The sequence below is a fragment of the Fredinandcohnia onubensis genome (assembly GCF_002734285.1).
Classification (GTDB): domain Bacteria; phylum Bacillota; class Bacilli; order Bacillales; family Bacillaceae_L; genus Ferdinandcohnia; species Ferdinandcohnia onubensis_A.
The window spans coordinates 230,686-346,028 of record NZ_NSEA01000002.1 but is presented as its reverse complement, the minus strand read 5'-3'; the positions used below and the strand labels follow the sequence as shown (position 1 = coordinate 346,028).

The following is a 115,343-nucleotide window of genomic DNA, read 5'->3' as shown; positions in this document are numbered from 1 at the left end:
GTCGTTATTCTCCTGTTAATTGCAGCATTCCCGGCGATTAAGGTGCTGTCCCTAGCCATTATTTATAAGCTTGCAGCTGCACTTCTGCAGCCACTTGGCGGGGGGCCGGTCATTGCTTGTTTAAATATCATTAGTAAAAGTGTCGTATATATCTTTGCAGCATTAGCGATCGTGTCACTTATGTTTTTCCTAAGTATCACGGTTATTATTGCAGCTGGAAACCTGACATTGATGGTTAGATAAAGGCCAAGGAGGTGAGGACGCTGAGTTTTATTGCCGAATGGATTACCAATATTATTTTATTCATTTTACTCGCGACAATTGTGGACATGCTTCTGCCGAGTTCTAGTATGCAAAAATACGTAAAAATGGTAACAGGGCTTTTATTAATCCTGATTATATTAACTCCTCTGTTCTCACTTTTTAAATCAGATTTGGACCAGGCCTTGTTAAATATGAATTTAAAACCAGTTCAAAGTGAAAAAAATCTAGAAAATTTAATAGATTTGAAGAAAAAAGAAATACAAGCCTCACAACGTGCATATATTTTAGAAACAATGGCTGTCCAATTGGAATCTGAAGTGAAAGAGGAGTTGGTGCAAAACGAATACGATTTAACTGTTCAAAAAGTAAACGTATCCCTTTCAAGTGCAGTAGACAGTAAAGAGATTGTTACTTTGGATGAAGTGTTGGATGACATTCAGTCAATTGAGGTGGTGCTATCAAAAGAGACAGCCGAACCTGATGATGTGGCAGTAGTAAAAACAGTTGAGATTGATACCTCCAAACAGAATGAGCCAGTGTATAAAAAAGTAGATCAAAACAATGTTAATGCAATCACAAAAACATTAGCTTCCAGATGGGAAATTGACTCCGAAAAAATTGTAGTCACTGTGGAAGGGGGGAAAGAGTCGTAGATGGATAAGGACAAAGGAATCTTGAACAAAATCAAAGGAATGTTCTCCGGGTCCAAGGATGATCCACCAGATAAAAAGGGAAACAAGAAAAACCAATATTTCTTACTTTTATTAGCAGTTGGGATAGCCTTTATGTTAATTAGTAATCTATTTTCAGGTGACAAACCAACATCTTCTGTTATGCCAGCTACTTCCTCAGAAGTAAGTGCAAAGGATGAGCCAACATTTGGAGGACAGAAAGATGAACTAACAACAGCAATTGGTAAATATGAGGATCGTTATGAAAACGAGCTTAAAGAAGCACTTGAAGCAATTGCTGGAGTAGAGGATGTCATTGTTTCAGTAAGTGTAGATGCTACTGAATCAAAAATACTTGAAAAAAACACCGTAACCCAAAGTCAAATTACAAATGAGGAAGACAGGGACGGTGGGAAAAGACAAGTTGAGGATATAACAAAAGATGAACAAGTTGTCATCATCCGCAGCGGGGATTCTGAAACACCAATCGTCTTGAAGATTGAAAAGCCAGAAATACGAAGTGTTCTAATCGTTGCTAAAGGTGTTGAGAATGCAAAAATAAAACAAATGGTAGTAGAGGCTGTGACAAAAGGTTTTGATGTACCAAATCACAAGGTAGCAGTTGTACCAAGGAAAACGAAGGGGGATTCATAAAATGTTATTGAAAAAACAAACTGTATGGTTATTAACAATGTTAAGTTTAGTAGTAGTGTTATCAGTCTATTATATTACGACACCTGAAAACAATCCGAACGATGTTGCGATGGAGCAGGAAGAAGAAAAGGATAATGCAAAAGAAAATGAAAATGTGGAAACTTCTACTGAAAATAAAGACGGTGCAGGTGTGACTGTCGAGGAAGATGAAGATGGAAATGTGATCTCTTCAGTTTCTAGTGATGATATGTTTGCTGCATTACGCTTAGAAATTGATGAGCACCGCAGTAAATTAAGAAGCAATTTAGAAGCTCAAGCAGCTTCAACAGAGCTAACAGCAGATCAAAAGCTTAAAGCATATGATGAGTTAAAGAAGCTAGAGGATATTGAATCAAAAGAAAAGATTATCGAGATGCTTATCAAAGGAAATAACTACGAAGATGCTTTAGTACGCGTAGAGGGTGACAAAATTAAGATTACAGTTAAATCTAAGGAAAGCTCAAAGCAACAAGCGAATGAGATTCTACGCCTTGTTCGCAGCGAGTTAGGCGAACTTCAAAATGTTGCGGTAGAGTTTGAGTTAACTGGTGAAAAAGAAAAATAATAGATAAAAGAAAGTACGGCTAATATGCTGTGCTTTCTATTTTTTTGGTAAAATAAATGAGAAGATGGGAAAATAATGATAACGTTTTCGTGAAAAAATCTCCGCAATATATTGAAAAGAGGGTTTTAAGTATCGTATCATGTTAGTATGTGGTACTAATACTAGCAATAAAATGTTGCCAACAATTTATAGTTTTATATTTCGAGTTAATCACAAGGAGTGTAATGGATGTTTAAAATTCAAGAATTACGTGAACTTATTAAGTTAGTTGATCATTCAAATATTGACGAGTTTACTTTTGAGAGTGAAGGCTCAAAAATTAAAATGAAGAAAAGTAAAGAAACAACTGTTCAAACAATTGTAGAAAGCAAGGTGCAAGCACAGCCAGTTGCTCCTGTTGTTACTGAGGTAGCACAGCCTGCAGCACAAGCACAACCTGTACAACCGCAGACACAGCCAGCTGAACCTGTTACAGCAGCACCTGCAGTAGATGAAAACCTACATAAAGTTGTTTCACCGATGGTTGGTACTTTCTATGCATCTCCATCCCCAGATGCAGATGCATATGTACAAAAAGGTGATAAAGTCAAAGAAGATTCAGTAGTTTGTATCGTCGAAGCAATGAAGCTATTTAACGAAATCGAAGCAGAAGTAAATGGAGAAATCGTTGAAATATTGGTTGAGAATGGTCAGCTTGTGGAGTATGGTCAACCATTATTCCTAGTAAAAGCATAGTATGATTGTTCATATAAGTAAGGAGCGACACTCATGTTAAAAAAAATACTAATAGCAAACCGTGGTGAAATTGCGGTTCGTATTATTCGTGCCTGTAAAGAGCTCGGAATTGAAACGGTAGCTGTTTTCTCTGAGGCGGACCGGGAATCTCTTCACGTTCAACTAGCAGATGAGGCCTATTGTATTGGTCCGAAATCTTCAAAGGATAGCTATTTAAACTTTACAAATATTATTAGCGTTGCAAAGCTTACTGAAAGTGAAGGGATTCACCCAGGTTATGGCTTCTTAGCCGAAAACGCAGACTTTGCAGAGCTTTGTCGTGAAGTAAATCTAACTTTCATTGGTCCAAGCCCTGAAGCCATTAATAAAATGGGTACAAAGGATGTTGCCCGTGAAACGATGAGAGAAGCAGGTGTACCGATTGTGCCTGGTTCACAAGGAATCATAAAAGATACAGGTGAAGCAATCGCGCTAGCAAATGATATGGGTTACCCAGTCATTATTAAAGCAACTGCTGGTGGAGGCGGAAAAGGAATCCGTGTTGCGAAGGATGAAGAGGAACTCATAAAGGGAATCAACATCACTCAACAGGAAGCTGCTACTGCCTTTGGAAATCCTGGTGTATATATTGAAAAATATATTCAAGATTTCCGCCACGTTGAGATTCAAGTAATGGCCGACAACCATGGAAATGTGATACATTTAGGAGAGAGAGATTGTTCCATCCAACGACGTTTACAAAAGCTAGTTGAGGAAACTCCATCTCCTGCTCTAAATGAAGCTACAAGACAAAAAATGGGTGATGCTGCAGTTAAAGCAGCAAAAGCTGTTGACTACTCAGGTGCTGGAACAATTGAATTTATTTATGACCATGTCAATGATCAATTCTATTTCATGGAAATGAATACAAGAATTCAAGTTGAGCATCCCGTTACTGAGATGGTGACAGGTGTAGACTTAATTAAAGAACAAATTCGTGTTGCATCAGGAGAGGAGCTCTCACTCACTCAAAGCGATGTAACATTTAATGGTTGGGCCATTGAATGCCGAATTAATGCAGAGAACCCGGAGAAGAATTTCATGCCTTCGCCAGGCAAAATTGAAATGTATTTGCCACCTGGTGGTCTAGGAGTAAGGGTAGACTCTGCAGCATATCCTGGTTATTCAATACCTCCATATTATGATTCGATGATTGCGAAGCTCATTACATATGGGGCAACTCGGGAAGAAGCAATCGCAAGAATGAAGCGTGCTCTAAGTGAATTTGTAATTGAAGGTGTACACACTACAATTCCTTTCCACCTTAAGCTCATGAATCATGAAAAATTCGTAGGTGGAGACTTCAACACAAAATTTCTTGAATTATATGAGGTTATGAAGTAGTACACTAATATAGGGAGGTGCTTGCTAATGGCAGCGGAAACGAATATTTTAGAAATGGATCAAGGCAATAACAGTCTTGGTAAGGTTGAAATTGCACCAGAAGTAATTGAAGTTATTGCTGGTATTGCTTCTTCAGAAGTTGAAGGAGTCGCGCAAATGAGAGGGAACTTTGCTTCTGGAGTGGTCGAGAAACTTGGAAAGAAGAACCACGGAAAAGGTGTCAAAGTTGAGTTAACAGAAACCGGAATTATTGTGGATGTGTACTGTGTAATGAACTTCGGCGTTTCTATTCCAAATGTTGCTCGTCAAATTCAAGACAATGTCCGCCAGGCTTTATTGAATATGACAGCTTTAGATGCGAATGAAGTAAACATCCATGTTGTTGGTGTATTATTTGAAACGCAAAAACCTGAAGTTAGTGTAGAGGAAGAGATGTAAGGAATAGTTAGTCTGATGGCAAACGCTATCAGACTTTTTTATTTTTACCTCACAATAAAGAGTTGGTTTTTATTTTAAAATTATTTTATGATATTATCATGTTATTAGTATGCAACTGATAGTGGGACAAAAGTTTTACTATATATAAAGGAGAAATAATAAGTATGAAAAGACGTACAGCACGACAAAAGGCTTTGCAATCGTTATTTCAAGTTGATGTAAGCCAGATTGATCCAAATGAAGCGATTGAAAGTGTACTTGAAGAAGAGTCTTCGGATCCTTTCCTAGAACAGATTGTACATGGCGTTATCAAACATAAAGAAGAAATTGATTCTTTATTGCGAGAGCATCTAGAAAAATGGAATCTTGAAAGACTTGCAAATGTAGACCGTTCGATTTTACGCATCGCTGTCTATGAAATGAAATATATAGAGGAAATTCCTGTTAAGGTAAGTATTGATGAAGCAATTGAACTTGCTAAAGAATTTGGTGATGATAGCTCGAGCCGTTTTATTAATGCTATTCTATCGAAAATAAAAGATACATTAGTAAAGTAGAATATCGCTGTAGTCCATAAAAAGAATGTTATTCAATTGTACATAAGGGAGAGTTGGAAAAATGTCGGCAGAAATTATTAGTGGGAAAGAATTAGCACAAACAAAACGTAATGAAATTGCAGAAGAGGTTAAGAATTTAGCACAAGACGGTATTGTTCCTGGATTAGCTGTATTATTAGTTGGTAATGACCCAGCTTCAAGATCCTATGTAAAAGGAAAAGATAAAGCATGTAAGGAAACAGGCATTTACTCCTTGATGTTAGAATATCCAGATACCATTACGGAAGAATTTTTACTTAGTGAAATTGACCGCTTAAACCAGGATTCTTCTATCCATGGTATTCTTGTTCAATTACCATTACCAAATACGATTAATGAAACGGCAGTTATCGAAAGAATTTCACCCGAAAAAGATGTGGACGGTTTTCATCCAATTAACATTGGTCGCATGATGACTGGACAAGATGCTTTCTTACCATGTACACCATTTGGAATTGTTGAAATGGTAAAATCTAAACAAATCTCAATCGAAGGTAAGCATGTTGTGGTTGTTGGTAGAAGTAATATTGTCGGAAAACCAGTTGGACAACTCTTCCTTAAAGAGAATGCTACAGTAACGTATTGCCATTCTAGGACTAAAAATTTGAAAGAAATGACCCTTCAGGCAGATATTTTAGTTGCGGCTGTTGGAAAGGCGAATTTTATTCCTGGAGATTATATTAAAGAAGGTGCAGTTGTGATTGATGTTGGTGTAAACCGCCTTGAATCAACTGGTAAGCTTGTTGGGGACGTTGTTTTTGACGAGGCAAAAGAGAAAGCAAGCTATCTGACACCGGTACCAGGTGGAGTTGGTCCTATGACGATTACAATGCTTCTTCATAATACGGTTCAGTCTGCAAAAAATTTCGCCCTGCTTTCTAGGAAGTAGGGATTGGTAGGAATGGAACAGAATCGATATCTAACCGTAACAGCTTTAACAAAATATATTAAACGTAAATTTGATGCGGACCCTCACCTTCAGGATATATGGGTGAAGGGAGAAATCTCGAATTTTAAGGCGCACAGTCGCGGACATATGTATTTTACAATAAAGGATCAACAAGCACGAATTCAAGCTGTGATGTTTGCTGGCTACAACAGAGATTTAAAATTCACACCTGAAAATGGGATGAAAGTTTTGCTTCGCGGCGAGGTTACAGTATTTGAATCAAATGGAAACTATCAGATCTATGTAAAAGAAATGCAGCCAGACGGGATAGGAAATTTATACTTAGCATACGAGGAAATGAAGAGACGTCTTGAATCAGAGGGACTTTTTTCGCAAAACGTTAAAAAGCCAATTCCTAAGATACCACATTATATTGGGATTGTTACATCGCCAACAGGAGCTGCGATTCGCGATATAATTACGACGATTAGACGTAGGTATCCAATCGCAAAAGTTATTGTCTTTCCTGCCCTTGTCCAAGGGGTGAATGCCGGGCCATCAGTAGTTAAAGCCATCGAAAAAGCGAATGAATTTGGAAAAATAGATGTGTTAATTGTTGGCCGTGGTGGCGGCTCTATTGAGGAACTTTGGGCATTTAATGAAGAAATCGTGGCAAGAGCGATTTTTCAGTCGAAGGTGCCCATTATTTCTGCAGTGGGACATGAAACAGATATTACGATTGCTGATTTTGTGGCAGATTTACGTGCACCTACACCAACAGGAGCTGCTGAATTAGCTGTACCACATATGGCCGAGCTGTCAGAACGCTTACTCGTTAGACATACACGTCTACTGCGTGCTATGAAAGAAAAACTCGTGCGTGATTCAAAACGCTTAGATACATTGAAGAAATCCTATGCTTTTCGATTTCCGAAAAATCTTTATGACCAAAAGCAACAACAACTTGACCGCTTGGTAGACCGTTTAGAAAGAGAAGGGGCTATGGCAATATCTCGTAAGCAAGAAGCATTTCAAAAGCTTAGCTTACGATTGCAGCATAACCATCCAAGTGAAAAGCTAATTCGTGCCAAACAAAAGCAGGATCTTAATACAAAGATGCTTTTAAAAGAATTTACACAAATTTTGAAACAAAAGCAATTCGCTTTTTCGTCCCAAGTATCAAAGCTAGAGGCACTTAGTCCGTTAAAAATCATGGATCGTGGATATAGCCTCGTATATGATCAGGAAGAACATTTAGTGAAAAGTGTACAGCAAGTTGAACAGGGGAATAAAATCAAGGTTAAGCTGTCGGATGGTCATCTTGACTGTGAAGTAATTGAAATAGAGGAGAGACAATAGATGAGTGAAGAAAAGGTATTATCCTTTGAGGAAGCAATGGAGAAACTCGAGCAAATTGTCGGGCATCTTGAAGAAGGAGATGTCCCTTTAGAAAAAGCAATCACTTATTTCCAAGAAGGTATGAAGCTTTCAAAGCTTTGTCATGACAAGCTCCAACATGTTGAAAAGCAAATGGAGCAAATTTTACGCGAAGACGGTGAACTTGAACCGTTTTCGATTCAGGAGGAAGAATGAACGTGAATCCAACTGAGATAACACAATTTTTAGATGTACAAAAAAATAAGATTGAAGAACAGCTTCCGAAGTATATTTCTAGCTTATCAGCCCCAAAAATAATCAAGGAAGCGATGCACTATTCTCTTGAAGCGGGTGGGAAACGGATCCGCCCTTTATTACTCCTTGGTACACTTCGTTCTTTTGGAAAAGATGAAGCAATTGGATTACCGACTGCGTGTGCTATTGAAATGATTCACACGTATTCCCTTATTCATGACGACCTTCCAAGTATGGATGATGATGACCTTCGCAGGGGGAAACCTACCAACCATAAGGTGTTCGGAGAGGCAGTGGCAATCTTAGCGGGCGATGCACTATTGACTTATAGCTTTCAGGCAATTACTGAATCCATTGGCCCAGAAATATCCCCTGAGAAAAAGCTGTTGCTTGTAACTGAATTAGCAAAAGCTTCTGGCCCGGAAGGTATGGTTGGTGGTCAGGTTGCGGATATGGAAGGTGAAGGGAAAGTATTGAACCTGGATGAATTAGAATATATTCACCGCCATAAAACAGGAAAATTATTAGCATATAGTGTGATTGCAGGAGCAATTCTTGCAGATGCTACTAGTGAACAGCTTGATAAGCTTACGCAATTTGCGCATCATTTAGGTTTAGCCTTTCAAATTCGAGATGATATTTTAGATATTGAAGGTACAGAAGTAAAACTAGGGAAACCGGTCGGCAGTGATACTGGTAATCATAAGAATACTTATCCTGCATTATTAACTCTTGAGGGTGCAAAGGAGAAACTAACCTTTCATGTAGATGAAGCAAGGCGGTTTTTATATAGTGTTGATATGAAACATGATATACTAGACTATATGTGTAATCTAATCGCATCCAGAGATCATTAAAATACATTCTTGAAAATGTATACATAGTAAATGAAAGTGAGTGAATCCTTTGGATCTTCTAAGTATTAAAGACCCTAAGTTCCTAAAAAATATGTCTATAGATGAATTAAATAAACTTAGTCAGGAAATCCGTCAATTTTTAATAGAAAAGCTTTCCAAGACCGGTGGACATATTGGTCCTAATCTTGGGGTTGTTGAATTAACAATCGCTTTACATAAGGAATTTGATAGCCCAAAGGATAAATTCATTTGGGATGTTGGGCATCAGTCCTATGTACATAAAATTTTGACAGGTCGGGCTTGTGAATTTGATACATTGCGACAATATAAAGGGCTATGTGGGTTTCCGAAACGGATTGAAAGCGAGCATGACGTTTGGGAAACCGGACATAGCTCAACCAGTCTTTCCGCTGCTATGGGAATGGCTGCTGCACGTGATATTAAAGGAGCTAAGGAATTTGTCGTTCCGATCATTGGTGATGGTGCCTTAACAGGTGGAATGGCATTAGAAGCATTAAATCATATCGGACATGAAAAGAAAGATATGATTGTCATTTTAAACGATAATGAGATGTCGATAGCACCAAATGTTGGTGCACTTCATAATGTTCTCGCAAGGCTGCGTACAGCGGGTAAATACAACTGGGTAAAAGATGAGCTTGAGTATTTACTCAAAAAGATTCCAGCTGTTGGTGGCAAGCTTGCTTCAACTGCTGAGCGTATTAAGGACAGCCTTAAATATTTGCTTGTGTCTGGAGTTTTCTTTGAGGAACTAGGATTCACATACCTAGGGCCAATTGATGGACATAATTTTGAGGATTTATTTGAAACACTCGAATATGCAAAGAAAACAAAGGGGCCAGTGCTAGTTCATGTGATTACCAAAAAAGGGAAGGGTTACACCCCTGCGGAAACAGATAAAATTGGTACATGGCATGGAACAGGTCCCTATAAAATCGAAACAGGAGATTTCGTTAAGCCTGTAAATCCACCTCCTGCTTGGAGTGCTGTTATTAGTGAAACGGTCCGCAAGTTAGCAAAAAATGATAATCGAATTGTTGCAATAACACCTGCAATGCCAGTAGGTTCAAAACTTGAAAAGTTTGCAAAGGAATTTCCAGATAGAATGTTCGACGTGGGAATTGCAGAACAGCATGCAACTACGATGGCTGCAGGCCTGGCTACGCAAGATATGAAACCTTTCTTAGCGATTTATTCGACATTCTTGCAAAGAGCTTATGACCAGGTTGTGCATGACATATGTCGCCAAAATCTTAATGTGTTCATTGGAATTGACCGCTCAGGTTTAGTAGGGGCAGATGGAGAAACACATCAAGGTGTGTTTGATATTCCTTTCTTAAGACATATCCCGAATATGGTCCTTATGATGCCGAAGGATGAAAATGAAGGTCAGCACATGGTAAATACTGCAATTCAATATGATGATGGTCCGATCGCTCTAAGATATGCAAGAGGGAATGGACTTGGAGTCGAAATGGATGAAGAGCTTAAGGTTATTCCAATCGGTACATGGGAAATTATAAAACCGGGTACAGATGCTGTAATTCTAACCTTTGGTACTACGATTCCAATGGCCTTAGAAGCAGCAGAGAAACTTGAGAAAGAAGATATATCTGTAAGAGTGGTCAATGCCCGTTTTATCAAACCACTCGATAATGATATGATGCACCAAATCCTAGGGTCAAGCCTTCCGGTTTTAACAATTGAGGAGTCAGTATTAATGGGTGGATTTGGAAGTGCTGTTCTCGAATTTGCTCAAGAACATGGATATCAACATGCAGCAATCGACCGAATGGGCATTCCAGACCAATTTATTGAGCATGGTAATGTAAATGACCTGTTGCATGAAATTGGCATGACAACTGAGAATGTGGTTGAGCGCATACACAATCTCGTACCTAAGAAACAGAAAAGAGTGTAGACATGGGTACAAAAAAAGAAAGACTCGATGTTTTGTTAGTTGAACGCGGCCTAATCGAAACAAGAGAAAAAGCAAAACGATCCATTATGGCTGGTCTCGTTTATTCAAATGAAGAACGACTTGATAAGCCGGGAGAAAAAGTGGAAATTGATATACCACTTGTTGTGAAGGGGAATGTCATTCCTTATGTCAGTAGAGGTGGTTTAAAGCTTGAAAAAGCCATAAAAGATTTTGATTTAAACATCAAGGATAAAATTATGATTGATGTAGGCTCCTCGACAGGTGGTTTTACGGATTGTGCACTCCAAAATGGAGTTAAAAAATCATATGCCCTTGATGTTGGATATAATCAGCTTGCGTGGAAACTCAGACAGGATGAACGTGTTGTCGTTATGGAACGAACTAATTTTCGTTATGTAACACCAGCAGACCTGCAAAGCGGCCTACCAGAGTTTGCGACAATCGATGTTTCGTTTATCTCTTTACGTTTAATTCTGCCTGTATTAAAAACGCTTCTTGTGCCGAACAGCGACGTTGTGGCCCTTGTAAAACCACAATTTGAGGCAGGAAAAGAGCAGGTTGGTAAAAAAGGAATCGTACGTGAGCCGAAAACCCATGAGGCGGTCCTTACGCATATCATTGAGTTTTCCTTAAAGGAAGGGTATGATTGCATTAATTTGTCCTATTCGCCAATCACAGGTGGAGAAGGAAATATCGAATTTTTACTCCATTTACGCTGGAATGGTGCTGCCGAAAAGGGTGAAAACAAATTGCCTGTTTCCGAGCAGGAGATCGTACAAAATGCACATGCAATTTTAAAGAATGATAAATAATAGAGGGGATGGCCTTAGTGCTGTCCTCTTTCTTCGTGGAGAATGGATATTACCCTAGTTATATTGAAAACCCAATACAACATTAAAAAAAATGTACAATTCTGTCAGAATCGGCTAACATAGGAGGTAATAATACAAGTTTTGAGAGAGAGGATGTCACGATGAATAAAGGGCAAAGGCATATAAAAATTCGTGAAATCATCACGAGCAACGATATAGAAACACAAGATGAAATTGTCGATATTCTAAAAAGTGAGGGATATAACATTACTCAAGCGACCGTATCCCGCGATATTAAAGAACTTCATTTAGTAAAGGTACCAATGATTGATGGTCGTTATAAATATAGTCTACCGGCTGACCAACGTTTTAATCCACTACAAAAATTAAAACGTTCGTTAATGGATGCTTTTGTGAAAATCGATTCAGCGGGGCATATGCTTGTGATGAAGACCCTTCCGGGGAATGCAAATGCAATCGGTGCGTTAATCGACCATTTAGATTGGGAAGAAATTTTAGGCACAATCTGTGGCGATGACACCATCTTAATTATCTGTAAAACTCCAGAACAAACAGAAACAGTTTCAAATCGATTCCTAGACATGCTCTAAGGGAGAGAGTGGAATTAGGAGGTGTAGGAATTGTTAGCAGAATTATCAATAAAGAACTTTGCCATTATTGAGTCCCTTTCGGTTTCATTAGAAAAAGGCTTGACAGTTCTAACAGGTGAAACAGGAGCGGGTAAGTCCATCATTATTGATGCTGTCCATTTATTGGTGGGAGGAAGAGGTTCTGTAGAATTTGTACGATATGGCGAAGACCGAGCAGAAATAGAGGGTCTATTTTTGATCGATAATAACAATCATCCTTGTTATGCGAAAGCTGAAGAGTTTGGAATTGAAATAAGCGAGGGAATGATTGTTTTACGAAGAGATATTTCTAAATCGGGAAAAAGTGTCTGTAGAATAAACGGCAAACTCGTCACAATATCGATTCTTCGTGAATTTGGGAGAACGTTAATCGACATCCATGGTCAACATGAACACCAAGATTTAATGAATCAGGAACAACATATACATATGCTTGATCAATACGGTGGAAAATTGCTTGAAAAAGCATTAAAGGCCTATCAAGAGGTTTATAAGAGCTATTTACAGGTAAAGCAACGGTTAAAAAGCTTTAATGAAAATGAACAAGAAATGGCCCATCGACTTGATTTAATTCAATTTCAATTAAATGAAATTGGCAATGCAAATTTGCAGCCGAATGAAGATGTGGAATTAACCGAGGAAAGAAGAAAGATTTCAAATTACGAAAAAATCTTCAAAGCCTTACAAAATAGTTATAATGCTCTACATGGTGACCAAAAAGGACTTGACTGGGTTGGCTTAGCCATGAATCATGCAGAAGATATTATGGATATTGATAAAGACTTAAAAAATATCCATGAGACCATCTCCAATAGCTTCTATTTATTAGAGGAAATCTCCTATAAAATCAGAACTCAATTAGACGAATTAGAATATGATCCTGCAAGACTTGACTATATTGAAGGTCGTTTAAATGAAATTGCTCAATTAAAGCGAAAATATGGACAAACTGTTGAGGAAATCCTCGAATATGCAGCAAAAATAGAGGATGAAGTCGATACTATTCAAAATCGCGAGCAACATATCGGTAAGATCAAGGAAGAGCTAGAGTCAGTACTAGAGGATGTGAAGCTTGAAGCCGATAATCTCTCAAACCTTCGAAAAAAATTAGCAAAAGAGCTAATTCATAAAATTACACAGGAATTAAAAGAGCTATATATGGAAAAAGCAAAATTTGATATTAACTTTTTTGAGGAATCGACTATTAAATTCACTCCAAATGGGAAAGATGATATTGAATTTTATATTTCGACAAATCCAGGTGAACCACTTAAACCTTTAGCAAAAATTGCATCGGGTGGAGAGTTATCAAGGATTATGCTTGCCATTAAAGGCATTTTTTCGAAGCATCAAGGTGTTACATCCATTATTTTTGATGAAGTTGATACGGGGGTTAGTGGTCGTGTTGCCCAAGCAATCGCTGAAAAAATCCATGGTATCTCAATAGGCTCACAAGTACTTTGTATTTCCCATCTCCCTCAGGTAGCAGCCATGGCAGATACCCATTTGTTTATATCCAAGGAGACCGTACAAGGTAGAACCATCACATCCGTAACACCATTGGATGAGGATGCTAAAGTTAAAGAAATAAGCAGAATGATCTCCGGGGTCGAAATAACGGATTTGACAAAGGAACATGCACAAGAATTATTGAATCTTGCGAAGGAAAGCAAACATGCAAGACAGATGGTTAAACACTAATGTCTTTATGATATACAAAATGAGAAGCAAATTTTATTTGTAATGCTATCCAAAATGGGTAGCTTTTTTAATCTCATAGTGGTTATAAATGTGGCCTTGAAAGGCCAAATTATAGAATGTAGCCATAAAAACTTTTTTTAGTAAGTCACCACTTCTAATAGTGGTTTGATTTATGGCGTGGGATAGGAGCGAGGAGAGTGAAAAATGAATGAAAATAGATAAAATTAGATATATAATCGGTACATTTCTCCTTGTTTCAATAATGGCTTTAGGGTTTTTTAAGCCGGTAAAAGATTATTTAGAAATTCCAAAACAACTTACTCTATTTGAAGGCCAAGATTTTACTGTCCAATCCTCACTACCAGTCACAACAACTACTCATAATGCCAGTTTTGCCTTTTCGTCAGCGGTGGAGAACAAACAAATCTCAGTTGCTGCAAATGAAAGCGGTGAAGGTGAGATGATGGTTGAATTAGCTGGTATTCCAGTAAAAAAGGTTAACGTAAATGTTTTATCTGATTTTAAGGTTATTCCTGGAGGACAATCAATTGGTGTGAAACTAAATACACTAGGTGTTTTGGTCGTCGGACATCACCAAATCGAAACAGAAGATGGGAAAAAATCCCCAGGTGAGATTGCTGGAGTAGAGGTTGGCGACATTATTAAAGAAATTAACGGTAAGAAAATCGAAAAGATGAGCGATGTTGGACCATTTGTTCAAGAATCGGGTAAGACAGGGGAGCCGTTAAACCTGGTAATTGTTCGAGACAACGAAGATATAAAGGCAAAGCTCATGCCACTTAAGGATAAGAACGATCAAGCTTATCGAATTGGTCTTTATATACGCGATTCAGCTGCTGGTATAGGGACTATGACCTTCTACCATCCGGAAACGAAGAAGTACGGGGCATTAGGTCATGTTATCTCAGATATGGATACTAAAGAGCCAATTGTCGTATCAGATGGCCAAATTGTTAGATCTACCGTTACCTCGATTGAAAAAGGAAGCAATGGTGATCCAGGTGAAAAACTTGCGCGTTTTTCAGCAGATAAAGAAATTATCGGGAACATCAAACGTAACAGTCCATTTGGCATTTTTGGTGAGTTAAACAAACAAGTGAATAACGGCATTATGGATAAGCCGTTGCCAATTGCACTTTCACACCAAGTAAAACCAGGACCCGCGAAAATCTTAACGGTTGTTGAAGATGATAAAGTAGAGGAATTTGATATTGAAATTGTGAGTGCAGTTCCTCAAAAAATTCCTGCAACAAAAGGAATGGTTGTTAAAATAACGGATAAACGCCTTTTAGAAAAAACAGGTGGTATCGTTCAAGGTATGAGCGGTAGTCCAATCATTCAAGACGGTAAACTAATTGGAGCCGTTACACATGTATTTGTAAATGACCCAACAAGCGGATATGGTGTCCATATCGAGTGGATGCTAAGTGAGGCGGGTATTGATATTTATAAAAAAGAACAAAAAAAGGCGAGCTAATGCTTGCCTTTTTTTTCGATTCTATAAAAGATATCGCCAAATTTTGATTTAGCTTATATAATAAAAAGGGTATAAAGATTTTTCGACAAAACCCAAATTTCATCAATAAATATTGGCGTTTTTAGTCGAATACTTCATTATAATGGAGAATAATTTATTTTTCAATAAAATTTTCCTATTTTTTTAAAAAATTAAAGGAATTCTTATTGCATTGTCGAATTCTTTCTTTAGAATAAGAATATATACAAATTTTCTGGATTTAAGCTTGAGGAGGAAATAGAGTGAAAAAAATTAAAGTTTGTGTGGTTGATGATAATAGAGAACTGGTTAATTTACTTGACGAATATTTATCGAGCCAAGACGACATCGAAGTATTAGGTGTTGCGTTTAACGGTCAAGATTGCCTGAACATGCTTCAAGATAAACAACCAGACGTTCTCGTTTTAGATATTATTATGCCTCATCTAGATGGCTTAGCAGTATTAGAGAGACTTCGTGAATTAAATCTTGAAAAACAGCCAAATGTCATTATGTTAACGGCATTTGGACAAGAGGATGTGACGAAAAAAGCTGTCGATTTAGGTGCTGCGTATTTTATTCTCAAGCCATTTGATATGGAAAATCTTGCAAGTCGAATTCGTCAAGTAAGCGGAAAGACTGCTCCGATTATTAAACGAAATACTGGAAGCAATGTTGTTCGTACAGAAAATAGTCCGAAAAATTTAGACGCGAGCATTACAAGTATTATTCATGAGATTGGGGTCCCTGCCCATATTAAAGGATATCTTTATCTAAGAGAAGCAATCTCAATGGTATACAATGATATTGAATTATTAGGGTCAATTACAAAGGTACTTTATCCTGATATTGCAAAGAAGTTCAATACAACTGCAAGCCGTGTTGAGCGTGCGATTCGTCATGCAATCGAAGTTGCATGGAGTCGAGGCAATATCGATTCTATCTCTAATCTTTTTGGTTATACAGTAAGTATGTCTAAAGCAAAGCCTACAAACTCAGAATTTATCGCAATGGTGGCAGATAAGCTCCGTCTTGAGCATAAAGCGTCTTGAGAGGGTAAGGAGTAACTACAACTGAACTTATTATTTGTTATATGATAGAAAAACACCGTTTCCAAGTGGGAACGGTGTTTTTCTTATTTCTCTTCTTTTTCGGCCTTCTCCAGCTCCATCATTTTTTTTACAAGAATATGTTGAGGCATATGGATGATTTGCTCAATCGGGACATTTAGGGCTTTTGATAATCGGATTGCTGTTTCAGCAGAAATTTGCAATGGTCTCATATAATGGTTTCTCCCTTTACTAAAATTACTCTATAATGGAAGTATACCAAAAAAAGGAGAATATCAATGATGAAAACGAAAATTTTTGGTCATAGAGGTTCTGCCGGAACACACCCGGAAAATACAATGATATCGTTTAAAGAAGCGGCCAGGGTTGGCGCAGATGGTATTGAGTTAGATATTCAAATGACAAAGGATGGAGTCATTGTGGTTATCCATGATGAAACCGTTAAACGTACTACGAATGGAAAGCATAAGGGTTGGGTTAAAGATTATACATTAAAACAAATCAAAAAAATGGATGTGAGTTACAAGTTTAAGGATAAGTACGGTATTTGTGAAATTCCGACACTAGAAGAGGTATTTGATTGGGCAAAATCAAACCAATTGCTAATAAATGTTGAATTTAAGACAGGGTTAGTTTCGTATAAGGACATAGAAGAGAAGACATTGAAGATGATTGGTGACTATGGTATTGAAAATCGGATTGTTTTATCAAGCTTTAATCATTATAGTTTAGTTAAGTGTAGGCGCATTTCAAGTACAATTGATCTTGCCATTTTGTATATGGAAGGACTTTATGAGCCGTGGGATTATGCAAAGCGTCTTAAGACGAACGGAATTCATCCATATCACCAGACGATAAATAAGGAAATAGTTGAAGAATCAAAGCTGAATGGGATTGCTGTACGTCCTTTTACAATAAATGATGAGAAAAAGATGAAGCAATTTATTGATTTTGGTTGTTCTGCTATCATCACAGATTACCCGAAGAAAGCGTTAGCTTTAACATAATAACCTCAAAAAATCCTGCTTAAATAAGCAGGATTATTTATTTTGCTCGCCAGCAGGTGAGCTTTCGTTTTGAAATTTTTCCTGAACTTTATTTCTTTTCCGGTCACGGTGTAAAATGAAGCCGCCAATAAAAGAGAGACCTGCTAAAAAGAAAATAAGGCCAATAATAAATTGTAGCATTAAGGATGGAATCGGGCTGTGCAAAACACCAAAAAACATATCCCTCATAAATTTAATTCCAACCCCTGCAATAACTCCTGGTATTAGTAGCACAATTAGAGCCAGTATACGTTGCATATCAAAAATCCTTTCAATAAAAACGAGTTATATATTAAATGTAAGCCATTAATAAAATTTGTCAAGATGGAGGATTCAGGTTATTATATAAGTGTGCATGTTTTTGCAAAATGGTTTTTGAAGGTGTGTAAAATATTGCATGGTATAAATCTTTGTTAGGAGGTGGCTGTGGTTATGCAGAAAGTTATGGTCGATTTGATCTTAGATTCAACCCATGATGGAATGATTGTCATTGATATTGATAGCCAAGTCATCTTACTAAACAACAGTGCGTCTAGGATGATTGGTGTCGCGAAGGAAGAAGCAATTGGAAAACATATATATGAGTGTATTCCTGATAGCCGATTACCCGACATTCTTACGACAAGAGCCATTGAGGTCAACCAGGAATTCGTTTTGAAAAATGGACGTAAAATCATTACAACCCGAATCCCGATGGTCAATGAATCGGGTATGTTATTAGGTGCATTTGCTGTTTTTAAAGATATTACTGAAGTTGTAGATCTTGCTGAAGAAATTACAAATTTAAAAGAAATACAAACATTGCTCGAAGCAATTATTCAATCCTCTGAAGAGGCAATTTCGGTTGTTGATGAAGATGGACGAGGCATATTAATTAATCGCGCGTACACTCGAATTACTGGACTTGAAAAAGAGCAAGTAATTGGGAAACCTGCAAATGCTGATATATCTGAAGGCGAAAGTATGCATATGCAAGTTTTAAAAACAAGAAGAGCTGTAAGAGGTGCCCGCATGAAAGTAGGGCCACACGAAAAAGATGTGATTGTTAACGTTGCACCCATCATTGTGGATGGAAAGCTAAAGGGTAGTGTTGGTGTCATTCATGATGTATCTGAAATAACTCAGTTAACATCTGAATTAAATCGAGCCAGACATATCATTCGATCACTTGAAGCGAAATATACGTTTGACGATATCATCGGTTCTTCTGAAGAGATGGAATTTGCTATAGAACAAGCAAAACTTGGTGCGAAAACTCCTGCTACGGTCTTACTTAGAGGTGAATCTGGAACAGGTAAAGAATTATTTGCACATGCGATACATAATGAAAGTAAACGAAAATTTAATAAGTTTGTTCGTGTGAATTGTGCTGCGATTTCAGAATCGCTGTTAGAAAGTGAGCTTTTTGGATATGAAGAAGGAGCTTTTTCGGGAGCAAAACGTGGTGGCAAACGAGGTATTTTTGAGGAAGCGAATAATGGCAGTATTTTCCTAGATGAAATTGGGGAGATGTCATTAAATACCCAGGCTAAATTACTACGGGTATTGCAGGAACGAGAGATCGTTCGAGTTGGTGGAACGAAACCAATTCCAATTGACGTAAGAATCATTGCAGCTACGAATGTGAATTTAGAAAAAGGAATTGGCAACGGAACATTTAGAGAAGACCTCTACTATCGTCTAAATAAAATTCCGATTTACATCCCTTCATTACGATTGCGAAAACAAGATATTAAACCACTAGCAGAACATCTGCTGCATAAAATAAATCAGGATTATGGTCGGACAGTTGAGGGGCTAACTGATGGCGCGATCAATTATTTGTATGAATATGACTGGCCAGGGAATGTTAGGGAGCTAGAGAATGTCCTAGGCAGAGCCGTAATCTTTATGAACTATCAGGAAAGACTAATAGATATAAAACATGTACAACCATTACATAGTTTGAATGAGAAAGTCCCTGCTAAACAATTGTTAGCTGCAACTGAAATTAAAGACGTTCCACTAACGGAATTAGTAGAAAAATACGAAGCAGAAGTAATTGCTGAAGTATTAAAGTTAAATGGTGGAAATAAAACAGCAGCTGCTAAATCATTAGGGATATCCCTAAGAAGCCTGTATTATAAGTTAGAGAAATATAATCTTGCAAATTAAAGCACGCAATAATTTGCAAAGTATGCAGGAATTTGCACAAAAAAATTCAGAGAAAGTTAACGATATAAAGCGCTTACACAAAAATATGTTGGCACGATAATTGCATAATAAAAAGGTGTAACAAGGGGAATTTTGATTGAAAAGAAGGTAAAGTCTAAATGAAACTTACTGATCTTATTAGTATTGCAGCCGAACAATCACAAGTGACCGTTGCAGTTGCAGCTGCCGAGGATGAAGAAGTACTTGAAGCTGTAGTAGAAGCTGTAAAAAACAAGCTTTCCCGTTTTTTGTTGTTTGGTAATCAAGAAAAAATTGAACAAATCCTTTCTGAAAAAGGGGGATATGGGACAGGACAAGAGGCACTTGTTGTATTAAATGTCTCATCAAAAGAAGAGGCGGCAGTGGCTGCAGTTAGAGCGGTTCATTCTGGTGAAGCAGATGTGTTAATGAAAGGAAATATTCCAACCTCCACTATTCTTAAGGCAGTTTTGAATAAAGAATATGGACTGCGTGCAGGAGGTATCCTATCACACGTTGCTGTATTTGAAGTACCAGATTATGACCGCCTCATCATCGTTACGGATGCGGCGATGAATATATCTCCGGAACTTCAGGAAAAGATACAGATTTTAAATAATGCCGTAAAAGTGGCAAATTCAATCGGTATCTCAGTACCAAAAGTTGCACCAATTGCTGCCGTTGAAGTGGTTAATCCTTCGATGCAGTCAACTTTGGATGCAGCCGTTTTAACCCAAATGAATCATCGCGGACAAATTCCTAATTGTATTGTCGATGGTCCGTTAGCGCTCGATAATGCCATCTCAATTTCAGCAGCAGTGCATAAAGGTATCGCGAGTGAAGTGGCTGGACAGGCTGATATTTTGCTAGTTCCAACGATAGAAGTTGGGAATGCATTATATAAATCTTTAGTCTATTTTGCAAAAGCAGAAGTTGGGGCTGTTATTGCGGGTGCTCGTGCACCAATTGTATTAACTTCTAGAGCCGATTCTGCAAAAAGTAAATTATATTCATTGGCATTGGCGGTTTGCTCTGCCAGCAAGTAATCAACTTTTAGTCAATCTTGGGAGGAACATACAAATGGAAATCTTTTCTTACATGGAAAAATATGATTATGAGCAATTAGTATTTTGTCAGGACAAACAATCTGGACTAAAGGCGATTATCGCTATTCACGATACAACGTTGGGACCAGCTCTTGGTGGTACACGTATGTGGACATATGCTTCAGAGGAAGCTGCAATTGAGGATGCACTCAGATTAGCGAAGGGGATGACATATAAGAATGCCGCTGCTGGATTAAATCTAGGTGGAGGTAAAACAGTTATAATTGGTGACCCACGCAAGGATAAAAATGAAGAAATGTTCCGTGCATTTGGACGTTATATCCAAGGGCTGAATGGCCGATATATTACCGCTGAAGATGTTGGTACTACTGTTGCAGATATGGACATTATCCACGAAGAAACAGATTTTGTAACAGGTATCTCACCAGCGTTTGGATCATCAGGAAACCCATCTCCGGTAACCGCATTTGGTGTATACCGCGGCATGAAGGCTGCTGCAAAAGAAGCATTTGGTTCGGATTCACTTGAAGGAAAGATAATAGCTGTTCAAGGTGTAGGAAATGTGGCGTACACACTTTGTAAATACCTTCATGAAGAAGGAGCAAATTTAATCGTAACAGATATTAATAAAGATGCAGTAGATCGCGCTGTAAGAGATTTTGGTGCCAGAGCAGTGGACCCTAACGACATTTATGGGGTGGATTGCGATATTTATGCACCTTGTGCACTCGGTGCTACAGTAAACGATGAGACAATTCCGCTATTAAAAGCAAAGGTCATTGCAGGATCTGCAAACAATCAGTTAAAAGAACCTCGTCATGGTGACACGATTCATGAATTAGGAATCGTTTACGCTCCAGACTATGTTATTAATGCTGGTGGAGTCATCAATGTTGCAGATGAATTATATGGGTACAACCAAGACCGTGCTCTTAAAAAGGTTGAATCCATTTATGACACAATTGCAAAGGTAATTGAAATTGCAAAAAGAGATGGTATTCCAACCTACCAAGCGGCAGATCGATTGGCGGAGGAACGAATCGAAAGAATGAGAAATTCTAGAAGTCAGTTTTTACAAAACGGGCACCACATTTTAAGTCGCAGAAAGTAAAGGCTTGTAGTGGGGGAAGGCTTTAAGCAAAGCTTTTCCTCCTTTTTACCTTCATAAGTTGCAAACATGAATGCAAAACAAACGAAGCACAGCCTTAAGCAGATGGAGGTTTCAATATTGCATGACAAAGAATATCGTATTCTCGTTATCAATCCGGGGTCAACATCAACAAAAATTGGTGTATATGATAATGAACTCTCGGTTTTTGAGAAAACGATTAGACATGATGTGTCAGAATTAGACGCTTATGAAAATATCATCGATCAATATGAATTTCGAAAAACAACGATTCTCGAAACGTTAGATAATGAGGGCATAAATATTTCAAAATTAAATGCCGTCTGTGGAAGAGGTGGGTTGTTAAAACCAATTCAAGGTGGTACTTACAAGGTTAATGATGAAATGCTACATGATTTGCGTATTGGTTATGCAGGTCAGCATGCTTCAAACCTCGGGGGTATATTAGCATATGAAATTGCATCTGGCTTAAACATTCCTCCCTATATTGTAGATCCAGTTGTCGTTGATGAGCTTGAGCCAATTGCTAGAATATCGGGCTTTGATTTGATTGAGAGAAGAAGCATTTTTCATGCTTTAAATCAAAAGGCAGTCGCACGAAGAATTGCGAAGGATCTCGGAAAAAAATATGAGGATTTAAATTTAATCGTCACTCATATGGGCGGAGGAATTACTGTCGGTGTCCATAAACAAGGTAAAGTCGTGGACGTTAATAATGGGTTGCATGGTGATGGACCATTTAGCCCAGAACGTGCTGGGACAGTTCCTGCGGGGGATTTAATCGACCTCTGTTTTTCTGGTCAATATTTTCGAGAAGAAATCATGAAAAAGCTAGTAGGTCATGGTGGATTGGTAGGATATCTCGGTACAAATAATGCAATTGAAGTCGAAAAAATGATTAAACACGGGGATGAAAAGGCGAAATTAGTTTACCAGGCAATGGCCTACCAAATCTCCAAAGAAATAGGAGCAGCAAGTGCAGCCTTATCTGGACGTGTTGATGCCATAATTTTAACCGGTGGATTAGCTTATGGAAACGAGTTTATATCCGAAATTTCTAACCGAGTGAATTGGATTGCAGATGTTATCGTCCAGCCAGGAGAGAATGAACTAAGGGCACTGGCGGAGGGAGCATTACGTGTACTGCAAGGGGAAGAGAAGGAAAAAGAATATCCAGGAAAACCACTTCAAACCCCGGTCTTAAAATAGGTGTTTAAAATGGAGGTTGAAAGGACCGCGTCGACAAAAACGCCACGTCCTGTGGCATTGTCGACACTAGCACGTCCTGTGCGTCGAAAGTTCAAGGCGGCGCAGCTTTGAGTACCGGAACGTATGCAGTTAATACGTGAGGAACGGAGAAGCAAGACAACGCAGAAATTAGATGTGTCATTTTCGGCCGGCTTTTTAAACATCATCTTAAAATAAGTGGAGCGAGTAGGTGAATTAGATGTCAAAAGAATATGATTTAGTGATTTTAGGAGGCGGGACCGGTGGCTATGTAGCAGCCATTCGTGCCTCACAACTGGGACTGAAAGTGGCAGTTGTAGAAAAAGGTAAGCTTGGAGGAACCTGTTTACATGCGGGCTGTATCCCAAGTAAAGCTCTACTTAGAAGTGCTGAAGTGTATGCAACAACGAAAAGAAGTGAAGAATTTGGGGTTATCACAAAAGATGTTTCACTTGATTTTTCAAAAGTACAGGAACGAAAAGATAAAATCACAGAGCAACTATATAAAGGTGTTCAACATTTAATGAAACAAGGGAAAATCGATGTCGTTGACGGATTTGGTCGCATCTTAGGCCCATCTATATTTTCACCAATGCCTGGGACAATTTCAGTCGAAATGAATAATGGCGAAGAAAATGAAATGTTGATTCCTAAAAATGTAATTATTGCAACAGGGTCTAGACCGCGTTCTTTACCTGGACTTGAAATTGATGGGGAATACGTTTTAACTTCCGATGAAGCTCTTCAAATGGAGAGTCTGCCAAGATCAATAGTCATTGTTGGCGGAGGTGTAATAGGGATTGAATGGGCGTCAATGCTGCACGATTTCGGTGTTGAAGTTACAGTCCTTGAGTATGCGAATCGAATTCTTCCAACCGAGGATCATGAAGTTTCAAAGGAAATGCAGCGATTGCTTAAGAAAAAAGGCGTAAAAATTGTTACAGGTGCAAAAGTATTGCCAGAGACCCTTGAAAAAGGAGAAGGAATTACAATTCAAGCTGAGCAAAAAGGGGAAATAAAATCTTTTTCAGCAGAAAAGGTTCTTGTATCTGTCGGTCGACAAGCAAATGTAGAAAATATTGGCCTAGAAAATACGGAGATTGTTGTAGAAAAAGGGTATATCAAAACGAATGAATTTTTCCAAACGAAAGAGTCTCATATTTACGCAATTGGAGACGTAATTGGAGGCCTTCAACTTGCACATGTTGCATCCCATGAGGGAATAGTGGCGGTTGAGCATATTGCTGGTGAGAATCCGATGCCGATTGATTATTCACTTGTATCTAAATGTGTATACAGTAATCCAGAAGTAGCGAGTGTTGGTTTTACAGAAGAGGAAGCGAAAGAAAAAGGTTACACAGTGAAAATAGGGAAGTTTTCATTTAGAGCAATTGGGAAAGCCCTTGTTTTTGGTGAATCTGATGGATTTGTAAAACTTGTTGTTGATGAAGCTACAAACGATTTACTAGGTGTTCATATGATCGGGCCACATGTAACGGATATGATTTCAGAGGCTGGATTGGCAAGAGTCCTAGACGCAACTCCATGGGAGGTTGCACACACCATACACCCTCACCCAACCTTATCTGAAGCGATTGGTGAAGCTGCTTTAGCTGTTGATGGTAAAGCCATACACGCATAATTTGGTTCGGTTTTTAATATTTTTTAATTAGCGGGCTTGTCCAACCTGCGCAAATTATGATTTTTTAAGGAGGTCTTTTCATGTCCGAAAATCGTCATCAAGCATTGGGGTTAAGTGATGATACAGTTCTTGAAATGTATGAAACAATGCTTTTAGCTAGAAAAATAGATGAGAGAATGTGGTTATTAAATCGTGCAGGTAAAATTCCATTTGTTATTTCCTGTCAAGGTCAAGAAGCAGCACAAGTAGGTGCGGCATTTGCCCTAGAACGCGAAAAAGATTATGTATTGCCATATTACCGGGATATGGGAGTGGTTCTTACATTTGGAATGACTGCTAAGGAATTGATGTTGTCTGCATTTGCAAAGGCTGAAGACCCAAATTCAGGTGGACGTCAAATGCCTGGTCATTTTGGTCAAAAGAAAAACCGTATTGTAACGGGTTCGTCTCCAGTTACTACACAGGTTCCTCATGCAGTTGGTGTAGCCTTAGGGGGAAGGATGGAAGGAAAAGATTTAGTTACTTTTGTTACATTCGGTGAAGGTTCATCTAACCAAGGCGACTTTCATGAAGGTGCGAATTTCGCAGCCGTCCATAAACTACCCGTTATCTTCATGTGTGAAAATAATAAATACGCCATTTCTGTTCCGTATGAAAAGCAGGTGGCCTGTGAAAAGATTTCCGATCGTGCCATTGGATATGGAATGCCTGGTGTAACTGTTGATGGAAATGATCCTCTTGAAGTATATAAAGCAGTGAAAGAAGCAGCAGACAGAGGCCGTCAAGGGGAGGGACCAACTTTAGTTGAGACAATCTCGTATCGATTGACTGCGCACTCATCTGATGATGATGATCGTGCATATCGTGAGCAGGAAGAAGTGGCAGAAGCAAAGAAAAATGATCCAATCCTCTCTTTTGCAGCTTATTTAAAGGAAGTAGGAGTACTAGATAAGGCAAAAGAACAGGAAATCATAGACCGTATTGCGAAGCTTGTTAATGAAGCAACAGACTATGCAGAAAATGCTCCATACGCGGAGCCAGAGCATGCTCTAAAATATGTTTACGCTGAACAGTAAGGGGGAAAAAGAATGGCTGTAATTTCATATATTGATGCCGTGACAATGGCAATTCGTGAAGAAATGGAACGTGATCCTAAAGTTTTTATTTTGGGAGAGGATGTAGGAAAAAAAGGAGGAGTGTTTAAGGCGACAAATGGACTATATGAAAAATTTGGGGAGCAACGTGTAATTGACACCCCTTTAGCTGAGTCAGCCATTGCAGGTGTTGGGATTGGTGCAGCTATGTATGGAATGAGACCTATTGCTGAAATGCAATTTGCAGATTTTATAATGCCTGCAGTCAATCAAATTATTTCTGAAGCCGCTAAAATACGTTACCGTTCGAACAATGATTGGAGTTGTCCAATTACCATTCGTGCTCCATATGGTGGCGGAGTCCATGGTGCCCTTTATCACTCACAATCAGTTGAAGCGGTTTTTGCAAACCAACCGGGCTTGAAAATTGTGATGCCATCTACCCCTTATGATGTAAAAGGCTTATTAAAGGCTGCTATTCGTGATGAAGACCCAGTATTATTCTTCGAGCATAAACGTGCTTATCGCTTAATTAAAGGCGAGGTACCAGATGATGACTATGTATTGCCAATTGGTAAGGCAGATGTGAAGCGTGAGGGTGACGATATTACGGTAATTACTTATGGATTGTGTGTGCATTTTGCTTTGCAGGCTGCAGAGCGTCTTGCAAAGGATGGAATTCAAGCTCATATTCTTGATTTACGTACCGTATATCCGCTTGATAAAGAAGCGATTATTGAAGCAGCTTCAAAGACGGGCAAAGTCTTATTGTTAACAGAAGATAATAAAGAAGGAAGTATTATAAGTGAAGTTTCCGCAATCATTGCTGAGAATTGTTTATTTGATTTAGACGCACCAATTAAGCGACTTGCCGGTCCAGAAGTACCTGCTATGCCATACGCACCAACTATGGAAAAATACTTCATGGTGAACCCAGACAAAGTCGAAAAAGCAATGAGAGAGCTAGCGGAATTTTAACTTTATTTTATTTGCGCAGAAGTTATTCTGCTTTAAATGAGGAGGTTTCATGATTGGCGACTGAAAAAATAACTATGCCCCAACTCGGTGAGAGTGTTACAGAGGGCACCATTAGTAAATGGCTTGTCGCAGTTGGAGATACTGTAAACAAATATGATCCATTAGCAGAAGTAATGACAGATAAAGTGAATGCAGAGGTACCTTCTTCGTTTTCAGGAACAATAAAAGAGCTTATTGCGGAAGAAGGAGAAACTCTAGCAGTAGGTGAAGTAATCTGTGTGATTGAAACGGCAGGAAGTGAAACTGATCAGAAGTCAACCCCAAGCACTGACAAAGAAGACACTTCTGAAAAAGCTACAAATGTAGTGGCAGAGCAAAGTGATACTTCCCAAAAATTACGCTATTCACCGGCCGTTCTAAAGCTTTCACAGGAACATAATATCGATCTAACTCAGGTAAAAGGAACTGGAGCAAGTGGTAGAATAACACGTAAGGATCTCCAAAAATTGATTGAGTCTGGTCAGATACCTACAGCTGGTCAGCAAGTAGAATCAGTAGAGTCTAAACCTACTAGCCAGCCTGTTGCTCCCCCACAAACTAGTAGGCCTGCGTCACCATCTAACATACCGGTTGCAGTTGGTGATGTTGAAATACCAGTAACAGGGGTACGTAAAGCGATTGCGGCAAATATGCTACGTAGTAAGCATGAAGCTCCACATGCATGGACCATGATTGAAGTGGATGCTACCAATATGGTCGCATACAGAAATTCTATTAAAAATGAATTTAAACAAAAAGAAGGGTTTAACCTTACATTCTTTGCGTTTTTCGTAAAAGCAGTTGCTCAAGCGCTCAAGGAATTCCCACAAATAAATTCAATGTGGGCAGGAGATAAAATTATTCAGAAAAAGGATATTAATATTTCAATTGCGGTTGCCACAGAAGATGCTCTATTTGTTCCAGTTATTAAGAATGCGGACGAAAAATCAATTAAAGGGATTGCAAGGGAAATCACTGAGCTTGCAACAAAGGTTCGAGCTGGTAAGCTTTCTGCTGACGATATGCAGGGCGGTACCTTTACAGTGAATAATACAGGTTCATTTGGTTCAATCCAGTCAATGGGGATTATCAATTATCCGCAAGCAGCCATTTTGCAGGTTGAATCAATCGTACAACGACCGGTAATCATTAATGGAATGATTGCTGTTCGCGATATGGTGAATCTCTGTATGTCTCTTGACCACCGTGTGTTAGACGGTCTTATTGCAGGACGATTCTTAGCACGAGTCAAGGAAATCATTGAAACTACCACAAAAGAAAATACATCTATTTACTAAAGACATTGCTTAGGCAGTGTCTTTTTACTTTTATCTATTCATTGCGACATCCCATTATATATACTAAAATTATAGTTGAAAACGATTACGAAGGTAGGGGGAATCCTTGTGACGAATAAATCGAAAAAATACCAAGATATTACCTTCCCATCCATAGATTATGATACATGGAAACAGGAAGCAGAGAAATCATTAAAAGGAAAGCCTCTTGAAAAATTACATAAAAAAACATATGAAAAAATTACACTAAAACCTATTTATACAAAGGAAGACATTCAGCATATACCGTTTCTAAAAGATATGCCTGGAGAAGGTTCAAAAGTGCGTGGTTCAAAGCCTACTGGATACGTGAACAACCCATGGCAAGTGAGTCAGGAAATAGACATACAGACGCCTAAAGAATTCAACAATGCGTTAAAGGATGCACTACAAAATGGGAAAACGATGATCCATTTTACATTGCAAACGGAAAATAACCCGAAAGAGGGACTGGCTTTACATAACGAAAACGATCTGAAGGAAGCCTTTGATGGCATCTCATTGTCAAATACACCAGTCTTAATTGATGCACAAACTGATTTATTACCTTTTTTATCACTGATTGAATCTTATGCAAAAGAAGATTCTCTCACAGGAACAATCGGGATGGACCCACTTGCGACTTTAGTCGAAAATGGACAGCTACCTTTAAAACTTGAAGTTGCCTATGAACAATTATCAGAATCGGTAAAATGGGCTACAAAGAAACAACCCAATTTAAGAACGATTCTTGTCAAAGGGTCACCATATCATAATGGTGGGGCAAATGCGGTACAAGAACTTGCTTATACAATCGGAACTGGGATTGAATATATATGCGAATTACTCGATAAAAAGCATTCAATTGATGAAATAGCACAACGTATGACGTTTACTTTTTCAATTGGTTCAAATGTATTTATGGAAATTGCGAAAATAAGAGCTGCAAGGATGATTTGGTCGACAGTTATTGAAGAGTACGGAGGAAATGAAGATTCCTCAAAAATGCATATCCATGCAAGAACATCAGCATTTACAAAAACAATCCACGACCCATATGTTAATATGCTGCGTTCTACTATAGAAGCTTTTTCTGCCATTGTTGGTGGAATCGAGAGCCTACACGTTTCTGCATTCGATGAACCAATCAAGAGTTCGGACTCTTTTTCGAGAAGAATTGCAAGAAACACGCAAGCGATTCTTCTCAAGGAATCCTTTTTAGATAAGGTGATTGACCCTGCAGGTGGCTCTTGGTATGTCGAAGCATTAACAAACGAACTTGCAGAGAGTGCATGGGAGCTATTAAATGAAATTGAGTCTCAGGGTGGAATGCTTGAAGCTTTAAAATCAGGAAGTGTTCAAGAAAGTATCTCAACTGTTCTATCGGAAAGACAAAAAAATGTGAACCATCGTAGAGATAAAATTGTCGGCACGAATATGTATGCTAATATTCAAGAAACATCGATTGGTCAAATAGAGCAAAAAGAAATAAATCAAAGCTCAGAGTCTTCCTTTTTAATCAATCCAATTCCTTCAGTAAGAATTTCGGAAAGCTTTGAATTACTGAGAAAAGTTTCAGAGGATTATCTGCAAGCTACTGGTGAACTTCCTAAAGTTGGTTTAGTAAATTTAGGTCCAATTCCTGAACATAAACCAAGAGCAGACTTCATTACGGGGTTCTTTGAAGCTGGAGGTTTCCAAGTTTTAAAAAATGATGGATATCTGAATGTTGAAGACGCTATTGCAGGAGCAAAGGCTATGAATCTTAGAACTTTTGTATTTTGTGGGCAGGACGAATCATACACAGAAATGGCTATAAGAATATGTGGTGAACTCAAGGAATTCAACCAAGACTTGCGTTTCTTTATAGCAGGAAAACCGGAAGATGAGGCACCATTTTTAAATGCGGGAATCAGTGATTTTATCCATATTGGCACAAATTGTTTTGCGTTTTTACATCGATTACAACAAGAGATGGGGGTGAGGCTACATGGCTAAACGACTTGATCTTTCCAAAATAAAGTTAAAGAAGTCTGATATACCATCTACTCCTGAACAATGGACTGAAAAAGTAGAAGAAGAAATCAGGCAATCTATTGAGGATTTACTATTTGAGACAAACGAACAAATTGCAGTAAAGCCTTTATATACAGAAAAAGATCTGGAGGGGCTAACTCATCTTGACTATATGCCAGGTATTCCTCCATTCTTACGTGGGCCATATCCAACGATGTACGTCAATCGCCCATGGACGGTTCGTCAGTACGCTGGATTTTCCACTGCAGAGGAAAGTAATGCTTTTTATCGCCGAAATCTTGCAATGGGGCAAAAAGGCCTTTCTGTTGCATTTGATTTAGCAACTCATCGTGGTTATGATTCAGACCACCCTCGTGTTGTTGGTGATGTTGGTAAAGCAGGAGTAGCAATTGACTCAATTCTTGATATGAAAACATTATTTGATGGAATTCCACTTGATCAAATGAGTGTTTCGATGACGATGAATGGTGCGGTACTTCCAATCATGGCTTTCTATATCGTTACAGCAGAGGAGCAGGGGGTTCCTCCTGAAAAATTATCGGGAACGATTCAGAATGATATATTGAAAGAATATATGGTTCGAAATACGTATATTTACCCACCAGAAACATCAATGAGAATTATTTCTGATATTTTTGAGTACACGTCTAACAAGATGCCGAAGTTCAATAGCATTAGTATTTCTGGATATCATATGCAAGAAGCAGGTGCACCAGCAGACCTTGAATTAGCATATACCCTTGCAGATGGGTTGGAATATGTACGAACAGGAATTAACAAGGGGATAGACATTGATTCTTTTGCACCTCGCCTATCTTTTTTCTGGGCAATCGGCATGAATTATTTTATGGAGGTAGCAAAGATGAGAGCGGCACGACTCATTTGGGCGCAAATGATGAAGGCCTTCAATCCGAAAAATCCAAAATCTCTTGCTTTAAGAACACATTCACAAACTTCAGGATGGAGCTTAACCGAGCAAGATCCTTACAATAATGTCACAAGAACATGTATTGAAGCATTGGCTGCCGTCTCTGGTCATACCCAATCCTTGCATACAAATGCACTGGATGAGGCAATCGCACTTCCAACTGACTTCTCTGCTCGTATCGCTCGAAACACTCAATTATATTTACAAGATGAAACGGGGATTTGTAATGTAATCGATCCGTGGGGTGGCTCCTATTATGTAGAATCCTTAACCAAGGAGCTTATGGACAGAGCGTGGAAGCATATTGAGGAGATTGAAGAGCTTGGTGGAATGACCAAAGCGATTGAAACAGGACTACCGAAAATGAGAATTGAGGAGGCGTCCGCTAGACGCCAGGCAAGAATTGATTCCGGCAAAGAGACCATTATTGGTGTGAATAAATATCGATTACAAAAAGAGGACCCTATTGATATTTTAGATATTGATAATACAGCAGTTCGCTTGAAACAAATTGAGAGACTAAATGATTTAAAAGCTTCTCGTGATGACAACAAAGTTGACGAGGCATTAGCTGCTATTACAAACGCAGTTGCAACAGGAGAAGGAAATTTGTTGGAGTTAGCGGTGAATGCGGCTAGAGTTCGTGCTACTTTAGGAGAAATTTCAAATGCAGTTGAAAAAGCATCACAAAGACATAAAGCCGTTATTCGTTCAATTAGTGGAATTTATAGCTCTGAATATTCAAATGAGGAAGAAATTATGAATGTTAAGCATATGACGGATGAGTTTTTGGAGAATGAGGGAAGACGTCCGAGAATCCTGATTGCAAAAATGGGTCAGGATGGACATGACCGGGGAGCAAAGGTAATTGCTACTGCCTTCGCGGACCTTGGCTTTGATGTGGATATCGGCCCGTTATTCCAGACACCTGCAGAAACAGCCCTACAAGCAGTGGAGAATGATGTACATGTAATTGGAATGAGCTCTCTTGCTGCGGGCCACAAAACATTACTGCCACAGCTTATAGAAGAGCTTAGAAAACTAGGACGAGAGGATATTATTGTGATTGTGGGCGGTGTCATCCCTGCACAGGATTATGAGTACTTGAAAGAACAAGGTGCAGCTGCCATTTTCGGACCTGGTACAGTAATACCAGTCGCCGCCCAAACAGTCATCGAGGAAATTTATCGTCGTTTAGGGTATGAGGAAGAGAGCAATGAATGACAAGAAAAATCGTCCTGATTGGGTGCCAGAAAACGCCTCTGATAGTTTCACAACCGAAATCGTGAAGGGAAAAGAACAAAATAACCCTACTGAAAGACGTAAATTTGTGAAAAAGAAAGAGCGTTCAATAGAAGAGTTTGTGCAAGGAATTCGAAACGGTGATCGCGCCATTCTTGCACAAGCGATTACACTTGTTGAAAGTAATGCAAAACGTCATCAAGACCAGGCTCAGGATGTTATTAATGAAATTCTACCCCATACAGGTAACTCCGTCAGGATTGGTATAACAGGAGTACCTGGAGCGGGGAAAAGTACATTCATTGAAAGCTTCGGTTCGTATTTATGTGAGCAGGGGCATCGAGTAGCTGTTTTAGCTGTTGACCCAAGCAGCAGTATTACAGGTGGAAGTATTCTTGGGGATAAAACGCGAATGGAGACTCTCGCTCGAAATAGGAATGCATTTATTCGACCATCACCTTCAGGCGGGACCCTTGGTGGGGTTAATCGAAAAACCAGAGAAACGATTTTACTTTGCGAAGCAGCGGGTTTTGATGTGATTTTAGTAGAGACAATTGGTGTTGGGCAAAGTGAAGTTGTGGTAAGAAGTATGGTCGATTTTTTCCTTCTTCTCGTTTTGACAGGTGCAGGAGATGAATTACAAGGTATGAAAAAAGGAGTTATGGAGCTAGCTGATGCATTATTGATAAATAAAGCAGATGGTGACAATAGACAGAAGGCAAAGGTAGCACGCGGAGAGTACAATCGGATTCTCCACTATCTTCAGCCAAGCACCAAGGGCTGGTCATCAAAGGCGTATACAGCTTCAGCACTTTATCATGAAGGTATGGAAGAAATGTGGAAAATCATCCAACGGTTTGTTGAAACAACAAAAGAATCCGGTGTCTTTACAGAACGGAGGAACTCACAAACGAAGCATTGGATAAATGCGATGATAAAAGATTATCTTGAAGCAAGCTTCTTTAATCATCCGTCAATTAAAACACAACTTCCCATTTTAGAAAATAAGGTTGTCGAGGGGGACTTAAATGTAACCTCGGCTGTGAAAGAATTAATTCAGCTATACGAAGCATAAAAAAAGAAGGAGAGCAAAATATTGCTTTCCTTCCATCTAGGGAGTTTAGGGGTATGATCTAGATGTATTTATAGAATACCCGAATAATGTAATTTTAAACATTCTATTGGTAAATTAATCAAAGCATTATCGTTTGTAAAAACATGTTGTAAATTGATATTATTAAAGAAGGCAAAATAATTATCTAAGTGGAGGAGTGTTATAAATGGAGATAGATTTCAATCTGTTTATGAATGATATAGTAACAACAGCTCGTAAAGAAATTACGGAAGCTGGCTACCAAGAGTTAAAAACACCTGAAGAGGTTGAGGAAGCACTAAGTAAAGAAGGTACAACATTAGTAATGGTTAACTCAGTTTGTGGTTGTGCAGGTGGAATTGCAAGACCAGCAGCAGCACATTCAATCCATTATGATAAGCGTCCAGATCAATTAGTGACCGTGTTTGCTGGTCAAGATAAAGCTGCAACTGAAAAAGCGAGATCCTATTTTGAAGGTTATCCGCCATCATCTCCATCATTTGCATTATTAAAAGATGGTAAGGTTGTAAGAATGATTGAGCGTCACGAAATTGAAGGACATGAACCAATGGATGTAATTAATAAATTACAGGATTCCTTTGAAGAATATTGTGAAGAAGTATAAGAAGCCTTAAAGGCTTCTTTTTTTGAGATAAATAATAAAAATATGCATAATATAGTTTTTTCTTTATCGCTTTTCTACTTTAATTGTTTATATTAGTAAAGTGATTAGTGTGAATTATTGGAATGATTTTGCACTGCAAATTATCCCCTAAAGCCCATTGTAAGCAGAATAATAACAAGCTCGAAGCAAATAATAGAATTATTAATCAATTATTATTTTTAAAAAACATATTGTATATTTATGCAGATGTGTTAAAATACATTCTATCGAATAATTATAAGTAATGACATAGGGGGAAAACATAATGAAAAAGTTTTTACTAGTAACATTGTTTACTATTTTATCAATTGCATTTTTAGCAGCATGTGGGACAAGCGACGACAATGCAACAGGATCTGAAGAAGGAACTGAAGAAAAAAAGGTTTTAACGATGGGAACGTCAGCAGATTTCCCACCATTTGAAACAATTGATGCAGCAACAGGAGAATATGTTGGGTTTGATATTGATTTAGCAAAAGCAATTGCGGATAAACTAGGTTATGAGCTTAAAATTGAAAATATGGATTTCGGTGGACTAATAAGTGCATTACAATCAGAACGCCTTGATTTTATCATTTCAGGTATGTCAGCAACGGAAGAACGTAAGAAAAGCGTTGATTTTTCAATGGAATACCATAAATCAGGTGAAATGTTTGTAACATTAAAGGATTCTGAAATTAAAACATTAGAAGACTTAGAAGGAAAAACAGTCGGAGTACAATTAGGTTCTATTCAAGAAGAAGGCGCTAAAAAAATCAAGGAAGAAACATTACAAAGTCTTGAAATCTCAGCTTTAAATAAAGCGCCAGAACTAATTCAAGAGTTAAAAGCAGGAAGAATCGATGCAGTATATTTAGATAAAACTGTTGCGGTTGGATTTATTGAAGAACTTGACCTAGCTGGATTCGACGATCCAACTGAGGCTTCACCAGGTATGGCGATTGCTTTTGCAAAAGGTGATGCGCTAGTAGATGAATTTAATAAAGTGTTAGAAGAAATGAAAGAGAACGGCGAATTAGAGAAATTACAGAAACAATGGATGGAAGAATAGGTCAAAATTTTTGGTAGAAATGAGGTGTAAGGCATGGGTTTGGATATTGACTTCTCCGGAATCCTGCCTTCAATTCCGTTTATACTAGAAGGGATCGGCATTACGGTTTCCTTTGCACTAGTATCGGCAATTTTAGGTTTAATTCTCGGGACAATTTTAGCGGTTTTTAAAATAAGCAAAGTTTCATTTTTAAAGTGGTTTGCGGATATTTACACATCTATATTTAGAGGTACACCACTTATCCTTCAATTGGTTCTAATCTATTTTGCAGTTCCACAGCTTTTTCAATATGATATTGATAAATTTGTAGCAGGAGTTTTGGCGTTCGGACTAAATTCAGGTGCATATATATCTGAAATCATTAGGGCAGGTATTCAGGCAGTTGATAAAGGCCAACAGGAAGCGGCAGAAGCGCTTGGGATTTCATACCGACCAATGATGATAGATATTATCCTGCCACAAGCAGTCAAGAATATTTTACCAGCACTCTTAAATGAATTTATTACCTTAACGAAGGAATCTGCAATTGTAAGTACAATTGGATTATTGGATATTATGAGACGGGCTCAAGTTGTCGGAGCAAACACATTCCGCTATTTTGAACCATTATTAATTGCTGGTCTAGTATATTGGGTTATCGTTACAATCCTCACATTCCTAGGCGGAAGACTTGAGAGGAGGTTGCGTCGTAGTGAGTAATGATCATATTAAAGTTGAAGGTCTTCATAAATCTTTTGGCAAGTTAAATGTGTTAAAAGGGATTACGACCACCTTTAAACAAGGAGAGGTTGTAGCGATTATTGGTCCTTCTGGGTCTGGAAAATCTACATTTCTTAGATGTTTAAATTTACTTGAAAAACCGACACAGGGACAGATTTGGGTTGGTCAAGATGAGATCACAAATGCAAAGACGAATATCACAAAGGTTCGTGAGCATATCGGGATGGTGTTCCAGCACTTCCACCTGTTCCCACATAAGACAGTCCTTCAAAATCTCACTTATGCACCAATGAAGGTTAGAGGGCTTTCCAAGAATGATGCGGAAAGTAAGGCGATGGAATTGTTAAATCAGGTTGGCTTATCAGAAAAGGCCAATGAATATCCGAATCGCCTTTCTGGTGGTCAAAAACAAAGGGTAGCAATCGCAAGAGCCTTAGCGATGGAACCTGAAATTATGTTATTTGACGAGCCAACTTCAGCACTCGATCCTGAGATGGTAAAAGAGGTTCTTAATGTTATGAAAGGATTGGCTCATACAGGGATGACGATGTTAATTGTAACCCACGAAATGGGCTTTGCTCGCGAAGTAGCAGATAAGGTACTCTTTATGGATGATGGAGTCATCGTCGAAGAAACAACTCCAAATGAGTTTTTCACAAATCCAAATAGCAAACGTGCGCAGGACTTCTTAGAAAAGGTTCTATAAAAAGAATGATCAACTTGATCATTCTTTTTTTCGTTCATTAAGTGTAGTAAGATTAGTAAATATGTTTTGTTTTTCCTATATATAACAATATAATAAATTTATTATGGATTTTTAGGAGCCGGTTTATGTTTAAAATAGGTTATCGAACGTTAAAAACAGCTATAGGTACAACGTTATCTATATCCATCGCAAAACTAATTGGACTAGATAGTTTTGCATCTGCTGGAATTCTAACAATTTTATGTATTAAAGTAACAAGAAAAAAATCGCTGGAAAGTTCATGGGAGCGATTTGTTGCATGTGTAGTTGGAATCATATTTTCGTTTGTATTCTTCGAGGGTATTGGTTATCATCCATTTACAATCGGGTTATTACTGCTATTTTTTATCCCTACAGTAGTTATTCTAAAAGCTAAAGATGGAATCGTAACGAGTACCGTAATTATATTACATATATTTTCAGCAGGTAATGTAACACTAAATTTAATTGTTAACGAACTAGGGTTAATTATCATTGGTATAGGTGTTGCTCTACTTGTAAATCTATATATGCCAAGTGTGGACAAGCAACTTAAGGCATACCAACAAGAAATTGAAACCCTATTTGGAAATATATTAAACGAAATGGTCCATTATCTTCGAACAGGTGATAGTATTTGGGATGGTCGGGAGATAACAGCTGTTGAGGAATTATTAAAAAAAGCGAAAAGCATTGCATATAGAGATGTTGAAAATAACTTAATGAGGGATGAAAATCTATATTATACTTATTTCGAAATGCGAGAAAGGCAGTTCGAGATTCTGCAAAGAATGTTACCTACTATTACTTCAATGACTCAGTCAGTGGAACAGGGGAAAATGGTTGCCGATTTTATTATGGAGGTGAGCCAGTCCATTCATCCTGGAAATACGGCGATTGTATTTTTGAAGAAACTGGAATCCATGCGTAAAGAGTTTAGGGAAATGCCATTGCCAGTAACTCGAGAGGAATTTGAAACAAGAGCTGCTCTCTTTCAATTTATAAAAGAAATGGAAGAGTATTTAATTATAAAAAGACTGTTTAAGGGTCTGCCAACCTAATAATATAACGTTTAGAGGTGACCAAAATGGTCACCTCTAACGCTATTATGTTTGGTTTAAAACCACATACCTACGCCTGCTAAGAGGGTAGTAATTAGCATTACTCCAATCATTAAATATACAACAATCTTTTGAGTTTTACGGGACATGTCACTTACTCCCTTCTGCTTACATACTTATTTATTAATATTTTACCTTGAAAAACCAACTTGGACAACCATTATGTATTATTCATTATAACTGAAAATACACAAATTATTATGAGTTCATGCTACAATATAGTTATTATATGAAACGCTTACAACTATTGAGCGAGCGCTCGCTTGAGGAGTGAAAACATGATAAAAAAAATAGACCATATTGGAATTGCAGTCTCATCGATTGAAAATTCCCTCCCTTTTTACACAAATATTCTTAATCTCCAATTAGAAGGCATTGAAGAAGTAGAATCAGAGAATGTAAAAGTTGCTTTCATTAACATAGGAGAATCAAAGCTTGAACTATTGGAGCCTCTTTCACCAGAAAGTCCAATTGCAAAATTTATAGAAAAACGTGGCGAAGGAATTCATCATATTGCTTTAGGTGTCTCATCGATTGAAGCCCGTATACAAGATATGAAGGAAAATGGTATTCGAATGCTTGCAGATGAGCCCAAGCTCGGTGCAGGTGGTGCAAAAATTGCATTTATGCATCCGAAATCTACAGGTAGTGTCTTATTTGAGCTTTGTGAGAAACCTAGCAAGGGGGAAACGAAAAAATGATAGATATTTATGAAAAAATTAATGAACTATATGATCGCCGTCGTGAAGTCGAATTAGGTGGCGGAGATGAAAAAATAGATAAACAACATGAAAAAGGTAAATTAACTGCACGAGAACGAATCGACTTATTACTTGATAAAGGAACATTTGTAGAGTTAAATCCTTTTATTGAACACCGCAGCACGGACTTTGGCTTAGCAGATAAAAAAGGACCCGGGGATGGCGTTGTAACAGGCTACGGAAAAATCAATGGCAGACCGGTTTATTTATTTTCACAGGATTTCACGGTATTTGGTGGAGCACTCGGAGAAATGCATGCGAAAAAAATCGCGAATGTGATGGATCTAGCTGCAAAGAACGGGGCACCTTTCATAGGCCTAAATGATTCGGGTGGTGCAAGAATCCAAGAGGGAGTCGTTTCTCTTGATGGATATGGTCACATTTTTTATAGGAATGCAATCTACTCTGGAGTTATCCCTCAAATTTCGGTGATTATGGGTCCATGTGCTGGTGGTGCTGTGTATTCTCCTGCGATAACTGATTTTGTATTTATGGTTGAAAAGACGTCTCAAATGTTTATTACAGGGCCGAAGGTTATTGAAACCGTAACGGGTGAGAAAATTAGCTCAGAGGATTTAGGTGGGGCAAACGTACATAATTCAATAAGCGGGAACGCACATTTTTCAGGGGAAACTGAAGAAGAGGTGCTGCAACAAGTAAGAGCTTTAGTGAGCTATCTTCCCCAAAATAATGAAGAAAAGGCTCCGATTCTACCGGTTGAGGAAAATGATGATTACCGACCTGATTTAACAGAAATCATTCCATTCGATGCAGTCAGACCCTATGATGTTCGTAAAGTTATCAACCAAGTAGTCGATGCTGATACATTCATGGAGGTTCATAAAGATTTTGCGAAGAATATTGTTGTCGGGTTTGCAAGAGTAAAAGGAGAGGTTGTTGGGTTAGTTTGTAACCAACCAAAATACATGGCAGGTGGACTTGATATTGATTCATCTGATAAAGCCTCACGATTCATTCGTTTTTGTGATTCCTTCAATATCCCACTTATTACATTTGAGGATGTGACAGGGTTCTTCCCAGGGGTAAAGCAAGAACATGGAGGGATTATCCGCCACGGAGCAAAGATTTTATATGCGTACTCAGAAGCAACGGTACCTAAGTTAACTGTGATTCTTAGAAAGGCATATGGAGGTGCTTATGTTGCGCTAAACAGTAAATCAATTGGCGCGGATTTAGTTTTTGCTTGGCCTAATGCTGAAATTGCAGTAATGGGCCCACAGGGTGCAGCTAATATTATTTTTGCACGTGAAATCAACGAAAGTGATAATCCTGAACAGACACGTGCGCAAAAGATCGAAGAGTATCGTGAAAAATTTGCCAATCCATATGTAGCAGCAAGCCAAGGAATGGTGGACGACGTCATCGATCCTCGAGAAACAAGAATTAAAATCATCCAAGCCTTGGAAATGCTACGAAACAAAAAAGAAACACGTCCTAATAAGAAGCATGGGAACATTCCGTTATAATTCAACAATTTGATTTTTGATGATAATATGATAGGCTAAAAACATTAACCTATTCATCTTGGAGGTACATAGTATGATTAATCATGACAGACTTGTTAATGAGTTTTTAGAGCTCGTACAAGTAGACTCAGAAACAAAATTCGAAACAGAAATTGCAAAGGTTCTAAAAGAAAAATTTACTTCTTTAGGTGTACATGTTGTAGAAGATGACACCACTAGTCAAACAGGACACGGCGCAGGGAATTTAATATGTACTCTTGAAGCCACAAAAAATGATGTGGATCCCATTTACTTTACTTCTCATATGGATACAGTTGTCCCTGGCAAAGGTATTAAACCTTCGATCAAGGATGGTTATATTGTCTCAGACGGAACAACGATCTTAGGAGCAGACGATAAAGCAGGCCTTGCGGCTATGTTTGAAGCAATCCGTGTTCTGAAGGAAAATCAAATCCCACACGGTACAATTGAATTTATTATTACTGTAGGCGAGGAATCTGGTCTTGTCGGTGCTAAAGCATTAGACCGCTCGATGATTACAGCCAAATATGGATATGCACTAGATAGTGACGGAAAAGTTGGAGATATTGTTGTTGCAGCACCTACACAAGCTAAGGTAAGAGCAACAATTATCGGAAAAACAGCTCATGCAGGTGTTGCCCCTGAAAAAGGTGTTTCAGCAATTACGATGGCAGCAAAAGCCATTGCAAAAATGCCACTAGGACGTATTGATGAAGAAACGACTGCTAATATTGGGCGTTTTGAAGGGGGCACACAAACAAATATTGTTTGTGACCATGTTGAAATTTTAGCTGAGGCACGTTCTTTAGTGACAGAAAAGATGGAAGCTCAAGTTCAGAAAATGAAAGCTGCTTTTGAATCTGTTGCTGCTGATATGGGTGGCAGAGCTGAGGTTGAAATTACGGTCATGTATCCTGGATTCAAGTTTGCTGATGGCGACCATGTTGTTGAGGTTGCAAAACGAGCTGTAGCGAAAATTGGTCGTCAAAGCGCCCTCCAAAAAAGCGGTGGGGGTAGTGATGCCAACGTCATCGCAGGACACGGCATCCCTACTGTAAATCTTGCTGTAGGATATGAAGAAATTCACACAACAAATGAAAAAATGCCAGTAGAAGAACTAGTTAAAACTGCTGAACTTATTGTTGCGATTGTTGAAGAAGTTGCAAAATAAAGTACTGAAAAAGTGGGATTCTCTCTTGATTGAGGGAGTTTCACTTTTTTTATTTCCTTTAGTATATAGGTAAAGTATGATAGATATAGAACATAGATTGTTGTCAATAGACCTGAGGTGAATGTTTGATGGAAGATCAAAAAGTCGTTGTATTTTCATCAGGGAATGAGGAATTTGGCATTCCTGTTTTAAAAGTAATATCTATAGAAAGAGCTCAAAAGTTAAACGCTATTCCGCAAATGCCAACATTTTTGCTAGGTATGTTAACGATTCGTGATCAACTCATTCCGATTGTTGATGCAGGAATTATATTATTTAATAAACCAACAACCCATACAGATAAAACGAAGATTATCGTTACTCCAACAGATTCATTATCAGTGGGGTTACTTGTCGATGATGCGATAGAAATAATGGATATCCCTCAAACTCAATTGAAACAATTGAGTTTGACCTACCAGCTTTCCCTGTACATAACAGGAGTTGCGACCCTTGAGAATCGATTGATTACTTTACTTGACGTTGATAAACTGTTTGATAGTCTTGAAGGATTTGATATGATTGAGGATCACATTCAAAGTCACCAATAGAATAGGTGGCTTTTTCTATGTTAAACTATTGTTATGGATTAATAGTAGGAAGTGCAAATCATGAAAGAAATGTATCCGAAAAATGGGAAGGTTATTTTACATGTGGACATGAATAGCTTCTACGCATCAGTCGAGGTTGCCTATGATCCTTCTTTACAGGGTAAGCCTTTAGCGATTGCAGGGAATGTAGAAGAGCGTAAAGGCATTATTGTCACCTGCAGCTATGAGGCTCGTGCCTTTGGAGTGAAAACAACGATGCCTTTATGGGAGGCAAAACGAAAATGCCCAAACCTTATCGTTCGTAAACCAAACTTTGAACGCTACCGTAGGGCTTCACTGGCTATGTTTGATATCCTTCGCACATACACGGATTTAGTTGAACCAGTTTCAATTGACGAAGGCTATATGGATATTACGGGATGTTATGAAAAGGGGTCCCCGATTGAGATTGCGACTTCCATTCAAGAAACCTTACAAAAAACGCTTCTACTTCCTTGTAGCATTGGAATTGCACCAAATAAATTTCTAGCAAAAATGGCATCCGATATGAAAAAACCATTAGGGATCACTGTATTGCGGAAGCGGGATGTTCCAATCATTCTCTGGCCCATGCCAGTTGGAGAAATGCATGGAGTAGGTTCAAAAACGGCTGAAAAATTAGCTGCAATCAATATTCAGACAATTGGCGACCTTGCTAAGGGCAACGATATTCAATTAAAGCAATTATTAGGAATTAATGGTGAACGGATTAAGCAAAGAGCAAATGGAATTGACAACCGACTAGTTGACCCTGATGCAATATCCGAGTTCAAGAGCATCGGTAATTCGACAACATTACCATATGATTCAACAGATGAGGACGAGCTTCTCAGTGTTATCAAAAGACTATCGAATTCTGTTGGCGCACGAATAAGAAGGAAGGATATGCTATCCAATAATGTCCAGCTGATGATTCGATATGCTGATCGCAAAACAGTAACAAGAAGTCGGAAACTTGATAACCCAATTGATCAGGATGAAGAAATTTATAAAGCGGCCAAGCGCCTGTGGACAAAACATTGGAACGGGGAACCAATTCGATTATTAGGTGTTACAGCCCAGGAACTTGTTGAGAAACAAGAGGCATTTAAACAACTTGATCTTTTTTCCTATGAGAAGGAAGCGAAAAAAGAACCTTTATTTAAAGTGATTGATGAATTAAAAGGGAAGTACGGGGATGAGATCGTATCAAAAGGTGTTAAACTACCTAAAGATAAAAAAAACCGAGATAATGAACATGGAACAAGTTTTGAGAAAGACTTCTTAAGCGACTAAAAAGCGAAGCCCCCAACTCATATAGAGTCGGGGGCTTTTTTGAACTTAGTCTTCAACTGGCCACCAGTGGAACCCATCTTCTGCTAATAGTTCATCAGACGCCTTAGGTCCATTAGAACCAGATGGATAATTTGGGAATTCAGTTGCAATCTGGTTTTCCCAAACCTTTGAAATTGAGTCGACGTAGCGCCATGAAAGGGCCACTTCATCCCAGTGAGCAAAGTTTGTTGTATCACCCATCATACAGTCATAAATAAGCTTTTCATAAGCTTCTGGTGTGTTTATACCATCAATACAGTTATTACAATAATCAAGTTTAACAGGTAATGTCATAGTGTTTTGACCCGGTCGTTTCGCATTTAAATAAAGTGTAATACCTTCATCGGGCTGGATATTAATGACAAGCAGGTTAGGATTTTGTTGTTCATTTTCCTCTTTATAATATAAATCCATCGGAATGTCTTTGAATTGAACCACAATTTTTGTTGATTTTTCCTTCATTCTCTTACCGGTACGGATATAGAAAGGAACGCCTGCCCACCTGAAATTGTCGATTAGAAGCTTACCTGCAACAAATGTAGCAGTATTTGACGCAGGGTCTACTTTCTCCTCTTCTCGGTAACCAGGAACCTGTTTACCATTTAACGTACCAGCATCATATTGTCCTCTAACGAAGTACTTTTTTACATCCCCTTCTTCTAATGGGCGAAGGGCACGTAATACTTTTATTTTTTCACTGCGAATCTCATCGGTATTTAATTTAATCGGCGGTTCCATCGCTAATAATGCAACCATTTGAAGCATATGGTTTTGTACCATATCTCGGAGAGCGCCTGATTTTTCATAATAGCCGCCCCGATCTTCTACTCCAAGTACTTCACTTGATGTGACCTGGATATTTGATATGTAACGATTATTCCAAAGTGGTTCGAATATTGCGTTTGCAAAGCGGATGACTTCAATATTTTGGACCATTTCTTTTCCTAAATAATGGTCGATTCGGTAAATTTCATCTTCTGAGAAAGCATGACGAAGCTTTTCATTCAATTGCTTTGCAGATGGCAGGTTATGTCCAAAAGGTTTTTCAATTACAAGTCTTGTATAACCTTCTGTATCAGTTAATTCTTCAGCTTTAATGTTGACAGCTATTGTTCCAAAAAACTCTGGAGCCATTGCTAAATAAAAGATTCTATTACCTTCTGTTTTGTAGGTTGAATCTAGTTTTTCAGCTAGTTCCTTTAATTCTTTATAAGAAGCACGATCATTCACATTGAACGGAAGGTAGTAAAAGTGTTTTGAGAACTTCTCGATATCCTCACGATTTTCCTCAAATCTTCCTGAGACAGAATTTCTTACGTTTTGTTGGAATTCTTCATTCTCTAAAGGACGTCTTGCCACCCCGATAACCGCGAAATTTTCAGAGAGTTTTCCTTTCGTATAAAGGTTATATATAGAAGGGTAAAGCTTTCGATTTGCCAAATCACCTGTTGCTCCAAAAATAACCACGATTGATTTTGGTGCTGTATTTGTCATAATAATCCCCCACTTCTTAAGGCTTTAGTGATATTTATTTAATGTATACTTTTTTGTTTAGTAAATCAACTAATTCGTATGAATTTTTCAAACTCCTTTTAAAAGTATGCCTTAACAAGGAATGGATATTCGAAAACCGTTGGAAGGAATGGTTGGAGTGGCTTATCTAGAGAACAAATGGCAGAATATGATATAGTAGGTAATGGAATATAATCGATAGATAAGCATAAAAATTTTAAAATTATTTGGAGGATTTCTGAGTGGAAGTCGTATTTTTAGGAACCGGTGCAGGGGTACCCGCAAAAGAGCGGAATGTCACTTCAATTGCTTTACAATTGCTTGATGAACGTAGGGCCACCTGGTTGTTTGATTGTGGGGAGGCAACACAGCATCAAATATTACATACATCCATAAAGCCAGGGAAAATAGAAAAAATTTTCATCACTCATTTGCATGGTGACCATATTTTTGGTTTACCTGGGTTATTAGGAAGTCGCTCCTTTCAAGGTGGTGAGTCCTTATTAACCATCTATGGTCCTAAGGGAATAAAAGCATTTATTGAAACTTCGATAAAGGTAAGTACCACACATATTCGATATCCGCTTGAAATTGTTGAAATTGAAGAAGATGTGGTTTTTGAGGATGAACAATTTTGTGTAACTGCAAAAGAATTACAGCATGGGATTCAATCCTTTGGCTATCGAATTGTAGAAAAAGATCTTCCAGGAACATTGCTTGTGGATAAGCTTTCTAAAGAAGGAATTAAACCTGGGCCAATCTATCAAAAAATTAAAGAAGGGCAAACAGTTATCCTCGACGATGGTCGTCAGATTAATGGGGAGGAATATATTGGTCCACCTAAAAAAGGACGTATTGTGACTATTTTAGGTGATACCCGCTATGTTAAGGAGAGTATTGAACTCGCAAAGGGTGCGGATTTACTCATCCATGAAGCAACATTTAGTTCAAATGAGTTCGATTTAGCTCATGATTATTTTCACTCTACCACAACTCAAGCGGCCAATGTTGCAAAACAAGCTGGGGTCAAACAATTAATACTGACGCATATAAGCTCTAGATATCAAGGCGATGATAGTCAGGTGCTTCTGGAGGAAGCACAGCAAGTGTTTAAGACGACTTATATGGCAAAGGATTTCTTAAGATTCGATGTGAAATCAAACCAAACGAAAAATAAGGACAACTAGATTGGAGGAACATAACAATGAATACAGTTATTGAAACAATTATGAATCACCGTTCCATTCGTAAATTTGAAGAAAAATTATTATCAGATGAACAAATTCGTACGATTGTTAAGAGTGCCCAAGCGGCTTCAACATCTAGTTTTATTCAAGCTTATTCCATAATTGGCGTGAGAGATTCAGAAAAGAAGATGAAGCTCGCAGAAATCGTCGGTAACCAAGCCTATGTCGCAGAAAATGGACATTTCTTTGTGTTTTGTGGGGATCTTAATCGTCACCAGGTTATTAGCCAAATGGAGGAAAAGGACTTATCGGCTTCATTGGAGAGTACGGAAAAATTTATGGTTGCTACTATAGATGCTGCCTTAGCTGCTCAAAATGCAGTACTTGCAGCAGAATCAATGGGCTTGGGTGCTTGCTATATTGGTGGGCTGCGTAATAATCTTGATGAGGTTTGCCAGCTTCTTCATATCCCTAAATTTGTGATTCCTCTTTTCGGAATTGCGGTAGGCTACCCAGCTCAAATGCCTGATAAAAAACCACGTCTTCCATTCGAGCATATTTATCATGAAGATGAATATAAGCAGGATGAAGACTTATTTAAACAAGAGTTGGTTACCTACAATCAAACTATCTCCGACTATTATCAAGCACGTACAAATGGAAAACGTTCAGATACATGGACGGGGCAGATGGCTAACATGCTTGAAAATCCGAAGCGGATGTATATGAAGGATTTTGTAAAAGGACAAGGGTTAAATCAAAAGTAAACCTAGGATAGAAAGGAGTCGGAATCCATGGATGTCAAAATCAAACATAAATTGATAAAAGAAATGTGTGGAACCGTCTCCTTTAAAAGAGGGGACGCTTTTTATCGAACAAACAAGGTTCTATTTACTGAATATGGATCAAATAAATGCAAAGCTATTGTTAAAGGGGCAGAGGACTTTCACGTAACGATTGAAAAAAATGGGCAAGGAAAATTAGAGACTACATGCAGTTGTCCAACTCTTGCCAATTTTGATAAGGAATGTCAGCATATAGCTGCCGTTTTGATTGCGATACATGAACAGCAAAATCAAGAGCCATTAGCTTTCGATGAAATTCAAACTTCTACTAACGAAAAATTGACGAATGATTTCATGACATTATTTACAAATCGGCCGTTACGTTCAAGTGGCCATCAGCTTCATTTTGAAAAAAGAGAAGTACTTAATGTTCGATTCACATGTAAACCCGTTAAGGTTTCGAATGAGCAAGTCTTAATTGGATTGGAAATTGGGATTGAACAGATGGGGGTACATGATATTCGTAGGTTTCTTGAGGATATAAAACAAGGAAAGCCTAGTGAAATATCCGAACAATTTTCATATGATCCAAATCTCCATTGTTTTTTATATGAAGTAGATACTCTACTACACCAATTGATTAAAGTTACTGAGGATGAAAAAGTTTATTTTGAAGTTAACTCATTAGACGATCTGGAAACTCGTGAAATACTGTTAATTCCGCCATCTTCTTGGAAAGTTCTCGTACCTTTATTATCGAAATGCCCATCCGTTTATATTAAAAACAATAGCTATACGTATGAAGGCCTTCAAATCGAAGAAGAGCCACCACCACTGCATTTTTCATTTGAAGAAGGGGAAGAAAGTGACTATCAATTAACTATTCAAGGGTTTAACAGAATGATTATTTTAAAATCCTATCATATTGTGTTGAGTGATGGACGACTCTATCAAATATCGGAACAAGATTGTGACCGCTTATTCGAACTAAAGAACATGCTTGTAAGTCCTAATGCTAATCATATTCCTATTCCAAAGGAACAAGCTCAATTTTTTCTAAAAAAAATAGTACCAAGCTTGAAAAAGATTGGTGTCGTTCACATGTCTCAAGACATTTTCAAAGAATTTATGAAAACTCCACTTGTCGCTAAGCTTTACTTGGATCGCCTTCGAAATAAACTGCTGGCAGGGCTTGAATTTCATTATGAAAATACCATTATCCAACCACTTGAGAACCGGGATATTCCAACAGGACCAATGGTGATTAGGGATATTGAAAAAGAGGATGAAATTCTAAGAATTATGGATGATAGCGGTCTTTCGAAGACTGAGGGTGGGTATTACTTGCATAATGAGGAACTTGAGTATGAGTTTTTGTATCATATCGTTCCAAAGCTGCAACCTCACTGTCAGATTTATGCTACAACAGCTATTCGAAATCGCATTTTACCTAAAAGTGAACATCCAAAAATAAGGGTGAAAATAAAAAAAGAACGTACAAATTGGCTTGAGTTTAAATTTGAAATGAAGGGCATTGCAGACCAGGAAATCCGTGAAATTTTAGGTGCCCTTGAGGAAAATAGAAAATATTACCGTTTGAAAAATGGTTCATTGTTCTCGCTTGAATCGAGGGAGATGGAGGAAATTCAGCGATTTTTAAAGGCTGTTCCAATCCAGGACGATGATTTTGAAGCAACCTTAAACATGCCGATGATTGAGGCTCTACCCATTTTGGATTCGTTCGATGACAATGAAATCTATACAGTTGAGGAATCATTCCGCCAATTTCTTGATTCAATTCGAAATCCTAGTAATTTGAGTATTGAAGTTCCACACCATTTAGATACCATTTTACGAGATTATCAAAAGCAAGGCTTTAAATGGTTGAAGACTCTCGCAAGTTATGGATTTGGTGGTGTGCTTGCTGATGATATGGGGCTTGGTAAAACAGTACAGAGTATTGCATTTATTGTTTCTGAGCTTCAAACGATTCGAGAAAGAAAGCATCCAGTTCTTATTGTTTGCCCATCATCGTTAACATACAACTGGCTTCATGAAATCTTGAAATTTGCTCCTGAACTTCAAGCAATTATAATAGATGGTGATAAAGCCGAACGAAGAGCGCTGCAAAAAGAAACTGAAGATATGGATGTTTTTATCACGTCCTATCCATTATTGAGACGTGATATTAAATGGTATGAGTCTTTAAACTTCCATACCGTTTTCTTCGATGAGGCTCAAGCCTTTAAAAATCCAGTTACCCAAACTGCCAGAGCTGTTAAAAAACTAAAAGCAGATCATCGTTTTGGACTAACTGGAACACCGGTTGAAAATTCAATTGAAGAACTCTGGTCCATTTATTATGTTGTTTTTCCACAGCTTTTCAAGGGGTTAAAGGAATATAGTCATCTTTCAAGGAAAGATATCGCAAGAAAGGTTCGTCCATTTTTACTTCGCCGTTTGAAAGAAGACGTTCTTGCAGAGTTGCCGGAGAAAGTCGAAATCCTTGAATCATCAGAGCTTCTACCAGAACAAAAGAAGCTTTATGCTGCCTATTTAGCGAAGCTACGTCATGATACATTAAAGCATCTTGATAAAGACACTATACGAAAGAATCGGATTCGAATTCTTGCTGGCATCACAAGACTTAGACAAATTTGTTGTCATCCAGCTTTATTTGTTGACGGTTATAAGGGAAGTTCTGCGAAATTTGAGCAACTCTTACAAATCATCGAGGAATCCAAACTATCTGGAAGGAGAGTTTTGATTTTTTCACAATTTACGAAAATGCTTGGGTTGATTGGAAGGGAATTATCGAATAGGGGGCATACTTTTTTCTATCTTGATGGACAAACACCTACAGACGAACGAGTGGAATTATGCCAACGTTTTAATGTTGGAGAACGAGAACTCTTTTTAATTTCTTTAAAAGCTGGAGGTACGGGTCTAAATCTGACAGGTGCAGATACGGTCATTTTATATGACCTTTGGTGGAATCCAGCAGTCGAGGAACAGGCTGCTGACCGTGCCCACCGAATTGGTCAGAAAAAGGTTGTCCAAGTGATTAAGCTTTTTGCACGCGGCACAATTGAGGAAAAGATGAATGAGTTACAGGAGAAAAAGCGTGACCTCATTTCGGATATTATTGATTCTGAGGATAAAACGACACTGACAGAAGAAGATATCCGGGAACTTCTCATGTTATAACAAATCGACAAGGCAAAGGCACTTGTCGATTTGTTTTGTTGGTTTTTAAAGCCATCCTCTTTCGTATTGCTTTGGACTATCGATTGAAACACCAAGCTCTTTAGCAGCTGTTCTCGGCCAATAAGGGTCACGTAATAATTCTCGAGCAATAAATATTAAATCAGCCCGATTGTTTTTTAAAATTTCTTCAGCCTGAACAGCTTTGGTGATCAAACCCACTGCACCAGTAGGGATATTGGCTTCTTTGCGGATTTTATCTGCAAAACTAACCTGATAGCCTGGATATGCATCAATTTTTGCGGGTACAACAGCACCAGAGCTGACATCGATTAGGTCCACACCTTGGTCTTTCATGCGTTTTGCATATTGCACATAATCGGCAGGAGTCAAACCACCTTCAGCATAATCATTCGCTGATACACGAACAATTAGTGGACCATCCCATACTTCTTTCATAGCTTCAATAACCTCTTCTAGGAAGCGGTAGCGATTTTCGGGACTCCCGCCATATTCATCTTCACGTTTATTTGAAAGTGGGGACAAAAATTCATTTATTAAATAGCCGTGTGCCCCATGGATTTCAATAATATCAAAGCCAGCTTCTTTTGCACGTCTTGCTCCAGCCTTGAATGCAGTAATGGTTTCCTTTATTTCAAGACTTGTTAATTCCTTTGGTGTTTTATATCTTTCATTAAATGCAATTGCAGAAGGAGCAACAATATCTCCTTTAACAGTTGCTTTCCGTCCGGCATGGGCAATTTGAATCGATGTTTTTGAGCCATTTGCTTTAATCATCTCAACAAGCTTTTTTAAACCCGGTACATGATCATCGCTCCAAATTCCTAAATCCTGTGGCGAGATTCTTCCTTGCGGGGTCACTGCGGTTGCTTCTACCATGATGAGCCCAACCTGACCAACAGCACGGCTAACATAATGGGTATAATGCCAATCCTGCAGCATTCCATCCTCATTATGACTTGAGTACATACACATCGGTGACATAACAATTCTATTTTTTAGGGTTACATTTTTAATCGTATAAGGTGAAAATAATGCTGATTCCATGAGATTAAAGCCTCCTATTTATTTCGTGGTGCTAAATATTATATCATTCTCGTCGTGTATTTTAAAAAAATAAGCATCGACTTTATTTCGCCGATGCCTTTCCTTATTTAACAGGTGCTTCAGTTAACTTCTTTCCCGTTTCTTTGCTTATGAGTGCCACTTTCGTTGGTACGTATTTTTGATTTTGCTTATCAAAAATATATCTTGTTTCGAAATAAGCGATCACGTCATAGTGGGCAATTCCAGAAACAGCCTGAATTGCGACAATTTCTTGCGGCTTCATTTTGGTTAATTTATCGAAACGATATCCCGAAGCTGGATCCACCCATGTCTCCATTTCTTGAAGTCGATCATGAAGTTCTTTTTTATCAGGAAAATCCCGGTAACGCTCTTCTGATAATGGAATGACTGCTTCCAGGCTATATTGCTTATCAATAAATTCGGCTTGATAATCGCCAATGTATTTCATTGAAAAACGCATTTTTGCTTCATCAAACCATCCTGAAGAATTGGGGTCAGTAAAGATTTCTTCCACTTTTTCACCCGTATAGCTTAGGACAGTTAAACCAGTGATACCTCCATTTCCGATAGAACGAAAATAGAGGAGAATATCCTGTTTCCCGTTTTGAATGACATCTGCAAACTGCATTTCAGCCAGTTGATATAAATCCTGTTTATTATGATAGGTTCCTACTTGGTCCCCATTGATTTTTAAAGACCATTCATTCGCAAGGTTATATTGATTTTTTCGTGCGTAAAGCTCAATGATGTCCTTTTTACCATCACCGTCTAAATCAACATACTCTTTTTGAACAATTGTAAAAGGGCCATATTCAACATCATTTTGCCCGGCAAGAGTTACACTGTGAAAGCCACTTAGAAGGCCTAAGAATAATAAAAAACGTATCAGTTTCACAAAATCACCTCTTTGGTAGGATAACCAAAAATTGAGAGGGATATAGGTGAAATGCCTTATTTTGTGTAAAAGTTTTCTGTGTAATAGGGGTGAGACTCCGTATTAAAGGCGACTCCCACACCTAAATATTTATATTCTTCTTTTAAAATATTTTCTCGATGTCCCATTGAGTTCATCAAACCTTCATGGGCAAAGATACTGCTAAATTGTCCATAAGCAAGGTTTTCACCAGCAATGGTAAATAAAATTTCATCCTCAATCATTCGATCAAACGGAGACTGTCCTTGTAAATTAGTGTGGCTAAAATAATCGTTTTGCGCCATATCTAAGCTATGCTTTCGAGCCGTTTCCTTCACATGATCATCCCAAGTTAGAACCCCTAGTCCATGATTTACTCTAGATGCATTTGTAAGGTCAAATAATTGATATTCGAACCCTTCTTTCAACTGCTCACTTGCATCGGTGTAAAAATCGGCTCTTTTTTGCTCTAGAGCGTCTGAAACAATTTGAATCGAGGTCACCGTGTTATTTTGATGTTTATCATAAAAAAGGGTGACATAGGTGTTATCTATGTGGAAGACATCATAGTCCCGGTCCTGCTGAAATTCATAATAGACAAAACCTTTTTGAATTCGCGTCATTGGTTCACCCAGTAGATTAAGTGCTTCTTGTTTGGGGGTCCCATATTTGATTCCTTTTCTTGATGAAATGAGATCCTGATTCGTATATAAACCTATAACTTTATTCTCCGAATTATAAGCGACCAACATAAAATTGTGATAGTCTTCATGATATGTGTACCAGTTCGTTCCATATTCATTTAAAGACACCCGTTTTGGATCCCCGAGTTTCGCTTCAACTGTCTGTTTACTTTCCCCAAGCTCGATATTGTGAATGGAAAAGGCCTGTTCACTTGGGGCATTTAATTCTGGTTTTTCGACGTCTTTTTTGTCGATAATTGAATTTTCTGGTGCCTTTTCTTCAAAGGTTTGCAGTAATGTTTCGATATAGTGTATACCTTCGTTAAGTTTGTTTTTTATATTTGCGAGTTCTTCAGATTCAGATACTCTGTCAATTTCAGTTGTAATAGTATCTAAAACTGATTGATTATCAGTTTTTGCAGCTAGTTTATCTACTACTGTCCAACCGGCGTAAAGGAAAAATAAGAAAGATATAAATAGAAGGATTCTCCTCATAAGTCAACCTCCAATCCCTAAGATTCATTCTATCCAATTTTTTTCGAAACGATAAGGGATTTAAGATGAAAAAGGAAAAAGGGGACTATTGCCCCTTATGCTGAAGTATTATTTTTTCCAATCCATGTAAAATAAAGCAAAATGGAAATTAGTACAGATATTGCAGAGGCGATGTAGATTGACTGGTACCCTAATAAATAGGCGATTTGACCAAAGGCAATCGCACCAATCCCCACTCCTAAATCAAAAGAAGAGAAAAAGGTTGCGTTCGCCATCCCTTTTCGATTATCTGGAGCCGTTTGTACAGCCCATGCTTGTAGGGCAGGCTGCAATGCACCGAAACCTAAACCGTAAATAAAAGCTGCTATGTAAAGTACAAGACTACTAGGTAACCAGGCTAATAGCAACATAGCTAATACAATTGAAAAAGCACCTGGTGCAAACACGGCACGATGTCCTTTCAGATCATAAAGGCGCCCGGCAAAGGTTCGGGAAATCATTAAAGCGACTGCAAATAAAAGAAAATACCATTCAATCCCGGATATTCCCTTTTGTAAAGTATATAAAGGTAAAAAGGCTGCAATACCTCCAAATGAAACAGTTATAAAGAATAATAGAATCGAAGGAGGGAGCGCTGTTTCTTCATAAAAGTCCCATTTTCTAGGGTTTTCTTTTACTGGTTCGATTTTTTTATAGTGGATTCTAGATGATAGGATGAGTGCGACTAAACCTAATATAGCGCAAATGGAAAAGAGTTTTGTATAGGATATTGTACCAGCAAGTGTAAGGCCTAACGAAGGACCAATAGCTAGTGCGATATTTCCGAACAGACCAAAATAGCCCATTCCTTCACCGCGTCTTTTGGCAGGGATTAAGTCTGTTGCGATGGTTCCAGAAGCCGTTGTTGAAAAGCCCCAGCCAATCCCTTGAACCATTCGAAACAAAAATAAAAACAGTAAACTTGAAATGATTCCGTAGGTGCCAACAGATAGGACGAAAATGGCAAGCCCAAGTAAATATACGAAGCGTCGTCCTCTTATTTCTAGTTGATGGCCAGCGAAGGGTCTGATTAACAGTGCGGAAAAGGTAAAAATTCCAACGACTAATCCAATGAGCTGTTCATTACCTCCAAGATGTTCTACAAATAGTGGGATTGTCGGCAATGTCATCTGAAAGCCGAGAAAAATAAAGAAGTTTGATATGCAGATTAGGGTAAAATCACGGGTCCAAATTTTTTCTGTAGGCGTACTTAGTTGTGGTGGTGTTTCTTTAATAAGCGGTGCACTCATAGAATCTCCCCATCATGATTTATTTCGGTACTCTAAATAATAGTATATCAAAAATGTCAGTAAAATCCTACCAATAGTAAATCACTTTTTCTGGATTGGTAAGATCCTACTGACTTTGTTATCATACATTTAATTCTTTTCTGAAACTGATTGGAGCATAGCTTCACCAAGTTCGGCAGAGCGAGCGGTAGCACGTTTTATGCAAGACACCATTGCTTGTTGGTAGTTAAATTGCTCCAATACTTTTATACCTGCTTCGGTTGTACCGCCTGGACTTGTTACTTCTTTTCGCAAAGTAGCAGGTGGCTTTGGTGAACTTTTTAGCATTTCCGCTGCACCAATAATCGTTTGAAGGATTAATTCCTTGGCAATTCCTTTTTCAAGACCGATATCGTCAGCTGCTTTTTCCATTGCTTCGACTAAATAATATACATATGCAGGACCACTTCCTGAAAGACCTGTGACCGCATGAAGGTCTTTTTCTGCGACTGTTGTAACAATCCCAATTGTTTCAAATAATTGACGTGCAATGAGTAAATGGTCTTCGTTTGCGTACATTCCGACGGATAAGGCAGTAGCTGATTTTCCAATGGTTGCAGATGTATTTGGCATAGCACGGACTACAGCAACATCTTTGTTTAGTAAGTCGGTGATGGTTGTAGTCGATACTCCTGCTAATACAGAGATGATGAGTTGGTTTTCATTGACGTGATCCTTAATTGCTAAAACAGCTTCTGCAACGTCCTTAGGCTTTATCGCTAGGAGGATGACTCCAGCATTTTCAATTGTTTCTTGTTTGTTTTGGCTTATGGTTACACCATATTCTTTGTTTAGACCTTCTAATCGTTCATAATTGGAGCGATTCATTACAGAAATTTGATTGGGCAAGAAGAGCTCCTTTTGTAGCATTCCAGAAATCATTGCCTCAGCCATTGAGCCGGCTCCAACAAACACGATATTTTGTCTCATTTCCATAACTATCCCTCCGTAATATAAAATCTGAATTGAAAATAAAAAGACCTACTCCATCCTTGTTAAAGGACGGAATAGGTCTGCTATCCGCGGTACCACCTTACTTAACATCTTGAAAAAAGCTAATTTTTCGATGTTCCACTCGAACCCGTATCGTGGGGGAGACGGTTAGGTTTTCCTAACAGCTCATAGGTAGGTTCAATCAAGAAGTGGGCTACGAGATCTTTCAGCCGATGGATCTCACTCTCTTATTGCCATTACATGATTTACTAGTCCTAATCATTGCTCTACGAAATTTATATTAATGGTCATTATGCACTGATTTTATCTGGATGTCAATACCTTCTTTTTGTAAAACGAGCCCAATTACAGTTACATAATAGAGAAGTTATTCGAATATAATGACAAAATAAGATGAAAAAGGTAAACTAAAAATGGATAAATGTAACGATACTTTATTGATATAGTACAAAGGAGATTTCTTATCTATGAATAAACTTACGACGACCAAGGATGTTTTTAAAATAACCCTGCCAACACCTTTTGCGGTCGGAGATGTAAATGTGTATGTTGTGAAGGGAGAAGCTTTAACATTAATAGATGCTGGTGCAAAAACGGAGGAAGCGTGGCAATCCTTTAATGAGCAGCTTGCTCAGTTAGGATATACACCATCCGATATTGACCAAATTGTAATCACTCATCATCACCCGGACCATGTAGGGCTTCTCGATTATTTTAATAAGGATATCCCAATTTTAGGTCACCAAAAAAACCAACCATGGATAAGTCAGGATAAGCAATTCTTTTTAGAGAATAAGACTTTTTATTATGAGCTTTTTCTTCAATTAGGCCTTGATCCCGCATTTATCAACTTTATTGATATGGATGAAGAACTTGAATATTCTTGTCGTAGATCACTTACAAAAACGATAGGAGAAGGAGATACCATCGATGGTATGACAGGCTTTAAGGTATTAGAAACGCCCGGACACGCACAAAGCCATATTGTTTTGTACCGAGAAGAGGATGGGATGCTTATCGCTGGAGATACTCTCTTAGCTAAAATCTCACCAAATCCATTGCTTGAACCGCCACAATTTGGTGAAACAGCTAGACCGAGACCATTAGTCCAGTACAATAATTCTTTACGAAAACTTCTAACACTTGACATGTCAAAGGTTGTAACGGGGCATGGAGCTGATATTATGAACCCTCATGAGCTTATTCAAGAGAGATTCGTTTCACAAAAAGAGCGGGCATATCACGTACTACAAATGATTAAGAAAAAGCCAATGACTGCCTTTGAGGTGTGTACTAAGTTATTCCCAAAAGTGTACTTAAAGCAACCTCTCTTTACGGTATCTGAAACAGTTGGTCAACTTGACTTCCTTGAAGAAATAGGTGAAATTAAGATAGAAGTCGTGAACGGACAACATATATATCACGCCAATTAAAATTCCCTGAGGTGAAAAAGGCCGAATGAATTCAAGACTTAAAGGAAAGAAAATTGTTATTACTGGGGCTTCGAGCGGGATTGGCGAAAAAATTGCCTACCTTGTTGCAGAGCAAGGAGCATATCCAATCCTTTTAGCCCGAAGCTATGATCAGTTAGAAAAAATTGCTCAAAACATTCAAGAAAAATACAGTATCGACTGCTTATATTATAAGCTCGATGTTCGTGATACAGAAAATGTAAAAGATGTATTTGAGGACATATTACGAAATGTAAACACGATTGATGTGCTTGTTAATAATGCTGGGTTTGGTGTGTTTGCAAATGTTGTGGATGCACAAATAGAGCAGATGAAAGCAATGTTTGAGGTTAATGTATTTGGACTCATTTCATGTACAAGGATGGTTCTACCTGCAATGATCCAGCAAAATTCAGGCCATATTATTAATATCGCATCACAGGCTGGAAAAATCGCGACACCAAAGTCAAGTGTTTATTCGGCTACAAAACATGCAGTACTTGGGTTTACGAATAGCCTTCGGATGGAGCTTTCAAGCACAAATATCCATGTAACAGCTGTAAATCCAGGACCGATTCGGACGCGTTTTTTTGACATTGCGGATGAGTCAGGTACATATGCGAAAAATGTAAATCGGTTTATGCTTGATCCTGATTTCGTCGCTTCGAAAATTGTTCAAGCGATGTTTACATCTAAGCGTGAACTCAATCTGCCAGGTTGGATGAATGCAGGCAGTGTATTTTATACCTTGTTTCCTCGGCTCGTTGAAAAAGTAGGGGGAAAAGCATTTTTTAAAAAATAATAGTACCATCAATACTCCTTTTTTTAAGGGGTATTTTTTATCCATTTATTAAATTCGACATGTGTACGTTGGTACATAAACGCAAAGGAGCTAATCGGTATACAATCATATCGCAAAACGATAAATGATATACCGCAACAGAGCTAATCGGTATACCAACACACCGTAAAACGATAAATGGTATCCCGCAACAAAGCTAATCGATATATCACCACACCGCAAAACGATAAATGGTATCCCGCAAAGGAGCTAAACGGTATACCACCACATCGCAAAACGATAAATGGTATCCCGCAAATAAAAAGAGTTCATAAGGTCACTTGATTTTTAGGAGTTTATTCCTTGACGTTTATTTTAGATAATGAGTAAATTACATTAAACACATTGAGTTACTATGTTTTAATTTAAATCTTGAGGGAGAGGATTACATGTCACAAAATGACCAGACATTTAGCTGTGCGATTCCTGTTGAATCGAACAATGATACATCAAAAAAACCAGTGGAAATAAAAGCCGATGGCTCTTTCAATCGTCAAACGAATCGCTTTACTGCACCTTTCGGAAATCAGCCTGGTGAATTACCCGTTGAGTCTGGCCGCTACCGCTTACTTTGGTCAGCCGCATGTCCATGGGCACATCGCTCTGTGATTGTTCGTAAAATTCTTGGATTAGAAAACGCGATTAGCTTAGGGAAAGTAAGTCCAATGAGACCAAGAATCGAGCGTGTTGATTGGGAATTTTCCTTAGATGACAATGGAGTTGATCCTGTTCTTAGTGTTCAGTATGTGAGTGAGGTCTATAAGAATGCGGACCCTAATTATACAGGTAGACCGACTGTACCAGTCATGGTTGATCTTGAAACCAAACAGGCTGTGAATAATGATTATTTTAAGCTTACCAACTATTTTGAAACGGTTTGGGCACCTTTTCACAAGGAAAATGCTCCAGATTTATATCCGAGTGGATTGCGTGAAGAAATCGATGCATTGAACGATGTCATTTTTCATGATGTAAATAATGGCGTATATAAATGTGGATTTGCACATTCTCAGGAGGCTTATGAGCAAGCCTATGATCAATTGTTTGCTAGATTAGATGAGTTAGAGGAGCGTTTGTCCAAACATCGTTTCTTATTTGGGGATTTTATCACGGATTCGGATGTCCGTTTATACACCACTTTGGTTCGCTTTGATGCTGCTTATTATTCAGCTTTTCGCACAAACCGAAATTTAATTCGTGAGTTTCCTAATCTTTGGGGCTATGCCCGCGATTTGTTCCAGACACCTGGTTTCGGTGAAACGACTGATTTTGAAGCCATTAAGCGCCATTACCACCTATCCATTACCATTGATCCTACAAAAGAAGAAGTAAATATCCTTCCTAAAGGACCAGACGAGTCGGTATGGCTTTCCGAACATAACCGTGAAGAATTGAGTAATAAAAAAGAAAAGTTCTTGATAAAAGGGTAGGTGAAATTGGAATATGAAAATTCGTGATGCTAAACAAGATGAATTGGATTTCATTCGAGAACAACGAATTGCTGCTTATCTTGAGCATTCAAAGGCAATTCCTGCTCCTCATTGGCAAGCTCTGAAGCAGGCAATTTCTTCTGAGGCTGACCGTCTTCACGGTTCTGAGCTTATTGTATGTGAGCTTAATGAAAAAATTGTCGGGAGTGTAGTCTTGTTTCCTGCTAAAACAGACGCATACGAAGGTCAGTTAGAGGAGTTGGATTATCCTGAAATTCGAATGCTAGCAGTTAGCCCTGAGGCTCGTGGAAACGGTGTTGCTTCAGCTTTAATTACTGAATGTATCAGGCGCTCCAAAACAAAAAATCACCAATTTATCGGATTACATACTGGTGAGTTCATGAAAAAAGCGATTAAGCTATACACAAACCATGGCTTCGAGCGCTTACCGCAATATGATTTTGAACCTGCGGATGATGGGATTGTTGTGATGGCGTTTCGGTTGGGTATATAATGCTTGTTTTTATGGCGCATGACCTTGAAATCATATAAATTTTTAGAAAAGTAATTTTCTGAATACTATTGACTTTAATAAACTATAAATTTATAATGAAATAAGTTAAATTGAAAATTCAATATTCAGCGCTAACCGGACAACCGGAAATACATTCTTCTTTGGGTGAAGTATTTCTAGTTGTTTTTTTTTCTGATAAGCTTAGATGTGTGTGACACTAGGTTGATTCCTATTATTTATTTAAAGTGCTAAAAAACAATATTATAAATTAATTCTTATCCAGAGAGGTCGAGAGATTGGCTCTTTGACACCTCAGCAACCGCCGCTAGATACGGTAAGGTGCTAAATCCCACAAGTTGGAATCAACTTGAAAGATAAGAAGGAACCTTAGGGTTATTAGGGCCTTCTTCTTGTCGGAGAAGGCCCCTTTGTTGGCCTTATCCACATTATAAAAGTTTCATTGAAGGGTGGATATATGCGTATGCAGAAAATAAACAATCATTATGCTTCAGAACCTAAAAGGCAATCCGATGATTTAAGGAAAAGCTCCTATATTAATTTGCCGGATTTACAATTTTTTAATTGGTGCAATCAACAACATGGGCTGAATAAGGGAGTTTACAATACGATCGATAACTGGTTTTTTGAGTATGGGATTGTCAATATTCATAATCGCAGAATTAATATTCTAGCATTCTTAGATTTTTTGAAGGATGATGCACTAGTACAAAATCAGCAAAAATATATTCGTTTTGGTCCAGGAGGGCTTAAAAGGAAATTTCAGGAGTTCACAAAGGAATGTAAAATGTTAACGAATATTAACTGGTGAGAAGGAATAGTGCGATAAAAACATTTGCATAGTGAAAATTTAAAAAACGTTTGACATTTGCAATGTGGTCTGATAAATTCAACTTATTGAATTATTATGGAAATTATGAATCGTTAAAAAATTAAAAATAAATATGATCTTACTTTCTTATCAAGAGAAGCGGAGGGATTGGCCCTATGAAGCTTCGGCAACAGGCTTTTTAAAAGTACTGTGCTAATTCCTACAAGCATGATAAATGCTTGGAAGATAAGAGGGGAATGGGACTAATGAGTTCTTAACCTCTTCTTATTAATAGGAAGAGGTTTTTTACTTTTTTATAATTTAATATTAATTAATGCTGATTAGACGACTAAAGGCAGTTATTTTCCAAATTAATGGGGAATGCTGTCTTTTTTTGTTAAAGACGGGAGGAAATCGAAAGCTTGGATTCACTAGTAAAAAATAGGTAAAGGAGCATGAGAAAATGACTGAAAATAAACATTTGGAAGGCCTTAGATTTAATACAGTGGCTCTTCATGGAGGACAAAAACCTGACCCCGTTACTCGTTCAAGAGCAGTTCCAATCTACCAGACAACATCTTATGTGTTCGATGATACAGATCATGCTGCCTCCCTTTTCAAGATGCAAGGGGAAGGGTACATCTATTCAAGAAATGCTAATCCGACAAATTCGGTGTTCGAAGAAAGAATAGCTCAACTTGAAGGGGGAGTGGGAGCCTTTGCTGTCTCATCAGGGCAAGCTGCTGTAACCATTGCATTACTTACATTAGCGAAAGCAGGAGATGAAATCGTAGCGACAAGTGCATTGTATGGGGGGACCTATACATTATTCTCGGAAACTTTTCGAAACTTTGGAGTTACCGTACATTTTGTTGACGGAAGAAGCTTTGAAAAAATCGAGCAGACAATAAATGCAAATACGAAAGCAATCTTCACAGAATCGATTGGAAATCCAAACTTAGAAATTGCTGATTTAGAGGAGCTAAGCGAGATTGCTCATAGAAATGGTATTCCATTGGTAGTCGATAATACATTTGCCACTCCCGTTTTATTAAAACCGATAGAGTACGGTGCAGATATTGTTGTTCATTCAACTACCAAATACATCGGTGGTCATGGGACCTCCATTGGGGGAGCGATTATAGATGCTGGAAAATTCCCTTGGGACAATGGGAGATTTCCTGATTTTACAAAGTTGAAATCTACTTTAAATAACCGTTCTTTTGTTGAAGCGGCCCAAGAGAAAGCCTATATTGCAAAGGCTCGGTTTGAGCTCGGTCATGATTTAGGTGCAACCCTCTCTCCTTTTAACAGCTGGCTGTTTATTCAAGGATTAGAATCTTTGCCAATTAGAATGGAAAAACATGTTCTTAATGCACAAAAGGTTGCGGAATATTTATCTAATCATGAATTAGTTGACTGGGTGAACTTCCCAAGCTTTCCTCATGATTCTCAATATGGGCTGGCAACAAAATATTTACCAAATGGGGTAGGGGCAATTTTTACATTTGGTGTAAAAGGAGGTTTGGAAGTTGCAAGAGTGTTTATCAATTCCTTAAAGTTACTTTCACATGTCGCTAATATAGGGGACTCAAAAACACTCATTATTCACCCTGCCAGCACAACACATTCAAGATTATCTCCGAAGGAACAGTTGCAAGCGGGGGTTACTCCAGAGTTGATCCGTATATCGATTGGATTAGAGGATGTACAAGATATTTTTGCCGATATTGATCAAGCATTGCAGATTAGTAGTCGATTAACAAGCATCCAAAGGTAAGATTTTTAGATATAACCAAGTAATTAGATGTGAATTAAAAACAAAAATGGAGGAGAGATAAAATGCTAATAGCCGTTGTTATTGACAAAGCAGAAAATATTGTCCCAATTGTAGAGGGAGAGAAAGTTAGAATTTACAATACAGAAACGAGTGAGTATCAAGAATTTCCAAACCCAGCTCTTGAATTACAAGAAGGACGAAGGGGGGCTACCTTAAAATTTGCCGAACAAAAAGGTGCTACCGCTTTCGCTGCACCACCTCAGACATTTTGTGAATTGTCTTATGAAAAAGCGTTAGCGGATCAAATAAAGTTTTTCCACTTACCTTCAGTTATTTCATTTAGTCAGTTTAGAGAGCAATTAAATAAGAAGGTAATTGTAGTTCAGGAAACACTTCCTAGCGATGAGATTGCACCTAGTTTTGTAACTGTGGAAAAAAGTAACCTGCATAGGTAAAGGAGTGATAATCAATTGAGTTTACAAAAAATGAAATTAGGACTTTTCTTAATGGGAACTGGTCATCATATAGCATCATGGAGACATCAAAGTGTACCCGGAAAATCTGCTATAAATATAAAGTTTTATCAGGAAATAGCAAGCATTGCTGAAAAGGGTAAGTTGGATATGCTTTTCTTAAGTGATGGATTATCGTTTGACAAACATTCACATCCTGCGGAGCTAGTAAGATTTGAACCATTTACTTTATTGGGAGCATTATCAGTCGTGACCAAACATATAGGCTTAGCTGCGACAGCAACCACAACCTATAATGAACCCTTTCATATTGCACGAAAGTTTCTATCTATTGATCACCTAAGTAATGGGAGATCTGCATGGAATGTGGTTACCTCTTACTATCAAACAGAGGCACGAAACTTTACTAAGAAGCAGCATCTTGATCACAGTATCCGATATAAGAGAGCTGAGGAATTTGTGAGTGTAGTGAAGGGCCTTTGGGATAGTTGGGAAGAGGATGCACTCCTTTGTGATAAGGAATCAGGACAATATTTTGATGATAATAAGTTGCATGGTTTACATCATCAGGGTGAGTTCTTCTCGGTAGAGGGTCCATTAAATTCATCCCGATCACCACAAGGAAGGCCTGTTATCATTCAAGCTGGATCATCAGAAGAGGGGATTAACCTTGCAGCCAAAACAGCTGATGTCATATTTACAGCACAGCAAACACTTGAAGGGGCACAGGACTTCTACAAAAAGGTAAAGGATAAGGCAATTCAATACGGCCGCTCTCCAGCGGATATAAAAATCATGCCGGGACTCTCGATTTATACAGGAAGAACAAAAGAAGAGGCGGAAGGGAAGTATCATCAACTTCAGGAATTAATCACTCCAGAAGTAGGGCTGCAAATACTGTCTGAATACCTAGGGGACTTTGACTTAACACCCTATCCATTGGATGGTCCATTGCCGTCAAATATTCCTGAAACAAATATGAACCAGAGCAGACGAAAGCTATTAATCGAGCTTGCTGAAAGAGAAAATTTGACGATCAGAGAATTGTCTAAACATGTAGCTGGTTCTAGAGGTCATCGAATTATATTTGGAGATCCACAGCAAATTGCGGATCAAATGGAGGAATGGTTTGTAAATAAAGCAGCAGATGGATTCAACCTTATGCTACCACATTTCCCCGATAGCTTAACCGATTTCGTAGAATTAGTGGTTCCAGAACTTCAGAAACGAGGATTGTTTAGAGAAGAATATGAGGGTGTGACTTTAAGGGAGAATCTTGGATTGCGGGAGCCAGAAAATCTATATACAAGAAGTGGTATAGAGGTTTAGGTCGAACTAAAAGGAAACACTTTAACATGATAACCAAGTATTTAGATGCGAATAATTTAAATTTGCTAATTATTGATAAAGCAATTTTATAAATAGAGGAGGAGTTTCAATGACTAAGGAAAGAAAATTAAAGTTGGGAGCTTGGATACACGGAGTTGGAGGTGGATGGGGTGATTGGAGGCATCCTGATTCCTTACCAAATGCAAGCACCAATTTTGAGTTCTATAAGCAACAGGCTCAAAAGGCCGAAGAAGGAAAGTTAGACTTTGTTTTTATTGCTGACAGTGTTTCTATTAATGAAAATTCCAGTCCGCATTATTTGAATAGATTTGAACCAGTTACCGTTTTGTCTTCTCTTGCAGCCGTAACAAATCACATCGGGTTAGTAGGCACTATTACTACGAGTTACAGCGAACCTTATACCGTTACTAGACAGCTTGCTTCTCTTGATCATATTAGCCATGGTAGGGCAGGCTGGAATGTAGTCACATCATGGCTTTCAGGAACTTCTGACAATTACAATAAGAAACCACATCCTCCTCATGATGTGCGTTACAAAATGGCACAGGAGTACCTAGAAGTAGCTAAAGGGTTATGGGATTCGTGGGAAGATGATGCTTTTGTCTATGATAAAGAGTCTGGAGTCTTTTTTGATAAAGAGAAACTTCATACGTTAAATCATGAGGGAGAGTTCTTTTCAGTTAAAGGACCATTAAATATCGCACGTTCCAAACAAGGTCAGCCTGTTATTTTCCAAGCCGGTAAATCAGAAGTAGGAAGAGATTTTGCAGCACGAAACGCAAATGTGATTTTTGCAGGGGAAGGAACGGATATTGAGGAATCCAAGGAATATTTTGCCGATGTAAAACAAAGGGCTCGTGGGTTTGGAAGAAATCCAAACCAGGTTTCCCTTCTGCCAGGGATTATTCCGATTATTGGTGATACGCAGGAAGAAGCGGATCGCAAGCATCAAGAAATTGCAAATCTAGTCTCTATAGATAAAGCACTTAATGCACTAGGTAGACCATTTGATGATCATGATTTTACTAAATATCCACTTGATGAGCCATTTCCTGATCTAGGGAGTTTAGGAAGCAATAGTCATCAAGGCATGTCCGACATAATTAAAAGAAATGCGAAGGAGAAAAATTTAACGTTGCGTCAAGTGGCACTGGACTTTGCTACACCGAAGGGAAGATTTGTTGGAACTCCGGAAAAAGTAGCAGATCTTATCCAGCGATGGTTTGAGGAAGAAGCATCTGATGGATTTATCATTGGGGCGGCAACACCAAAAGGACTGCCTGAGTTCGTAGATCGTGTTGTGCCTATTTTGCAAGAACGTGGAATATATAGAACAGAGTATGAGCATGACACTTTAAGAGGAAATTTAGGATTAGAAATACCTGAAAATCGGAACGCTAGAAAGCCAGTTCAACAGTTGTGAGCAAAGTAAGTAAGATAGAACATTACGTACTTTAGACAAAGCTAGTATAGAGACGAGGGAAATTTTGTGAAGAAGTTATATATACAAATATTTATCATTTTAATCGCATTTAGTGTTCTTCTAGCAGGATGTTCGAATACTGAAACAAATAATGATGAAGCTAGTGGAGCGGCTGCTGAGGGTGAGATAACACCCGGGGGAGAATTGAAATGGGCACTTGCTGGTACCGTAACACAAGACAATCTTGATGCTCATAAATCATTGAATGCACAAAATGGTCGGGTTATGAGATCACTTTATGATAGTTTGGTAGTTGAACTAGAGGATGGAACCATTAAACCATGGCTGGCTACCTCATGGGAGATTTCAGCCGATAACAGAAGCTATTTATTCAAGCTTCGAGAAGATGTAACTTTCCATGATGGGACGCCATTCAATGCTGAAGCAGTTAAATTTAATTTTGAAAGAATTAAAGATCCGGCAACAAATTCTACTAATTCATTAAATGCGATCGGTCCTTTTGAGTCGGCAGAAGTGATTGATGAGTTTACAGTGAAAATTAATTTTTCTACACCCTTTGCACCATTTTTAAGTAATGCTGCTAAGGCCGATTTAGGAATGGTATCCCCTGCTGCAGTTGAAAAATTTGGTGACGCCTTTCCACAAAATCCAGTAGGTACAGGTCCATTTAAATTAGAAAAATTCACTCTAGGAACACAGGTTGAACTAGTGAAAAATGAGGACTATAATTGGGCACCCGAAAATGCTGGACATCAGGGACCAGCATATCTTGATAAAATTACCATTCAATTTGTACCAGAAGAAGCGACTCGTGTTGGGGTCTTACAAAGCAAACAAGTACACGTGGCAGATATTATTCCACCTCAAAATTTAGTTGCACTAAAAAAGGATAATCAATTTAATGTTATTGAAACTGAATTGAAACAAATAAATTTTTCATTATATTTAAATCCAAGTAGAAAACCATGGGATGACGTAAAAGTGAGGAAAGCGGTACGATCAGCTCTTAATATTAAATCCGCAGTAGACACTATATATTTAGGCACTTCAGAACAGGCTTGGTCACCGCTTACAAAAACAATGTTTTCTTACACTGAAACTGTAGAAAACTCTTGGAAACAAGATTTAGAAGAAACAAGCAAACTACTCCAGGAAACAGGCTGGAAAAAAGGGTCTGATGGTTTATGGGAAAAAGATGGAAAACCTTTAACAATAGATTTAATTGATACTCAAGGTAACCGTGAAAAACGAATTGATTTAATCACAGTGTTTCAACAGCAGCTAAAACAAGCAGGTATTCAATTAAACATCGTTTCATTATCAGCAGGTGCTTATGATGAACGAAGATTTAATGGTGAATACGATATGTTTGCTTCAAGTCAATTTTATGGGGATCCAGATGTTATGAGATCGATCTTTTCAACAAAAGGGCCTTATGGGTTAGCAACACCTTCACGAGTTAACGTACCTGAACTCGATGAATGGTTAGAACAGGGGTATTTAGAACAGGATCCAGAAAAACGCAAAGAAATATATACAAAAGTACAAGAATATATAATTGAAAATGTATATTCTATCCCTACTTATTTATTCCAGTACTCAATTGCAACAGTAAAAGAAGTAAAAGGAATTCGATTCCATTCTCCAGCATTTCCTGATTTTTATGATGCTTGGATTCAACAATAACAATCACTAAAAGGAGTCTTAGGTATGCTTAAATTTGTATTAAGAAGAATATTAGTATCCCTTCTTGTCGTCCTGGGCTCAGTAACATTGGTATTTTTTCTCCTCCATATTTTACCGGGTGATTCTGCCCGGATGATTGGAGGAGAAAACATGAGCGAAGAGAGAGTTGCAGAATTGCAGACAAGATTGGGCTTAGACCGCCCAGTTAATGAGCAATATGCTGATTATATAAAAGGTTTGGTGACCTTCAATTTAGGTGAGTCATTTGTGGATAATCAGCCAGTGATTAATAAGCTTATGGTGAATATTCCCGCCACTTTATCTTTAACTCTAGCAAGTGGGTTTATAGCAATAATTATAGGTGTCGTATTTGGAGTACTATCTGCTATTTACCAAAATCGATGGCTGGATTATATTGTTCGAGTTATAGGGCTTTTTAGCATTTCTATGCCGACATTTTGGCTTGGAATACTTCTTATACTTATCTTTTCCATTAATTTAAATTGGTTTCCAGCTATTGGGAATGGGAGTTTTAAGCAGTTAGTTTTGCCAGCCCTCTGTTTGGGTATAACCCAATCTGGTTTATTAACAAGAATCATACGGAATAGTGTTCTAGAAATTATTAATGAACAGTTTGTTTCAACACTTAGGGCCAAAGGTCTAACGGAAAGAATAGTTATGTATAAGCATGTCTTACGCAATGCACTTTTACCAGGAATAACAGTTCTAGGAATTTTAATTGGGGATTTACTCGCTGGCTCTGTCGTGACAGAAACTGTTTTTTCTAGACAAGGAATCGGAAGAGTTGTAGTTGATGCAATCAATCAAAAAGATATTCCTATGATTCAAGGTGTTATTTTAGTTGCGGCAATTATGTACGTTCTTGTTAATTTCATTGTTGATCTTTCTTATGCCTACATCGATCCTAGATTACGAAAATCTACTATTAAATAAATCTTGGAAAATATAAAACGTGTGAGGTGGTAATTGAATGATTTCAAATTCGGGCACGGTTAGAGAGACTCTAACCCAGACTCTAAAAGAAAAGGATATTGGTTATAGAGCAAGACGTATAAAATGGTCAAAGGTAATCCTAATACTCTCCACGTTAATCATTGCCTTTATTGTTAGTTGTGCTCTATTTCCTCAATGGATTGCACCATACTCGCCCACTCAGATGAATACTCAATCCGTCATGCAGCCACCTAGTTTGTCCTATGTTTTGGGAACGGATCAATTTGGGCGTGACATTTTTAGTTTAATTGTTTATGGAGCAAGGCAGTCATTATTAACAGGTATAGCATCCGTTGTATTAGGTGGTTTAGCAGGAACGATCATAGGCTTAATTGCCGGATATACTGGTGGTATTATTGACACTATCTTTATGAGATTTATAGATATTCTGATGACTATTCCCAATATACTGTTAGCCATAGCTATTTCATCAGCACTTGGTGCAAGTTTAGGGAATATCGTTTTAGCAATTAGTGTTGCTTCCATTCCTGGATATTCTAGGGTAATAAGAAGCCAGGTTATTGCAGTAAAAAGCCGCCCTTTTGTTGATGCCTCCCGATCAATAGGAACATCACATTTAAACATTTTAGTCCGTCATATTTTTCCGAATTGTATTTCTCCATTACTTGTGATGGCTACAATAGGGGTCGGAACGAGCATTCTAATTGGAACAGGTCTTAGTTTTCTGGGACTGGGAGTAATTCAGGAAATACCAGACTGGGGCTATATGCTTTCTCAAGGTCGAAGCTATATAACAGTAGCTTGGTGGATTGTTACATTTCCTGGATTAGCCATTACCATTCTAGTTATTGCAGTGAATCTAATCGGAGATGAACTACGAAATCAACTAGATCCAAAGCATTCCAAAAATTAAGAATTACGGGGAGGTGGGTTGGAGTTGAAACCACTCTTAAATGTTCAAGAACTATCGGTTGGATTTAAAACACAAAATGGAATGTTGAACGCTGTTAACAAGGTCAATTTGCAAGTAAATAAAGGTGAGATTGTTTGTTTGGTTGGTGAATCCGGAAGTGGAAAGACGATTACTTCTCTTTCCATCATGCGTCTAATTGATTTTAATAACGGAATCATTACTAATGGAGAAATCTTGTTGGAAGGGCAAAGCTTGGTTGGGATATCGCAGAAAAAAATGAGTGAGTTTCGGGGTAAAAAAATAGCAATGGTATTTCAAGAGCCTATGTCAGCCTTAGATCCAGTGTTCACGATTGGTCATCAAATAACCGAGGTAATGCTTCATCATAACGGGGTGAGTAAGGAAGAAGCAACTGAAAAAGCAATAGAGTTATTGCGAAGAGTTGGAATTCCTGAGCCAGAATTAAGAATGAAACAATATCCTTATGAATTATCAGGGGGAATGCTTCAGCGCGTTATGATTGCAATCGCACTAGCTTGCGGCCCTGAATTACTTATTGCAGATGAACCTACTACGGCACTAGATGTAACCACACAAGCACAAATTCTTGCATTGCTTCAGGAGTTAAAAGAGGAATTTAACATGTCCATTTTACTAATCACACATGACTTAGGAATTGCTGCTGAAATGGCTGATCGAATTGTTGTAATGTATTCTGCACAGGTTGTCGAGGAAGGATCTGTTTTTCAATTATTCGAACATCCGAGTCATCCTTATACAAAGGGATTGCTGCAATCCATTGTACCTTTAGATAGTGTACAAAGAAGCCGTTTGTACTCGATTGATGGTTCCATCCCGGCATTAGATAGTGTACCAACTGGCTGTAGATTTTACCCTCGTTGTCCATATGCTACGGAAAAGTGTGCAATTGAAGAACCTCCATTAGTGGAGTATGAAGGTCATAAAGTCGCATGTTGGCATACGGAGAAAGTTGAATTAACAAAACCAAATAATGTAACCTCTGTTTCAGAAAATAAAAGCGAATATAAAACATTAAACGTACAAAATAACTCAGATGAAGATTCACTCATTGAAATTAAGGATCTTAAAAAGTACTTTCCAATTGAGAAAGGATTATTAAATAGAAAGAAAAAATTTGTTCGTGCTGTAGATGATGTATCCTTCACCATTAAAAAAGGGGAAACTTTCGGACTTGTTGGAGAATCTGGCTGTGGAAAATCTACTTTAGGCCGTGTCATTTTGCAATTGGAAAAAGCTACAAACGGAAAAGTATTGTTCCAAGGTAGGAACTTGCTTGAATTAAATAAATCAGAATCAAAAAAAGCAAAGGCTGATATGCAAGTTGTTTTTCAAGATCCATATGGTTCAATCAATCCAAGATGGAAAGTTGGAGATGTAATAGGCGAACCACTTTGGGTACATCAATCATTGAAGGAGAAAGAAAAAAAAGAAAAAGTATTAGAAATCATGAAGTTAGTAGGACTTAATTCAAGCTGGTATGACAGGTTTCCGAATGAATTCTCAGGTGGACAGAGGCAACGGATTGGAATAGCACGAGCGATCTCTTTAAATCCACAATTTATTGTTGCAGATGAGGCAGTTTCTGCACTGGATGTATCTGTACAATCGCAAATAATTAATCTATTTCAAGAGCTCCAAGATAATCTTAGTTTAACCTATTTATTTATTGGTCACGGTTTAAATGTTGTCCGTCATATTTCAAATAGGATTGGGGTTATGTATTTAGGGAAACTAGTAGAAATTGCACCAGCAGATGCGTTGTTTCTTCGTCCGGCACATCATTATACAATGGCACTTTTAAACGCTATTCCTATTGCTGACCCAACGAAAAGAAGAGAAAGGATTACAATTAAGGGTGAAGTCCCATCCCCGGCCAATCCGCCATCTGGATGCCGTTTTCATCCTCGCTGTCCTGCTGCGACAGCACTTTGCAAGGAAATAGTACCAGAATTAAAAGTGATTAATTCGGAACATTTTGTTGCATGCCATTATCCAGTATAAGTATACGAAAAGAAGTTAAAAAAGGATGAAAATGTTTTAATTTGATGCACTTGCAAGTGAGTTTCCATTTGCAAGATAAGGAGAAAGATGATGCGATTTCCACTTGGAAAAGTCTTCTTCTATATAGTAGACTTTTAACTTTTTTCGAGGATTTTGATGACGACTAGGGGAGTGAAAATGAGTTTACTAGAAAAGTTAGAGACAGAGATCGTAATTGGTGATGGGGCGATGGGGACGCTCCTTTACTCCTACGGGGCTAGCAGTTGTTTTGAAGAACTGAATCTGTCGCAATCAGAGCAAATCCAGAACATTCATACGGCCTATTTGGAGGCAGGAGCGGATGTAATTCAAACCAATACATATGCCGCGAATTATTTGAAACTTGGCAGATATGGCCTTGAGGACTCTGTGAAAAACATTAACAGTGCAGCTGTTCGTCATGCTAAAAAGGCTGTGCACGCACATATGCAGAATTCAAATCAGTATCAAAAACAGGTTTATGCATTGGGGACATTAGGCGGGAACCGAGGAGTGAAAGCAGGATCTATTAAAATAGAAGAAATCAAGCGAAGCTTCCGGGAGCAGCTCTATTGTCTATTATTAGAAGGAGTGGATGGACTGTTACTTGAGACGTTCTGGGATTTAGAGGAGCTCGAGACTGTCCTGACCATTGCGAGAAAGGAAACGGAATTGCCGATTATTGCCCAAGTGTCCCATCAGGAGCCTGGTATCATGCAGGATCGTACCTCTGTAAATGAGGCAATCCGAAGACTTGAAGGACTTGGAGCAGATGTGGTGGGCTTAAATTGTCGATTAGGGCCGCACCATATGCTGACGGCGCTTGAACAAATTGAACTGCCAAATCACGCCTATCTTTCTGCCTATCCAAATGCTAGTCTGCCAGCCTATACAGACGGAAAATTCCATTATGGAGGAGATGCCGACTATTTTGGAAAAGCGGCGCTTGAATTCCGAAAACAAGGGGTACGGCTGCTTGGTGGCTGTTGTGGCACAACCCCTGAGCATATCCGGGCATTTGCCACTGCTTTAAATAACTGCTCGCCTATTACCGAAAAAACAGTAAAAGCAACACCGAAGCAAGTTATCATATCCGATCATTCGGGTAGTAGGGACCTTCCTCCACTGCAGGAAATTGTGAGGGAACGACCATCCGTGATAGTTGAATTAGACCCACCTCGGAAGCTTGATACGACTAAATTTTTCGAAGGGGCCCGTGCACTTAAGGATGCGGGTATTGATGCGGTCACATTAGCAGATAACTCCCTGGCTCAGGTGAGAATCGCAAATGATTCACTTGGCTATCTTGTAAAACGGGACCTCGGCATGAGGCCTCTCATTCATATCGCCTGTCGAGACCGCAATATAATTGGCCTTCAATCCCATCTCATGGGCCTGCACACCCTCGGCTTGCATGATGTACTTGTGATTACAGGAGACCCAGCCCGCGTCGGTGATTTTCCCGGAGCTTCATCGGTTTATGATATGGCTTCATTTGAATTAATTCAAATGATCAAAGGGTTAAATGAAGGTCTGGCCTATTCTGGAAAAGATCTAGGCTCAAAGACAGCATTTAGCATTGCGGGTGCTTTTAATCCCAATGTAAAATCATTAGAAAATGCCGTAAAAAGGATGGAAAAAAAGATTACCAATGGTGCTGATTATTTCATCTCTCAACCGGTTTTTTCAGAGGAAAAGCTACTTGAAATCTATGAACATACGAAACACATAAAGGCACCGATTTACATTGGCTTGATGCCACTTTTAAATCATAAAAATACAGAATTCTTACATAATGAAGTGCCTGGAATCAAAATTGCCGATTGGATTCGAGAGAGGATGGCATTTTTACAAAATGATCCGATTCAGTCAACCCGGGAAGGGATTGCCATTACTAAATCACTTATTGATGCGGCTTTGGATTTATTCAATGGAATCTACTTAATTACACCATTTCTGCGTTATGAGCTAACAGTTGAGCTGGCACAATATGCACGTAAGCACGCAAGGGAAATAAGGGGGAACAACTATGCCAAAGCAACCAATTAGCGAACAAATCAACAAACGAATCCTCATAATGGATGGGGCAATGGGGACGATGCTTCAAAATGCAGAGCTGACCCCCGAGGATTTTGGCGGTGAGGAATATGATGGCTGTAATGAACATCTTGTGTTAACCGCTCCATCGGTGATTTCAAGAATCCACCGTGAGTATTTGGAGGCAGGGGCTGATATCATTGAAACCAATACCTTTGGTGCGACAAGTCTCGTCCTTGATGAATATAATCTCGGGTATAAAGCCTATGAAATTAATAAAATTGCAGCTCAACTCGCGATCAAGGAGGCAGAGAAAGCATCCACTCAAGACTGGCCTCGCTATGTCGCAGGTTCAATCGGACCTACAACGAAAACACTAAGTGTTACCGGGGGCACCACCTTTGATGCATTATCCGCTAGTTATGAGGAGCAAACAATCGGATTGATTGATGGTGGTGTGGATCTCTTACTTCTTGAAACAAGTCAGGATTTGCTGAATGTGAAGGCGGCATATATCGGTATTCAGCGAGCTTTTGAACAAACAGGAAAAAACTTACCTCTTATTATTTCCGGTACCATTGAACCGATGGGTACAACGCTTGCTGGGCAAACGATAGACTCTTTTTACATTTCAATTGAGCATATGAATCCGGTTGCTGTCGGCCTTAATTGTGCTACTGGTCCTGAATTCATGCAGGACCATATTCGCTCACTCGCTGGGCTTTCACAGGCGGCTGTTAGCTGTTACCCGAATGCTGGGTTGCCAGACGAGGAAGGAAATTATCATGAAACACCGGATATGCTAGCTAAGAAGCTTGGGGAATTTGCGGCACAAGGCTGGCTGAATATCGTCGGTGGTTGCTGTGGAACAACACCAGACTATATCCGCGCAATAGCCGAAGAGATGAAACAGCATCAACCACGAGAAATTACCTCACACTCCCTGCATATGGTGTCTGGAATTGAGCCGTTTATTTATGATGATCCGACACTCAGACCGATTATGGTTGGGGAGCGGACAAATGTCATCGGTTCTCGTAAGTTCAAACGATTAATTAAAGAAGGAAAAGTAGAAGAGGCAGCCGAAATTGCGCGCGCCCAAGTGAAGGGCGGGGCCCATGTAATCGACCTTTGCCTTGCCGACCCTGACCGTGACGAGCTTGCTGATATGGAGAATTTTATCAAAGAAGTCGTGAAAAAGGTCAAAGTGCCGCTTGTCATTGATTCCACAGATGAAAAAGTGATAGAGAGGGCACTCAAATACTCGCAAGGAAAAACAATTATCAATTCCATTAACCTTGAGGATGGGGAAGAGCGCTTTGAAGCGGTTCTTCCGCTAATCCATCGCTATGGTGCTGCGGCTGTTGTCGGGACGATTGATGAAGAAGGAATGGGAGTTACCGCAGAACGAAAGCTTGAAATTGCAAAGCGTTCTTATGACCTCCTAGTGAATAAGTATAAGCTGAAGTCACAGGATATCATCTTTGATCCATTAGTCTTCCCTGTTGGAACGGGTGACGAGCAATATATCGGCTCAGCAAAGGCAACAGTTGATGGAATTAGACTGATAAAGGAAAGATTCCCTGAGGTCCAAACTATTCTTGGGGTAAGTAATGTGTCTTTTGGTCTTCCACCGGTCGGTCGTGAGGTCCTAAATTCAGTTTTTCTCTACCACTGTACACAGGCTGGCCTTGATTACGCAATTGTGAATACTGAGAAGCTAGAGCGATTTGCGTCGATTTCAAAGGAGGAGATCCAGTTAGCGGAGAATCTTTTATTTAAAACGACCGATGAAGCATTAGCGGTTTTTACTGATTTTTACAGGGATAAGAAAAAAGAGGATAAGGGCACCGTTCTTGATATGAGTCTAGCAGAACGGTTAGCGTACTATGTTGTAGAAGGAACGAAGGAAGGACTGATTCCAGACCTTGAGCTGGCTCTTGCGGAATATCCTGCCCCTCTTGATATAATCAATGGTCCTTTAATGGAAGGGATGAAGGAGGTTGGGCGGTTATTTAATGATAATCAGTTGATTGTAGCTGAGGTTTTGCAAAGCGCCGAGGTGATGAAGGCATCTGTTTCGTATTTGGAGTCATTTATGGAAAAAGGGGATGTCTCTGCTTCAAAGGGGAAGATTGTTCTCGCAACGGTCAAGGGCGATGTTCATGATATTGGAAAGAATCTCGTTGATATCATTCTCAGCAATAATGGCTATGATGTGCTTGATTTAGGAATTAAGGTGGCCCCAGCCGAATTAATAAAAGTAATCCGTGAAGAAAAGCCTGATATTGTTGGCCTCTCAGGACTTTTGGTAAAATCAGCTCAGCAAATGGTCATAACGGCACAGGATATGAAAGCAGCAGGAATATCCTTACCGATTTTAGTAGGAGGGGCAGCACTTTCTCGGAAATTCACGGATTCGAAAATTTCCAAGGAGTATGATGGACTTGTCCTCTATGCAAAGGATGCGATGTCAGGGCTGTCACTTGCGAATTCCTTAGAGTCATCTGAGGAAAGGGACAGACTGTTTGCGATAAAAAAAGAAAAATTAACAGCTGCGCCAGTCACACTTGATCTTCCTAGACGGACTACGACAGCATTGGCAGTGAAGCCAGGTATATCAACCGATGTGAAGGTCTATGTTCCTAGTGATACTAAACGACATGTGTTACGTTCGTATTCACTTTCACACATCGAGCCGTATATTAATATGCAAATGCTTCTTGGCCACCACCTTGGTGTAAAAGGTAAAATAGCAAACATGCTGGAGAACAAGGATGAAAAAGCGGTAAAGGTGAAGGAAATGGTGGACCGTCTTCTTCTGCAAGCAAAAAGCAATCAGTGGATTACACCTGCCGCTGTCTATCAATTCTTTCCAGCTCAATCAGATGGGGATAAAGTCTATATTTATGATCCGAATAATATGGGAAAAACGATTGAAACATTTACATTTCCGCGACAGGATTCGGCCCCCTATCTTTGTTTAGCAGATTACTTAAAACCGGTTGATAGCGGATTGATGGACTACGTTGGATTCTTCACCGTTACAGCGGGCCGTGGCATCCGCGAGATTGCCGATCAGTTGAAAAAGGAAGGACGATTTCTAGAATGTCACGCACTTCAGTCGTTGGCACTGGAAAGCGCAGAAGGATTTGCCGAATTAATTCACCGGCAAATGCGCGACCGTTGGGGATTTCCAGACCCGGTTGATTTTACCATGCAGGAACGCTTCGCTGCTCGCTACCCGGGTCAGCGCTTCTCATTCGGCTATCCAGCCTGCCCAGACCTAGAAGACCAGAAAAAACTATTTGGTCTTATTCAACCAGACGAAATAGGCGTCCACCTAACCGACGGCTACATGATGGAACCCGAAGCATCCGTCTCTGCAATGGTATTCGCCCACCCAGAAGCAAGATATTTTAATGTGATGAGATAGGAACAAGGGTAGGGGGATACAATCGATGTCTCAATAAAAAATATTTTCACGTTTTTTGTGGATAAAATATAGGGACATATAATTACTCCAATTTTAAATTGTAAAAAAATCAAAACCACCAGTTCACACTGGTGGTTTTGATTACGTTGGAGATTACAATTTAAGAATTCTCCTTTTATTTCCATTGAAATCGAACGTATATTCTCCTATTATTAAGAATACAATACGAACATATATTCTTTTTGGAGATGATGTTAAATGGTGGATTACAGCCAGTTGCCCGTTCAAAAGATTTTGTGCGTGGATATAAAAAGCTTCTATGCAAGCTGTGCTGCAGTTTTATTAGGTCTTGATCCGCTCGAGTGTTATTTAGCGGTTGTTGGAGATACAGAGCGACAGGGAAGTATTGTGCTTGCTGCTTCACCAAAGCTAAAGAAGGAATTTGGGATCAAAACAGGATCAAGACTTTTTGAAATCCCTAAGGATCCACGAATTAAAATTGTAAATCCAAAAATGGCCATGTATTTACGAATTTCAACGGAAATTACGAGACTTTTTAACCGGTATGTACCAAAAAGTGCGATCCATGTGTATAGCGTAGATGAAAGCTTTATAAAGATTGATGGGACTGAAAAATTATGGGGAAACGCAACAACAATTGCACGTAAAATCAAGCAGGAAATCGAGGCCGAATATGGGCTTGCTTGTGCCATTGGTATTGGTCCTAATATGTTGATGTCAAAGCTCTGCTTAGATTTAGAGGCCAAGAAAAAGGGAATTGCAGAATGGACCTATGATGATATCCCAGAAAAACTATGGACAGTCTCGCCGCTAAGAGAAATGTGGGGGATTGGGAGTAGAGTTGAGCGAACCTTAAATGGGATGGGGATTACAACGGTTGGCCAGCTTGCCCATTATCCACTTGAACTACTTGAAAAAAAATTCGGAGTCATGGGAAATCAGCTGTATTACCATGCTTGGGGTGTGGATTTATCAGAAATTGGTGCACCAATTATACAGGGACAGATCAGCTTTGGGAAAAGCCAAATTCTTATGCGTGATTATCCAGATCCGGAAGAAGTCAAACATGTCATTCTTGAAATGTGCGAAGAGGTAGCGAGGCGTGCACGAAGACATAAAAAAGCAGGGAGAACAATTAGCCTCGGTATTCATTATAGCCGTGATGAGTTTGGCGGAGGATTTTATCGTTCGAAAACCATTGATACTCCGACAAATATTACAATGGAGATGTACCGCGTTTGTCTTGAGTTATTTGAGAAATTTTATGCACAGAAGACAGTCCGGAAAATCTCAATTGCACTTTCTAATATTGAAGATGACACACAAATGCAATTGGATTTGTTTTATCTCAACCGAGTCAAGCAGCATAAGCTTGGTTATGTGATGGATGGTATTCGCGGGAAATACGGTTCCGATGCAATCCTGCGTGCAGTATCCTACACAAATGCCGGAACATCAAGACACCGTAGTAAGCTCGTCGGTGGACATAAGGCGGAATAGAAAGAAGGTAATTAGCAATGATACGGGATCGCGGATCCATAAAATGGACAGCAATGATGCTGCCAGAGCATGTAAAAATACTTAGAGATTGGACGGAAGAAGACACGTATGAGCAAAAACCAGAACTTGATGAACAGCAAATTGAAGAGATGAATGGTATTCTTTGTGAGGCGATGGAGGAGGGGAGAGAACTAGTGATCACGCATTATGAAGCGAAACACCACAAACTCCTTCTCGGCACTATCCATCATTATGATGCTCTACAAAACAAACTGCATGTCATCGATAAATTTGGGGAAGTTCACTATATCCCAGCAAACATGTTAGTCGATTTGCGTTTTTCCGGTTAATCTTTTTTAAAAAAGGCGTGATTTAAAAATCACGCTTTCTTCAGCAAAAGATAAATAAAATAAGGTGCTCCTATAAGGGCAGTCATAATTCCAGCAGCAATACCTTCTGGTTCCACAATATTGCGCCCGATTGTATCAGCAAATAATAATAGCCATCCACCAATGAGCACAGCAAGTGGGATAAAAAGCTGATGACGTGCTCCTACTACTGTTTTTGCGATATGTGGAGCCATTAAACCAATAAAGGCAATGCCACCAGTAACAGAAACAGCGGCAGCGGCTAATGCAACTGCTGTTAAAAGTAAAAGGAGCCTTTCTTTTTCAATGGAGATACCTAGCCCAATTGCGGTTGTCTCACTTAAATTAAGGATATTCAAGCGATGCGCTTTAAAAAGAGTAAAGGGAATTAGCACAAGCAACCAAGGTAGGAGTGCCAGTATAAATGGCCAGTCTGTTCCCCATATATTCCCCGCTAACCATCGGGCAATAAAGTCTACTTTTTCACGCTCAGAGGAGGAAATGAGTAGGACCATTATGCCTGATAAAGCCATTGAAAACCCAACTCCTATTAAGATTAGCCTTATTGGTTGGAGGCCTACACTTTTGCTATATGAAAATAGATAAATTAAGCATGCCGTCATGAGGGCACCGATAAACGCTACAACAGGAAGTAAATAAATAAATGATCCAACATCAATCGGAACATACAAAAAGAAGACTGAAATGGCTACACCTGCCCCAGAATTAATCCCAATGATTCCAGGATCTGCGAGGTCATTTCGTGTAATTCCTTGTAAGATAGCCCCGGATAGGGCGAGTGCCATTCCGGCAAGAACTGTAATAACAATACGTGGTAAACGTACAGAGAATAACACAAATTCTTCTTTAAAAGTCCCTTCTCCTAAAAGTGTAGGAATCAGCCTATTATAAGACAAGGAGGAGTACCCTAGTCCCATACTAACGATAGTTGTTATGAGGATCATTACAAAAATTCCGATAAGTAAAAAACGATGTTTGTTACGTAAACTTGGATGGATCATGAAAAAGCCTTACCTCCTTTATGGACAATGAACAGGAAGAAGGGAAGCCCTAATATGGCTACAATCGCAGGCACTGGTGTTTCAAAGGGAGCATTTAAGTTGCGTCCAAGCGTATCTGCAAATACCATAAAGGTAGCACCAGCAACAGCTGACATCGGAAGAATATAGCGATAATCAGTTCCAACAATGGCTCTTACAATATGGGGAATCATCAAACCAAGAAAGGTAAGATTTCCAACGAGAGCAACCGATGCACCTGCTAACATGATAACGATTACGAATAATAAAACCTTAATCAGTAAAATCTTTTGACCTAACCCTATCGCAATTTCCTCATTTAGACTAAGAATCGTCAGCTGTCTTGAGAGAAACAGAGAAATCAAAATGCCTATTATGATAAAAGGAACGATGACTTGAAGTTGAGCCCAAGTAGTTCCGATAATACCACCAGCACTCCACATTGAAACGTCTTTAGAAATATTAAAATATAGTGCAATCCCATCGGCAACTGCATAGAGAAAAGCAGATACAGCAGCCCCAGCTAACACAATTCGAAGTGGAGAAAACCCTCCTTTTTTGGCCGAACTAATACTTATGACCAAAACTGTTCCAATGCTGGCTCCAATAAAACAGGCAAGCATAATAGCAAAATAGTTAGCAGTAGGAACCAAAGCAATGGTTAAAGCAAGAGCTGCATTAGCACCAGCCGTTAATCCAAGTATGCTAGGGTCTGCCAGAGGATTTCTCGTTACACCTTGCATAATAGCGCCTGCTACCGAAAGACCGGCTCCAACAAAAACGGCTGCTATTTCTCTGGGAACACGGATTTCGCGAATCATGGTGATGGTGTCGGTCTTTACGTTAGTTGAAAAAGCTAGCCATACCTCTTTCAAAGTCGTTTCAGCAGCACCAAATACCAATGAAATAATGAACACGATTATGAAGAGCAGGATGCCCAAGGTAAGTTTCAGAATAAACGGAACTGAATTTGTGTATTTTGTCATAGTATCTCATCTTTTCCTTTTCAGAATAAAAGAAGAGGAATTCTTGTCATAAGAACTCCCCCATATATACATTAGTTGCCAAGAAATGATTGAATGAAAAATTCTAGTTGATATTCAAGTGTAATTGGATCATTAAAGTAAAATTCCTTTGCGTTTGCTACATAAGCTTGGTTGTTTTTAACAGCAGGAATATTTTTATACGTTTCTGAATCCATAAAGGAAGTTTCTGTATCTTCTGCTTTACTCACAATTAGATAATCTCCAACAAACTCTGGAAGTACCTCTAAAGATAATGAATAGTAACCTGCTTCTAGTGCCATTTCTTTTACCTTTTCTGGCATGTTCAATTTCATTTCTTGATATAAAATCTCTGTACCGCGTGCCCAGTTATCACCAAAGACATAAAGTTCCTTATCAAAGTTTTCAATGACTGTAACTGTTGCATCTTCGCCGATTTTAGCCTTTATTTTTTCTCCAGCCTCTTTGGCACGTTTTTTAAAGTCATCAATCCATTTTTGTGCTTCAGCTTCTTTGTTTACTAACTTACCGATTTCTAACTGTTGAGACAAGTAATCCAATTTTCCATAAGTAAACGTTACAACAGGTGCAATTTCTTTTAATTTATCCACGTTTTTCATTGTAGAGAGACCGATGATTAAGTCCGGCTCTAGTTCAATGATTTTCTCTAGGTTTTCATCTGTTACTTCCTCGACACCGTCTAATTTATATCGAGGATTTCCTTTAGACCAAGAATCGACACCTACGACTGGTACATCCAAGGCCAGAACATTTCCTGCAAAAGTGGAAAGCACAACCACACGTTGTGGACTTGCGGGCACTTCAACAGGTCCATTCTCAGATTGATATGTAATTGTATCAGAAGAAGTTTCTTCGTTTGAGGTACCGGTTGATTTACTGGTGCTGCCACCACAAGCAGCTAGACTAAATAGTAACAAGATTAGTAGAAAGGGGATTAATAGTTTCTTCATTTAATTTTTCTCCTTTTAATAAATGATAAGTTAGACACATAGGTTTATTTGTTCGTGGATCTATCCCAATGAGAGCATCAATATGAAACACTTCTCTTAGGACTTCGTTCGTAATCACATCTTCAGAAGTACCCGCCTTTACGATTTGACCATGTTTTAGGGCAATTATGTAATCAGCAAAACGTGCGGCATGATTTAAATCATGTAGAACCATTACGATCGTCCGCTTCTGTTCTTGGTTAAGCTTATGTAACAGCTCTAATATTTCAAGTTGATGCGCCATATCCAGGTAAGTTGTAGGTTCATCCAGAAAAATCATCTCCGTTTCTTGAGCTAAAGCCATGGCAATCCATACACGTTGGCGTTGTCCGCCAGAAAGTGCATCGACAGGGTGATATTTAAAAAACGATGTCCCCGTAACGTCGAGCGCCCAGTTTATTATCTCAATGTCCTTATTTGTTAGTCGGCCAAATCCTTTTTGATAGGGAAAACGTCCGTAAGAAACGATTTCTCCTACTGTCAAGCCACTAGCGCTTTCAGGACTTTGAGGGAGTATAGCTAGCTTTTTTGCGAGTTTTTTCGTATTTTCCCTTGAGATACTTTCTCCATCCAAAATAATCGAACCGGATTGATGTGGGATTACACGTGACATCGCTTTTAACAGAGTAGATTTTCCGCAGCCATTTGATCCAATAATCGTTGTAATCTTTTGATCAGGAATTTCAATACTTAAGTCCTTAACGATTAACCGGTCGCCATAGCCAATATGCAAATCCTTTGTAAAAAGACGAACCATGATATTCCTCCAGTTGTAAGATTTGAAAACGATATTGATAATCATTATCACTATAAGTTATAATGATACTATAATTCTATTGATAATCATTGTCAACTAGGTTTTTCGCAATAAATAATTTGTTATGAATTTTATAGAAATATATTCGAGGAGTGTTTTGAATGCGGAAACATGAATGTTATGATGTGACAATTATTGGCGGGGGACCGGCGGGTCTTTACTCTGCGTTTTATAGTGGATTACGGCAAATGAAAACAAAAATAATCGACTTTCAACCATATTTAGGCGGTAAAATACACATTTATCCTGAAAAGATGATTTGGGATATAGGGGGACTAACTCCTCTGCCAGGTGCAAAGTTAATCGAGCAGCTAGTTAAGCAAGGTCTAATATTCAATCCTACAGTTGTTCTAAATGAACGAATCACTTCAATCACCAAGAATGAAGCTGGATTGTTTGTAATGAAGTCGGCTTCTGGTAAGGAACATTATTCGAAAACAGTGATAGTTGCCGTAGGGAGTGGAATCTTAAAGCATCAAAAGATAGATATTCAAGGTGCGGAGCGGTTTGAGGTCTCAAATCTTCATTACACGGTCAAATCTCTTCAGCATTTTAAAGATAAGATTGTTATTATTTCAGGTGGTGGGAATACGGCAATTGACTGGGCCAACGAGTTGGAGCCAATTGCGAAGGAAGTATATGTGATTCATCGTAAATCGAAGTTTTCTGGACATGAAGCCCAAATTACAAATCTAGAAAATAGTACAGTCAAATGCTATTTCAATACCACGATTACAAAGCTCATTGCGACTGATAACCGTGATGAAATTAGGAGAGTAGAATTAACAAACAACGAAACAGGTGATACCGATTATTTATCAGTTGATGATGTCGTGATAAACCATGGTTTTGAACAAGACACATCCTTACTTCAAAACAGTGAACTTGAAATTGAAATGCTAGAAAATTTCTATATAGCCGGAAATGCTCAATGCGAAACATCTATAGAGGGACTTTTTGCAGCAGGGGATATCATTAAGTATGACGGTAAAGTAAACTTGATAGCAGGTGCATTTCAAGATGCAGCAAATGCAGTAAATAAAGCGAAAAAATTTATTGAACCGAGTGCGAATGAAGCAGCAATGGTTTCATCCCATAATGAAGTGTTTAATCAGAGGAATCGGGAATTAATAAGTGAGATGTTGAAATAGGTTTTTTTACATATGTTTGTCTCTTGATTATTGAAGGAATTTAATGACTAGAGGTAGAAGAATAATAGGATACAAGAAAGGGGGAACAAGAGCTATGTTTGTATACAAAATTGACGAAGAACTATCCTTAAAATTAACAGAGTTAAGTGATGCTGAAAGAATTTTTGAATTAACAGACCAGTCAAGAGCCTACCTACGAGAATGGCTACCATGGCTCGATATGACAACAAAGGTAGAGGACACAAAAGCATATATCCAATCATGTAGGAAAAGTTATGCAGAAAATAAAGGGCTACATACCGTTATCGTCTATAAAAATGAAATCGTTGGTGTAGCAAGCTTTAACGAAATCGACTGGACCAATAAAATAGCCTTTATCGGCTACTGGCTTGGTCAGCAATACCAAGGAAATGGAATAATGACAAGGGTAGCAAAAGCATTGACACATTATGCTCTTGACCACTTGAAATTAAATCGAGTTGAAATCCGTGCAGCGGTCGAAAATCATAAGAGTCGGTCGATTCCGGAAAGACTGGGCTTCGTGAATGAAGGCAAAGTAAGGCAAAGTGAGTGGCTATATGATCACTATGTAGACCATGTTGTATATGGCATGATTGCAAAAGACTGGAATCCAGAAAAATAGGAAAGGAGCCCCTGAGGCTCCTTTTACATATCCTTGCCTATTTGAAAAAATCGGTACGTCATTATAAGTCCAATTAAGAACAAACAAATTGCAAAATAAGCAGGAAGCAGATGGATAAAGGTTGTATATCCAATCGCAAAATGAATCCAAATCCCGGCGAAAAAGGCTGGAAGTCCGCCAATGAGTAAGGTCCACCAAACCCATTTATTCCCTTGCTGAAATCCCCAGAGAGAAATCGTCAGGACTAACAATCCAACACTGAGTAGTGCACTTCCAAACCCCGCACGATCATGAGCAATGACTGATATCAATTTATCATTAAACAAATCAAGCACTTCGGGTGGCATACAAAGATATAAAATGTCAGTTGCTACAAACACGTTCGTTATTCCAATAATAGAAATCACAATTCCGCCCAACACGAAAGAAAAACCAAGAATGACAAAGGCCAATTGCCCTATTATACTATGTTTCCAAACGCGGTGATTACGGGTGTTAAGAGATGTTGGGGTCCCTTTAAGGGATCTTGTTTTCATAAACCCTATTAGATAAATTGGAAGTAAAATAAGCCAAAATATCAAATGTAACCAATCAAAATAGCCGTATCCGATAAAAAGAAAAATACCTAAAAAGCCGAGTATGGCTGCTAAATCGATGGCTTGCTTTGCCCAAAGAATTTGGTTGCGTACTCCAAAACGCGCCAATGCTATATAGACGATACCACCGGAAATCATTGTCCCAGCGAGTGTCATCCGGTCATGTGCCATAAAATAAAGAATCCGATCATTAAACAAGAGGATTTCTTCTCGTTGCATCCCAAGAAACAGTTCATCATAAGGGAGAATAATGGTTGTCAGGCTGAAAAGAACAGCAATTATTCCACCAATAAGAATGGACAATCCAAATAGCCAATACCAAATCCATCCGGGTTGAACCGGAGGCTTAGGCTGAAGTTTGTGTGTAAGAGCTTCATTAATTCGCTTTGTCAGGCCAGGTCCAGAGAAGACATAGCCTCCTGAAAGCAGAACGAGATCGGCCCCAGCTTCGAAAAGTGCAAGTGCATCGGCAGGTTCATAGATGCCACCAACTGTAATGACAGGTAGGGAGAAACCATGTTGCCTTAAATAATAGAGCGAATCTAGTAATTCACTCCTATATTTTTCAATCGGTAGATTCGGGGGTTCATCAACTACTATTCCAGAAAAACAGGTCTGAACACGATTGAAATCCAAGTTTCTAATTTTATCTGCTGGGACAGACAGATAAACAGGGCGATCTGTTGAACAACGAAGTTCCATTGAAGAAGTGACAAACGCTGCAACATAGGACTCTAATCTCGTTATTAAATAGTGTAGTTCTTCGTCCGTTCCATCCAATCTTGCCAAAACGGGTTGTGTTGGTTTCCACTTTTCAAGCGTTTGAACTGTTCTTTCAATTCCGATAGATTCATAATTTACAGGAAAATCAATTTGCTGCTTTCGCCAATCAACGATTGGTAGAGTAGGGTCAGTTGTGGGCTCTATCGTCACTGGACCAATTTCAATCAGACCAAACCCAAGATTTGAAAAAGCTCTAGAACCGGTTAAAAGCGGATCGATTTTTCCAGAAAGGCCAACCGGATTTGCATAACTCACACCTTGGATTTCTTTTTTTACAAGTTCAGAAGATTCCTCTCTACCAAGGAAATGAATCAACCGATGTCCTCCTGGGATGGAGGCAACCAGATTCATACCTCTGTGGATAAATTCCCGAGATTGATAGGGAGAAATTCGAGATAAAATAGGTTTAAAAAGTATATGATACGACCAATCAGGCATGTTTCGTCCTCCATGATAGGCTTTTATCCGTATTGTATCATAATTATAAATCTCATAACGAAAAAACCGAATGCGTAGTGCACTCGGTCTAATAAGGATTATTCATTTGGAGCTCGTACGACAGATTCGAAATTTCCCTTATGCGAACCGTCGCAAAAAGGTTTATTTTTAGACAAACCGCATCTGCATAATGAGAAGGTTTGTTTTGTTGGGAACTTATTCCCTTCCTTATCCACTAAATCAACGTCACCTGTGATTCTTAATGAACCATTATCATTTACCTTAATCGTAACTTTTGACATCTCTTGAATACCTCCTTAATCTAATTGTATTACTATTGATAGTAGTTCAACATTTACCAAAACTCAAATAGTTGGTGAAGTGTCGAGTTATTGTAATGATATGTAGTTGGAAACAAGATATGTTAGAATAGTCATAAAATGAAAGAAAGAGGAGAACGAAATGAATGTAACATTTTCAGAACGTGCGATTGAAAAACTAAACTCCCAAATAAAAAATAAAGATAACAAGTTAAAATTAAAATATGAAACAGAGGGCTGTGGTTGTGTGATGAGCGGAGTTACTGCATTATGGCTTGTAGACTCTGGGGATGAAGATGATCTAATCCTAGAAACAAATTATCAACCATTATTAGTCGAAAAATCTAAAATGGTATTCTTAGATGAGAATATGACTGTTGATTTTATTGAAACAGCAAATTGTTTTATGTTAAAAAGTCCAAACGAGATTCTGAATCCGCGTTTACGGTTAGTAGAAATGAGTGGTGTACATGAGTTCCAAGCTTAAAACGATACGAAATATTGCAGAAGATAAAACATGGGTTTCTTTTTTACATGATAATCATCCGTATAGTCTCTTGCACTGGTCAATTGCAGGAGTGAATCATGATCAAAAGGATGTTTGGTTGCTTCAGGATGAAGTAACCTTTGAGGTTCAGGAATTTGAAACGATAGAACTCGCATTAACTTGGATTGATGAGAACTTGAAAGATATAACAGATATATTAGGTTAGGGGACTGAAAAAAATCAGTCCCTTACATAGTTGGCAAAAAAATCATCAATTACCTTTTCATAGGCTTCTTTGTTATCAGCAAAGGAGTATGCATGCTTTCCTTTTTCGGCAATTAACATTTGCTTGGGTCCTTCTTTCATTTTATAAAGCTCCATTGTCATTTCAGGCAAAATATAATCATCCTTAGCACTGTGGATAAATAATACCGGATTTTTAATATTTTGAATCACAGAAACGGGTGAAACATCCTTGATGCTATACCCATCCCGAAGCTTTAAAAATATATTGGCAAAAGGAAGAACAAGTGGAGCAGGAATTTTATAATCAACCTTTAAAAGATACTTCAATTGTGCTTCAAAATCGGAAAACGGGCAGTCCACAATATAGAAATCAGCTCCATCCTCAATCATTCCAGCATACAGTAGAGTCGTCACAGCCCCCATAGATTCCCCGTGGATACCAATGGTACTATTTTCCCCGTATTTTTCCTTAACCCAATTAACAACCGTTTCTAGATCGAATTTTTCATAGTGTCCATAGCTCGTTGTTTTTCCACCAGTTTCTCCATGGCGTCGATGATCGTATAAAAGGACATTCCAATCACGCTCCAAGAAAAGCTTCATGTATTTAATTGAATTTAATTTGTTTTGAGTCACACCGTGAGAGATAATAATAAATCTTTTTTTATCCGTTCCTTTAACAAGCCAGCCTTTAATCGGGTATCCGAATTTCGATTTGATGGAGATGTCCTCCTTTTGCAGAGACTGGACCTCATCCAAGGTCAAACGACCTTCTCTCGTTTCACGTTCAAGAATTTCATCATCGGTTTTCTTCTTCATGAACATCACAATGTTTGTAAATATCATTCCAATTGTGGCCATATAGCCGATGAGAATACCAAATAAGATGAATATCTTTTTCATTCTTTTCATGAAAAAACGCCCCTTCTAAAAATCGGATAAAAAATGTAAGCCCTCTTTATTATATCCTTTTTCTAATGATTCTCCATAATTTTCCTAAGTCTTAAGTCTTACATCAAGATAAATCTCCGGATCCTTATGCCATTTTGCTTATGACGATATGATTAATTTATACAAAAGTACTAAATTTTACCTATTAAGGAAAGAGGAGATGGATTGTGAAGCTTTTGAAATTTATTGTACAACGGAAAATTCTGATTACATTAATGATCTTTCTAGTAACTGTAATTGGCAGCTATTCACTATTAAAAGTAGACAAAGAGCTAATGCCTCCCGTGAAACTAGATGGAGCCTTTGTTGAGATTTACGCAGGTGAAATGGCAGCAATTGAAGTGGAAAGAACCATTACAACCCCCATTGAACAACGAATCTTAGCAATAGAAGGAGTGGAGGGTGTTCAGTCAACGACAAATATCGGTAGAACTACACTAAACCTAAGCTTTGAAGCAGGACGTGGCGAAGAGATTTATAAAGAGGTAGAATCAGCGATTGCGTCTGCTAAGTCAGAGTATCCTAGTATTACTGATGTTACATCAGGTCAATATGGCGGAAGTCAAAGCTATGAATTTTTTATGGATGTTTCGGGTGGAAACATGCAGGCTATGTCTGCATTTGCAAAAGACATTTTAGAACCAAGATTAGAAGCCTTGCCTGAGGTGAGAGATGTTTTACTAACGGGAATAGAGGAGCAAGAGGTCGCAATTAAAATTGACCGTGAAAAATTACAAGAGCATCAACTCGATGTAAACCAGGTTATCGCGGCAGTTCAACAGTCCAACAGTGAAGCAACGTTAGGAGAATTACAAAATGACAAGGATTCACCTTCCTTAAGATGGAGTTCTGAGGTGGAAAATGTTAAGGATATCGAAAATATTTCGATCCCATCGCAAAATGGTTTTATTCATCTAAAGGATGTTGCAAACATAACCATTCAGTCGCTCGAGAATAACTCGTATGTATGGAAAAACGGTTCTCAAGATTTCCTTCTTGTACAAATCGGGCGCGTTTCCAATGTCACACAAATCGAGATGGCCAAAGCAGTACGTGCAGAAGTAGAGAAAATTCATAACGAAAATCTTGTGAAGAATTTTGAATTAAACGAAGTTGTGGCCCAAGCGGATTATGTCAGTGATTCAATAGATGGAGTGAAGGATAATATTTTGATTGGTGGAGTCATTGCCATTGTCATTTTATTACTATTTCTACGTAATATTAGGGCGACCTTTATTATCGGTTTATCGATTCCTTCTTCTGTTCTTTTAACCTTTACAGCGATGTGGTTGTTTGATTATAGCTTTAATATGCTAACACTACTTGGACTTGGACTAGGAATAGGGATGATGGTGGATTCCTCTATTGTAATCCTAGAAGCTATTTATAAGAAGAAGGAACTTGGCTTTGGTAGGTTCGAAGCGGTTATTGAGGGGACAAGGGAGGTAGCCTCGGCGGTTATTGCATCTATGCTGACAACTATCGTTGTTTTCCTGCCAATTGGTTTAATCGGTGGGGAGATGGGGGAGTTTGTCATTATGCTGTCAGCTGTAGTGGCAATAACCTTAATAAGTTCTGTAGTGATATCTTTTACATTGATTCCGTCTCTATCAGAAACATATTTAAAGCTTAGAAGACCTTCTAAATTGAAAAAAGACTCAATTATGATGAAGGGCTATCGTAACGTTGTGGGTTGGGTGATTAGAAAGAAAAGAAATAGTTTTGCTGTAATCACATTGTTTTTCTTGATGCTAATCGGTTCCCTATTTCTTGTAACGAAAATACCGATGACAATCATGCCTGATATGTTAAACCGTTATTCAGAGCTTGCTGTAGACTTAGAACCAGGTTTATCTTTGGAGGAAAAACAAAGTGTAGTTAATGAAATAAATCAGAGACTACAGAAAGTGAAAGACGTAGAAACGAATTATGTAATGGATAATGGAACCATGCTTTACACCATTATTAATATGACAAAGGGCAATCAAATAACGGTTGAGCAAAAGGAAGTAAATGAAAATATTCTTGAGGCGTTACGAGATATGCAGGAAGATCATCCAATTTCGGGTGTTCAAAGTGCAATGGCAGGCGGTGGAGGGTTTCCTGTCCAAATAAATATTAAAGGTGATAGTTTTGAGCAACTTCAAACCATTTCAAACAAATTCACTGATGAGCTTCAGAAAGTAGATGGGGTTTCGGCAATTACAAATTCAATTGAAAGAACCTCTGAAGAACAAATTATCGTTATAAAAGAAAAAGAAATTGAGAAGGCAGGCTTATACCCTTCACAAATTAAACAATTTATTGAAGAATCCTTTATTCAAATACCGGTCGGCACGTTGCAAAACCAGGATGAAACAATGCCTTTAACTCTTAGTTGGGCAAAAACACCCGCTACAAAAGCGGATTTAATGGATATGAAAATGCCTATTAATGGCGGGGAAGAACCACTTTCCTCATATATTGAGCTTACAAGTGTTCAAACTCCAAATGAGATTATTCATTCAGATGGGGAAAGACTTGTTACGATATCAGCGGATATTAAGAACCGTGATCTCGGTGCTGTAAATCGAGACATTCAAAAAATAATTGATAGTTTCGAAACGCCTACTGGGTATACGCTTACCGCTGGTGGTGATTTAGAGCAACAGCAAGAATTAATGACCGATATGATTTTTGTATTTGCGATTTCTATTTTTCTCGTTTATTTGGTCATGGCCGTTCAATTTAACCACTTTGGGCATCCATTGCTTGTCATGTCCGTTATTCCGATTACAATCATTGGTGTGATTTTAGGATTGTTTATAACACAAATGGAATTAAACCTTATCTCGGGAATGGGGATTATTATGCTAATTGGTATTGTCTTGAATAATGCCATATTGCTCATCGACAGAACAAACCAACTGCGGAAGGAAGGTAATTCGATTCAAGAAGCACTAATAGGAGCCGGTAATGATCGGATTCGACCGATTTTTATGACGACCTTGACAACAGTTGGAGGTATGCTGCCACTTGCCCTTGAATCGGGAGCCTCAGGGAATTATCAGGCTCCAATGGCAACTGTCATAATCTCAGGGCTTTCATTTGCAACTTTAATTACATTGTTTTTAATTCCTGCTGTTTACCGATTGTTTTCATTTTCAAAATCAACGGAAACTTCTAAAGAAAGAAGTGAAGTACGTTCGAAAGCTAAGGTAAAGGCAGATAAAATCTAAAAAACCCCCTGGTCAGTTCATGTAAACGAGACCAGGGGATTTTGCTATTGCTCCGAATTTTGGCGGTTTGTAGGGTGAATGGCTTTTTCCATTTCCTCAGCAGCCATTGTATTGTTTGTCGTATCAGCATTCGGTTTTCCTTTTTGAGAACGACCTTTGTCTCGTTTTGCCAATGATAAACACTCCATTCCTGAAAATTCATGGATAGGTTGTGGAGTTTTCTAATAAATTATTCCTGGTTAGTAGATTGTAACCTGTAATATTTACTTTCAATAGGTCGGGTAAGATAGGGTTTAATGACATCAACAGCTTCCACAAGTTTTGAAAGTTCAAGGCCTGTTTGAATCCCCATCTCTTCAAGCATATACACAACATCTTCAGTAGCAACATTGCCAGTCGCCCCAGGTGCAAACGGGCATCCACCTAATCCACCTGCTGATGTGTCAAAACGATTAACTCCGGCCAGGAGAGCAGCTAACACATTTGCAAGTGCCATCCCGCGGGTATCATGGAAATGAGCAGTCAAAAGTGTATTTGATAACTCTATTTTTAGTTTTGAAAAAAGAGAAAAAACTTCTTTAGGAGTTGATTTTCCTATCGTGTCAGCAACACTTAATTCATCAACCCCATATTGGACAAAGGTAGAGCATAGCTTTAAAACAGCTTCTTCATTCACCTTACCTTCATACGGACAATAAAAGGCGGTCGATATACAGGCACGTACAAAATAACCCTTTGATTTTAATTCCTGAATAAGAGGTTTTAGTTCCTCCATACTCTCAGAAGTTGTTTTATTGATATTTTTCTTATTGAAGCTTTCACTAACACCAACAAAAACAGCAACTGATTTACACTTTGTATCGTATAGTCTTTCAATACCTTTGCGATTTGGCGCGAGGACAATATTTCGAGTACTGTCTAAGCATGATGTAATAATGTCTTTTGCATCCTTCATTTGTGGAACCCATTTTGGTGAGACAAATGAGGTAAGTTCCATTTCTTGCAGGCCAGCAAGTTTTAGTTTATGAATAAAATCAATTTTTACTTCGGTTGGTATTAAGCTTTTTTCGTTCTGCAGCCCATCTCTTGGTCCTACTTCAATAATCGTGACTTGCTCAGGTAATTGCATATACAACCCTCCAGCAAAATGCCTTATTCTTACTCTTATTCTATTAGAGGCATTTCGTGAAAAGCAAGAATTATAGGAAATTAGACAAAATAAGAGGTATTTCGAAAAAAATCAAGAAATATATATGGTAATGAATACATAATACGTAACAGTAAAGGGAGATGTTGAAATGAATAATGAAGTTGTGATTGTAAGCGCTGTCAGAACGGCGATCGGGAGTTTTGGAGGGAGTTTACAATCTGTTTCAGCCCCAGACCTAGGTGCTGTCGTGATAAAAGGAGCATTGGAAAAGGCAGGTGTGGATTCAAAGCTTGTAGATGAAGTCATTATGGGCAATGTTCTGCAGGCTGGAGTAGGACAAAATCCAGCAAGGCAGGCTGCTATAAAAGCTGGATTACTACAGGAAACACCGGCAATGACAATTAACAAGGTTTGTGGTTCTGGATTAAAAGCTGTGCACTTAGCGACACAGGCAATCATAGCAGGTGATGCGGATGTGATTGTGGCTGGTGGGATGGAAAATATGAGTCAGGCCCCTTATCTTTTAAAGGGAGCACGAAATGGATATAAAATGGGCGACCAAAAAATGATTGATAGCATGATTTCCGATGGGTTATGGTGCGCGTTTAATGATTATCATATGGGAATTACGGCAGAAAATTTATGCGATAAATACGAGATTACAAGAGAAGAACAGGATCGTTTCTCAGCAAGGAGCCAGGAAAGAGCAGTTGCGGCAATTGAGGCAGGAAAATTTAAAGACGAAATTGTGCCTGTAGAAATTCCACAACGTAAAAAAGAAAGCATTGTCTTTGATATAGATGAATACCCTAAAGCAGGTACTACTGTTGAAAAATTAGGGAACTTACGTCCAGCATTCAAAAAGGATGGTTCTGTAACAGCTGGGAATGCATCAGGGATAAATGACGGAGCGGCCGCATTCGTTATCATGAGTAAGAAGAAAGCTGTGGAGCTTGGCATTAAAGGATTAGTCACCATTAGAGCAAACGGAAATGCCGGTGTTGACCCAAGTATAATGGGAATCGGTCCAGTTGCTGCCGTGAAAAAGGCGATGGAAAAAGCTAGATTAAGTGTTAGTGATATGAATTTAATTGAGGCAAATGAAGCGTTTGCTGCCCAGTCAATTGCGGTTGACCGCGAACTGCATTTTAACCATGATATTTTAAATGTAAATGGGGGAGCGATTGCCCTTGGACATCCAATTGGTGCTAGTGGTGCGAGAATTCTCGTCACTCTTATTAATGAACTAAAGCGTCGTAATGAGCGCTACGGATTAGCGACCTTATGTATTGGTGGCGGTCAAGGTGTTGCAACAATTGTTGAAAATATCGAATAGTGGGGTGTACAAATGAAACCAATATATTCCTCGTTTCAGGAAGCTGTAGAGCAAATCAAGGACGGTTCCACGATTATGGTTGGTGGATTTGGCTTATGTGGGATTCCAGAAAATTTAATTTTAGCATTGGCCGAGTCTGGGGTTAAGGACTTAACTGTAATTTCTAATAACTGCGGCGTTGATGATTGGGGTCTTGGTTTACTTTTACAAAACAAACAGATTTCAAAAATGATAGGTTCATATGTTGGTGAAAACAAAGAATTCGAACGACAGGCATTATCGGGAGAACTTGCGGTTGAACTTGTCCCACAGGGAACACTGGCTGAAAAGATACGAGCTGGTGGAGCGGGGATTCCTGCATTTTATACGCCTGCAGGAGTAGGAACACCTATTGCTGATGGAAAAGAAACACGTGTAATTAATGGAAAAGAATATGTATTAGAAGAGGCGTTCATATCTGACTTCAGCCTGGTCCGAGCAGAAAAGGCAGATAAAATGGGGAATTTGATCTATAACAAGACGGCTCGAAATTTTAACCCAATGATGGCTGCTGCAGGTAAAGTTACAATCGCTGAGGTTGAAGAGCTCTATGAGATTGGTGACCTTGATCCAAATAGGATTCATACTCCAAGTATCTATGTCCAAGGACTGATTGTTGGTGAACAAAAGAAGCGAATTGAACGATTAACATTATCTAAATAAGGGGGAGAAGGTGATGACAAATACTCGAGAAAAGATTGCGAAGAGGGCTGAAAAGGAAATTGAAAATGGCTTTTATGTAAATCTTGGAATCGGCATGCCAACCCTAGTTGCAAACTATATTTCTTCAAATAAACAGGTCGTTCTCCAATCAGAGAATGGGTTACTTGGAATTGGTCCATATCCAACTGAAGAAAATGTTGACCCTGATTTAATCAATGCCGGAAAAGAAACCGTCACCGCTATTCCTGGTGCAGCTTACTTTGACAGTGCTGAATCATTTGCGATGATTCGCGGGGGGCATATTAATATTGCCATTCTCGGCGGAATGGAGGTTTCAGAGACAGGGGACCTCGCAAATTGGATGATTCCGGGAAAAATGATTAAGGGAATGGGCGGAGCAATGGATCTCGTTCATGGGGCTCAGAAAATCATTGTTATCATGGACCATGTGAATAAAAAAGGTGAAGCGAAAATTCTTAAAAAATGTACACTTCCTTTAACCGGTAAAGGAGTTGTAAATCGGATTATTACAGACCGTGCCGTACTCGATGTAACTGAAAATGGTTTAAAATTAGTAGAGGTAGCTAAAGGATTTTCCGTTGAAGATATAAAGGCTTCTACAGAACCTGAACTTCTTGTTAGTAATAATGTTATCCTAAACGCGTACTAATGTAGACATATTGGTGAATAACCACCGAGCGGTTATTCGCCTTTTTATGATATAATAATTGTGAAATGGTTGACGTATGGAGGGAATATTATGGCTAAAAAGAAACAAAAGCCATCTGCTAAAAAGCAAAAAGATGAAAAGCTAAGACTTGGAGATTTACTCAATGAGGATATTGTTTCTAAATTAAAAAATACACAACAGCAATTAAAGGAAGAAGAGCAAAAGAAACAAGAAGAGGCGCTTGAAAGACAAAGAGAAGAGCGCAGACAGCGAGAAAAGAATAAATCATTTGAGGAACTATTGGAAGAAAGTAGCCTTAAATGGTCAGATTTTAAATAATAATACCCCCACAGGTAGGTTCTGTGGGGGTATACATTTATCTATGTTGTTCGTAAATGGATGCCTTTGTAAGGTCTCTAATTTTCTTAACCTGTTCATCTGTAAGAGGTGTTGAATTTGCTGCTGCGACATTATTTTTGATTTGTTCAAGAGAGCTAGCACCTGTCACAACTGAAGCAACAGTATCGTCAAACAAGCAATATTGCAATGCAACTTCTGTTAAAGAACGATCGCCTGCTACGTCTTTTAATCCTGAAATTGCAGCTTCAAGCTCTTCAAAAGCATAATCAAGATAACCATTTTGTTTCATACTTTGACTGGCATTCTCCATTGGACGCTTAGTAAGTAACCCTTTAGCTACTGGGCCACGTGCTACTACACTAATTTGATGATCATTTAGATAGGGAAGTATTTGCTCTTCTGGGCGACGGTCAAGAATACTATATTGCATCATTACACTTACAATGGATGATTTCGTTACAAATTCTCGGATTACATTCGGACGAATTGAGGAGATTCCATAGTAGCGTATGACACCTTCTTGTTTTAATTCTTCGAACGCTTCAATGGTCTCATCAATAGGATCTTCCACTGTTCCCCCATGGAGCTGGTAGAGGTCGATATAATCTGTTTGCAAGCGTCGCAAGCTATCCTTTACAGCAGATTTTATGTATTTTTTAGAAGGGTCCCAGGACCATCCCTTTTTCCCCTGCTCAAACCGATTTCCCACTTTAGTGGCAAGTATGATATCTTGTCTTTTCTGTTTTATGGCTTTTCCTACAAATTCCTCATTTAGCCCTTGATCGTATAGATCGGCAGTATCTAAGTAATTGATTCCCATCTCTAATGCGGAATCAATAATATGAAGTGCTTTTTTTTCCTCAGTTCCAACAGACATACAGCCTAGACCGATTTTACTCACATATAAATCGGAAGCGCCAATTCTTCTTTTTTCCATACTGTCCCCTCCAACATTTAGTTTCCTTCTAGCATCTAGTCATATCTTATCCTTTTCATTTCAGAACTACAAATGATTTGAAGGGGTAGTATAGTAAGATCATTTTTTCTCTTGCTTTCCTTTTCCTTGATCAATCCATTCCTGAACTGTTCGGTAGGAACGGCTATATTCCTTAAGTTTTGCACGAATTTCCCAAACCTTTCCTACTAGAGCTACCCGATTTTCACCAATCACAATTTTCATAGCAACCCCCTATGAACTTTTAAAATTAGAAAAGAACTATGCTAAAATGTATGAAGTAGTATGATTTAGTAGAACAAGGAGCTGGCGAAATGGATCACTTACTAGAAAAGACAATAAAGAGGGAAGTGCTTTTTGAAGGAAAGGTTATTGATTTACATATAGAAGAGGTAGAATTGCCTAATGGACATACGAGTAGAAGAGAGCTTATCAAGCATCCAGGTGCTGTTGCAATTCTTGCATTAACGGATGAAAACAAGATTGTGATGGTACAGCAGTATCGAAAAGCACTTGATAAGGTAATTGTTGAGATTCCTGCTGGAAAACTTGAAAAAGGCGAAGCACCTGAAGTTACTGCAAAAAGAGAATTAGAAGAAGAAACAGGTTATGATTGTGAAACACTGACACCTCTGATTTCTTTTTATACTTCACCAGGTTTTGCTGATGAACTGGTTCATCTTTTTATCGCGAAAGACTTAAAGAAGATTGAAAATCCAGCAAGCTTGGATGAAGATGAATTTGTCGATGTCCTTGAGGTATCATTGGACGAAGCACTTGAGCTTTTAAAAGAGAAGAAAATCTACGACGCTAAAACAGCTTATGCAGTACAGTACCTCCAATTACAGCAAGCAATAGGGGAATAAGCTAAGATGAACAATTATTATGTAGATCTCCATATCCATATTGGGAGAACGAATTCGGGAAGACCTGTAAAAATCACAGGTGCTAAATCACTTACAATTGGAAATATCCTTCATGAATCCACCGAAATCAAAGGAATGGACATGATAGGTGTAATTGACTGCCATGTTCCAGAGGTCATTGGGGAGCTTGAAACTTTAATTGATAATGGAGAAGTATATCCCTATGAGGAAGGCGGACTGCGATTTAAGAATGTTACCCTCATTTTGGGAAGTGAGCTTGAAATCTATGATGAGAACTGTAAAGGACCTATCCATGTTCTCGCTTTTATGCCAACGATTGAAAAAATGAAAGAATTTTCGATGTGGCTATCCCAACGAATGAAAAATATAACCTTAAGCTCACAAAGAATATATGTAGGTGCTAGAGAACTGCAATCTAAGGTTAAGGAGTTAACTGGAATTTTTATTCCTGCACATGTATTCACCCCCTATAAAAGTATGTATGGTCGAGGAGTGAAACAATCGTTAACTGAAGTTTTTGATGAGAATTTAATTGATGGAATCGAACTTGGATTGAGCTCGAATACTGAAATGGCTGACCAAATAAAAGAATTGCATCAATTCACTTTTGTTTCTAATTCAGATGCTCATTCGTTACCGAAGATTGCTAGAGAATATCAGATTATGAAAATGAAGGAGCCTACTTTTGAAGAACTCAGGCTTGCACTCCTTCAACAAGATGGAAGGGAAGTTGTGGCGAATTATGGGTTAGATCCTTTATTAGGGAAATATCATAAAACAACATGTGATAAATGTTTAACCATAATCGAGGATGTAACAGCTGAGGTTTGTCCTAACTGTGGTCATAAAGGATTTGTCAAAGGAGTGTTTGATAGGCTTCAGGAGTTAAAAAACACTGATGAATCAAATTCAAATCGACCTCCATATGTACACCAGGTTCCACTCGAATTTATTCCTGGGTTAGGACCGAAAACCTTACAAAAACTTAGAGATTATTTTAAAACAGAGATGGCGATCCTTCACGAGGTTCCCGAAGAAGAACTTAGACGTGTCGTCAAAGGTCCTATTGTCGATATAATCATTCAAGCTAGAGAAGGAAAACTTCGTTTGAAATCAGGCGGAGGCGGAAAATATGGAAAAGTTGACTCCTAAAAAGGAGTCTCTTTTTTTTAATATAAATTTTTGATTTACTAGAAATACTTTTGGCAAGTTGTCATAGAAGTCTATTTATCCTCATAGAATCTAGTAGAAGATTGATAGGAGGAACGATAGATGAGAAAGCAACAGCCCTATAAAAAAATTGTAGCTAGCCATTTTCGGGAACATTCATCCATATATTTATTTATTTCTGTACTATTCCTAATGGGTGTCATCTTTGGAGCAATCGTTGTAAATAGTCTAAATTTCAGTCAAAAAGAAGATCTCTTTTTCTACTTAAGCCGATTTTTTGGAGAAGTTTCTGAAGGAACCTATGCCAATTCAGGCGATATGTTCAAACAAAGCTTCCTTCATAATCTGAAATATGTGGGACTTATTTGGATACTGGGAATCTCAATCATCGGGCTACCAATTATCCTTATTCTCTTATTCTTAAAAGGGGTAGTCGTTGGATTTACAGTTGGCTTTCTCGTCAATCAAATGGATTGGAGTGGATTTCTCTTATCATTTGTTGCCGTACTACCACAAAACTTATTAATCATCCCAACATTTATTATAGTAGGAACAATTGCCGTCTCATTCTCATTAAAGATGATTCGCCAGCAATTTATGAAACGAATGAACGAACCGATTTTACAATTACTTACACGATATTCGATCTTGATGGTCGCCGTCAGTTTTGTCATTCTAATTGCATCTGCAGTTGAGGCATTTGCTTCACCAGTACTCATGAAAGAGGTAATAGATGTGATTAATAAATAATAATAATTATTAAATAATAATAATTATTCTTTGTTATTTGTAATTATTTTATTTGGACAGTGACCCTTCTTCTGGTATAATAATGAAGTAACGGCGAGGGAGGGGCAGTTTTACATGGAAAATCGGATTGATCGAATTAAGAAACAGTTGCATTCGTCTAGCTATAAGCTTACACCACAGCGTGAGGCGACCGTTCGGGTACTGCTTGAACATGAAGAAGATCATTTAAGTGCCGAAGACGTTTACCTCCTTGTAAAAGAAAAGTCGCCAGAAATCGGCTTAGCAACTGTATATCGGACACTTGAATTACTTACCGAATTAAAGATCGTTGATAAAATAAATTTTGGAGATGGTGTATCTAGATACGACCTTCGCCAAGAAGGAGCAGCACATTTCCATCATCACCTCGTATGTATCGAATGTGGTGCTGTTGACGAAATTCAAGAGGATCTTCTTGAGAACGTGGAAGAAATTGTTGAAAAGAACTGGAACTTTATCATTAAGGACCATCGTTTAACTTTCCATGGAATTTGTCATCGTTGTCATGATAAACAAACTAAAGATGAAACTGATAATCTCGAATAAAGTACCCTTTTCCTTTAGAGGAGAGGGGTTTTTTTATTTTCATAACTTACTAGGATGTAAAAGAAATTAGAAAAAATGGGATAAGCGTGTATAAAACCAGGTAAAATTGGCATATCTTCTAATAGACAAATGAATTAACAAATGTTTTATTGGAGGATTACTAGATGAGACAATGGTTTCGTGTTGTATATGATACATTAAAGGTTTTTGTATTGTTTACCGGATGCACAATTCTTTTTTATTATGGTATTATATGGATTAATGAGGAATATCAAAATTATCACAAGTATGATAAGCCAGAAGGTTCCTCAGTGAAGGCAACCTCAATGATTGAAGAAAAAGAGGAAGGCTTATTAGACAGATTACTGTTTTTTTACCGAAATGGGGAGTAGAGACCAGTGGAAGATCAACTAAAGGATTATTTGCATTATTTAGTTGTCGAGAGAAGACTTGCAACAAATACAGTAAAATCCTATGAGCGAGATTTAAAAAAGTACTATCAGTATGTAACCAAGGTTGAAAATATTACTGCCTTTAATGATGTAAACCGTCTTCACGTTATTCATTTTTTGAAGCATTTAAAGGAACAAGGGAATTCATCAAGAACATTGGCTAGACATATTGCGTCGATACGGTCATTTCATAAGTTTTTGTTTCGTGATAAAATAACTGACCATGATCCTACTGAACAGATTGAAACGCCGCAAGCAGAACGCAAATTGCCCAAGGTATTAAATATTTCTGAAGTAGAGGCATTGTTAGATGCACCTAAATTGGACAACCCACTTGGAATCCGCGATAAGGCAATGCTTGAGCTCTTATATGCGACAGGCCTTCGGGTTAGTGAACTCATAAACTTAAATTTGGCCGATATCCACTTATCAATGGGTTTCATTAGATGTCTTGGAAAAGGGAATAAGGAGCGAATTGTCCCACTTGGAAGTGTTGCAACAAAGGCATTACAAGCTTATTTAGATAACGGTCGCGCTCAATTAGTGAAACGAAAAAAAACAGACGCTTTTTTTGTAAACCATCATGGTAATCGCTTGACAAGACAAGGCTTCTGGAAAAATTTAAAGAAAATTGCTAAAGAGGCTCAAATTGAAAAAGAACTTACACCACATACCCTTCGTCACTCATTTGCGACTCATCTTTTGGAAAATGGAGCAGACCTACGAGCTGTGCAAGAGATGCTCGGACATGCAGATATTTCAACCACGCAAATATATACACATGTTACAAAAACGCGTCTTAAAGATGTTTATAAAACGTATCATCCACGTGCTTAGTAGATTGCTAGACAATTCGTCTAGCTTTTTTTGCTATAATAATAATGTTATCAATTTGACTAGTACACTCATAATCTACTTGAAAATACATACTCTCACACGTATACTTTGAGATGTCAGACTTCTGACGAGTGTATATGTATGAAATAATGAGTAACTTGAAGCTAGAAGGGAAAAATACAGCATAAGTATAGAATATATTTGGGAGGGATTTTCATGTCTGGTTATACATATAAGCGAATTTTTCTAATTGTCATGGACTCTGTTGGAATTGGAGAAGCGCCGGATGCAAAAAAATTTGGTGATGAAGGATCAGATACATTGGGACATATTGCGGAAAAAATGGATGGTTTACATATGCCGAACATGGCGAAGCTTGGCCTAAGTAATATCAGAGAAATAAAGGGAATTCCTATACAAGACGGGCCACTTGCTTACTATACGAAAATGCAAGAGGCATCAAATGGTAAGGATACAATGACTGGACATTGGGAAATCATGGGCCTACATATCGAAACACCATTTAAGGTTTTCCCTGAGGGGTTTCCGAAAGAGTTATTAGATGAAATTGAAAAACGTACTGGACGTGGAATTTTAGGGAATAAACCAGCATCAGGTACCGAAATTCTTGATGAGCTTGGTGAAGAACATATGAAGACGGGGAAATTAATTATCTATACTTCCGCGGATTCGGTTTTACAAATTGCCGCGCATGAGGAAATTGTACCTATAGATGAGCTTTATAAAATTTGTGAAATTGCACGTGAATTAACCCTGGATGAAAAATATATGGTAGGACGTATTATTGCTCGTCCATTCGTTGGGGAACCTGGTAATTTCACGAGAACATCAAACCGTCATGATTATGCCTTAAAGCCATTTGAACGAACTGTAATGAATGAGTTAAGTGATATTGGGCTTGATGTGATTGCAATCGGTAAAATATCAGATATTTATGATGGTGAAGGCGTTACTCAGTCACTGAGAACAAAGTCAAATATGGATGGAATGGACAAATTAGTCGAAACACTTGAAATGGATTTTACAGGCTTAAGCTTCTTAAATTTGGTTGATTTTGATGCATTGTTTGGACATCGCAGGGATCCAATAGGCTATGGAAAAGCCTTGGAGGAGTATGATGCTCGTTTACCTGAAGTATTTGAAAAACTTACGGATGACGATTTATTGATTATCACAGCAGACCATGGAAACGACCCGGTTCATTCTGGAACAGATCATACACGAGAATATGTTCCATTATTGGTGTACAACAAAAAAATGGATGTCGGAAAGGAATTACCAATACGTTCAACGTTTGCGGATGTTGGTGCAACAGTAGCTGATAATTTTAATGTAACACCACCTAAACACGGAAAAAGCTTTCTAGCAGAAATTAATGGAGGAAACTAAGAATGGATAAGAATGTTATTGATAAATCTGTACAATTTTTAAAAGAGAAAAGCCCTACTACCCCTGAAATTGGGTTGATACTAGGTTCAGGACTTGGTGTTTTGGCGGATGAAATTGAAAATCCAATCAAAGTGCCATATGACCAAATTCCAGAGTTTCCGGTGTCTACTGTTGAGGGTCATGCCGGTCAACTCGTATTTGGTACATTACAAGGAAAATCAGTTGTTGCCATGCAGGGACGTTTTCACTTTTACGAAGGTTATAGTCTAGATAAAGTCACATTCCCTGTTCGCGTTATGAAAGAGCTAGGTGTCACAACTCTAGTTGTTACGAATGCTGCGGGTGGAGTGAATGAATCGTTTCAACCAGGTGATTTAATGATTATTTCAGATCATTTGAATTTCGGTCAAAACCCATTAATTGGACCAAACGATTCAAGATTTGGAGCAAGATTTCCGGATATGTCAGAAGCATATACAAAGGAACTCAGAACAATTGCTAAAGAAGTAGCGAATGAATTGAATATTTCAATCAAGGAAGGCGTCTATGTTGGGATGACGGGACCATCTTATGAAACACCTGCAGAAATTAAGATGCTTCGTACACTTGGAGGCGATGCGGTTGGAATGTCAACAGTTCCCGAGGTGATTGTTGCACGTCATGCAAATTTAAAGGTACTAGGAATTTCCTGTATTTCGAACATGGCAGCAGGCATTTTAGATCAGCCCCTAACCCATGATGAAGTAATTGAAACAACAGAAAAGGTAAAAACTGACTTTTTATCATTAGTTAAACAGATTGTTAAAAAAATCTAGGTCAAACCACTAAAGAAGAGAATAGAAAAAGGTGAAAACAATGAGAATGGTGGATTTAATCGAAAAAAAACGTGATGGTAAGGAATTAACTTCAGAAGAAATTTCATTTGTTGTTGCCGGATATACAAATGGTGAAATTCCTGATTATCAAATGAGTGCTTTTACGATGGCTGTTTTTTTTAAGGGAATGACAAAGCAGGAACAAGCGGATTTTACCATGGCAATGGTTCAGTCTGGTGATACGATTGACCTTTCAGGTATTGAAGGGATCAAAGTTGATAAGCATAGCACGGGTGGTGTAGGTGATACGACCACGTTGGTCCTTGCTCCACTCGTTGCGTCAGTGGGGGTACCAGTTGCAAAAATGTCGGGAAGAGGGCTAGGACATACTGGTGGGACGATAGATAAACTAGAATCAGTTTCAGGCTTTCATGTAGAAATTAATAATGATGAATTTATTCGTCTTGTCAATCAAAATAAGGTAGCAGTCATCGGTCAAAGTGGAAATTTAACACCTGCAGATAAAAAATTATACGCGTTAAGGGATGTTACAGCCACGGTAAACAGCATTCCATTGATTGCGAGCTCAATCATGAGTAAGAAAATTGCAGCGGGAGCAGATGCTATTGTTTTAGATGTGAAAACAGGAGCAGGTGCATTTATGAAGGATTTAGATGATGCAAAGGAATTGGCAAAAACAATGGTTGATATTGGGAATAATGTAGGCCGGAATACGATGGCAATTATTTCAGATATGAGCCAACCGCTTGGGTTTGCGATTGGTAATGCACTTGAGGTTAAAGAGGCGATTGATACGCTAAAAGGGGAAGGTCCTGATGATTTACAGGAGCTTTGCCTCGTTTTAGGAAGCCAGATGGTGTTACTAGCAAAAAAAGCAAACTCTCTTGAAGAAGCTAGAGGCTTGCTTGAGGAATCCATTAAAAATGGGAAAGCACTAGAATCCTTTAAAACTTTTTTATCTTCACAAGGTGGAGATCCATCTGTCGTAGATTCACCGGATAAACTTCCAAAAGCAACATACCAATTTGAATTCGAAGCTGAATCAGATGGATATGTTTCAGAGATTGTTGCTGATTCTATTGGGACAGCGGCGATGCTTTTAGGTGCGGGAAGAGCAACGAAGGAATCATCTATCGATTTGGCTGTTGGGCTTGTACTCCGGAAGAAAATTGGTGACAAAGTTTCAAAGGGTGAAAGCTTGGTAACTATTCATAGTAATTTTGAAAATATTAATGAGATTAAAAAGAAACTAGCAGAAAGTATCTTGATCTCACAAAATCCAGTAACAGCACCAACATTAATCATTGATAAAATTTCATGAATTCACATGCATGCCGAGGATAAAAATCCTCGGTTTTTTTATTTTTTGTATATTTTTTAATTTCTTGGAAAAAATGGGAAGGTATAACGAATGGAGGGTTTGGAGATGAAACGTGTATTTTTTAGTCTGTTAATTTCAACACTGATAATTTTTACTTTTAGCCCTTTCGCTTCCGCACAGGAATCAACTGTTGATTTAGCGAATAATGCAAAATCTGCAATTCTTATTGAACGTGATACAGGGAAGATTCTTTACGAGAAAAATAGTGACGAAAAGCTTTCCCCTGCAAGCATGACCAAAATCATGACAATGCTGTTGATCATGGAAGCCCTTGATAAAGGTAGTATCACCTATTCTGAGAAAGTTAGAACAAGTGAACATGCCGCATCCATGGGTGGATCCCAAATTTTCCTTGAGCCAGGCGAAGAAATGACGGTTGAAGAAATGTTAAAAGGGATTGCAATCGGTTCGGGAAATGATGCATCAGTTGCCATGGCAGAAAAGATAGCAGGTTCAGAAGAAGCTTTCGTTGAAATGATGAATAATAAGGTGGAGGAATTAGGCCTTAAAAATACATTATTTCAAAATCCAACTGGCCTTACTGCGGAAAATCATTATAGCTCAGCCCACGACATGGCAATCATGGCAAAGGAATTGCTAAAATACGAAGATATTACTAAATTCACGGGTCAATACGAGGATTATTTACGTCAAAACACTGAAAATAAGTTTTGGCTTGTTAATACCAATCGCCTTGTACGATTTTATCCAGGTGTGGATGGCTTAAAAACTGGCTTTACAACAGAGGCAAAATATTGCTTAACAGCTACTGCTGAAAAGGAAGATATGCGTCTAATTTCTGTTATCTTTGGAGCTCCAACACCAAAGGACCGTAATGCTCAAGTTACAAAAATGCTTGACTATGGCTTTAGTCAGTACAAGACACACCCTTTATATGAACGCAATCAGGAAGTTGCTGAAGCAAAGGTAAGTAAGGGTAGTGAAAAGAAGATAAAGCTTGTAACATCAGAACCAATTTCCCTTTTAACGAAAAAAGGTGAAAAAGTTGATGATGTACAAAAAGAAGTGGTTGTAGCTGAAAAGCTGAATGCGCCGATTAAAAAAGGTGACGAAATAGGAAAACTGGTTATTAAAAAAGATGGAAAAGTACTAAGTGAAAGCCCACTTGTTGCTGACAAAGATATTGATTCTGCTAGTTGGTGGAAATTATTTAAGCGCACGATGGGATCGTTTAATAAAACTCCTTAAGGAATAACCTTTTTTAATTATTCATGTTTTTTTTGCCGAATGAACACTAGTTTTGTCATCTAGAAGGATTCTACCATGTAAATAGCGAAAAGACTCACTATACGATTTTAAGGAGGCATTGTAAAGTGAGTCTTGGTATTGAACTTGAGGTAAAACACAATGTGTTATGTATTCGGCTTACAGGTGAGCTAGACCATCATACAGCTGAAGAATTGAGGTTAAAGGTAACAGATACGATTGAAAGTAATCAAATTAATCACATCTTATTGAATCTTGAAAAGCTTAGTTTTATGGATAGCTCAGGATTAGGTGTCATTTTAGGAAGATACAAACAAATCAAAAATTTAGGTGGAGAAATGGTTGTTTGTTCAATTTCTCCGCAGGTCGAACGTTTATTTGAAATGTCAGGCCTTTTCAAAATCATTCGATTAGAGCGTAGTGAGTCGTTCGCGCTTCAGTCATTGGGGGTGGCGTAATGAAAAACGAAATGCACCTTCAGTTTTCTGCACTAAGCCAAAACGAATCATTTGCTCGTGTTGCAGTAGCAGCATTTATTACACAACTCGATCCAACCTTAGACGAACTTACAGAAATTAAGACAGTTGTGTCTGAGGCCGTAACAAACTCAATTATTCATGGATATGAAAGTGACCCAAGCGGGATTGTTTATATTTCATGCACAATTGAAGACAGTACTGTGTATATCACCATTAGAGATGAAGGAATTGGAATTAATAATCTCGATGAAGCAAGGCAGCCATTGTTTACAACAAAGCCGGAACTTGAACGCTCGGGTATGGGCTTTACAATCATGGAAAATTTCATGGATGAGTTTGATGTGGAAACAGGTTCAGCTAGAGGTACAACATTACGGCTAACAAAGCATTTATCAAAGAGTAAAGCGTTATGCAATTAAGGAGACTTGCCAATGGATGTGGAGGTCAAGAACACCAAAAGTGAAACGTATTTAAAAGATAATGAAGTTAAGAATTTAATCAAACTCAGTCAAGAAGGACGACAAGAAGCGCGTGATTTAATCGTCCAAAAGAATATGAGGTTAGTTTGGTCTGTTGTACAAAGGTTTTTAAATCGAGGCTATGAACCAGATGATTTGTTTCAAATAGGCTGCATTGGACTTTTGAAGTCAGTTGATAAATTTGATTTATCATATGACGTGAAATTTTCAACCTACGCTGTACCAATGATTATCGGTGAAATCCAACGTTTTATACGAGATGATGGAACGGTAAAAGTGAGTCGTTCACTAAAGGAGACCGGAAATAAAATCCGAAAAGCCAAGGATGAATTGTCAAAGCAGTTTGGTAGGGTTCCTACGATTGCAGAGATTGCTGAGTACTTGGAAATTACTCCCGAGGATGTTGTTTTAGCACAAGAGGCAAGTCGAGCACCTTCATCGATTCATGAAACTGTATATGAAAATGATGGTGATCCGATTACATTACTTGATCAAATAGCGGATAATAATGAAACAAAATGGTTTGATAAAATTGCTTTAAAAGAAGCAATTCGCGAGTTAGACGAGCGTGAAAGACTAATCGTTTTCCTTCGCTATTACAAGGATCAGACCCAATCTGAAGTCGCGACTAGGCTTGGTATATCCCAAGTTCAAGTATCGCGGCTAGAGAAAAAAATATTGCAGCAAATGAAAGACCGAATGGACGTTTGATCCATTCGGTTTTTTGTTTTTTCTCATTCAAAAAAGCCGTGGTAATTCTTGGAGTTTGCTGTCTAATCGCATTAGAAGATAAAGATTTAACATACTACATATATAAGGAAAACAATGTGTAGGGTGTGAGAGTGATGGAAAAATCAATTTATCTCCGAATGCGCCATCGCGTACTAGTACAACCCAATGCAACAATTAAAATAGGACAAATCGTACAGATTAGTGCGGAAGAAAAGGTTGCACAGGAAATTAAGAATATCGTCATTCATCAAGTGAGTAAAAAAGACAAAAACATTGTTGTTATTGATGTAATGAAGGTAATCGATCAAATCAGAAGACAATTCCCTCAAATTGACGTTCAGACGGTAGGACCTGCACAAACAATCATTGAAATTGCCATAAAGAAAAGAAGGTTTACACCTGCACTATTTGTGGCCGTTTGGTTTTTATTATTTGTAGGAGCTGCACTTACCATGATGAATTTCCATGAAGATGTATCGATGAGGGAGGTTCATATTCGCATCTATACGATGATTACTGGTGATGAGGTTATAAAACCATTGCTTTTCCAAATTCCGTATTCAATAGGTTTAGGTCTAGGGATGATTTTATTTTTTAATCACTTCTTCCGCAAACGTCTTAACGAGGAACCAAGTCCACTTGAAGTAGAAATGTTTAATTACCAACAGGATTTAGATAATTATCTCATTATTACAGAAAATAAAGAAAGCATGAAACACATCGATGACAATTAAGGTCCTTCTTATTATTTTTCTCGGATTAGGAAGTGGACTAGCGGTTGGTGGAGGTTTTGTTGCTTTTTTGGCAGTATTAGGGATCATCCCAAGGCTAACACAATTAACGAAGACGATGAAATTCATTCGTTTTTATGAATGGGGAGTAGTGCTCGGTGCTGTATTTGGTAGCTGGTTTACTCTGAATGATCATATCTTTTATTTATGGGATTTAGTAGTACTTCCAGTGGGATTAGCGAGTGGGATCTTCGTTGGAATGTTGGCTGCTGCTCTTACTGAGGTACTGAATGTTTTTCCGATATTAGCTAAGAGAATTGGAATTGAAAATAAAATCGTAATATTGGTCATGGCGATTGTTTTCGGAAAAATTGTAGGGTCCTTGTTCCAATGGATTTACTATGTAAAATAACATATTCTTATTTTTACGACAGGAGTGAACATAAAGTGGCTACTAAGAAAAAGATTAAAGACGATTATAAAAATAGTATAAAAAAGTACCAGCCAAAGCCACGATATTTTATTAATTGTGTTAAAGCATTTCTTGTAGGTGGAGCGATATGCTGTGTCGGACAAGGAATCCAAAATTTCTATATGACGGTCTTTCACTTTTCAGAAAAAGATGTTGGAAATCCAACTGTGGCAACTCTTATTTTAATTTCTTCCTTGCTTACTGGCTTAGGTCTATACGATAAACTTGGTCAGTTTGCAGGAGCGGGGTCTGCAGTTCCTGTAACAGGATTTGCCAATTCGATGACGAGTGCCGCAATGGAATATAAAAGTGAAGGTATCGTATTGGGGATCGCTACAAATATGTTTAAGTTAGCAGGTAGTGTTATCGTATTTGGAGCAGTTTCTGCGTATATTGTGGGGATCATTCGATACTTCTTTAAACTCACAATTTCTTGAATGATTGCAAGGAGTGGACTTTAATGAGGCTAGTTGGAAAACAAACATGGGTATATAAAAATCAAATCTATTTGAATTCAACGGGTACGGCGGTTGGACCAAAAGAAAGTCAAGGTCCTTTAGGCACTAGTTTTGATATAAAGTATGATGATTTGCATTGTGGTGAAGATTCCTGGGAATTAGCAGAAAGAAGACTAATGGTTGAATCTGTTGAATCTTGTCTGCAAAAAGTGAACTTAACGAATGACGATATTGATTTCTTTTTAGCAGGTGATTTGTTAAATCAAAACGTGACGACAAACTATACCGCGAGACACCACCAAATACCTCTAATCTGTATGTTTGGTGCTTGTTCAACTTCAATGGAGACATTGGCTGTTGGATCAGCATTAGTTGATGCCGGGTTTGCAAACCGTATATTAGCATCTACTAGCAGTCATAACGCAACAGCAGAGAGGCAATTCCGATATCCAACCGAATATGGTGGGCAAAAGCCTGATTCTGCAACATTTACAGCTACCGGTGGGGGAACTGCTCTTGTAAGTAAAGAGAAAGGTCCAATCCGTATTACATCTGCAACGATTGGAAGGGTCATGGATTTAGGGATAACAAATCCATTTGATATGGGTTCTGCAATGGCACCAGCTGCTGCAGATACCATCACTCGACATTTTAAAGATTTAAATATCAATCAAGATGAATATGATTTGATTGTCACAGGTGACTTATCAGGTGTAGGAAGCCCTATTTTGAAGGAAATGGTAAAGGAAGAAGGCTATGATTTAGGCAATAAGTATAATGATTGTGGGCTTATGTTGTATCATTCAGACCAGGAAGTTTTTGCGGGTGGAAGTGGTTGTGCTTGTTCAGCAATCGTAACCTATGGACATATTGTGAAAGAATTAATTAGCGGAAATTTAAATAAAGTTTTCGTTGTCGCAACGGGTGCACTGCTAAGCCCAACCATGATACAGCAAAAAGAAACGATTCCTACAATCGCACATGGTGTTGTTTTGGAACGAGTACAGGGTGGTGAGTAAGAATGGAATATTTATACGCTTTTTTAGTCGGTGGAGCAATATGTATTGTTGGACAACTCTTACTTGATTTTGCAAAATTAACACCTGCTCATGTAATGAGTATTTTTGTCGTACTTGGGTCAATCTTAGATGGATTTGATTTATACGATAATCTAATTAGATTTGCAGGCGCTGGTGCAACTGTTCCAATTACTAGCTTTGGTCATTCCCTTTTACATGGTGCCATGCAAAGTGCAGAGGAGCATGGTTTTATCGGAATCGCCATGGGAATTTTTGAATTGACGTCTGCTGGTATATCCTCAGCAATATTGTTCTCTTTCTTAGTTGCACTGATCTTCAGAGCGAAAGGATAGCATATATGGAAGAAACTAGAAGAAAAGTAATTCTAGTAACAGATGGTGATGAATATGCACAAAAAACATTAGAATATATTGCAAAAGAGGTGGGAGGACGGTGTATTTCGAAATCGCAAGGAAACCCAACCACCTTAACGGGAAATGAAATGGTGGAATACATCCTTCAATCCTCCCATGACCCAGTTTTTGTGATGTTTGATGATAGTGGTTATTTGGGTGAAGGGGCTGGCGAACATGCATTAAAGTTTGTCGCAACGCATCCGAAAATTGAGGTGTTAGGCATTATTGCAGTGGCATCGAAAACTCATCAAACAGAATGGGCAAAAGTTGATATTAGTATTGACCGGGACGGCAATCTAACGGAATACGGTGTTGATAAGAGTGGGCTAACTGAATTTGACATTGGTCGAATAAACGGAGATACCGTTTATTGTTTAGACGAACTGGATGTTCCAATAATTGTGGGTATTGGAGATATTGGAAAAATGGCACGTAAGGATGATATAAAAATGGGTGCCCCTATTACAAGAAAAGCAGTGGATCTAATACTCGAAAGGAGTGGTTACGATCGGAAAGGAAACACAAACAACTAATACTCCAATCTCTCCTGATATTGTAAAAAATGATAACTTTTTTAAAACACATATAGGTATGGGTACGGGAAGCTTTGATATCGGAGTAAGAAAGATAAAAATTTTAAAGAAAGATGTTCATCTCTATTATCTAAATGGACTTTGCGATACCAATTTTATTGTTCAACTTTTAAAGGAACTAGTCAATGTCAATGATAAAGAAACGAACGTAAATCAGGCATTTCAAGTAATTGAAAACCGGCTTGTACATCAACAGGTAAGTACAATTAAGAATTTAGATGAGGGAGTAGATCAATTACTTTCAGGGCTCATCCTAATTTTAGTCGAAGGAGAAGATTCAGGATTAGCCGTAGATGTGAGAAGCTATCCAGGAAGAACACCACAGGAGCCCGATACTGAAAAAGTAATTCGCGGTTCACGGGATGGCTATGTGGAAAACATTATTGTCAATTGTGCTTTAACGAGAAGAAGGATAAGAGATGAAAGACTTCGCCATGAAATTATGCAAGTTGGAGAAAGATCGAAAACGGATATATGTATCTCTTATATTAAAGATGTAGCGGACCCAGATTTAGTGGACATTATTCGAAAAGAACTAAAGAGCATTAACGTCGATGGATTAACAATGGCAGATAAGACGATTGAAGAATTCATCGTAAATCAAGGTTTTAATCCATATCCATTAGTTCGATATACGGAACGTCCAGATGTAGCGGCAACTCACTTACTTGAAGGACATGTTGTGATTATGGTTGACACATCTCCAAGTGTCATTATTACTCCAACCACAATGTTTCATCATGTTCAGCATGCTGAGGAATATCGTCAAGCACCTGCCGTTGGTACACTGTTAAGGTGGACAAGATTTATTGGAATTTTAGCATCAATCTTTCTTTTACCGCTTTGGTTTTTATTAGTATTAGAACCTGATATGATTCCAAAAGCTATTGATTATATTGGTCCAAATGAGAAATCAAATATACCGATTGTTGTTCAAATATTTCTCGCTGATATGGGAATTGAATTCTTAAGAATGGCGGCCATACATACGCCAACCCCATTATCAACAGCAATGGGTTTAATTGCAGCAGCATTAATTGGTCAAATTGCAATTGATGTTGGCTTGTTTGTTCCAGAGGTAATTCTATATGTAGCGATTGCTGCCATTGGAACATTTGCAACACCAAGCTATGAATTAAGTGCTGCAAATAAGATAGCAAGATTGTTCCTATTGATACTCGTGGCCATTTTTAAAACACCTGGTTTTGTCATAGGTTGTACAATCTATGTCTTGTTCCTTGCTAATATTCGTTCTCTTAACACACCTTATTTATGGCCATTTTTGCCATTTAATGCGAAAGCTTTGTTACAAATCTTCATTCGAACATCAGTTCCTGGGGCTAAACTAAGACCAAGCATTGTACATCCTCAAAAACCTTTCAAACAATAGTTGCACCATACTATACGTTGTGTTAATCTATTTTTCATATAGCACAGCGTTAAAGAAGGATAGACAGCTGAGACTATATCAGCTGTCTTTTCTTCTTTAATGATGGTGTGGCACGAAAGTGTGCTTAACGAAAATGGCTCTGATGAGTACTTTACAGAAACGAGGGGAATTAGATGTATCTACACGGAACAAGCAAGGTAAATGATAAAAACCACTTAGAAATTGGTGGGGTTGACACAGTAGAACTAGCAAAACAATACGGAACACCTTTATATGTGTATGACGTGGCACTTATCAGAGAACGCGCAAGAGGTTTTTTTGAAACATTTAACCAATTAGGTATTCCGGCACAGGTTGCGTATGCAAGTAAAGCCTTTTCAACAATTGCAATGTTTCAACTAGCTGAAGAAGAAGGGCTTTCCCTAGATGTCGTTTCTGGCGGAGAATTATTTACTGCGTTACAAGCAGGATTCCCAGTAGAAAGAATCCACTTCCACGGGAATAATAAAAGCTATGAAGAAATAGATATGGCGATAAAAAATAAGATTGGTTGTATTGTTGTTGACAACTATTATGAACTTTCATTATTAGAACAGGTTTGTATCGAAAATAAGACAACGGTCAAGATTTTATTACGTGTAACGCCTGGAGTGGAAGCACACACCCATGATTATATTACTACTGGTCAAGATGATTCAAAATTTGGATTTGGGCTAGAAAATGGACAGGCAGACAAAGCTGTGGAGTTGGCTGTTCAGTCAGAATCTATAAACTTATTGGGAATTCATTCTCATATTGGTTCACAGATTTTCGAGACAACAGGGTTCTTGGTTGCTGCAGGCAAAATGTTTGGTAAACTCAAGGAATGGAAGGATCGTTTCGGTTTTACACCTAAAGTATTAAATCTAGGCGGCGGCTTTGGTATTCGCTACACTGAAGAAGACAAACCACTACCACCTTCACAGTATGTAGAAGCAATCATTGGAGAAGTTAAGAAACATGCAGATGACCTTTCCATTGATATACCTGAAATTTGGATTGAGCCAGGTAGATCAATTGTAGGGGACGCAGGGACAACCATCTATTCTGTAGGCTCTCGAAAAGAAGTTCCAAATATCCGACAATACCTTGCTGTTGACGGAGGCATGACAGATAATATTAGACCTGCATTATATCAGGCTAAATATGAGGCTGTTTTAGCTAATCGTGTACAGGATCCGGTAGAGGAAACTGTATCAATTGCTGGAAAATGCTGTGAGTCTGGGGATATGCTAATTTGGGATTTACCATTACCAAAAGCAAGTTCAGATGATATGTTAGCGGTGTTCTGTACTGGTGCATACGGATACGCTATGGCTAATAATTATAACCGTATTCCAAGACCTGCAGTTGTGTTTGTAGAGAATGGAGAAGCACAGTTAGTGGTTCAACGTGAAAGCTATGAGGATCTTGTAAGATTAGACATTCCATTAAAATCAAAAGTAGTTGAATAAATAGAGTGCAAAAACCCACGATTATTCGTGGGTTTTTGTTTTAGCCAACTATTTAAACAGACCTTTTATAGCGTCTATCAGGTTGACAAAGAATTCTTTCAGCTTATCAAGAAAACTTTGCCCTTCTTCAGACTCAAGAAAATTTGTTAACTTTTCCTTGGCTAGATTTAGTTGTTCTCCAACTTGATTCCAGTCAATATTAAGTTCCAATAATTTATTGAACAATTCCATTAACCTAGTTATGTCAGCATCAGTTAGTGTGATTCCTAAGTCATTGGCAGCATTAACGATAATAGTCCTAAGTTCCTCATCATTTTTGGGAGCATTTTTTGCTATTTCATCTTTTATTTTAGCCATTAATGCCGCAGCATCTTCGGCCCCAATTTTTTCACTTAATTTAGTTGTTTCTACCATCTCTTCATTTGCAATCTGCTTCACTTCTTCAGGAATAGCTTTATCTGATGATACTTCATAGGCTTTTATAATTCCAGTAAGTGCAGCGGTTCCAGAAACATTACCAGGTCCGGTTACAAAGATTTTTGCATCTTTTACACCAGCTGTAATTAAAGCATTTGCATACATTTCCTCTGTAATTAAGGTGATATGTTCCGTTATCGTTACATCTAATCCAGACCCTTTTTCTCCAATGGTGATTGAAGCAGAGGATAAGGCCTTGTTCCCAATTCTAGCCTTTGGAATGTATTGTCCAAGGTATTGGTGTTCTTCTTCATTTGTAACAACCACAATTTGTGGATTCTCAGGTGCGTTCATTTCGTTTAAAATCGTTTCTTTTTGAGTTTCTGTTAAGTCTTGACCAAGTGTAATAATCACATCTCCAGGTGCTGCGTCTGCGAAGCTTAGTGATGGAAAGATGAGTGAAAATACAAGTAACAATGAGAGTATAAGTTTATTTTTCAAACTAGTTTCCTCCTTTATTTTTCGAAAAACAAGGTATCCATCGTACATATTATACATTATTCTTTACAAGAAACATCTTTTTGACTGTATTTAGGAAAAACTCCCCCCTTCGTATTGGATTATTACAACCATTTATAGTAAAATGAACTCGTTCAATACATATGGACGAAAGAAAATGAGCGGAGGTTTCAAATGAAAAAAGCAAGCATTGAATTCGAAAATGGAGAAAAAATCGTAATTGAGTTATATGCAAATGAAGCACCTGGAACTGTAGAAAATTTTGAAAAACTTGCTAATGAAGGTTTCTATAATGGACTTACATTTCACCGTGTAATCCCAGGCTTCGTTGCACAAGGTGGTTGCCCACGTGGAAACGGAACTGGT

General features: G+C 38.4%; 112 protein-coding genes and 2 riboswitches (2 of these 114 only partly in view). Of the genes, 91 read left to right on the top strand and 21 right to left on the bottom strand.

What is annotated here, in order from left to right:
- The 18 genes from spoIIIAE to spo0A all read left to right on the top strand — a co-directional run.
- Positions 1–243: the 3' end of a stage III sporulation protein AE gene (spoIIIAE, locus tag CKJ95_RS02605; protein ID WP_099351855.1), read on the top strand. It extends 954 nt beyond the left edge of the window; only the last 243 of its 1,197 coding nucleotides appear in the window; its start codon lies off the left edge, out of view; it ends in the stop codon at positions 241–243.
- An 11-nt stretch (positions 244–254) separates the two neighbouring features.
- Positions 255–917, top strand: coding sequence for a stage III sporulation protein AF (gene spoIIIAF, locus CKJ95_RS02600; RefSeq protein WP_257215698.1), 663 nt, complete (start codon positions 255–257; stop codon positions 915–917).
- A complete protein-coding gene (gene spoIIIAG / locus CKJ95_RS02595) occupies positions 918–1,589 on the top strand; it encodes a stage III sporulation protein AG (RefSeq protein WP_099351854.1) in 672 nt (223 codons plus the stop codon).
- A 1-nt stretch (position 1,590) separates the two neighbouring features.
- Entirely contained in the window at positions 1,591–2,193 is a 603-nt protein-coding gene (locus tag CKJ95_RS02590; protein WP_099351853.1) for a SpoIIIAH-like family protein, read from the top strand.
- A gap of 228 nt (positions 2,194–2,421) precedes the next feature.
- Complete coding sequence (accB, locus tag CKJ95_RS02585; RefSeq protein WP_099351852.1) at positions 2,422–2,928, top strand: acetyl-CoA carboxylase biotin carboxyl carrier protein; 507 nt, start codon at positions 2,422–2,424, stop codon at positions 2,926–2,928.
- A 33-nt stretch (positions 2,929–2,961) separates the two neighbouring features.
- Positions 2,962–4,311 carry an acetyl-CoA carboxylase biotin carboxylase subunit gene (accC, locus tag CKJ95_RS02580; RefSeq protein WP_099351851.1) on the top strand — a complete coding sequence of 450 codons (1,350 nt, stop codon included), beginning with the start codon at positions 2,962–2,964 and terminating at the stop codon, positions 4,309–4,311.
- 27 nt (positions 4,312–4,338) lie between these two features.
- Positions 4,339–4,749 (top strand): Asp23/Gls24 family envelope stress response protein, encoded by a 411-nt coding sequence (locus CKJ95_RS02575; RefSeq protein WP_099351850.1) that lies wholly within the window; start codon positions 4,339–4,341, stop codon positions 4,747–4,749.
- 164 nt (positions 4,750–4,913) lie between these two features.
- Positions 4,914–5,306, top strand: a complete 393-nt coding sequence (gene nusB, locus CKJ95_RS02570) for a transcription antitermination factor NusB (protein WP_099351849.1) — start codon at positions 4,914–4,916, stop codon at positions 5,304–5,306.
- A gap of 61 nt (positions 5,307–5,367) precedes the next feature.
- Positions 5,368–6,234: a bifunctional methylenetetrahydrofolate dehydrogenase/methenyltetrahydrofolate cyclohydrolase FolD gene (gene folD, locus CKJ95_RS02565; RefSeq protein ID WP_099351848.1), complete on the top strand. Its 867-nt coding sequence runs from the start codon at positions 5,368–5,370 to the stop codon at positions 6,232–6,234.
- A 12-nt stretch (positions 6,235–6,246) separates the two neighbouring features.
- On the top strand, positions 6,247–7,593 hold the full coding sequence (gene xseA, locus CKJ95_RS02560) for an exodeoxyribonuclease VII large subunit (RefSeq protein ID WP_099351884.1): 1,347 nt from the start codon (positions 6,247–6,249) through the stop codon (positions 7,591–7,593).
- A complete protein-coding gene (locus tag CKJ95_RS02555; RefSeq protein ID WP_099351847.1) occupies positions 7,594–7,827 on the top strand; it encodes an exodeoxyribonuclease VII small subunit in 234 nt (77 codons plus the stop codon). It abuts the gene before it with no gap.
- The gene (locus CKJ95_RS02550) at positions 7,824–8,723 is read left to right on the top strand and encodes a polyprenyl synthetase family protein (RefSeq protein WP_180271392.1); all 900 of its coding nucleotides are present in this window, start codon (positions 7,824–7,826) and stop codon (positions 8,721–8,723) included. Before CKJ95_RS02555 ends, CKJ95_RS02550 begins: the two co-directional genes overlap by 4 nt.
- Positions 8,724–8,772: 49 nt before the next feature.
- Positions 8,773–10,665 (top strand): 1-deoxy-D-xylulose-5-phosphate synthase, encoded by a 1,893-nt coding sequence (gene dxs / locus CKJ95_RS02545; protein WP_099351846.1) that lies wholly within the window; start codon positions 8,773–8,775, stop codon positions 10,663–10,665.
- A 2-nt stretch (positions 10,666–10,667) separates the two neighbouring features.
- Positions 10,668–11,498, top strand: coding sequence for a TlyA family RNA methyltransferase (locus tag CKJ95_RS02540; RefSeq protein ID WP_099351845.1), 831 nt, complete (start codon positions 10,668–10,670; stop codon positions 11,496–11,498).
- A gap of 161 nt (positions 11,499–11,659) precedes the next feature.
- On the top strand, positions 11,660–12,109 hold the full coding sequence (ahrC, locus tag CKJ95_RS02535) for a transcriptional regulator AhrC/ArgR (RefSeq protein ID WP_099351844.1): 450 nt from the start codon (positions 11,660–11,662) through the stop codon (positions 12,107–12,109).
- Between the two features lie 30 nt (positions 12,110–12,139).
- A complete protein-coding gene (gene recN / locus CKJ95_RS02530) occupies positions 12,140–13,849 on the top strand; it encodes a DNA repair protein RecN (RefSeq protein WP_099351843.1) in 1,710 nt (569 codons plus the stop codon).
- A gap of 208 nt (positions 13,850–14,057) precedes the next feature.
- Positions 14,058–15,347 carry a SpoIVB peptidase gene (gene spoIVB, locus CKJ95_RS02525; protein WP_099351842.1) on the top strand — a complete coding sequence of 430 codons (1,290 nt, stop codon included), beginning with the start codon at positions 14,058–14,060 and terminating at the stop codon, positions 15,345–15,347.
- Positions 15,348–15,628: 281 nt separating this feature from the next.
- The gene (gene spo0A, locus CKJ95_RS02520) at positions 15,629–16,417 is read left to right on the top strand and encodes a sporulation transcription factor Spo0A (RefSeq protein ID WP_099351841.1); all 789 of its coding nucleotides are present in this window, start codon (positions 15,629–15,631) and stop codon (positions 16,415–16,417) included.
- A gap of 83 nt (positions 16,418–16,500) precedes the next feature.
- Here the strand turns inward: spo0A and CKJ95_RS02515 are convergent, their stop codons facing one another.
- A complete protein-coding gene (locus CKJ95_RS02515) occupies positions 16,501–16,647 on the bottom strand; it encodes a YycC family protein (RefSeq protein ID WP_099351840.1) in 147 nt (48 codons plus the stop codon).
- Positions 16,648–16,716: 69 nt separating this feature from the next.
- Here CKJ95_RS02515 and CKJ95_RS02510 point away from each other — a divergent pair, with 69 nt between their 5' ends.
- Entirely contained in the window at positions 16,717–17,442 is a 726-nt protein-coding gene (locus CKJ95_RS02510) for a glycerophosphodiester phosphodiesterase (RefSeq protein WP_099351882.1), read from the top strand.
- Positions 17,443–17,475: 33 nt separating this feature from the next.
- Here CKJ95_RS02510 and CKJ95_RS02505 read toward each other — a convergent pair whose 3' ends face one another.
- Positions 17,476–17,739 carry a DUF2627 domain-containing protein gene (locus CKJ95_RS02505; RefSeq protein ID WP_099351839.1) on the bottom strand — a complete coding sequence of 88 codons (264 nt, stop codon included), beginning with the start codon at positions 17,737–17,739 and terminating at the stop codon, positions 17,476–17,478.
- A gap of 174 nt (positions 17,740–17,913) precedes the next feature.
- Between CKJ95_RS02505 and CKJ95_RS02500 the strand changes: the two genes are divergently transcribed.
- From CKJ95_RS02500 to CKJ95_RS02425, 16 genes are all read left to right on the top strand, one after another.
- Complete coding sequence (locus tag CKJ95_RS02500; RefSeq protein ID WP_099351838.1) at positions 17,914–19,635, top strand: sigma-54 interaction domain-containing protein; 1,722 nt, start codon at positions 17,914–17,916, stop codon at positions 19,633–19,635.
- 158 nt (positions 19,636–19,793) lie between these two features.
- Positions 19,794–20,699 (top strand): phosphate butyryltransferase, encoded by a 906-nt coding sequence (gene yqiS / locus CKJ95_RS02495; protein WP_099351837.1) that lies wholly within the window; start codon positions 19,794–19,796, stop codon positions 20,697–20,699.
- Between the two features lie 34 nt (positions 20,700–20,733).
- Positions 20,734–21,831, top strand: coding sequence for a branched-chain amino acid dehydrogenase (gene bcd / locus CKJ95_RS02490; RefSeq protein ID WP_099351836.1), 1,098 nt, complete (start codon positions 20,734–20,736; stop codon positions 21,829–21,831).
- 102 nt (positions 21,832–21,933) lie between these two features.
- The gene (gene buk / locus CKJ95_RS02485) at positions 21,934–23,058 is read left to right on the top strand and encodes a butyrate kinase (RefSeq protein WP_373604822.1); all 1,125 of its coding nucleotides are present in this window, start codon (positions 21,934–21,936) and stop codon (positions 23,056–23,058) included.
- Positions 23,059–23,296: 238 nt separating this feature from the next.
- Positions 23,297–24,718, top strand: a complete 1,422-nt coding sequence (gene lpdA / locus CKJ95_RS02480) for a dihydrolipoyl dehydrogenase (RefSeq protein WP_099351834.1) — start codon at positions 23,297–23,299, stop codon at positions 24,716–24,718.
- An 80-nt stretch (positions 24,719–24,798) separates the two neighbouring features.
- On the top strand, positions 24,799–25,794 hold the full coding sequence (locus CKJ95_RS02475) for a thiamine pyrophosphate-dependent dehydrogenase E1 component subunit alpha (protein WP_099351833.1): 996 nt from the start codon (positions 24,799–24,801) through the stop codon (positions 25,792–25,794).
- Between the two features lie 12 nt (positions 25,795–25,806).
- Positions 25,807–26,790, top strand: coding sequence for an alpha-ketoacid dehydrogenase subunit beta (locus tag CKJ95_RS02470; protein ID WP_099351832.1), 984 nt, complete (start codon positions 25,807–25,809; stop codon positions 26,788–26,790).
- Positions 26,791–26,843: 53 nt separating this feature from the next.
- The gene (locus CKJ95_RS02465) at positions 26,844–28,127 is read left to right on the top strand and encodes a dihydrolipoamide acetyltransferase family protein (RefSeq protein WP_099351831.1); all 1,284 of its coding nucleotides are present in this window, start codon (positions 26,844–26,846) and stop codon (positions 28,125–28,127) included.
- 108 nt (positions 28,128–28,235) lie between these two features.
- A complete protein-coding gene (locus tag CKJ95_RS02460) occupies positions 28,236–30,143 on the top strand; it encodes a methylmalonyl-CoA mutase family protein (protein WP_099351830.1) in 1,908 nt (635 codons plus the stop codon).
- The gene (gene scpA / locus CKJ95_RS02455; protein WP_099351829.1) at positions 30,136–32,334 is read left to right on the top strand and encodes a methylmalonyl-CoA mutase; all 2,199 of its coding nucleotides are present in this window, start codon (positions 30,136–30,138) and stop codon (positions 32,332–32,334) included. Before CKJ95_RS02460 ends, scpA begins: the two co-directional genes overlap by 8 nt.
- Positions 32,327–33,427, top strand: coding sequence for a methylmalonyl Co-A mutase-associated GTPase MeaB (meaB, locus tag CKJ95_RS02450; RefSeq protein WP_099351828.1), 1,101 nt, complete (start codon positions 32,327–32,329; stop codon positions 33,425–33,427). The genes scpA and meaB overlap by 8 nt, the downstream gene beginning before the upstream one ends.
- A gap of 205 nt (positions 33,428–33,632) precedes the next feature.
- Positions 33,633–34,070: a BrxA/BrxB family bacilliredoxin gene (locus CKJ95_RS02445; RefSeq protein WP_099351827.1), complete on the top strand. Its 438-nt coding sequence runs from the start codon at positions 33,633–33,635 to the stop codon at positions 34,068–34,070.
- A 304-nt stretch (positions 34,071–34,374) separates the two neighbouring features.
- Positions 34,375–35,160: a basic amino acid ABC transporter substrate-binding protein gene (locus CKJ95_RS02440; RefSeq protein ID WP_142353914.1), complete on the top strand. Its 786-nt coding sequence runs from the start codon at positions 34,375–34,377 to the stop codon at positions 35,158–35,160.
- A 39-nt stretch (positions 35,161–35,199) separates the two neighbouring features.
- The gene (locus CKJ95_RS02435; RefSeq protein ID WP_099351880.1) at positions 35,200–35,859 is read left to right on the top strand and encodes an amino acid ABC transporter permease; all 660 of its coding nucleotides are present in this window, start codon (positions 35,200–35,202) and stop codon (positions 35,857–35,859) included.
- Positions 35,852–36,586 carry an amino acid ABC transporter ATP-binding protein gene (locus tag CKJ95_RS02430; protein ID WP_306475347.1) on the top strand — a complete coding sequence of 245 codons (735 nt, stop codon included), beginning with the start codon at positions 35,852–35,854 and terminating at the stop codon, positions 36,584–36,586. The genes CKJ95_RS02435 and CKJ95_RS02430 overlap by 8 nt, the downstream gene beginning before the upstream one ends.
- Before the next feature lie 125 nt (positions 36,587–36,711).
- Positions 36,712–37,665, top strand: coding sequence for an aromatic acid exporter family protein (locus CKJ95_RS02425; RefSeq protein ID WP_099351825.1), 954 nt, complete (start codon positions 36,712–36,714; stop codon positions 37,663–37,665).
- A gap of 56 nt (positions 37,666–37,721) precedes the next feature.
- On the opposite strand, the gene prli42 is transcribed toward CKJ95_RS02425, so the two are convergent.
- Positions 37,722–37,814, bottom strand: coding sequence for a stressosome-associated protein Prli42 (gene prli42 / locus CKJ95_RS23275; protein ID WP_165918224.1), 93 nt, complete (start codon positions 37,812–37,814; stop codon positions 37,722–37,724).
- A 189-nt stretch (positions 37,815–38,003) separates the two neighbouring features.
- On the opposite strand from prli42, the gene mce reads away from it, so the two are divergent.
- The 5 genes from mce to CKJ95_RS02400 all read left to right on the top strand — a co-directional run bounded on the left by mce (position 38,004) and on the right by CKJ95_RS02400 (position 43,069).
- A complete protein-coding gene (gene mce / locus CKJ95_RS02420; RefSeq protein WP_099351824.1) occupies positions 38,004–38,426 on the top strand; it encodes a methylmalonyl-CoA epimerase in 423 nt (140 codons plus the stop codon).
- A complete protein-coding gene (locus tag CKJ95_RS02415) occupies positions 38,423–39,973 on the top strand; it encodes an acyl-CoA carboxylase subunit beta (protein ID WP_099351823.1) in 1,551 nt (516 codons plus the stop codon). Before mce ends, CKJ95_RS02415 begins: the two co-directional genes overlap by 4 nt.
- Positions 39,974–40,046: 73 nt before the next feature.
- Complete coding sequence (locus tag CKJ95_RS02410; protein WP_099351822.1) at positions 40,047–41,165, top strand: tripeptidase T; 1,119 nt, start codon at positions 40,047–40,049, stop codon at positions 41,163–41,165.
- Between the two features lie 128 nt (positions 41,166–41,293).
- A complete protein-coding gene (locus CKJ95_RS02405; RefSeq protein WP_099351821.1) occupies positions 41,294–41,755 on the top strand; it encodes a chemotaxis protein CheW in 462 nt (153 codons plus the stop codon).
- A gap of 60 nt (positions 41,756–41,815) precedes the next feature.
- Positions 41,816–43,069 carry a DNA polymerase IV gene (locus tag CKJ95_RS02400; RefSeq protein ID WP_099351820.1) on the top strand — a complete coding sequence of 418 codons (1,254 nt, stop codon included), beginning with the start codon at positions 41,816–41,818 and terminating at the stop codon, positions 43,067–43,069.
- Between the two features lie 45 nt (positions 43,070–43,114).
- On the opposite strand, the gene zwf is transcribed toward CKJ95_RS02400, so the two are convergent.
- Entirely contained in the window at positions 43,115–44,602 is a 1,488-nt protein-coding gene (gene zwf / locus CKJ95_RS02395) for a glucose-6-phosphate dehydrogenase (protein ID WP_099351819.1), read from the bottom strand.
- 260 nt (positions 44,603–44,862) lie between these two features.
- Here zwf and rnz point away from each other — a divergent pair, with 260 nt between their 5' ends.
- Genes rnz through CKJ95_RS02380 form a run of 3 tightly spaced genes read left to right on the top strand, consistent with a single transcriptional unit; the run spans position 44,863 to position 49,799 of the window.
- Complete coding sequence (gene rnz / locus CKJ95_RS02390) at positions 44,863–45,807, top strand: ribonuclease Z (protein ID WP_099351818.1); 945 nt, start codon at positions 44,863–44,865, stop codon at positions 45,805–45,807.
- A 17-nt stretch (positions 45,808–45,824) separates the two neighbouring features.
- Positions 45,825–46,574: an oxygen-insensitive NADPH nitroreductase gene (gene nfsA / locus CKJ95_RS02385; RefSeq protein WP_099351817.1), complete on the top strand. Its 750-nt coding sequence runs from the start codon at positions 45,825–45,827 to the stop codon at positions 46,572–46,574.
- 27 nt (positions 46,575–46,601) lie between these two features.
- A complete protein-coding gene (locus CKJ95_RS02380) occupies positions 46,602–49,799 on the top strand; it encodes a DEAD/DEAH box helicase (RefSeq protein ID WP_099351816.1) in 3,198 nt (1,065 codons plus the stop codon).
- Positions 49,800–49,844: 45 nt separating this feature from the next.
- Here CKJ95_RS02380 and namA read toward each other — a convergent pair whose 3' ends face one another.
- The 5 genes from namA to proI all read right to left on the bottom strand — a co-directional run bounded on the left by namA (position 49,845) and on the right by proI (position 55,240).
- Positions 49,845–50,864: an NADPH dehydrogenase NamA gene (namA, locus tag CKJ95_RS02375; RefSeq protein WP_099351815.1), complete on the bottom strand. Its 1,020-nt coding sequence runs from the start codon at positions 50,862–50,864 to the stop codon at positions 49,845–49,847.
- Positions 50,865–50,967: 103 nt separating this feature from the next.
- Positions 50,968–51,780, bottom strand: coding sequence for a hypothetical protein (locus tag CKJ95_RS02370; RefSeq protein WP_099351814.1), 813 nt, complete (start codon positions 51,778–51,780; stop codon positions 50,968–50,970).
- Between the two features lie 56 nt (positions 51,781–51,836).
- Complete coding sequence (locus tag CKJ95_RS02365) at positions 51,837–52,976, bottom strand: CAP domain-containing protein (protein ID WP_099351813.1); 1,140 nt, start codon at positions 52,974–52,976, stop codon at positions 51,837–51,839.
- Positions 52,977–53,071: 95 nt separating this feature from the next.
- Positions 53,072–54,265 carry an MFS transporter gene (locus CKJ95_RS02360; RefSeq protein ID WP_099351812.1) on the bottom strand — a complete coding sequence of 398 codons (1,194 nt, stop codon included), beginning with the start codon at positions 54,263–54,265 and terminating at the stop codon, positions 53,072–53,074.
- Between the two features lie 129 nt (positions 54,266–54,394).
- On the bottom strand, positions 54,395–55,240 hold the full coding sequence (proI, locus tag CKJ95_RS02355; protein WP_099351811.1) for a pyrroline-5-carboxylate reductase ProI: 846 nt from the start codon (positions 55,238–55,240) through the stop codon (positions 54,395–54,397).
- Positions 55,241–55,725: 485 nt separating this feature from the next.
- Here proI and CKJ95_RS02350 point away from each other — a divergent pair, with 485 nt between their 5' ends.
- The 17 genes from CKJ95_RS02350 (at position 55,726) to CKJ95_RS02270 (ending at position 78,349) form a co-directional block, all read left to right on the top strand.
- A complete protein-coding gene (locus CKJ95_RS02350) occupies positions 55,726–56,691 on the top strand; it encodes an MBL fold metallo-hydrolase (RefSeq protein WP_099351810.1) in 966 nt (321 codons plus the stop codon).
- 25 nt (positions 56,692–56,716) lie between these two features.
- A complete protein-coding gene (locus CKJ95_RS02345; RefSeq protein WP_099351809.1) occupies positions 56,717–57,511 on the top strand; it encodes an SDR family NAD(P)-dependent oxidoreductase in 795 nt (264 codons plus the stop codon).
- Between the two features lie 428 nt (positions 57,512–57,939).
- Positions 57,940–58,980 carry a glutathione S-transferase family protein gene (locus CKJ95_RS02340; RefSeq protein ID WP_099351808.1) on the top strand — a complete coding sequence of 347 codons (1,041 nt, stop codon included), beginning with the start codon at positions 57,940–57,942 and terminating at the stop codon, positions 58,978–58,980.
- Positions 58,981–58,993: 13 nt separating this feature from the next.
- Positions 58,994–59,494 (top strand): GNAT family N-acetyltransferase, encoded by a 501-nt coding sequence (locus tag CKJ95_RS02335; protein WP_099351807.1) that lies wholly within the window; start codon positions 58,994–58,996, stop codon positions 59,492–59,494.
- A 272-nt stretch (positions 59,495–59,766) separates the two neighbouring features.
- A riboswitch (SAM riboswitch) is annotated at positions 59,767–59,875 on the top strand.
- A 100-nt stretch (positions 59,876–59,975) separates the two neighbouring features.
- Positions 59,976–60,323 (top strand): hypothetical protein, encoded by a 348-nt coding sequence (locus CKJ95_RS24010; RefSeq protein ID WP_306475346.1) that lies wholly within the window; start codon positions 59,976–59,978, stop codon positions 60,321–60,323.
- Positions 60,324–60,467: 144 nt separating this feature from the next.
- Positions 60,468–60,576, top strand: a riboswitch (SAM riboswitch).
- A 210-nt stretch (positions 60,577–60,786) separates the two neighbouring features.
- Positions 60,787–62,103 (top strand): O-acetylhomoserine aminocarboxypropyltransferase/cysteine synthase family protein, encoded by a 1,317-nt coding sequence (locus CKJ95_RS02325; RefSeq protein ID WP_099351806.1) that lies wholly within the window; start codon positions 60,787–60,789, stop codon positions 62,101–62,103.
- 62 nt (positions 62,104–62,165) lie between these two features.
- Positions 62,166–62,558 carry a hypothetical protein gene (locus tag CKJ95_RS02320; protein WP_099351805.1) on the top strand — a complete coding sequence of 131 codons (393 nt, stop codon included), beginning with the start codon at positions 62,166–62,168 and terminating at the stop codon, positions 62,556–62,558.
- A 30-nt stretch (positions 62,559–62,588) separates the two neighbouring features.
- Positions 62,589–63,905: an LLM class flavin-dependent oxidoreductase gene (locus CKJ95_RS02315; RefSeq protein WP_257215704.1), complete on the top strand. Its 1,317-nt coding sequence runs from the start codon at positions 62,589–62,591 to the stop codon at positions 63,903–63,905.
- Positions 63,906–64,014: 109 nt separating this feature from the next.
- Positions 64,015–65,349, top strand: coding sequence for an LLM class flavin-dependent oxidoreductase (locus CKJ95_RS02310; RefSeq protein WP_099351803.1), 1,335 nt, complete (start codon positions 64,015–64,017; stop codon positions 65,347–65,349).
- A 66-nt stretch (positions 65,350–65,415) separates the two neighbouring features.
- Positions 65,416–67,056, top strand: a complete 1,641-nt coding sequence (locus CKJ95_RS02305) for an ABC transporter substrate-binding protein (RefSeq protein ID WP_099351802.1) — start codon at positions 65,416–65,418, stop codon at positions 67,054–67,056.
- Between the two features lie 24 nt (positions 67,057–67,080).
- Positions 67,081–68,010, top strand: coding sequence for an ABC transporter permease (locus tag CKJ95_RS02300; protein WP_099351801.1), 930 nt, complete (start codon positions 67,081–67,083; stop codon positions 68,008–68,010).
- A gap of 37 nt (positions 68,011–68,047) precedes the next feature.
- Positions 68,048–68,944 (top strand): ABC transporter permease, encoded by an 897-nt coding sequence (locus tag CKJ95_RS02295; RefSeq protein WP_099351800.1) that lies wholly within the window; start codon positions 68,048–68,050, stop codon positions 68,942–68,944.
- 24 nt (positions 68,945–68,968) lie between these two features.
- A complete protein-coding gene (locus tag CKJ95_RS02290; RefSeq protein WP_099351799.1) occupies positions 68,969–70,987 on the top strand; it encodes an ABC transporter ATP-binding protein in 2,019 nt (672 codons plus the stop codon).
- Positions 70,988–71,164: 177 nt separating this feature from the next.
- On the top strand, positions 71,165–73,054 hold the full coding sequence (locus tag CKJ95_RS02285) for a bifunctional homocysteine S-methyltransferase/methylenetetrahydrofolate reductase (protein ID WP_099351798.1): 1,890 nt from the start codon (positions 71,165–71,167) through the stop codon (positions 73,052–73,054).
- Complete coding sequence (gene metH, locus CKJ95_RS02280) at positions 73,035–76,478, top strand: methionine synthase (protein WP_099351797.1); 3,444 nt, start codon at positions 73,035–73,037, stop codon at positions 76,476–76,478. Before CKJ95_RS02285 ends, metH begins: the two co-directional genes overlap by 20 nt.
- Before the next feature lie 258 nt (positions 76,479–76,736).
- Positions 76,737–77,999, top strand: coding sequence for a Y-family DNA polymerase (locus CKJ95_RS02275; protein ID WP_099351796.1), 1,263 nt, complete (start codon positions 76,737–76,739; stop codon positions 77,997–77,999).
- A gap of 17 nt (positions 78,000–78,016) precedes the next feature.
- On the top strand, positions 78,017–78,349 hold the full coding sequence (locus CKJ95_RS02270) for a YolD-like family protein (protein WP_099351795.1): 333 nt from the start codon (positions 78,017–78,019) through the stop codon (positions 78,347–78,349).
- Between the two features lie 29 nt (positions 78,350–78,378).
- Here the strand turns inward: CKJ95_RS02270 and CKJ95_RS02265 are convergent, their stop codons facing one another.
- The 4 genes from CKJ95_RS02265 to CKJ95_RS02250 all read right to left on the bottom strand — a co-directional run bounded on the left by CKJ95_RS02265 (position 78,379) and on the right by CKJ95_RS02250 (position 82,178).
- Positions 78,379–79,389, bottom strand: a complete 1,011-nt coding sequence (locus tag CKJ95_RS02265; protein ID WP_099351794.1) for a FecCD family ABC transporter permease — start codon at positions 79,387–79,389, stop codon at positions 78,379–78,381.
- Positions 79,386–80,393: a FecCD family ABC transporter permease gene (locus CKJ95_RS02260; protein ID WP_099351793.1), complete on the bottom strand. Its 1,008-nt coding sequence runs from the start codon at positions 80,391–80,393 to the stop codon at positions 79,386–79,388. The genes CKJ95_RS02265 and CKJ95_RS02260 overlap by 4 nt, the downstream gene beginning before the upstream one ends.
- 71 nt (positions 80,394–80,464) lie before the next feature.
- Entirely contained in the window at positions 80,465–81,382 is a 918-nt protein-coding gene (locus tag CKJ95_RS02255) for an iron-hydroxamate ABC transporter substrate-binding protein (RefSeq protein WP_099351792.1), read from the bottom strand.
- Positions 81,336–82,178: an ABC transporter ATP-binding protein gene (locus CKJ95_RS02250; protein ID WP_099351791.1), complete on the bottom strand. Its 843-nt coding sequence runs from the start codon at positions 82,176–82,178 to the stop codon at positions 81,336–81,338. The genes CKJ95_RS02255 and CKJ95_RS02250 overlap by 47 nt, the downstream gene beginning before the upstream one ends.
- Before the next feature lie 161 nt (positions 82,179–82,339).
- Between CKJ95_RS02250 and CKJ95_RS02245 the strand changes: the two genes are divergently transcribed.
- Positions 82,340–83,389, top strand: a complete 1,050-nt coding sequence (locus CKJ95_RS02245) for an NAD(P)/FAD-dependent oxidoreductase (protein WP_099351790.1) — start codon at positions 82,340–82,342, stop codon at positions 83,387–83,389.
- Positions 83,390–83,483: 94 nt separating this feature from the next.
- Positions 83,484–84,032: a GNAT family N-acetyltransferase gene (locus CKJ95_RS02240; RefSeq protein WP_099351789.1), complete on the top strand. Its 549-nt coding sequence runs from the start codon at positions 83,484–83,486 to the stop codon at positions 84,030–84,032.
- A 23-nt stretch (positions 84,033–84,055) separates the two neighbouring features.
- On the opposite strand, the gene CKJ95_RS02235 is transcribed toward CKJ95_RS02240, so the two are convergent.
- Positions 84,056–85,849, bottom strand: a complete 1,794-nt coding sequence (locus CKJ95_RS02235) for a dihydroorotate dehydrogenase (RefSeq protein WP_099351788.1) — start codon at positions 85,847–85,849, stop codon at positions 84,056–84,058.
- A gap of 98 nt (positions 85,850–85,947) precedes the next feature.
- On the bottom strand, positions 85,948–86,151 hold the full coding sequence (locus CKJ95_RS02230) for a CDGSH iron-sulfur domain-containing protein (protein WP_099351787.1): 204 nt from the start codon (positions 86,149–86,151) through the stop codon (positions 85,948–85,950).
- Between the two features lie 160 nt (positions 86,152–86,311).
- Between CKJ95_RS02230 and CKJ95_RS02225 the strand changes: the two genes are divergently transcribed.
- Positions 86,312–86,656 carry an iron-sulfur cluster biosynthesis family protein gene (locus CKJ95_RS02225; RefSeq protein ID WP_099351786.1) on the top strand — a complete coding sequence of 115 codons (345 nt, stop codon included), beginning with the start codon at positions 86,312–86,314 and terminating at the stop codon, positions 86,654–86,656.
- Entirely contained in the window at positions 86,640–86,882 is a 243-nt protein-coding gene (locus CKJ95_RS02220) for a DUF2552 family protein (RefSeq protein WP_099351785.1), read from the top strand. Before CKJ95_RS02225 ends, CKJ95_RS02220 begins: the two co-directional genes overlap by 17 nt.
- 14 nt (positions 86,883–86,896) lie before the next feature.
- On the opposite strand, the gene CKJ95_RS02215 is transcribed toward CKJ95_RS02220, so the two are convergent.
- Positions 86,897–87,805, bottom strand: coding sequence for an alpha/beta hydrolase (locus CKJ95_RS02215; protein ID WP_142353915.1), 909 nt, complete (start codon positions 87,803–87,805; stop codon positions 86,897–86,899).
- A 215-nt stretch (positions 87,806–88,020) separates the two neighbouring features.
- On the opposite strand from CKJ95_RS02215, the gene CKJ95_RS02210 reads away from it, so the two are divergent.
- Positions 88,021–91,071, top strand: coding sequence for an efflux RND transporter permease subunit (locus tag CKJ95_RS02210; RefSeq protein WP_099351783.1), 3,051 nt, complete (start codon positions 88,021–88,023; stop codon positions 91,069–91,071).
- Positions 91,072–91,115: 44 nt separating this feature from the next.
- Here CKJ95_RS02210 and CKJ95_RS23740 read toward each other — a convergent pair whose 3' ends face one another.
- Positions 91,116–91,244, bottom strand: coding sequence for a hypothetical protein (locus CKJ95_RS23740; RefSeq protein ID WP_257215705.1), 129 nt, complete (start codon positions 91,242–91,244; stop codon positions 91,116–91,118).
- A 56-nt stretch (positions 91,245–91,300) separates the two neighbouring features.
- On the bottom strand, positions 91,301–92,200 hold the full coding sequence (locus CKJ95_RS02205; RefSeq protein WP_180271391.1) for a hydroxymethylglutaryl-CoA lyase: 900 nt from the start codon (positions 92,198–92,200) through the stop codon (positions 91,301–91,303).
- Positions 92,201–92,369: 169 nt separating this feature from the next.
- On the opposite strand from CKJ95_RS02205, the gene CKJ95_RS02200 reads away from it, so the two are divergent.
- The 4 genes from CKJ95_RS02200 (at position 92,370) to CKJ95_RS02185 (ending at position 95,268) form a co-directional block, all read left to right on the top strand.
- Positions 92,370–93,557 carry an acetyl-CoA C-acetyltransferase gene (locus CKJ95_RS02200; RefSeq protein WP_099351781.1) on the top strand — a complete coding sequence of 396 codons (1,188 nt, stop codon included), beginning with the start codon at positions 92,370–92,372 and terminating at the stop codon, positions 93,555–93,557.
- 12 nt (positions 93,558–93,569) lie between these two features.
- The gene (locus CKJ95_RS02195; RefSeq protein ID WP_099351780.1) at positions 93,570–94,259 is read left to right on the top strand and encodes a CoA transferase subunit A; all 690 of its coding nucleotides are present in this window, start codon (positions 93,570–93,572) and stop codon (positions 94,257–94,259) included.
- A 13-nt stretch (positions 94,260–94,272) separates the two neighbouring features.
- Positions 94,273–94,929 carry a CoA transferase subunit B gene (locus CKJ95_RS02190; RefSeq protein ID WP_099351779.1) on the top strand — a complete coding sequence of 219 codons (657 nt, stop codon included), beginning with the start codon at positions 94,273–94,275 and terminating at the stop codon, positions 94,927–94,929.
- Between the two features lie 90 nt (positions 94,930–95,019).
- A complete protein-coding gene (locus CKJ95_RS02185; RefSeq protein ID WP_099351778.1) occupies positions 95,020–95,268 on the top strand; it encodes a DUF3886 domain-containing protein in 249 nt (82 codons plus the stop codon).
- 37 nt (positions 95,269–95,305) lie between these two features.
- Here the strand turns inward: CKJ95_RS02185 and CKJ95_RS02180 are convergent, their stop codons facing one another.
- Positions 95,306–96,226, bottom strand: coding sequence for an aldo/keto reductase (locus tag CKJ95_RS02180; protein ID WP_099351777.1), 921 nt, complete (start codon positions 96,224–96,226; stop codon positions 95,306–95,308).
- A 99-nt stretch (positions 96,227–96,325) separates the two neighbouring features.
- Positions 96,326–96,469, bottom strand: coding sequence for a Z-ring formation inhibitor MciZ (gene mciZ, locus CKJ95_RS02175; protein ID WP_099351776.1), 144 nt, complete (start codon positions 96,467–96,469; stop codon positions 96,326–96,328).
- A gap of 89 nt (positions 96,470–96,558) precedes the next feature.
- Here mciZ and CKJ95_RS02170 point away from each other — a divergent pair, with 89 nt between their 5' ends.
- The 21 genes from CKJ95_RS02170 (at position 96,559) to lysA (ending at position 114,041) form a co-directional block, all read left to right on the top strand.
- Positions 96,559–97,110 (top strand): NUDIX hydrolase, encoded by a 552-nt coding sequence (locus CKJ95_RS02170; RefSeq protein WP_099351775.1) that lies wholly within the window; start codon positions 96,559–96,561, stop codon positions 97,108–97,110.
- A 6-nt stretch (positions 97,111–97,116) separates the two neighbouring features.
- Entirely contained in the window at positions 97,117–98,283 is a 1,167-nt protein-coding gene (locus CKJ95_RS02165) for an endonuclease Q family protein (RefSeq protein ID WP_099351774.1), read from the top strand.
- Between the two features lie 120 nt (positions 98,284–98,403).
- The gene (spoIIM, locus tag CKJ95_RS02160) at positions 98,404–99,051 is read left to right on the top strand and encodes a stage II sporulation protein M (RefSeq protein WP_099351773.1); all 648 of its coding nucleotides are present in this window, start codon (positions 98,404–98,406) and stop codon (positions 99,049–99,051) included.
- A gap of 114 nt (positions 99,052–99,165) precedes the next feature.
- On the top strand, positions 99,166–99,636 hold the full coding sequence (fur, locus tag CKJ95_RS02155) for a ferric iron uptake transcriptional regulator (protein WP_099351772.1): 471 nt from the start codon (positions 99,166–99,168) through the stop codon (positions 99,634–99,636).
- A gap of 164 nt (positions 99,637–99,800) precedes the next feature.
- On the top strand, positions 99,801–100,028 hold the full coding sequence (locus CKJ95_RS02150) for a YqzK family protein (protein WP_099351771.1): 228 nt from the start codon (positions 99,801–99,803) through the stop codon (positions 100,026–100,028).
- A 6-nt stretch (positions 100,029–100,034) separates the two neighbouring features.
- Complete coding sequence (gene xerD / locus CKJ95_RS02145) at positions 100,035–100,925, top strand: site-specific tyrosine recombinase XerD (protein WP_099351770.1); 891 nt, start codon at positions 100,035–100,037, stop codon at positions 100,923–100,925.
- A gap of 216 nt (positions 100,926–101,141) precedes the next feature.
- Positions 101,142–102,335, top strand: coding sequence for a phosphopentomutase (gene deoB / locus CKJ95_RS02140; RefSeq protein ID WP_099351769.1), 1,194 nt, complete (start codon positions 101,142–101,144; stop codon positions 102,333–102,335).
- A gap of 2 nt (positions 102,336–102,337) precedes the next feature.
- Complete coding sequence (locus CKJ95_RS02135; protein ID WP_099351768.1) at positions 102,338–103,150, top strand: purine-nucleoside phosphorylase; 813 nt, start codon at positions 102,338–102,340, stop codon at positions 103,148–103,150.
- A gap of 40 nt (positions 103,151–103,190) precedes the next feature.
- Positions 103,191–104,492: a pyrimidine-nucleoside phosphorylase gene (locus CKJ95_RS02130; protein WP_099351767.1), complete on the top strand. Its 1,302-nt coding sequence runs from the start codon at positions 103,191–103,193 to the stop codon at positions 104,490–104,492.
- Positions 104,493–104,597: 105 nt separating this feature from the next.
- Positions 104,598–105,761, top strand: a complete 1,164-nt coding sequence (locus CKJ95_RS02125; protein ID WP_099351766.1) for a D-alanyl-D-alanine carboxypeptidase family protein — start codon at positions 104,598–104,600, stop codon at positions 105,759–105,761.
- A 125-nt stretch (positions 105,762–105,886) separates the two neighbouring features.
- Positions 105,887–106,237: an anti-sigma F factor antagonist gene (gene spoIIAA, locus CKJ95_RS02120; protein ID WP_099351765.1), complete on the top strand. Its 351-nt coding sequence runs from the start codon at positions 105,887–105,889 to the stop codon at positions 106,235–106,237.
- The gene (spoIIAB, locus tag CKJ95_RS02115; RefSeq protein ID WP_099351764.1) at positions 106,237–106,677 is read left to right on the top strand and encodes an anti-sigma F factor; all 441 of its coding nucleotides are present in this window, start codon (positions 106,237–106,239) and stop codon (positions 106,675–106,677) included. The genes spoIIAA and spoIIAB overlap by 1 nt, the downstream gene beginning before the upstream one ends.
- A 12-nt stretch (positions 106,678–106,689) precedes the next feature.
- Positions 106,690–107,448 (top strand): RNA polymerase sporulation sigma factor SigF, encoded by a 759-nt coding sequence (gene sigF, locus CKJ95_RS02110; RefSeq protein ID WP_099351763.1) that lies wholly within the window; start codon positions 106,690–106,692, stop codon positions 107,446–107,448.
- A gap of 134 nt (positions 107,449–107,582) precedes the next feature.
- The gene (locus tag CKJ95_RS02105; protein ID WP_099351762.1) at positions 107,583–108,203 is read left to right on the top strand and encodes a stage V sporulation protein AA; all 621 of its coding nucleotides are present in this window, start codon (positions 107,583–107,585) and stop codon (positions 108,201–108,203) included.
- On the top strand, positions 108,193–108,612 hold the full coding sequence (locus CKJ95_RS02100) for a stage V sporulation protein AB (protein WP_099351761.1): 420 nt from the start codon (positions 108,193–108,195) through the stop codon (positions 108,610–108,612). The genes CKJ95_RS02105 and CKJ95_RS02100 overlap by 11 nt, the downstream gene beginning before the upstream one ends.
- A gap of 35 nt (positions 108,613–108,647) precedes the next feature.
- Entirely contained in the window at positions 108,648–109,109 is a 462-nt protein-coding gene (gene spoVAC, locus CKJ95_RS02095; RefSeq protein WP_099351760.1) for a stage V sporulation protein AC, read from the top strand.
- Positions 109,110–109,132: 23 nt separating this feature from the next.
- Entirely contained in the window at positions 109,133–110,149 is a 1,017-nt protein-coding gene (spoVAD, locus tag CKJ95_RS02090; protein ID WP_099351759.1) for a stage V sporulation protein AD, read from the top strand.
- Positions 110,150–110,151: 2 nt separating this feature from the next.
- Positions 110,152–110,502 (top strand): stage V sporulation protein AE, encoded by a 351-nt coding sequence (gene spoVAE / locus CKJ95_RS02085; protein WP_099351758.1) that lies wholly within the window; start codon positions 110,152–110,154, stop codon positions 110,500–110,502.
- 5 nt (positions 110,503–110,507) lie between these two features.
- Entirely contained in the window at positions 110,508–111,098 is a 591-nt protein-coding gene (locus CKJ95_RS02080) for a stage V sporulation protein AE (protein ID WP_099351757.1), read from the top strand.
- Between the two features lie 58 nt (positions 111,099–111,156).
- A complete protein-coding gene (locus tag CKJ95_RS02075) occupies positions 111,157–112,548 on the top strand; it encodes a spore germination protein (RefSeq protein WP_099351878.1) in 1,392 nt (463 codons plus the stop codon).
- A gap of 173 nt (positions 112,549–112,721) precedes the next feature.
- Positions 112,722–114,041 carry a diaminopimelate decarboxylase gene (lysA, locus tag CKJ95_RS02070; RefSeq protein ID WP_099351756.1) on the top strand — a complete coding sequence of 440 codons (1,320 nt, stop codon included), beginning with the start codon at positions 112,722–112,724 and terminating at the stop codon, positions 114,039–114,041.
- A gap of 48 nt (positions 114,042–114,089) precedes the next feature.
- Here the strand turns inward: lysA and CKJ95_RS02065 are convergent, their stop codons facing one another.
- Entirely contained in the window at positions 114,090–115,007 is a 918-nt protein-coding gene (locus CKJ95_RS02065) for a DUF1002 domain-containing protein (RefSeq protein WP_099351755.1), read from the bottom strand.
- 144 nt (positions 115,008–115,151) lie between these two features.
- Here CKJ95_RS02065 and CKJ95_RS02060 point away from each other — a divergent pair, with 144 nt between their 5' ends.
- Positions 115,152–115,343, top strand: partial view of a peptidylprolyl isomerase gene (locus CKJ95_RS02060; RefSeq protein WP_099351754.1) — the start only. It continues 243 nt past the right edge of the window; 192 of the gene's 435 nt are visible here — the first part of the coding sequence; its start codon is at positions 115,152–115,154; its stop codon lies beyond the right edge, outside the window.

Excerpts from the sequence above, each read along its gene's own strand:
- CKJ95_RS02415 (WP_099351823.1), top strand. The coding sequence starts at position 38,423 with ATGATAGATATTTATGAAAAAATTAATGAACTATATGATCGCCGTCGT.
- scpA (WP_099351829.1), top strand. The coding sequence starts at position 30,136 with ATGGCTAAACGACTTGATCTTTCCAAAATAAAGTTAAAGAAGTCTGAT.
- CKJ95_RS02260 (WP_099351793.1), bottom strand. The coding sequence starts at position 80,393 with ATGACAAAATACACAAATTCAGTTCCGTTTATTCTGAAACTTACCTTG.
- CKJ95_RS02590 (WP_099351853.1), top strand. The coding sequence starts at position 1,591 with ATGTTATTGAAAAAACAAACTGTATGGTTATTAACAATGTTAAGTTTA.
- CKJ95_RS02135 (WP_099351768.1), top strand. The coding sequence starts at position 102,338 with ATGGATAAGAATGTTATTGATAAATCTGTACAATTTTTAAAAGAGAAA.
- CKJ95_RS02510 (WP_099351882.1), top strand. The coding sequence starts at position 16,717 with ATGAAAACGAAAATTTTTGGTCATAGAGGTTCTGCCGGAACACACCCG.
- CKJ95_RS02400 (WP_099351820.1), top strand. The coding sequence starts at position 41,816 with ATGAAAGAAATGTATCCGAAAAATGGGAAGGTTATTTTACATGTGGAC.
- CKJ95_RS02100 (WP_099351761.1), top strand. The coding sequence starts at position 108,193 with ATGACAATTAAGGTCCTTCTTATTATTTTTCTCGGATTAGGAAGTGGA.
- CKJ95_RS02125 (WP_099351766.1), top strand. The coding sequence starts at position 104,598 with ATGAAACGTGTATTTTTTAGTCTGTTAATTTCAACACTGATAATTTTT.
- accB (WP_099351852.1), top strand. The coding sequence starts at position 2,422 with ATGTTTAAAATTCAAGAATTACGTGAACTTATTAAGTTAGTTGATCAT.
- CKJ95_RS02340 (WP_099351808.1), top strand. The coding sequence starts at position 57,940 with ATGTCACAAAATGACCAGACATTTAGCTGTGCGATTCCTGTTGAATCG.
- CKJ95_RS02235 (WP_099351788.1), bottom strand. The coding sequence starts at position 85,849 with ATGCCTGATTGGTCGTATCATATACTTTTTAAACCTATTTTATCTCGA.
- CKJ95_RS02295 (WP_099351800.1), top strand. The coding sequence starts at position 68,048 with ATGATTTCAAATTCGGGCACGGTTAGAGAGACTCTAACCCAGACTCTA.
- spoIIM (WP_099351773.1), top strand. The coding sequence starts at position 98,404 with ATGAGAAAGCAACAGCCCTATAAAAAAATTGTAGCTAGCCATTTTCGG.
- CKJ95_RS02105 (WP_099351762.1), top strand. The coding sequence starts at position 107,583 with ATGGAAAAATCAATTTATCTCCGAATGCGCCATCGCGTACTAGTACAA.
- CKJ95_RS02170 (WP_099351775.1), top strand. The coding sequence starts at position 96,559 with ATGGATCACTTACTAGAAAAGACAATAAAGAGGGAAGTGCTTTTTGAA.
- CKJ95_RS02320 (WP_099351805.1), top strand. The coding sequence starts at position 62,166 with ATGCTAATAGCCGTTGTTATTGACAAAGCAGAAAATATTGTCCCAATT.
- CKJ95_RS02345 (WP_099351809.1), top strand. The coding sequence starts at position 56,717 with ATGAATTCAAGACTTAAAGGAAAGAAAATTGTTATTACTGGGGCTTCG.
- CKJ95_RS02245 (WP_099351790.1), top strand. The coding sequence starts at position 82,340 with ATGCGGAAACATGAATGTTATGATGTGACAATTATTGGCGGGGGACCG.
- CKJ95_RS02285 (WP_099351798.1), top strand. The coding sequence starts at position 71,165 with ATGAGTTTACTAGAAAAGTTAGAGACAGAGATCGTAATTGGTGATGGG.
- mce (WP_099351824.1), top strand. The coding sequence starts at position 38,004 with ATGATAAAAAAAATAGACCATATTGGAATTGCAGTCTCATCGATTGAA.
- spoVAE (WP_099351758.1), top strand. The coding sequence starts at position 110,152 with ATGGAATATTTATACGCTTTTTTAGTCGGTGGAGCAATATGTATTGTT.
- CKJ95_RS02230 (WP_099351787.1), bottom strand. The coding sequence starts at position 86,151 with ATGTCAAAAGTTACGATTAAGGTAAATGATAATGGTTCATTAAGAATC.
- CKJ95_RS02080 (WP_099351757.1), top strand. The coding sequence starts at position 110,508 with ATGGAAGAAACTAGAAGAAAAGTAATTCTAGTAACAGATGGTGATGAA.
- zwf (WP_099351819.1), bottom strand. The coding sequence starts at position 44,602 with ATGACAAATACAGCACCAAAATCAATCGTGGTTATTTTTGGAGCAACA.
- CKJ95_RS02220 (WP_099351785.1), top strand. The coding sequence starts at position 86,640 with ATGAGTTCCAAGCTTAAAACGATACGAAATATTGCAGAAGATAAAACA.
- spoVAD (WP_099351759.1), top strand. The coding sequence starts at position 109,133 with ATGAGGCTAGTTGGAAAACAAACATGGGTATATAAAAATCAAATCTAT.
- fur (WP_099351772.1), top strand. The coding sequence starts at position 99,166 with ATGGAAAATCGGATTGATCGAATTAAGAAACAGTTGCATTCGTCTAGC.
- CKJ95_RS02515 (WP_099351840.1), bottom strand. The coding sequence starts at position 16,647 with ATGAGACCATTGCAAATTTCTGCTGAAACAGCAATCCGATTATCAAAA.
- CKJ95_RS02130 (WP_099351767.1), top strand. The coding sequence starts at position 103,191 with ATGAGAATGGTGGATTTAATCGAAAAAAAACGTGATGGTAAGGAATTA.
- CKJ95_RS02250 (WP_099351791.1), bottom strand. The coding sequence starts at position 82,178 with ATGGTTCGTCTTTTTACAAAGGATTTGCATATTGGCTATGGCGACCGG.
- meaB (WP_099351828.1), top strand. The coding sequence starts at position 32,327 with ATGAATGACAAGAAAAATCGTCCTGATTGGGTGCCAGAAAACGCCTCT.
- CKJ95_RS02270 (WP_099351795.1), top strand. The coding sequence starts at position 78,017 with ATGATACGGGATCGCGGATCCATAAAATGGACAGCAATGATGCTGCCA.
- nfsA (WP_099351817.1), top strand. The coding sequence starts at position 45,825 with ATGAATACAGTTATTGAAACAATTATGAATCACCGTTCCATTCGTAAA.
- CKJ95_RS02150 (WP_099351771.1), top strand. The coding sequence starts at position 99,801 with ATGAGACAATGGTTTCGTGTTGTATATGATACATTAAAGGTTTTTGTA.
- bcd (WP_099351836.1), top strand. The coding sequence starts at position 20,734 with ATGGAAATCTTTTCTTACATGGAAAAATATGATTATGAGCAATTAGTA.
- CKJ95_RS02335 (WP_099351807.1), top strand. The coding sequence starts at position 58,994 with ATGAAAATTCGTGATGCTAAACAAGATGAATTGGATTTCATTCGAGAA.
- CKJ95_RS02315 (WP_257215704.1), top strand. The coding sequence starts at position 62,589 with ATGAAATTAGGACTTTTCTTAATGGGAACTGGTCATCATATAGCATCA.
- deoB (WP_099351769.1), top strand. The coding sequence starts at position 101,142 with ATGTCTGGTTATACATATAAGCGAATTTTTCTAATTGTCATGGACTCT.
- CKJ95_RS02165 (WP_099351774.1), top strand. The coding sequence starts at position 97,117 with ATGAACAATTATTATGTAGATCTCCATATCCATATTGGGAGAACGAAT.
- spoIVB (WP_099351842.1), top strand. The coding sequence starts at position 14,058 with ATGAAAATAGATAAAATTAGATATATAATCGGTACATTTCTCCTTGTT.
- CKJ95_RS02310 (WP_099351803.1), top strand. The coding sequence starts at position 64,015 with ATGACTAAGGAAAGAAAATTAAAGTTGGGAGCTTGGATACACGGAGTT.
- CKJ95_RS02185 (WP_099351778.1), top strand. The coding sequence starts at position 95,020 with ATGGCTAAAAAGAAACAAAAGCCATCTGCTAAAAAGCAAAAAGATGAA.
- sigF (WP_099351763.1), top strand. The coding sequence starts at position 106,690 with ATGGATGTGGAGGTCAAGAACACCAAAAGTGAAACGTATTTAAAAGAT.
- CKJ95_RS02500 (WP_099351838.1), top strand. The coding sequence starts at position 17,914 with ATGCAGAAAGTTATGGTCGATTTGATCTTAGATTCAACCCATGATGGA.
- CKJ95_RS02555 (WP_099351847.1), top strand. The coding sequence starts at position 7,594 with ATGAGTGAAGAAAAGGTATTATCCTTTGAGGAAGCAATGGAGAAACTC.
- CKJ95_RS02225 (WP_099351786.1), top strand. The coding sequence starts at position 86,312 with ATGAATGTAACATTTTCAGAACGTGCGATTGAAAAACTAAACTCCCAA.
- buk (WP_373604822.1), top strand. The coding sequence starts at position 21,934 with ATGGAGGTTTCAATATTGCATGACAAAGAATATCGTATTCTCGTTATC.
- CKJ95_RS02470 (WP_099351832.1), top strand. The coding sequence starts at position 25,807 with ATGGCTGTAATTTCATATATTGATGCCGTGACAATGGCAATTCGTGAA.
- proI (WP_099351811.1), bottom strand. The coding sequence starts at position 55,240 with ATGGAAATGAGACAAAATATCGTGTTTGTTGGAGCCGGCTCAATGGCT.
- CKJ95_RS02505 (WP_099351839.1), bottom strand. The coding sequence starts at position 17,739 with ATGCAACGTATACTGGCTCTAATTGTGCTACTAATACCAGGAGTTATT.
- CKJ95_RS02445 (WP_099351827.1), top strand. The coding sequence starts at position 33,633 with ATGGAGATAGATTTCAATCTGTTTATGAATGATATAGTAACAACAGCT.
- nusB (WP_099351849.1), top strand. The coding sequence starts at position 4,914 with ATGAAAAGACGTACAGCACGACAAAAGGCTTTGCAATCGTTATTTCAA.
- folD (WP_099351848.1), top strand. The coding sequence starts at position 5,368 with ATGTCGGCAGAAATTATTAGTGGGAAAGAATTAGCACAAACAAAACGT.
- CKJ95_RS02360 (WP_099351812.1), bottom strand. The coding sequence starts at position 54,265 with ATGAGTGCACCGCTTATTAAAGAAACACCACCACAACTAAGTACGCCT.
- CKJ95_RS02200 (WP_099351781.1), top strand. The coding sequence starts at position 92,370 with ATGAATAATGAAGTTGTGATTGTAAGCGCTGTCAGAACGGCGATCGGG.
- CKJ95_RS02350 (WP_099351810.1), top strand. The coding sequence starts at position 55,726 with ATGAATAAACTTACGACGACCAAGGATGTTTTTAAAATAACCCTGCCA.
- CKJ95_RS02205 (WP_180271391.1), bottom strand. The coding sequence starts at position 92,200 with ATGCAATTACCTGAGCAAGTCACGATTATTGAAGTAGGACCAAGAGAT.
- CKJ95_RS02475 (WP_099351833.1), top strand. The coding sequence starts at position 24,799 with ATGTCCGAAAATCGTCATCAAGCATTGGGGTTAAGTGATGATACAGTT.
- xseA (WP_099351884.1), top strand. The coding sequence starts at position 6,247 with ATGGAACAGAATCGATATCTAACCGTAACAGCTTTAACAAAATATATT.
- metH (WP_099351797.1), top strand. The coding sequence starts at position 73,035 with ATGCCAAAGCAACCAATTAGCGAACAAATCAACAAACGAATCCTCATA.
- spoIIIAG (WP_099351854.1), top strand. The coding sequence starts at position 918 with ATGGATAAGGACAAAGGAATCTTGAACAAAATCAAAGGAATGTTCTCC.
- lpdA (WP_099351834.1), top strand. The coding sequence starts at position 23,297 with ATGTCAAAAGAATATGATTTAGTGATTTTAGGAGGCGGGACCGGTGGC.
- CKJ95_RS02065 (WP_099351755.1), bottom strand. The coding sequence starts at position 115,007 with ATGTACGATGGATACCTTGTTTTTCGAAAAATAAAGGAGGAAACTAGT.
- CKJ95_RS02405 (WP_099351821.1), top strand. The coding sequence starts at position 41,294 with ATGGAAGATCAAAAAGTCGTTGTATTTTCATCAGGGAATGAGGAATTT.
- CKJ95_RS02265 (WP_099351794.1), bottom strand. The coding sequence starts at position 79,389 with ATGATCCATCCAAGTTTACGTAACAAACATCGTTTTTTACTTATCGGA.
- CKJ95_RS02190 (WP_099351779.1), top strand. The coding sequence starts at position 94,273 with ATGACAAATACTCGAGAAAAGATTGCGAAGAGGGCTGAAAAGGAAATT.
- ahrC (WP_099351844.1), top strand. The coding sequence starts at position 11,660 with ATGAATAAAGGGCAAAGGCATATAAAAATTCGTGAAATCATCACGAGC.
- CKJ95_RS02275 (WP_099351796.1), top strand. The coding sequence starts at position 76,737 with ATGGTGGATTACAGCCAGTTGCCCGTTCAAAAGATTTTGTGCGTGGAT.
- CKJ95_RS02255 (WP_099351792.1), bottom strand. The coding sequence starts at position 81,382 with ATGAAGAAACTATTAATCCCCTTTCTACTAATCTTGTTACTATTTAGT.
- CKJ95_RS02365 (WP_099351813.1), bottom strand. The coding sequence starts at position 52,976 with ATGAGGAGAATCCTTCTATTTATATCTTTCTTATTTTTCCTTTACGCC.
- yqiS (WP_099351837.1), top strand. The coding sequence starts at position 19,794 with ATGAAACTTACTGATCTTATTAGTATTGCAGCCGAACAATCACAAGTG.
- CKJ95_RS02440 (WP_142353914.1), top strand. The coding sequence starts at position 34,375 with ATGAAAAAGTTTTTACTAGTAACATTGTTTACTATTTTATCAATTGCA.
- CKJ95_RS02575 (WP_099351850.1), top strand. The coding sequence starts at position 4,339 with ATGGCAGCGGAAACGAATATTTTAGAAATGGATCAAGGCAATAACAGT.
- CKJ95_RS02550 (WP_180271392.1), top strand. The coding sequence starts at position 7,824 with ATGAACGTGAATCCAACTGAGATAACACAATTTTTAGATGTACAAAAA.
- CKJ95_RS02195 (WP_099351780.1), top strand. The coding sequence starts at position 93,570 with ATGAAACCAATATATTCCTCGTTTCAGGAAGCTGTAGAGCAAATCAAG.
- CKJ95_RS24010 (WP_306475346.1), top strand. The coding sequence starts at position 59,976 with ATGCAGAAAATAAACAATCATTATGCTTCAGAACCTAAAAGGCAATCC.
- lysA (WP_099351756.1), top strand. The coding sequence starts at position 112,722 with ATGTATCTACACGGAACAAGCAAGGTAAATGATAAAAACCACTTAGAA.
- CKJ95_RS02380 (WP_099351816.1), top strand. The coding sequence starts at position 46,602 with ATGGATGTCAAAATCAAACATAAATTGATAAAAGAAATGTGTGGAACC.
- accC (WP_099351851.1), top strand. The coding sequence starts at position 2,962 with ATGTTAAAAAAAATACTAATAGCAAACCGTGGTGAAATTGCGGTTCGT.
- CKJ95_RS02075 (WP_099351878.1), top strand. The coding sequence starts at position 111,157 with ATGGGTACGGGAAGCTTTGATATCGGAGTAAGAAAGATAAAAATTTTA.
- CKJ95_RS02240 (WP_099351789.1), top strand. The coding sequence starts at position 83,484 with ATGTTTGTATACAAAATTGACGAAGAACTATCCTTAAAATTAACAGAG.
- CKJ95_RS02325 (WP_099351806.1), top strand. The coding sequence starts at position 60,787 with ATGACTGAAAATAAACATTTGGAAGGCCTTAGATTTAATACAGTGGCT.
- mciZ (WP_099351776.1), bottom strand. The coding sequence starts at position 96,469 with ATGAAAATTGTGATTGGTGAAAATCGGGTAGCTCTAGTAGGAAAGGTT.
- CKJ95_RS02425 (WP_099351825.1), top strand. The coding sequence starts at position 36,712 with ATGTTTAAAATAGGTTATCGAACGTTAAAAACAGCTATAGGTACAACG.
- spoIIAB (WP_099351764.1), top strand. The coding sequence starts at position 106,237 with ATGAAAAACGAAATGCACCTTCAGTTTTCTGCACTAAGCCAAAACGAA.
- CKJ95_RS02300 (WP_099351801.1), top strand. The coding sequence starts at position 67,081 with ATGCTTAAATTTGTATTAAGAAGAATATTAGTATCCCTTCTTGTCGTC.
- CKJ95_RS02215 (WP_142353915.1), bottom strand. The coding sequence starts at position 87,805 with ATGAAAAAGATATTCATCTTATTTGGTATTCTCATCGGCTATATGGCC.
- CKJ95_RS02410 (WP_099351822.1), top strand. The coding sequence starts at position 40,047 with ATGATTAATCATGACAGACTTGTTAATGAGTTTTTAGAGCTCGTACAA.
- prli42 (WP_165918224.1), bottom strand. The coding sequence starts at position 37,814 with ATGTCCCGTAAAACTCAAAAGATTGTTGTATATTTAATGATTGGAGTA.
- CKJ95_RS02540 (WP_099351845.1), top strand. The coding sequence starts at position 10,668 with ATGGGTACAAAAAAAGAAAGACTCGATGTTTTGTTAGTTGAACGCGGC.
- CKJ95_RS02180 (WP_099351777.1), bottom strand. The coding sequence starts at position 96,226 with ATGGAAAAAAGAAGAATTGGCGCTTCCGATTTATATGTGAGTAAAATC.
- namA (WP_099351815.1), bottom strand. The coding sequence starts at position 50,864 with ATGGAATCAGCATTATTTTCACCTTATACGATTAAAAATGTAACCCTA.